The organism is Paenibacillus harenae, assembly GCF_030812415.1.
GTDB classification, from domain to species: Bacteria; Bacillota; Bacilli; order Paenibacillales; family Paenibacillaceae; genus Pristimantibacillus; species Pristimantibacillus harenae_A.
Genome location: NZ_JAUSST010000005.1, coordinates 115,343 through 230,685 on the forward strand (window position 1 = coordinate 115,343; position 115,343 = coordinate 230,685).

Here is a 115,343-nt window from a genome sequence, read left to right on the forward strand (position 1 = left end):
GCCGTCCGTCGTGATCAAGCTTGTGTCATAGAGATCACTGACAACGGCTGCGGCATACCGCAAGAGAAGCTGGGCTTATTGAATCGAATGCTCCGAATGGAAGAGTCCGCTTACCAGGACGTCCGGCAATTATTCGTTCGCAAAAATAACCAGGACAGCAATGGGATCGGTTTGCGTAATGTGGACCAACGCCTAGTGATGAGCTATGGGACGGAATATGGGATTCAGATCGAGAGTCAGGAAGGAAGCTATACACGCATAATGATGACTTTGCCGTACCGGGTCATAGAAGGGGGATTAGACATCTATGATTAGCTTGCTGATCGTCGACGACGAGAAGATCATTCGGATGGGCTTGCATTCGGTAATTGAGAGACAGTTTCCTCATCTGTTCAACTACCGATTTGCCGAGAATGGACAAGAGGCGCTGGAGCTGCTTCGCCAGGAGCCTGCGGATATTATGTTCACAGATATCCGAATGCCAATTATGGATGGGATCGAACTGCTCGAACAGCTGCAAGATCAACCGGTTAAACCCGAGGTTATATTGTTGTCTGGCTATAATGAGTTCGCCTATGCGCAGAAAGCGATTCGCTGTGCCGTGAAGGATTATCTCGTGAAGCCTGTGATGCGGGAGGAGTTATTTGCCGTTCTGGGGCAATTAATGCGGGACATAAGGATGAGAGAAGAGCGAGCAGACAAGACGGGTGAAGATGCCGGCCTTGTTGCTGCCGAGCTAGTTACCCAGCATTTGACCCAGAAGGATCTGGGTGATGCGATATCACAGAACAAGCTGAAGCAGGCCGGTTATAGCTGGTTGGATGCAGGATATACGCTGGGCTTGCTTAGGCGAAGCGGAGGAGGATCACAGCCTAGCAGTACGGATGCTGCTTCTTTCAGGAATCAAATCGCCGAGCTGTTACAAGGGCATATGGATTGGATGCTCACGCGTGACGGTGAAGGCGGAACGATTATGATCGCGCACGATCCGGTCTTGTTCTACCAGTTGGCGGAACGGTGGAGGATGAATGTACATGAGTCGCAGCTGCGAATCGCGATTAGCGAGTCTGTTCAAGGGATAGAGCAGATAAGGAGGGCATACAGCCAAGCGAAGCAAACCTTGAAATACAGTATTGTGCTTCCTGAACTTGATGTGCTGGAATACACCAGCATAAGTGAGCGCAATGAGCGGTATGTCGTTCCTGTAGAGTTAATTCAACGATTATCGAATCTGATGGGAATGGGACGCGGGAATGAAATGAAGCAGCTTCTCGATCAAATTCTAGATGTTCGTATTATTAGCTGCTGTGAAATCGGCTACCTGGAACGGATCAGCCAGCTGCTCAATGAAGAGCTGTTCGACAAGGTGTTCCGCATCTACGGAAATAGAGTGCTTGGCCTATTAAGTAGATATGCCTATGTTGGCCATATCGGGAATTTTGATCGATATGAACATTATTATGCAACGGTTGAGCAGCTTCTCGATAGTCTGGATCGATTCATCCAAGATCGGAGGGAGCAAGCGCCGCCTACGGAACAAAATACGATGCAAAAAGTTCTCGCCTACTTGCAGACGCATTATGCGGACGATTTGAACATGGCGGTCGTGTCCAACCATTTCTCGCTCAATTACTCGTATTTCAGCCATGCCTTCCAAGAATATAGCGGTGAGAGTTTCTCGAACTATGTTCGCCGGTTAAGGCTGGACAAGGCGAAGGAGCTGCTGGTGCACTCCGATATGAAGGTGTACGAAATCAGTGATCAGGTTGGATTCGAAAATGTGAAGCATTTTATGAAAATATTCAAGGAAACCGAAGGCATCACAGCGCTGGAATTCCGAAGCCAGCGAAGGCTGTTTGACGATAACTCAAGCGAAGCTTAAGGCAGCTGGCCAGAACGGTCAGCTGCCTTTTCTTAGCGATAATGAGCGTAAAGGAAAAAAGGAGAACGGAACCGAACTTCCAGGATGGAGTGAAAGCTTGGATCGAGAATGGCGGCGGCCGCCATATCGTCGCTTCCTTGAGGAAAATGTAAAAACCGTTTCTTTGGTAAATGGGCGAATCCATTTGCCAAGAAACGGTTTCTTTTCGTTTTTCAGAATAGGAAAGGGCTTTTATTTTAATTCATTATATTTATTATAAAAGTTGCGGTATACTAGCTCCAATAAAAAATGGGGCAAGTGTTGGTCCGCCAACGGATCGGCCGATTGCTTTGCTAGTAGAAAGAATGGAGGCCGTAAATGAAGAAGATTCTTGTAGTTGAAGACGATCTTGAAATAAACCAACTCGTGAGCAGATATTTGGAAAAGGAAGGCTTCGATATCCATTCCGCATATGACGGGCAGGAAGCTCTCTCGTACCTTGCTGATTATGAATACCAACTTGTCATTTTGGATATGATGCTTCCGAAAGTTGAGGGTCAGGAACTTTTGCGTAAAATCCGGGATAAGCAAAAGATCCCCGTTATTATATTATCCGCTAAGGACAGAGAGATGGATAAAATACTGGGGCTAGAGCTTGGGGCCGACGATTATATGACTAAACCGTTTACAATCGGAGAGCTTATTGCGAGGGTTAAAGCCCAGCTTCGACGCTATATGGAATTTAATCCGGATGCTGCCGGTGCTGAGGACAAGGTTATCGTGCATGGAGACTTGGAACTTCATATACATACATTTGAAGTCAAGGTCGCCGGACTTAAGAGACCTTTGACTGCAAAGGAATTTGCTATACTAAAGCTATTTTTAACCAACCCCACCCGAGTTTTTACGAAATCGCAAATATTCGAAAGGGTCTGGCAGGAGGAAAGCATATCTGACGATAATACGGTTATGGTGCACATAAACAGGCTGCGGGCGAAAATAGAAAAAGACCCGTCCAATCCCGTCCATATTCAAACGGTATGGGGATTTGGATATAAGCTTGGGTAGAGGGGGGCTAAATATGTTGCTTCAGATTCTCGTTATCGTCCTCATTCTATGTTGTTTCTTAATCCTATTCAGACACCTTAGCTTGCTTAATGAAATAAAAAGGATCACTCGGACAACGGAGGAAATCCGGGCCGGTAATCCAAACTTGCGTTATCGCCTGCATGTGTCACAAAAGCCTGCCCGGGACTTAGGCGGAGAATTAAATCGCCTAATCGACAACTTTCAAAAAACCTTCGAGCGCATTCAATTTCTGGAGGAAGAACGCAAACAAATGGTTGCAAGCATATCGCATGATCTGCGTACGCCGCTAACCTCTCTGCTGGGATATATGGAAGCCTTACGCTTTGATAGGACACTTACCGATGAAGAAAGAAACCATTTCATCCGCATAGTCGCGGACAAAGGCAACTCGTTGCATGAACGATTGCAGGAGTTTTTTGAACTTGCAAAACTAGAAGCCGATGACTCTCTAACCGAACTTCATAAACTCAATTTGAAAGATATCGTGCAGGAAGTTTTGCTTGGGTTTTATCCGGATTTTCAGAAAGCGGCGCTTACGCCCACGGTTAACATTCCGGATTCCCCTCTCTATGTCATGAGCGATCAGGTGCATCTGCGACGCGTATTAGAGAACCTGTTAACAAATGCTTTGCGTTACGGTCAGGATGGTAATGAGATTGGCATTGCCGTTCGGGAGGAATCGGATTTTGTTTGGGTAGATATATGGGATCGCGGGAAAGGGATATCGCAACAAGACTTACCTCGCGTTTTTGAGCGCTTTTATACAGGAGAGGCATCAAGAAATGCATCCCTTCGCGGAACAGGATTGGGTCTTACCATTACGAAGAACTTGGTCGAAAAACAAGGCGGTCAAATCACCGTATCAAGCAATCTGGGCGAGAAAACCGTTTTTTCATTTAGCCTGATCAAGGGTTGAGCGCGGTAACCTGGCTGATTGAACATTTAAGAACTTTGTTAGAAAAACGAGAACGGCATGTTAGAACGCGACGGTATACTCGACTTCAAAAGGAGGAAGTCAAATGAGAGTATTTGAAGTTATGTTACTTGTTGTGAATTTGCTTGCCCTGTTTATAGGTCCGAGCAAGAAACAGCCTAAGGTCGTTTTGCTTGTACTAGCAGGAATGAACGGGGCTGTTCTATGTCTCCACGGCGTAGTCGAAGGATTCCGTTATCAAATGATTTTTGCTTACCTGTTTGTTTTTCTGTTTGCGATTTATGCTTTAGCGAGAGCGACGCTCAAGTTTTCGAAAAACAAAATCGCAAAGATTCTGAAGGGGATTACAATCGGTTTGTCAGCGCTGTTCCTCGCTTTAACGACGCTCATGTCCCATGCTCTCCCCGTATTTAAGCTCCCGGCCCCTACAGGAGATTATGGTGTAGGCGTACAATACGTTCACCTTACGGATGAAACCCGCGTAGAACCTTTTTTGAAGGGATCGCTCGACAAGAGGGAATTGGCGGTTAAAATATATTATCCCGCGATAGAGGATAAAACCATGCCATATGCTGCTTATTTTCACGATTCTCCCGAGCTTATCAAAACATTTACCGCAGGATACCATATGCCTGATTATCTGTTCAGCCATTTGCGACGGGTTAAAACGCATTCGCAAGAGGGCTTGCAATTGTCTCAAGACCAAGAGAACTATCCGGTGATTTTGTTCTCCCATGGCGGCGGGACGACAATGGAAGTGCACACGTCCCAATGCGAGGATTTGGCAAGTCGGGGATATGTTGTCGCTGCCGTCAATCATACCTACGTATCGTCTGCAACCGAGCTTCCCGGCAGGATTGTAACGGATCGGGATGCTACGGTAAACTTTGATCAAGGCGATCCACTGGATATCATTACCCAAATTATGGCGGATGATGTCGGCTTTGTGATCGATATGCTGGATGAAATGAACGATGGAGAAACGGCTTCGATTTTTGCAGGAAAACTCGATATGGAACATATAGGCGTCGCAGGCCATTCTCTGGGCGGCGCGGCGGCATATAACTTGGCAATCAACGATAGCAGAATAAAGGCCGCTATTAATTTAGATGGCGCGGTTTATACGGTTCCTAAGGACACGAAGGGTGTAGCTCCTCTTCTAATGCTTGCTAATGATGAAGAACATGTTCAAGCGATCGTGAACCGTTCAGCCCCGATGATCAAACTCGAGGATATGCCTGCCGAAGATCAGGAAGCCATGGCATCGTCATATGGAAGCAAAAAAGCCTATATCGATATTTACAAGAAACAAGAACAAGCCGCCATTGCTCATGCCGAAACCTTGAAAGCATCCGACAGCTTATTCATGGTCGAAGGCAGCGCCCATATGAAATTTGCGGAGGTCGGACTTTTTATGGGCAAAGGGTTCCATCGCTTCATAGGCATCAACGGTGAAACGTCATCCGAAGAATGTTTGGAGATTGCAAAGTCGGTAACGTTGGCATTTTTTGATCAGCATTTGAAGAACGAAACCGGGGAATCGTTGGAATCTGTGCTTCGCCAATATCCAAAACTGCAAAAAGTCAGGTTTCCATAAAGCAGTTGGAGTAATGAATTGGGAGGTTTTCTTGTGAGTTATATATTGCGAACCCATCATCTGTCCAAACGTTATGGCGCAAGAGAGGTCATTGCCGACGTGAATATGAATGTAAAAGCCGGCGACGTTTACGGATTTCTCGGGCAAAACGGAGCAGGAAAAACCACGACATTGCGAATGATGATGGGCCTTGTTCGTCCGTCGGCGGGAGAAATCGAATTGTTCGGCGCCACATTGCAGGGGAACAACAATAAAGCGATGGAGCGTATCGGCTCCATCATCGAATATCCGGGGTTCTATCATAATTTGAACGCGGCCGATAATCTGGAAATCCATCGCCGGCTAATGGGCATGGGCAACAAAGAATGCATTGACGATGTTTTGTCGACCGTCGGATTGCTTGATGCCAAAAAGCAACCGGTAAAAAATTATTCGCTCGGAATGAAACAGCGGCTCGGCATTGCCCGCGCTTTGCTACATCACCCCGAACTTCTCATATTGGACGAACCAACGAATGGTTTGGATCCTGGGGGAATGAAAGAAATGCGGCAGCTATTCCTGGAGCTAGCCAGCAAGCGCGGCATTTCGTTTTTAATATCTAGTCATCAGCTAAGTGAAATCGAGTTATTGGCCAATAAAATCGGCATTATTCACCAAGGAAAGTTACTTGAAGAAATTGACCGCGAAACCTTGCAAAAAAAGACCCGGCACTATCTTCAACTGAAGGTGACAGATGAGAGGAAAGCCGCTTTTATTTTGGAACAGAAGCTGGGAATAACCGATTATGTCGCAGCTGGTTCGGGCGTCCTGCGCCTTTACGAACATATGGGGCAGCCGGATCAGGTCACTATGCTGCTTGCGAACAACGGGGTCGGCGTAAGGGAGATTATGTTATCGGGAGACAGCCTGGAGGACTATTATCTTAAGATCACAGGAGGGGAAAGGCTTGATTAATCTTATCTATGCTGAAATGACGAAGCTGAAGAATACAAAGATCCTTTGGTTGGTTTTTCTTGGCGGAATACCGGCAAACCTTGTATCTCTCTACGCGTTCTTGCCGAGAGTAACACCCAAGGGTACCGCAGCAGGTTTTGACGTGCAGGATATGTTTTATCGGCAGGGGATGACGATTACCATTTTAGCGCCGTTCCTATTCGCCCTTATTACAGGCTATATCTTATCGCGCGAATATCAGGAACGTACGATCAATCAGCTGTTTTCATATCCGATCCCCCGGGTAAGGATTCTCTTTGCTAAACTGGTAACCGTGCTATTGCTGATTGTCTTGACTTCAGCTATCTCATGCGTTACGGTAACAGCGACCGGCTTGATCGCGTCATTCACGCAACAAACCGATTTTGAAATCGTTTGGTCAGGAATCCGAATGAATCTGCTGGCTTGCTTACTCTCATTTGGCACAGTGCCAGTGGCAGCAGCTCTGAGCATGGTTGGCAAGAGTGTAATCCCTGCGGCGGTGCTGGGCGGTTTTGCGACAATCGTCACCCTCTTCGGAGAAATGGGACATGGCATGGATGGCATTCTTTTCCCCTGGTTTATGCCTTATTGGCCAGTTCGGGAATTGGCTCAAGGGCTGGCTGATAACGGCCCCAATCCTTATGTGGGATCTGGAACGGTAATTCTCGCAGCTACATTTATTGTTTCCCTGTTATTCTGCATCACCTATTACAAGAATGCTGAAATTCACAGCGGTTCTTGAATTGTTATAAGCTAAACGGGCATGAAAAAAAAGATTAAGACAGATGGGAGAGGTAATAATGGGAAATACGGATAAGTTTGAAATGATAGCTAATACATATGACACACCTGAAAGAATCCAAGTAGCAAAGGTATCATCAGATGCCATTCGTGAATATTTAGTTGACGCTAATAGTAAGAATGCTATTGATTTTGGGTGTGGAACTGGTCTTGTCGGAATGAACTTGTTAAACGATTTTAATTCCGTGCTTTTTCTGGATACATCACAAAACATGATTAATCAAATAAAGCAGAAAATTTCCGATTTTAATATTGAGAATGCAGCTACATTATGCTTTGATTTTGAAAAGGAAGACCTATCGGATTTGCATGCCGACTATATTTTTATGGCTCAGGTTCTACTCCATATTAACGATGTTGAATTCGTTTTATCAAGATTATTTGATGTTCTAAATGAAGGAGGACATTTAATCATCGTAGATTTTAATGAAAATGAGAATGTAGTTTCAGATATCGTTCATAACGGATTTGATCAAGTAAAGCTAACTGACATGATGACCAAAATAGGGTACAGCAATATTCAATCCAAAACTTTTTATACCGGAAGCAAACTATTCATGGGACAAGATGCATCTATGTTTATTCTTGATTCTCAAAGATAGATTTTTAAGTCTCAAAAGTGTTTGCCGAAGGGTTTGTTCATGGCGTGGGATGTGCGAAATGGCTAAACTGGATTATTGCAGTAACTTTAGACTGTTTCGCGCCATATCGAGAGCTATATTGGATATTCGCAACATAGACCTCTGCTTTGCACGCAAAAGCCGTCAAACGCTCAAAGTTGCTGCGAAAAATCCAACATAGCTCCCCGCCACCATTCATTCCGCCCAAAGTTATTGCAAAAATCCAACATAGAACGATGCGGTACCTAGAGGGGGCTCTTGCTTGCGGAAAGCAAAAGCCCCCTCTGCCGTTTTGGCGGAAGGGGCCAGTTCAAAACAGTCGGGTCAAGTTCGATCTCTGGAAGGGAACCGCTGATCAACTTATCGACTTCATGATCAGGGCGGCGGGGCATTACAAGACGCTGAAGACCCTGTTTTTGTTCTTTCCGCCAGCTTAGTAATCGACTCAATGTCTTGATCGGTTAATTGATCAAGAAAATATTTGCGTATTGCCTTGGAGACTATGGGACGGGCATCATCCAATGCCGATTTTCCAGCGGAAGTGATGATGACTTGAACACCGCGATCTGTGTCTAATGGTTTCCTCGTCACAAGTCCGCGTTTCTCCATCCGCGTCAGATGATGTGACAATCGACTCTTATCCCAGTCCATCGAGTGGGCCAATTCCTGTTGGCGAAGGCTGCCGTTCCCCAAAAGGACTAACCGATCCAATACTCCATAATCACCCTCTGATAGTCCTGTGTGCTCGGACATCTCCTTTACTACGCGACCGAAGATGCTCTGAAAGGAGCCTTTCCACATATGCCATATTCGCATTTCCTCTTCGTTTAGCTCGTTCTTATCCATAGGAACATAATAGCATAGTTGACGTGTCAACCACAATGTGTTACAGTAGGCCTAGGTTGATATATCAACCAATAGCTTCCTCCGAGAAACGGTTTGGCCAATCTTTCTCCAAGAAAGGAACATTTATTATGAAAATCAACGTTAATGCGCCTACTCCAGTCGTCTCGATGAAGCCGGTAGTGCTATCAGCCCCGGGCCGTGGTGAGGATCTGCAAGTGCGAGTGTCTGCGCCCGAGATTGGGCGCGAATTGCCTATTATTGTTTTCTCGCACGGCTTTGGATCGTCGTTGGACGGCTATGGACCGTTGGTGGACTTCTGGGCTGCTCACGGCTTCGTGGTCATTCAACCCACCCATCTCGACTCGAGGACGCTGAACCTTCCTCCTGACGATCCCCGTACACCACTGATCTGGCGTTTCCGAGTCGAGGACATGAAGCGCATCCTCGACCAGCTTGATCTCATTGAAGCTTCCGTTCCCAGCCTCAGTGGGCGCCTCGATCGAAGCCGCATCGCCGCAGCCGGACACTCCTGGGGAGGCCAAACGGTGAGCATGCTGCTCGGCGCGCGAGTCCTCGATGCCCACGGCGAACCGGGAGAGGACATGTCCGACTCGCGGATCAAGGCGGGTGTATTGCTTGCCACGACTGGCAATGGCGGAGCTGACTTGAGTCCGTTCGCGGCAGAGCACTTCCCCTTCATGAACCCGAGCTTCGCGGAGATGAGCATGCCGACCCTCGTGGTAGCGGGGGACCATGACCAGTCCTTACTGTCCACTCGGGGGCCGGATTGGTTCACCGACCCGTACTTCCTGAGCCCGGGCAGCAAGAGCCTGCTCACCCTCTTCGGGGCAGAACACTCTCTTGGCGGAATCGCTGGGTACAATATCACGGAAACGACGGATGAGAACCCCGAACGAGTCGCCCTGCTCCGGCGGCTTACGTGGGCTTACCTTCGCAACGCGCTCGACCTCGACGATTCCAGCTGGCCGGCAGCTTACGCCGCTCTGGAAGAGAGCGCCATCCCGTTGGGTCGCATCGAGTCCAAGTAAGGGTCTGACGAGCGTATCGAGCTGACAGCCACGAAAGAGTGGCGGAAGCTAACGTGGGCCGAGGCATTACACGCGCACAAATTGCGCTTGCAAGGTTGCTGTAAAAGGAAGAGATCTCGAGTTTAGAAGAACTTTATTTTCCAGTGATAAAAATACACAACTGCTCATCGGGCGGACACTCATAAGGTGTTCGCTCTTTTATGCGGTTGTTTCGTGCCAAGAGGGCTTTTCATAGCCCGAAATCGAGAAATGGAGGCGCAGGATTAATCCCGGTACCGCCCTACACTCCAACCTCCTCCTCCTTAAGCGTTGCAATTGGCTGCAGAAAATGATGGTCGAATACATGCAATGCACTGCCTGCGCGTACTTTGTTCACCCAGTCTGGATTGACCAGTGCGCTCGTACCGATTGCTACAAGATCCGCATGATCATTCTCCAAGAGAAATTCCGCTTTGTCCGGTTGTCCTAACTTGCCATTGGCAATGACGGGAAGGCCGCTATATTGTTTGGCCAACTTGGCAAGTGTAGGCCCGTCATCCGCAAAAGCCGGGGCAAACGCTTTATATTCGGTCGTATGGATGTAATCGGGAGCAGCCGCTGTCAAATGCTCGAAAATAATCCGGGCATCCCTCTCTCTGCCAGCCCACTTGTGATGAAAATCGTTTACCTTACCTTGGGAGATGCGGACGCCGACCATGAAGTCAGGACCCACGACGGCGCGAATGGCTTTCAGGACTTCCACTACGATGCGGACACGCCCCTCCGTTGAGCCGCCATACTCATCGGTTCTCAGGTTTGTGTAATCCGTGATGAATTGATCAAGCAGGTAGCCGTTCGCTGCATGGACTTCGACTCCGTCGAATCCGACTTTTTTAGCGCGAAAGGCAGCTTGAGCGAAACTCTCGATCACGTTGCGGATCTCCACTCGGGTCATGGCTCTCGGTATGGCAAACTCTCCGCTCCCGCCGTGATCTTCCAGCATCGTACCTGCGGGCTTCACGGCGGATGGAGCGATCGGTGTAAATCCGTCATGCTGGACCAACGCGCCTGCATGCATCAGCTGCGCGACAATCTTGCCTCCTGCGCCCTGTACAGCGTGGACGATAGGTCTCCAGGAATCAGCTTGCGCTTCATTTGCCAGGCCGGGCTGGTTCTCATAACTTCGGCTGCTTATCGCATCGGGATAGAGGCCTTCCGTAATGATGAGACCGAATCCCCCTTTTGCAAAACGGGCATAATACCGGGCCATACGCCCATTCGCGAGCCCAGAGGGCTCTGCGCTCGTCCGTGTCATCGGAGATAGCACGGACCGATTCGGCAAACGCAGCGAACCCAATTGAAATGTTGAAAAAAGATGAGCATAGTTACCCATATTTGATTTCCTCCTCGATGTACGGTGTCAGTACCCATACTCCACACCGTACGATCTATTTCTTGGCTTTATAGTAATCGGATAATTCTATATAGTAAAATGATCATTAATGATGACAGTATCAAAATTATTGATGTCATACCAACGAACGGAGGTTCTCGAGTGGAGTTAACCGATCTCAAAATACTTATGGCCATCATACAAGAGGGCAGTATCACCCGCGCAGCGGAGAAGCTGGATTATGTTCAGTCGAACATCACGATGCGAGTTCGCAAAATGGAGTTGGAGCTCGGAGTCCGGCTTTTCCACAGAACTCCGAAAGGCGTCTTGCCGACCGAGAAAGGGCTCGTCTTCAGCCAATATGCCTCTGACATTCTGAATAAGGTTGAGGAAGCGATAATGTTCGTCCAAGAGCCTGAATATCCGAGCGGTCCGCTCACGATCGGCGTTGTGGAGACCGTTGCGTCCACCCCTCCTTTTATACGAGCGTTATCCGATTTTCAAAAAAAACACCCTGAAGTTGCGTTGTCTCTTGTCACCGGAACATCGCCTCAAAATTACGAGAAAGTGCTGAACCGCGAGTTGGACGGAGCTTTCTTCACAGGAGAATTCGATCTGGCTCCGCTAAAGGTCGCTCATGAGATTCGGGAAGAGGTGATCCTCCTGACGAACGCCGCCGGAAAAGCCGTGCCTCCCGATGTTGCGAATGCGACATGGGTGGTTTTTCCGAAGGGTTGCCCGTTGCGCGCCGCAAGCGTGGATTGGCTCCGCGGCCAGGGGATATCGTCCGTAAATATGATTGAGGTGAGTACGCTGGATACGATGCTGAATTGCGTACGGGCAGGAATCGGTTACACGCTTTTAACCGAATCAGCCATTGCCGGGGATGACGAACGATTAATAACGCATCCGGTTCCCGAACGATACCGTTTCGTGACAACGAGGCTGGTTACCCGAAAAGAACAGTTCAGCAGCAAAGCGTTTGCAGCCTTCGCTGATTGTGTCAGAGGGGCGGGTATTTAATGGAGAGAACCAATCCGGCTTAGTACTCTACATTCGTTTGGCTTTATAAGCTGAAGACGGACGAGTAGTGCGAAAATTATTAAAAAAATTACTTGGCGATAAACCAGCGATAACGAAAATGAGCTACCTTTGGGATAGATCTGAAAAAGGGAGTGAATTGATGAGGATTGCTGTTTTTTCAGACACGTTTGTCCCCCAGGTCAATGGCGTCGCGCTTACCTTGAAGCGTTGGACCGACTACTTGTCCATTCATGGGGTTGACTGCAAGCTGTTCGTGCCCACGGAACCGGAGCCTGTCTATGAGGATCCGGTGTGCAGGTTGACCAGTATTCCCTTCTGGGCTTATCCGGAACATCGATTCGTTATTCCAAACTTGCTGCGTATACGCAAAGAACTATCTCAATTCAAACCCGATATTGTTCATATCGCCACTCCATTTAATGTAGGTCTCGCCGGTATGTATGCCGCTCAGAAACTTCATATCCCCATAGTTGCCTCCTATCATACCCATTTCGACCAGTATCTCGAATCTTATTGGTTTCCGTTCGCGCATTCCTGGTATTGGTCTTACATGAAGTGGTTTCATCGTAACTGCCGCGCCATCTTCGCTCCTTCGCAGGAAACCATTCATCTATTGCAATCCAAGGGATTGAGCGATCTTGAGCTATGGTCGCGGGGAGTTGACTGCGACAGGTTCACGCCTGCGAAGCGTTCCAACCGTGTTCGCGAGCTTTACGGAATCAAGGAGCGATATCTTCTGCTATTCGTCGGTCGGCTGGCTCCGGAGAAAGACCTGGATGTTTTGCTTCAATTAATGCATCGGTTGCCGGACCGCATTCGCGGACAAGTGCATTGGCTTGTCGTTGGCGATGGTCCGATGATGGAACAAGGCCTGCGGGAAGCTCCGCAAAATGTCACCTTTACCGGCTACCGGGACGGGGAAGAACTTGCCGAATGGTATGCATCCTCCGACTTATTCGTTTTTCCCTCCGCCACGGAAACATTCGGCAACGTCGTATTGGAGGCCGCGGCCTCCGGTCTGCCTGCAGTAGTAGCCGATAGAGGAGGCGTGACCGAGATTGTCCAGCATGGAAAAACCGGCTTACACGCTCAAGCGGGAAATGTAGAGAGCTTTCTTGCGGCTTTGGACGACTGGTTCGACGAACCGGACAAATGGCAATTGTTCCGTACGGAGGCTAGGGAACTTGCGCAATCCCGCACCTGGGATAAAGCAATGGAGTCGATTTACGCCCAGTGTCGGCAGATTGTGAAAGCGGAGCAGAATCCGGAGGAAGCGGGAAGAGGGCACATTCAGGGAGAAGGTGAATCCGCTTGAACATTACAGTCATTGGTACGGGATATGTCGGGTTGGTCACCGGGGCATCCTTGGCTCGCCTGTCCATTGGCCGTCCTTCCATAACACCGGACGTTCCATTAACGGTAGAGCCGAACAGACGATAATGAGTTAAAATTCGGTGATGAGGTGATTGATATGGATACCGCAAGCCATCTTCTTCTCGGCGTTACTTTAGGCGGACTGGCAATGGCTTTATCCGATCCGGCCATCGGCGACCAATCGACGGTTATGTACGGATTATTTGCAGCGGCTATCGCCGGCTCGAATGCTCCCGATTTCGATTCCGCCATTCGTATACGCGGACATGAGGCATACTTATTGCATCATCGGGGATTCAGCCATTCCTTGCCGATGCTAGCGGGTTGGCCGGTTTTACTTACTCCTTTGATTGCGTATCTTTTTCATGCTTGGGATTATATGCTCCTGCTGTTCCTCTGGACAATGGCCGGTGTCGTGCTTCATGTTTTTCTCGATTTCTTCAATGCGTACGGCGTGCAATGTTTCCGGCCGATCTCAAGGAAATGGTTTCATGGCGATGCCACCCCCATTTTTGACCCTGTCATTTTCGGATTTCATTTAGTGGGTTTGTTGTTATGGCTGTTTGGCGTCATGGCGGCACAGGTTGTATTCCCTCTTTTGTTCGCTCTAACCTTTCTCTTTATTGGATACCGCATTGTGCTTCATCGCTTGATGCTGCATGTCGTTCGAAGGCGTTATGGCGTCGATGGGCATTCCTTCTTAATTCCCAAGTGGTTGCCCCACGAATGGGGATACGTTCACGAAACCGATCAAACTTATATTGCCGGCTCGATCCGGGGCACCCATCTAAGGGAAGAAACGATATTCCATAAGGGAGAGCGGAACGATGTCGTTCAAGCGGTCATGGGCAGTGACGGCGTCCGCAGCTTTCTTGCATTTGCGCATCGTGTTCACATTTCATGTCAAAAGATTCAGAACGGTTACAAGGTAGAGCTGCGGGACGTCCGTTTTCGGCATGGCGAAAAGCTTCCTTTCGGAATGGATATAACCTTGGATGACCATTTGCAGGTGACCGGGAACACCTTCGGGTGGAAGAAGAAGCTGTGGGAACCTCCGTTTTCCTAAGGGGTTTCAATTTGCTTAGACCGTGGGGCACCCGATAGGTGCCCCTGTTGCGCATTTGCGACGGCTGATTTAGAGCTTAAGAATTACGTTACCTTTTTTTCGTTCGGTCTCTACATATTTTTGGGCATCCGGAAGGAGCTCCAGAGGGTATCGGCGATCAATAACTGCGTTCAGCGTTTCATTTCTTGCGAGTTCCATGAGAAACGCCAAATTCGCTTTATTTTGCATAAGACCTGCCGTTGCAAAAACAGCCCGTTTGCCTTTAAACAGGGACGTCCACATCATCTGTAAAACGACAGACAGCTTGGGTGCGGTAGTCAAATAAATTCCTTTGGCCGTAAGTACACGCTTGCATGCCGAGAAGGAGCTTTTGCCCACAGCGTCAAAAACGACATCATAGGCTTTGTCCGCCTTCGTGAAATCCTCCCGGGTATAATCGATAATAAAATTAGCCCCTGCATTTCTTACCATACCTTCGTTGACGGCAGAGCAAACGCCGGTTACCTCAGCATCATAGTATTTGGCCAATTGCACGGCGTAGATGCCGACAGCCCCCGAAGCACCATTAATCAGCACTTTCTGTCCTTTTCGCAGCTTTGCCTTATCTCTTAGAAAGGTCAATGCGGTGGCGCCCCCGTCACAGACGCCGACCGCTTCATCAAATGCGATGCTGTCAGGTATAACCGCAAGAGGGCTCTCTTCGGAAAGACACTTATATTCGGCGTAAGCACCGAAGTTTTTGGTGCTCATCCCCAAAACGCGATCGCCCGCTTTAAAATGCTTTACTTCTTTGCCAACCGCTTCGATCTCTCCGGCTAATTCGATTCCTCCAATTGCAAATTTCGGTTTGGACAGCCCGTATATCAATTTAATCATAAGCGGATCGCCCTTGCGGAAAGCGCAGTCCGACGGCCCTACTTTGGCAGCTCGAATACGTATGAGAATTTCCTTGTTTCCTGGCGACGGTTTCGCGATTTCTTGCGGGACAATCACTTCCGGTGGACCATACGATTTTTGGACCATGGCTTTCATGGCTTTCCCCCTGAGGTTAAGTAATGATTACATTGTAACCAGGGGGATGTTTATATGCATTGACTTAAGTCAAGAACCGAGCCGGGAGATTCATTAAGGGCAGGCTGCACGCGCAATCGGTTGAGGAATGGCTTGTTGGATTCTTCTAGAATCGTTTCCGTTTTAATTAACTTGTCAACTCCACGCTAGCCTTCCATAACTGTTTCCTATTCCCCTTGTTATACGAGAGTACGGAGGATTTTATTTCTTTGTTGCCCTCAAAATATTTCCCCGTTGTTTGATTATGCCTGCTATCAGTTACGAGAGCAGCCAAAGCTTTCCCGGACTGACGCACCGTATTCACATTCGGGTAAAATAACGTTAAAACAGGCAGAATATATTTCCAAACAAATCTCATAAACGGTGTATAGCTTTGAGCAAGCCCCGTGCCTGGCATCATTCCCGGATCGAAAGCATTAACGGTAATATTCTTTTCGGTTTGTTGCTTTATTCGATCAGCCAACTCGTAGGTGAAATATAAATTACATAACTTCGAAGTGGTGTAGCGGCGTCTGCCGATTAATGATATAGCTTCGTTTGAGCTCGATTGGTCAGGATAGGCCAATAGGCGGGGGTCGGCAAAAACGGGTGCAGGCATTCCCGTCCTTTTCAATGGATCATGGGTTCCGCTGCTGACTAACACGATTCTGCCCGAATGCGTCATTTGTTCAAGCAGCAGGTTCGCCAATAGAAAGTGTCCAAGATGATTTACGCCAAAGGTAGCTTCAAACCCGTCTTTTGTATAATGCGTTTTATCGATAAACTGTACGCCTGCGTTGCAAACAAGTGCATATAAGGGCGGATAATCCATTTTTGAAAAGTTGCTTGCAAAATTTCTTATGGATGCCAAAGATGACAGATCGAGCTCCAAGGTGGTTATGTTTGTATTATTGGTTTCTTGAATTAATGAGTCTGCTGCTTTCTTGGCTTTAGCCCCGTTGCGGCAAGCGATCACCACAAAATAATTTTTGTCATCCATAGCTATTTTCTTAGCGCATTCATATCCTAATCCCGAGTTTCCGCCTGTAATGATAACCGTTTGTTTCCGTTGACTCATTCCCTATACACTCTCCTTTAGTTTGACTGCCATTACTTGAATCAACACAGCCCCAATGTTGACACTGTCAACATGGGGCGATTATATACCCATCAAGTTGACGGTGTCAACATATTGATGTAAAATTTAGGGCGTGGTTATTTAAATCCATATCATACGAGGATATTATGAACGATACAAAACAAAAGCTGATTCAAATCACCAGACAAATGATTGATGATCAAGGCATTGACGCCATTAGCATGCGAGAACTTGGAAAAGAAATGAACTTGTCCCGAAGCGCCATGTATAGACATTTCAAAAACAAGGAGGATTTACTTGCGGCTATTGTGGCTGAAAATTTTGAAATGCTGACTGGCAATATTAGCAAAATAATCGAAAGCGTAAACGATCCGCGAAAACTTTTATATGCCATTTTGTATACTTATTTCGATTATGGGGTCAAAAACCAGGAGCATTACCGTTTGATGTTCCGAAAGCATTGGGATAAGGAGCTATACCCTGACTTACACTATTCTGCTTTTGGGATATTTAAGCTTGTGGAAAGGTGTTTGGAAAAGGCGGGTAATATTCGGAAATCCCCAACGCAATCAACCGCAATTATGTATGCATTTATTCATGGCCTGGTTGAATTGCACTCCGCCCAGCATTCCGAATCTGAAAAAGGATTGGATAACCCGATCCATCTCATCGATTCTTTTCTGGACCTGATTTTTATTTAGGGGCGGTGAACCATAAGTGACGGTAAGTTTTGTGGGCTGAAGGAGTGTGAAACATTTGCATGGTATCGATTTTCTGAATTCGCGGGTACTGGATGTTTTTCCTTGTTTGAGAGTAGTTACTCCCGAGGAATGGGTCGAAGCACGGCCTACAATCCGGAAGTTCCCTGCTAAATTCTGCATTTTTCAGCGAGAGGAGGGGGCAGACCACGGCATGTTTCTGCTAAGCGGCACCGCTCGCATCAGCCGCATCGCGGAGGATGGCGGCGAATCTATCATAAGCACGCTCACGGCAGGCGAGGTGTGTGCCCTTCTCGTATTAAGCGGTCTCAGCGGCCGCGATTACCCTGGGACTATAACGGCGGAGTCGGAAGTCGAGGCACTGTTTGTCGCAAAACAAAGTTTCCTCGGCTGGCTGCAGACGCACGCGGAAATTCGGGGTGCCGTGTTCGGTGGTTTGCTGGATGGCTTGCTTCGCATAAGCGAGCAGATTGACGGGCGTCGGTCGGAATCTTTGGATGCTCGGCTGGCAAAAGCATTGTTGCGAACTTCTTCGGAACGAAAGCCGTTGCTGAACATGACACATCATGAGTTAGCCGTAGAGATCGGTTCCTCTCGTGAAGTCGTAAGCCGCGCGGTGCGGCGCTACCGGCAACAGGGGTGGATCGAGTCGGGACGGGGTTGGATTCGAATTGTTCGCCGCGTGGAATTGGAATCACTGTTAGGTGACTAAGTCACGGAGGCCGCACACACCTCTTGGTAATATGGAGATGCAACTCATTTACCTAAAATTCAGGAGGTACTTTCTATGGTTCACTTACTTCAACCGGGTATGATCGCCCCAACATTCGCTACTACTGACATTCATGGCTCCCCCGTAGCATTGGAAAGCTATCGAGGTCGTAAAGTGCTGCTCTCCTTTTTCCGTTTCTCTGCATGCGCTTTGTGTAATTTGCGAGTGCACCGGTTTATCGGCCGAAACCCGCAGTGGCAGGATCAAGGCATGGACGTCATCGCAGTGTTCGAATCACCCATAGCCAACATGAGAACTTTCGTAGGGGCTCAAAACGCTCCGTTCCCGCTGGTTGCCGATCCAACGGCTGTCCTATATGATTTGTACGGTATCGAGACTTCCGAAGAGAAAGTGCAGGCAACGTTGGCCGACGCCCGGACAAATGAGTTTATCGCTGAGGCTGCAAGCGCCGGTTTCGAGCTTACCCCCGAGAAGGACTGCAACTTCCATCGAATCCCGGCTGAATTTTTAATCGACGGGAATGGAATTTTGCATACCGTCCATTACAGTCAACTTCTCACCGACCATCTGCAGTTTGCGGCGATAGACGCTTTTGCAGCCGGTTAATGCGAGGATCTATGAATAGGGCAAAGAGCGAAATGACCCATCGTCAAATGAGTCATTTCGCTCTTCTTTGTTATCTAGAGAATTTTCTTACAACCCTTCAATTAACGCCTTGACCTTGCTGTCGCTCTCCAGAGCGCGGATAACGAGCGTCACCGCTTCAGCGCGAGTAGTCGTGCTATTAGGCGCGAATGAAGAGGCGGACATCCCTTGCACGAGATTGGCCGAGGACGCCAGCCCAATCTCGTTCGCAGCCCAGTGGCTGCTGCTCACGTCCATAAAGCTTGCCGGTTCGACGATCGCCAACGCGTCGAGATTCAGTACGCGGGCAATGATCGCTACCATCTCGGCACGGGAGATCGATTCAGTCGGTTTAAAGCTGCCATCCGCATAACCGGCTACGACTCCCTTATCCGCCAAAGCGCCGATGTAACCAACTGCCCAATTTGAGTCCGTATCGTTGAAGACGGCTGAGGCGGGTTTTGGCGTCAGCGCAATCGCGCGGGCAATCATGGTGGCGAACTCCGCCCTTGTGACAGACGCGTTCGGACGGAACGTATGATCCTCATAGCCGGTTACGATACCCATCTTGACTGCTTTCGCAATGAAGCTGCTGCCCCAATGATTGCTGGTATCGCTGAACGATTTGTTCCCGTTATTCGTTGCGGCGATAGCGTCGCTCACCGCTTTCAGCACCGATTCCCGGCTAACGACGTTCGATCGGAACGGATTCACATTAGCAGCCGGTTCCTGCGAACCTTCGGTTTCATTATCATTTGTATCGTTAGAGGAACCTGAGCCAGTGTCGGTGTCCGAACCTGATCCGGAATCAGAGCCAGAACCAGAGTCCGAACCGGAGTTTGTCGAGGCAGAAACGTTCAGCACAATTCGGTCAGAGTTGTAAACAACCTTAGCCTTGTACGAGCCTGGCAACCCGTTGATCTCAACATCGGTGAATTGTCCTGTCCGCTGATTCGCGTCATGACTGATCAGGGTAATGGTTCCTTTGCTTGGCACATAATTATCCGTGAAGTTCACATGTAATTTTCCGCTCACATTGACCGCACCGTTGCTCTCGATTCCATCATTGACGCTGGCCATATTCAGTACCAGAATACCGCCGGCAGCTTGGGTGAGGTTTCCGCCAATGGTCATCTTGCCCGTTACATTCTCTGTAAGCGTACCGCCGTTAATGAGCACATCGCCGCTGCCGAAGGCCGTGGCCGAACCACCCTCAAGCGTACCGGCGTTAAGTTCGGTGCCACCGGAATACGTATTGCCGCCCAGAAGCTTTAAGGTGCCGGTTCCTTCCTTCGTCAGCTTGCCCGTGCCGGCGATATCGTTCCGCCAGCTATCCGCCGCATGGAAGCCGCCCCCGTAAGTATTCATCGTCACGGTAACGTCGCTGTTGAAAGCGCCGTATCCGTCTGCGGCGGCAAACAGATTCAGACGTCCCCATCCTTCCGGGTCATCGAGCACCGGATAGCCGGACGGCAGGCCGGTTGTCGCCAGAACCCCGCGACGCTGCTCGCCGCTCAAGTAAGGCAGACGAGTCTCCAGCAGCACCTCGGCGCCCTTCGGAACGACCATGGCTTCCGTCGTGGAAGCAATCGGCGCAAAGCCGTAGGTCAGACGCTCCGTATATTGCTCTTTATTCTTGTCATAATCGCTGAAGCGATCTTCCGCGGTGCCGGTTTCTTTTAACAGGATGTCATGAGCTTGGTCGTATGCGTCCTGCTTAAGCTCCGCATTATCCGGGTCAGCCAGAGTAGCGGCTGCCAGCGCCGTAGCCATGACGCGTCCGCCTATGACATCAAGCGGCGAGTGCATGCCGGCAACGATCCGGCTGTTGCCCATCTCGGAAGCGCGGGTCAGCATCTCCTGGAACCGTTCAGGCACCGTATAGGCAAGCGCCAGTGAAGCGAGATATGAGGCATTTGTATGACCGCTCGGGAAGCCGCCATCCGTTTCCGGGGTGGCGGTATTTCTCACAGGAACTAACGTAGGCACAATGACAGAAGTATCTAGCCAACGCCATGGACGCATATAATTGTAGAAGTTTTTAGCCTGCGTAGTCGAAGCATAGTTGCCGCGGAACGCGCCGATCAAGTCGACCATTTTGCCGAGCTCGGAGTCCGAATTTCCGCCTTTATTGGTTCCGTTCCCGTCACTGTACTTGACCGTCGTGGCATCGTCCGGGATGCTCGTAATGGTGGTGAACGTTCCTGTTTTCTCGCGGTACACGTCCGAGAGCGTTCCAAGACCTTCAACGGCTCCGTAGGTTTGGTTGCGCCGGTCGTCGTAATAAGCCGCGATCTCCTCTTCCTCTGTACGGGTTTCGGCAAGATCCGCCACATACTGGATATTGTAGTCCAGCACTTCGCTGTTCAGCTTGGTGCCGTTATCCCACGAAGATCCTGGCGTCCAGAGATCCAGGAACCCGGACAGCATTCCGATCGTCGGGTTGGACTCGACCGTCTTATTAGCGGGGGAGTTGTTCTTGTAGCTGTCGACGAAGTGCCCCCATGCCGGAGCCTGGGGCAGCTCTACCGAAGAGTCGGCTGGCGCCGCCATGGCGGTATTGGCCGCAACGGGATTCAACAGCAGCAACGCGACCATCGTAGACGATAACAGCTTGTTTTTGGATTTGGCTTTCAAATCGAATCTACTCCTATCGTTTGTTATATTGAACCGAATCCTGCAAGGAGTGAGCGGCTTGCCGTTCCATACGGGATCGGAATCGGTCTCAATGTAGCATCGGGGCACGCCATGAATCAATATAACAATTTCCCTTTTGTATCACTTTAGGAGGAATAGGGCTACTATTTTACACTCGCCAAATAAAATGCGGATGCCGTTTTACATTCGTATAATAAAAATACTGGATAATTGAGTGGGAAGAGTGGGGAAACTTTCGGAAGGATGGGGGGAACGTCATGAAAAAATGGAATTCCGTATTTATTAACCTGGCCATTTCCTATATATCCGTTGTGCTCGTCGTCGTGCTCCTGCTTTGCTCGATCTTCTATATTTATTTTTCGAGAAATTATAAAGAAGATTTGCGCAACGGCAACCGGTTGATTCTGGAGAACACGGCCCAGACGATTGAAACGGCAGTGCTCCAGAGGGCCCAGCAGATTTATTTGGATATATCCCTCAATAAAAACGTAAATGTACGGCTGTTTGCCGACTCTTCCTTTCAGAACAATCATAGCAAGGTAATCGATTTGCAGGAGTTGCTTAAATCGGAAGTCATCGGCAACTCGGATGTCGTGCAGGCGGTACATCTGTATTACCCCGGACAAAATGTCTTGCTGTCGTCGCTCTACGGGCTGAAATTCAATGCCGATCAAGATAGCCGCATGGCCCACTTGGCGGACTGGACCTACGGGATGCGAGGCAATAAGCAGAGCAGTCTCTGGACGGCGACCCGATTGGTTCCGCAAGATACGTACTCCAACCTGCTCGACGGCGGAAGCAATGCCTTGCTGACTTACGCGCATAGCTATGGCTTTCAAGCGTCAGGCGAGAACAGCGACGTCTTCATTGCAATCGACGTGAAGGAAAGTGCGATAAGCGAGATAATTCGCAATATGATGCCTTCGCAATATGAAGATACGTTTATTCTGAATCGTTCCGGCAACCTCATATCTGCTGTAGATAAAGGAAAGCTGGGTTTTCGGAGCGATTATGACGCCGGCATGATCAGGGAGGAGGCCGGGAGCACTAGCGGTACGATTGAGAAGACCTCCCATGTCGTTTCCTATCAGACCCTTCCATCGACCGGGTGGAAAATCTATAGCGTCGTGCCTTCCGGCTCTTTCTATGAAAAATCGATTTTCATACAGAAGCTCATCCTAGGCATCTGTTTGTTAGCCATTCTGATAGGCATCGTGTTGTCCGGAATTCTGGCAAGGGCGAATTACAGCCCGATCAAGCGGTTGACGGCCAAAATAAGAGGCTTATCGGACCATGCGCCCGACCATGTCACTAATGAATACAGGCTTATCGACACGGCCTTCGTCAAGCTCAACGATAAAGTCAACAGCCTGGAAGAGACGCTGGAAGCCAATAGGTCGGTTATTAAACATAATGTCGTCCTAAACCTGCTCAGCAATGGCTATACGCGCGAAGAATGGATAGAAGAACGTCCATTTCTAGGCATCGGCGAATACAATCGCTATTGCTGCTTGATTCTGGATTCGAGTGAGGCTCTTGCGGGGATAAGCTCCAGGAATATGCAATATGCGGTGTACGGGATCATCAACCAATTGGAAGATACGTCCCTGCCGGATTGCCGAATCATTGCCGAAGCGCTTCCGGACAAGAAGGTTGTCGTAATTGTTTGCGGCAATCAAGAGAGCGACGATCCTTTGGAACGAATATCGCAATTCGTAATATCGGAGAGCCGTGAACAATTCCGCTTGGATGTTCAAATCTCATGGGGTTGTTGGGTGGAGGAGATGACCGACGTTCATAGGAGCTATAAAGAGGCCCAAACCTTTATGAAATACGCTTATTTCCTGCCGGAGATCTCCATTCTGAACGACCGCAAGCTGCTGGATCGGGAGAACAGCCCGGATGAAATTCCGCAAGCCATTCTGGAAAGGTTCAAAGATAAATTGCACGCACGGCAGCCGCGGGAGTTTGCAACGGCTGTAGAGCAACTGGTCGCCGCTACGCGGGAAGGCATGTATTCGGCTGATCATTGCCGCTTTATTCTAGTCAATACCGTGTTCGTCTATTCCGAATATTTGAAGAGTGTCCGATATAAGCACCCTGAGCAGGAGAGTCTGGATCTCTATAACCAGTACGCCTTGCTGCACGATATCCGTTCTTTTCAAAATTGGCTGGTGGACTCGGCAACCACCTTCATCGTTCATATGGAGAAACGGAATAGCGATCGAGCGGTCTCCAGTATTGAAGCGGCCAAGCAATACATCCATGGCCATCTCTCGGAGGATCTGTCCCTGGAGGCGGTTTCCACGAAGGTGTTTCTCAGTCCCAAATATTTAAGCAAGCTATTTAAGGAAGAGATAGGCGTCACCTATACCGACTACGTCACCAGCCATCGGATGGAGAGGGCCAAGGCCTTACTCGAGAAAAACAACATGACGATCGAGCAAATTGCGAATACGGTCGGCTACGCAACGGCGGCTTATTTTATCAAGAAGTTCAAAGAAATGCATGGGTGCACGCCGGGGAATTACTTGCGCAACATTACTGAGCAAGCGTAGTCGCTTTGGCTAAGGCGGGACCAAGGGCCCGATGCTAAGAGGGGAAGGTTGTCGTATGGAAAAGAGGGAGTTACGGCGCAGATGCTTCGATAGAGGTTTTCTCATGGTTCCATTATTGCTAGTCATAGTCAGCGGCTGTACGTGGGAGTGGATGCCTCCCTCCGATAATGAACCTTTACGGGCCCCGGGAGCTTCCGGCGGCTCGAGGTACGATATCTCGTGGACGATGCATCAGAACCTTCCCGTATCCGAAGACGCGGAGATGGTTCGGTACGTGGAACAGATGTTCAATGTCGATCTGGACTTTTGGAATTTGGAGAACAATAAATATGAAGCGCTCCTGGACTTGAAGCTGGCTCAGGGTTCGATTCCCGATTTGTTCAGAATCAGGCAGCCTCAGGATATTCTTAAATATCAACAGCAAGGCGTGCTGGCCGAAATTTCGGAGGAAATGCTTGCTAAGCACGCTCCGAACATTATGAAGGCAATCCGGGAAAACGCGCCAGACTATCAGGGTTACGGTAAAATAGATGGAAAATATTATGGAATTCCAGTCATCAATCCCACAAACATTTATCGGATTCCCGTCGTCTATCGCAAAGATTGGCTGGATAAGCTCGGCCTGCCGGTGCCTCGGACGCTGCCCGATTTCGAGAAGGTCGTCTATGCATTCACGAATGAGGATCCGGACGGCAACGGCATAAAGGATACGCACGGTCTGTCCAGTGAAGGGATGAACGTCGTCTTCGGCGCCTTCGGGCAGATCGTCTTCGCCGACCAGCTCTATTTCGGAGCAAAAGACCAAAGGCTGGTCATAGGCGCCTTGCAGTCGGAGATGAAGGAAGCGCTCCAATATCTTAGCAAGTGGTACCGGGACGGCGTCATCGATCCGGAGTTTATTACGGGGGAGAACAAGGGAGGGTACAAGCATCTCTCCCATTCCTTTATCAATGGAACGATCGGCATGACCTCCATGGGCAATTACTATCATTGGATTCAAGACGGCGATTATCTAACATGGAATTCGAATGGCAATGAGACCCCCGTTGAAGCGACGTTTAACGTGAAGGAATTAACCGCTATAAATCCGCAAGCCCGAATTGTGTTTGGGCAGCCCTTTAGCGGACCGGATGGCAAGCGCGGCTCCAAGGGCTATGACATGCTCATGAGCTTCGCGGCGATTGGAGCAGACGCCGCCAAAGAGCCGGGCAAGATGGAGACGATCCTTCAAATCCTTGACTATGTCAGCGCTAATCCCGATCCGGATGAAGCTGCTACGTTGAAGTATGGGATCCAGGGAACGCATTGGCAGTGGGCCAGCGACTCCAAGGAAGATGTTATTCTGCTTCCTCCTTACGACAAGGCGTTCAGCTATCAGAACACGATCGGCACTGGGCTCGGCATGACCGTGCCCCTTATGCCTACGGAACGAAGAGAGAAATGGGCTGCAACCTTGGGCCTCGATCAGGACGGAATCTACAATACGCTTACGGTAGCCACTCCCTCCCTAATCAAATACGGGCCTGAACTAATAAAGCTGAAAAACAAAGCCTATATCTCTATCCTTACAGACGACGAACCATTGGAGTACTTTGAAACATTCGTCAAGGAGTTTATGACGGCCGGCGGAGCTCAGGTGCTGCAGGAAGCCAATGACTGGTATAGCCAGCATGCCGCGAAATAGGTAAAGGCCAAGCCACCGATGTCCACAGCCGTCATCCGATCCTGGCCCCAATCTGCAAAGGGCGCCCAACCGGGTTTCTTTCGATTTCGCTCTATAGATGATACGGTGAGCCTTCCCGCAAGCAGTGGGAAATTTTCGGTTGGACACATTATTGGTAGTCTCTAAGGCCTTGCCGGCCTTCGGGACTACCTTATTTTTTTGCCCCCACTACCGACTGCGGCAAATAAAGCAATGATAGGGCTAATATTTTGTCGGCTAGCCGACTGTTTTTGTTTTAATCCATGATCTATAATCGTAAATACCGATAAGTAAACTTTGAATTAACCAAACGGCCAGAGAGGGGCGCGACGGCGATGGGCCCAGAGGGTATTTCCTCCTATTCGGAAGGAACCGCAACAAATAACGGCGAAGCCGAGCAACTCGCCCTGGCGAAGCTCTTCGAGGAATTCGGCACTTCTCGCGACATGAAGAAGAACTCCTTTATTTTCAGGGGCGAGGAAGAGAGTCAGGAGATCTATTTCGTCCGGGACGGACTGGTGAAGATCTCGCAATTTGCGCAAGAGGGCCAGAGCATTACCTTGTTCCTGCGCCACAAGGGCGAGGTATTCGGCGCAGCCGAGGTACTGACGGGGCAGAAGAGACAACGCTATGCGCGATGCATCACGGACAGCCGTATCCTCTCGATTCCGGCTTACCAATTTACCGGATTGCTGAAGAGACATCCGGATGCCCTATATGCGCTGACGGTGACCAACGCCCGCCGTCTGCTGCAGACACAGCGGTACGTGGAGACGCTCATTTCGCGACCGGTTGCCTGGAGGCTGGCTCAGCTATTAATGCAACTCGGAGTTCGTACGGGGAAGGAGACGGTCGTCACGCTTCCGCTCAGCCATGAGGAGATCTCCTATGTCATCGGCTGCAGCAGGCAGACGGTTACGGAGACGTTGGGCCGGTGGCGGGACGATGGCATCATTCGCTATGAGAAGAAGATGGTTGTCATTCTCGATACCGACGAGTTCCAGCAGCACTTGTAACGATACGGAAGGCCATGGGGAGGGGATGAAGCATGATCCGGATAGAAGGAGTCGGCAAGACGTTTGCGCAACGGGGCGGAGCGGGCTACACCGCGCTGGAAGATATCGCCTTCGAGATAGGCGAGGGAGAGTTCGTCTCTATCCTTGGCCCTTCCGGCTGTGGCAAGTCCACACTGCTTAATTTAGTGGCGGGGCTGGAGCGGGCGGATCACGGCCGGGTCGAAGCGAACGACAAGGAAGTCACGGCCCCGGGGCCCGACCGGATCGTCGTGTTCCAGGACCATGCGCTGTATCCTTGGCTCACCGTGCTGGAGAACGTCGCTTTCGGTCTCAAGCAAAAGGGAATCAAAAAAAAGGAGCGCCGCGAACAGGCCATGGAGCAGATCCGGGCAGTCCATCTGGGCAAGTTCGCTGACCGCTATCCCCATGAGCTGTCGGGCGGGATGAAGCAGCGGGTGGCGATCGCGCGGGCGCTCGTCATGGATCCGGAGATTCTGCTCATGGATGAGCCGTTCGCTGCACTGGACGAACAGACGAGGCTGCTGCTGCACAAGGAATTGGAGCAGATTTGGCTAAACACGCGGAAGACCATTTTGTTCATTACGCATAACATCCGGGAGGCGGTCACTCTGTCGGATAGGGTGCTCGTCATGTCCACTCGGCCGGGACGGATCAAGAAGGAATTCCGCGTATGGGCAGCCCGGCCGCGGGAGCCCGGCGATTCCGTTCTGCACCATATCGAGAGTCAGATCATGGATACGTTGGCCGCTGAACTGGAGAAGGTGGCGAAGGAGGAATACGGCAATGACTACACTCTGGAGAAAAGCCCTCTTTCTCATTCTGCTGCTAGTAATCTGGGAGACGGCATATAGGACGATGCACTGGGGCTGGCGTTTCCCATCGGCGCTGCAGACGCTGCAAACGTTCTACGACGGGATCGCGAATGGGCAACTGCTCGAAGCGACGTTTAGCAGCTTGAGGCGAATCTTCATCGCATTCGTCCTCTCGTGCGTTATCGGCATGACACTCGGCGTCCTGTTCGCCCGGAGCCGGTTGTTGGACGAGACGTTCGGCTTTGTCGTCGTCGCTTTGCAAACCGTGCCGAGCATCGCTTGGCTTCCTTTCGCTATCATCTGGTTCGGGCTGAACGACTTCGCCGTCGTGTTCATCACGACGATCGGGGCGACGTGGACGATGACGATTGCGAGCCGGAGCGGGATCAAGAACATTCCTCCGATCTATCTGAAGTCGGCGCAGATGTTCGGAACGGGCCGCGGGTTTCAGCTCTTCTACCAAGTGATGGTCCCCGCCGCCATCCCTCAGCTCATTACGGGCATGCGCATGGCCTGGGCGTTCGCCTGGCGGGCCCTCGTCTCCGGCGAGCTTATCGCGCGCGGCATTGGACTAGGGCAGCTGTTGGAGGAGGGGCGGAGCCTTGGCGACACATCCCTCATGCTATGCATCGTGCTTGTGATCGCGATTCTAGGCACGATCTCTGACCACCTCGTATTCAAGCGCATAGAGGACCGGATCTGGACCCAGTACGGTCTGAATGCTGCCAAAACGTAAGCTTAATTAGGAAAAAGGGAAGGAGAATAATCCATGATCAAAAATTCGGTTTATTCGAGTCTTGCGGTCGTCTTGATTCTGGCTCTGCTGTCCGGCTGCGGCTCCTCTAGTCCGGGGAGCAACGGGAGCTCCAGATCGGCCGACCCCATTACGGTGAAGATCGGGTTGCTCAAGAACGTGACCCATGCTCCGGCTTTCGTAGCGATCAAGAAGGGCTACCTGCAAGAGCGTCTTGGCGCTAATGTGAAGATCGAAGTTCAGGGCTTCAACAACGGCTCCGACTTATCGACCGCGATGGCGACAGGCCAGGTCGACATCGGCTACGTCGGGCCAAGCCCAGTCATCAACCAATACGTAAGGAGCAGGAACATCAAGATTCTTTCCGGAGCGAACAACGGCGGCGCCGTACTGGTGGCGAGGAAGGGCTCAGGCGTTACGAGCGTCAAGGACTTGGCGGGCAAGCTGGTTGCCATCCCGACTAAGGGGAGCACGAACGAGATCTCTCTCCGTCTGCTGCTTCAGGAGCAGGGCTTGAAGGTGACGTCGGACAAGAGCGGGGTGCAAATCATCGCAATGGCTCCGGCGGATACGCTGACGGCCATGAAGCAAGGTCAGGTTGACGCGGCGCTATTGCCGGAGCCGTGGGGTACGCAGATCGCGAACGAAGGCTTCGGCGATATTGCCGTCGAGTGGGATCAGATTCCGCCGAACAAGGGGAATTATCCGCTCACGATCATCGTGTCAAGCGACGACTTCCTGAAGGATCATCGGGATCTGGCTAAATCCATTCTTCTCGCCAACGAGGACGCAATCAAGTTCATTAAGGAAAGCCCGGACGACACGTATTCTCTCGTCGGCGACGAGTTGAAGGAACTGACGGGCAAGGGCTTGGACGCGGAATTGATCAAGGCCACGCTGTCGCATCTAACCCTGACAATGAACATCGACCAAGACGCCATGAAGACAATGGCCCAAGTAGCGGTCGATGCCGGCTACGTGAAGGGAGTTGGAGCAGACGGCTTGGATCTGGCAGGCCTGTACGATCTGTCGTTGCTGAAGGAGACGCAGGAAGGCAAATAAACCGAAGATGAGAGGGACGATAGCGATGTATATCCAACCACAAGAGAATTTGCGGCCAGACTATCATCCAGATCTGACCGTCGTTCTGCTCGGAACGGGTTCTCCACGCGCCTTCTATGGTCGAGCGAAGCCTGGAGCCGCGGTGCTTGCGGGAGACAAGGCGTTCCTCGTCGATTGCGGGGGCGCTACGGTGGACCAGCTGATCAAAGCGGGCATCATGCCTCAGCGGATATCCGATGTCCTGTTCACCCATCACCATTACGATCATAACGGCGGATTCTTCGACGTGTTTATCACGAGCTGGCGCACGCATGTTACTGCGGAGCGTGTCTTCGAAGGCCGTTCGGTGCCCATGCAGGTGTACGGGCCAGAGACGACGAAGGCGATCATCGGCAAAATGCGGGAGTCTTTCGAGTTCGACGTCAAGCTCCGAATCAGCTATAACTTATCGGACGAAGCGGGCTCGCGAATCGAGTATACGGAATGCAACGAGGGCGTTATCTACGACAAGGACGGTATCCGGATTACCGCCTTCGAGGTGGACCATCGCCCTGTCTATCCGGCAATCGCTTACAAGTTCGAGTATAATGGCAAGACGGTCGTTATCTCGGGCGACACGATTCCGGTGGCCAACATGGAGAAACACGCGACCGGGGCGGATCTGCTCGTTCACGAAGCGTACAACAAGACGTGGCTCGATGCCTTGATCGCACAATATCCGAAGCACGAGAAGGCGCTGTCGAACCCCGCGAAGTATCATACGACGACGCTGGAAGCGGCGGACATCGCGCAGCGGTCGGGAGTCAAGCATCTCGTGCTAACGCATCATATTCCCGCGCCGGCGGCGAATCCGGCGGCGGAGCAAGCGTATATCGAGGGGATGGCCGAAATTTACGCCGGTCCGATCTCGGTCGGTCGCGACTTGATGGTCTTCGAATTAAAGTAGTGGACAACCGCTTAAAGAAGGGCACCCGAAGTTGCCCCGTCAAGTAAACAGTTATGAAATTAGAGCACTAAGCAACCTTAGTTCGGTATTCCAACGGACTAAGGTTATTTAATTTCTTCTGAAATTGCTGATATGGAATGCCTAATACGTATAGAGGTCTTTCGCATTTCACCCCAAAAAAATCCCCTCCAAGTAAACTGTAGTGCTCTTCTTAAGCACTTGTCTGCTCAAAGGGGATAATATCATGGGGTGCTTTTCATCATTTTCGCATTATAAAATTACCCCTGGTGATCATCAGAAATTTTCCAAAGCAATCTTTCCGATAAATCTCCCCGTTGCCAACTTATCATGCGCCAAGCGCAGGTTTGCTGTATTTATGGGTTCCAGGCGTTCGGTGAGTGTCGTTTTTAATTTTCCATCATCGATTAAATCCGCCAGGCTATTCAGTAATTCATGTTGTTTAATCCTATCTTCCGTATGAAACAAGGAACGGGTAAACATGAACTCCCATACAAAGGTTACGCTTTTGGCAAACAATAAGTCCATCTTCAAGCTACCCGACCAGGTAGTCTTATCCGTAGGAACGATAGCGCATATTTTGCCTTGCGGGGTAATGACTTCCGCCATATTCGCGAGATGTTGCACCGTTTCATTCAAGCAAAAGATATAATCAACGGTATCGATACCAAGTTCCTTAAGCTGCGATTGAAAAGGATGGTTGTGGTTTATGGTGAAATCGGCTCCTTGGCTTTTGACCCATTCGATTGACTCCGGACGCGAAGCCGTGCCGATAACGGTCAATCCTGCCAGCTTGGCCAGCTGAGTAGCGATCGAACCTACTCCTCCAGCTGCTCCGATAATCAGTATGCTTTTGTTTTCATTTGCGTTCAAGCTGATTCCTAGACGATCGAATAGGCTTTCCCAAGCCGTAATCGAAGTAAGCGGCAATGCGGCTGCTTCCGCGAAATCCAAGCTTTTCGGCATTTTTCCTACAATTTGTTCATCAACTAAGTGAAATTCGCTATTGCTGCCGGATCGAGCCACGCTGCCCGCGTAATAAATCTTGTCTCCAGGTTTAAACAGCCTGCAGTCAGGTCCAACCTGTTCTACGATTCCAGCGGCATCCCAACCCAAAATTTTGGGGGATTCCGCCTCATAGTTATGATTTTCGCGAATACCCAAGTCCGCAGGGTTGACCGAAATTGCTTTTACTTTTACAAGCAGATCGCTACCGGTGGGTAATGGCTTATCCAGTTGCAGATCCATAAGGCTTTCCGGGTTGGAGAGGGGAAGGTATCGGTAAGCGCCGATCGCTTTCATTTTTCCGTGTGTCATCGTATCTTTCATCCTTTCATATTAGGAAATGTTGCCGCGATTGAATTATATCTCAGGTTAATTACTTTAAGTAAGTACGCATATTTTTATGGTATAGTATTAAAAATCATACCTTTGGGGAGGCCGGTTATGGGAGACCGAAGAAACAAATATGGGGTAAGTCCCGACATGCAAGCCTGTCCTGTGGAAACAACGCTGGATGTCATCGGCGGAAAGTGGAAGGGGATTATTCTCTATCAGCTCCTGCACGGAACGAAAAGATTCAATGAGCTCCGGCGTCTCAATACGGGAATTACGCAGTTTATTCTTACGTTGCAGCTCAGAGAGCTTGAAAGGGATGGCATCATTCATAGAGAAATTTATAAAGAAGTTCCGCCAAGAGTGGAATATTCGCTAACTGATTTCGGAAGGACTTTGGAGCCGGTCATTGTGGCTATGAAAGCATGGGGCGAATCCTATAAAATCAAACTTGATGAAAATCGGGCGATACAGGGGGAAGAGGAAAAATGATAATTAAAGAATGCACGCTGGTGGAAATTGATCATCTCGTGAAGGAATATGTGGAGGGATTGTCTTCGCCGTTCGATTCTTTTTTGGAGGAGCATATCCTTTCATCGGTTTTTTACTCGATCCAAGACGATGAGAAGGATGTCGGTTATTATGCCGTACATAACAATGAACGGCTGACTCAGTTTTACATCCTCCGCTCTTATCAAATGCATGCGCAGAAGCTTTTCCTTCAAGCGCTTGAGCGCCATTCGGTCAAGTCTATTTTCGTTCCGACCTCCGACGAACTGTTGATAAGCCTGGTCATCGATCAAGATTTTGCAATAAACAAACAAGCTTACTTTTTCCAGGATAGCCTGGTTAGCCTGTCGACCGGATTGGGAGACGGCGAAATATTCCGCCTTGCAACGCAAGGCGATCTTAGGCATGTACAAGAGGTATGCGGGGATTTTCTCGACAACTATGAACGCTGGATTGAAAAGGGCGAGCTGTTTGTCTATTACAGAGATGCAGACTTACTGGGCATCGGGCTGATCGAAAGCTCCAAATTGTCAGAAGGATTAGCCAGCATTGGGATGTTCACGAATGACGCTTACAGGAAACAAGGAGTGGGGAGAGCCATTATCGTACAATTGCGCCAATGGTGCAAGGATCGCGGCATCTCGCCCATATGCGGATGCTGGTATTATAACGAAGCATCTAAACGCACGCTGGAGAGCGGAGGCATGGTTACGAAAACAAGGCTATTGAATATTGAAGTAACGAAGCAAACCACGAATTAAACCTTACCGCTTCCGAAAGAGAGGGGATGTTCAGGCTGGATCTCCCAGCCCAACACTTGGAAGTTATGAAAATTGACACGATAGTCCGAGGTATATCGAATATCCGCAACGTTAAAGCAGGGGAGAACCTACTTCCCCATCCTCGATGGATAGAACATGCAGTAAATAGGCAGATCGTCGAGTCTCGTTTCGTTGTTTAAGATGAATCCAACCTTTTGGTACATCGTCACATTTTCTTTGTTTTCGGTATCAAGCGCTACTCCCTGCGAGTTTGGGTCCTTATTCACCGTATGCAACAGATGATTAAGCAAGGCTTTACCGACTCCCTTCCCCTGATGATCCGGCTGTACGCCGATCATAATGAGATAGTGATGCGGAAGCTTTGGGGCAAATGATCTTGTGAGCCGCATATAGGAGTTTAGGAGATGCAACGTTTGCCGAGGCATTCGAAAACATAAAGGAAGCAATCTCCCGATTAATAATAACCCTCCTCGTATGCTCTGAAGTTTATTGGCGTGCGGATTCTCTACGACATATGCGCCCTGCAAGTCTTCGTTTTCAAATACGCCCCACACTTCTTCATGGAGTAAAAAGCTCTTATCAAACATAAAGGACACAAAAGCTGTCACATAGCTTCTTGCTTGAAAGTCGAGCTCGGAATCGCCCAATACATGCAGGAATAAGGGATCGCGGCAAAAGGCGCTGCTCATGAGCGAAACGAATTGTGGTTTATCCGACTTAGTGAGCTTGGATAGGCTAGGCGAGAACTTCATGCTTCTTCCCCGGCGTTGTGCTTGACTCCGTTATAATGATCGACGGCGAAGCTAAACAATACTTTAAGCATAAACAGTTCGCAGATGATCAGCATATAGGGCGTAATTCCGGGCAGCAGGGGGATGAAGCCCAGGCCGATAGACAAGAGCAGCCCTGCAACGAATCGTTGCGATTGCCTCCCAATAAGGGCATTTATGATAAATGAACCAACAATCGTATATGCCCATACCATTAGTGAATACCCAATATCGCTATTGAGAAGCAGGGCGATCGCTATGATATGGACATGTACCGAGATGAATACGATCCGGTTCGTCCTTCTTGCCGCATAGAAGTTGCTTGTTGAGGCTGTGAAATTCGCAATGCATCCGGAGAAAATATCGAATATAAACAAGAAGGCCAGGGCACTGCGCCATATCGGCAATCGGTGCGTCAATTCGGGAAATACGCAATAGATCGCTGTGGTCAGGATTCCGCCAAAAAGTAAAATCGCCAGTATGGACCAACCAGACTGTTTCTCTCCAAAAACATCATGCAAAAAAGCTGGAATTCGTATTAGTCTCATTGTATTACACTCCCATCCTCACTTTTGTAGTTTTGTACTCAAAATGATATCCCACTCTAAAATAAATATAACCATAAGATGAGGAGTATTCAATGGTTTTGTACTTAAATTATTGAAATACTCTAAAACTTTAGTTACACTATGTACGAGGTGAAGCGAATGGACGGCTACGAACGGCGAAAACAAAAAAAAATGGAGCAAATATACGGTGTATCCGTTGAATTGTTTTTCAAATACGGCTTTCAGAAAGTCAGCGTGAACGAAATTGCGCACAAAGCGAAGGTTTCGCCCGCTACCATATACAACTACTTCGGTACCAAAGAACAGCTCTATTCCGATACGTTGATGAACTGGTTGGACAAGCATCTGGCGCAGTACGAGACTATTCTTAATTCGAGGCTGTCATTTCCCGATAAGACGAAGGAAATCATGCTTTTGGAAGCCAAAAACTTGAAAATTTTAGCGGATGAGTTTTCGAAAGTCCCCTCATCGGAGCATAGCGAATTGACGCAAATGATGGAACGCTATAGCGAGCAAAAGGTTGCTCCCTTCTTTGGGAAGTATGTCGCGCTTGGGAAACAAGAGGGTTATATTGGTGAAGATCAGACGGAAGAGACGATGATGCGTTACTTCACGATGTTTAAGAATGAACTGGGCAGGTATTGGGGTACTTCGAATCAAGAAAGGGCAGCCGGGAGTATGGATCAAATGTTGAATTTGTTTTTTTATGGATTAGCAGGGCGAAGGGGCAGCCGGAACAGTCCGCGCGATAGCGGTAAGTAGGAGGTCAAAGGGATGTTCAGGCTGGATCTCCCAGCCGAACATCCCTTTGATCGGTTTTCATGCTTTTGCACGATCTGTATTCAACATCCGCGCGGGTGCTTTTTTGCGGCCCAAACGATTTGTTCCAATAACCCCCGCTATAATCAGCACCGAGCCGATCAGATGATACAACGTAATTTCTTCCCCGAGAAACATCGCCCCGGCCGCCATGGAGACGATCGTGGAGAGATTGGCAAATACGCTCATTTTCGACGCTTCCATTTTGGACAGGATGTAGGTGGACGTTAGAGCAGTAACCAGCGACGATAGAACGCCCAAGAAGAGAATGGACACGATAAAGGTACCGCTGGCGAGCGGCGCGAAAAAGCGGTGAAGCGTCCCGGATGCCGCATGGCCGGTAAACGAAACGGAGAGAAAAACGGCGAATCCGATTCCCAACATCATGTAAGTGATTTCCGCCGGGCTGAACTGCTTCGAAAGCGAGCGGGCCAAAGCGGTATATCCGGCAAAAGCGACGCATGTTAACAGTAAAAGGGAGATCCCCGTCATGTTCGACAAATCGATGCTGCTGCCCTTCATGACAAAGATGAACACAACCCCGAATACCGACAGAAAGATCGACAGCTTCTGTAAGACGGTCGTTGTTTCTTTCAAAAATAAAGAGGCGACGACCATCGTTACGACCGGGGTGAACGCGTACAAAATGCCGCCTTCCGCCGAGGTTGCGTGCTGCAGCCCAAACGCTTGAAGCGTGAAGAACCCAAGCGGATACATGGTTGCAAGCAATAATACTTTATACAATGGCTTGCCGCGGTAAGAAAGCTTAACCCAGCCGAACGCCACCGGGACGGACATGACTATAAACGAAGCGGTAAAACGGAATGTCAGCGTGTCGAGCGGACCTGCGTATTCGAGCGATAATTTGGCAAACAAAAACGATAATCCGATAATCACAGCGTTAAGCACGGCGAAAAAATAAGGAAGCCTCAGATCTTTTTGGTTCATGGTTGCATCATCCTCTCAAGGCAAACGGCAGCGTGTTCGCGAACGTCTTAACCGTTACTTTGAAGATATAATAAAATGGCGATTCGAACCATGTCATTTTCAATAAACTGTACCGATACAGTTGCTTGTCGTATCGTATAATGAATAGTAATAGATTTCGGATTCGGGGAGGGCAGCGGCGTGAAAAAGTATTTTTCGATTTTATCCGATATGGAGAATAAGATCCGGGAGGGGCAATACGTTCCCGGTCAAAAGCTGCCTTCCGTTCGTAGTAGCGCGGAGTCGTACGGGTGCAGCATCAGCACGATCACGCGGGCATACGCGGAATTGGAAAAGCGTCATGCCGTTTATTCGATCCCGCAAAGCGGCTTTTACGTTGTCGAGAAGCCGGGAGATTGGCGTGACAACAGAGACGGCAAAATGATCGATTTTGCTACCGTATTGCCGGATTTGGACGCGTTTCCTTATTTGGATTTTCAACATTGTTTAAATAAAGCGATCGATATATACAAGTACGACCTGTTTACCTATGGCGATCCGAAAGGGCTGGAGTCCCTGCGTCACACGCTCGTATCCCATTTGGCCGGCGACCAGGTGTTTGCCAAAGCGGAACAGATCATCGTCACTTCGGGCGCGCAGCAGGCTCTGGAAATTTTGGCGAAAATGCCGTTTCCGAACGGAAATGCGGCGGTTTTGGTGGAACAGCCAAGCTACGATATTTATTTGCGGTATTTGGAGGCGGAAGGCATACCGGTGCATGGCATCGCTCGTACGGCGGCAGGTATCGATTTGCGGGAATTGGAGCAAAAGTTCGGAAGCGGCGGCATTAAATTTTTTTACACGATGTCGAGATACCATAATCCGCTTGGCACCTCGTATAACGCGGACGAAAGAAAAGCAATCGCCAGGTTGGCGGGCAAATACGACGTATACGTCGTAGAGGACGATTATATGGCCGACTTGGGCGCGGAGCGGCAATTCGACCCGATTTACGCTTACGATAGGAGCTCGCATGTCGTTTATTTGAAAAGCTTCTCGAAAATCATCTTCCCGGGTTTAAGGCTCGGTGCCATCGTATTGCCGGAACGGTTGCTAAAGACGTTCCGGATTTATAAAAGTTACCCCGACACTTCGTTGTTGTCCCAGGCAGCGCTCGAAGTGTACATCAAAAACGGCATGTACGAGCGGCATAAGCACAAAATATGCAGCTTGTACGCATCGCGTATGAGGGCCTTGAATGAATCAGTGGAACGGTACAACGAAGCGGGGCTAATCGAAGTGCCCGGCGTCAGTTCGGGTATCTATGCGCAGTTTAAGCTGAAGCCGACGGTCAATATGGAGCGTCTTATAAAGCGGCTTGCCCAGAGGAACATCAGCGTCGTGCCCGGCAAAGCGTTTTATTTGTCCGATTATCTGGAGCGGGAGAAGTTTTTGCGGATCAGCATTTCACAGACACGGCCGGAGCAAATCGATGAGGGGGTTAAGGCGATAGTCGAGGAAGTAAGGCAGGGAAGCAGGTGGTAGGTATGAGCTCGAACGCAGAAACGACCGCTCATCTTAGGAGTGATCGCTTTTACGTTCGGCTCGTCTCTTCTTGATCTTTCCGAACGGCTTGTAATAAGTAACGAAAACCATGAAGAGTAGACAGAATAAGTTGAAGCTTGACATACTTATGATTGACGACCATGTGGACCGAAATTTCTGGCTCTGCGATGCAAACCCCATGTCTTGGATCATATCTGCAAGCGACATCGTCCAATTGTCGAGATATAAAATTCCAAGCAGGATCGTAGTAACGGTGAGAACCAGTTTAATGACGACCCAGTAATGCTTGACCAGCCCCCATTGCGTCCACACCGATAACAGGATGCCTGTCAGTAAGGTCAGCAATGCCGGATACTTGAGCAAGTTCTCGTCAATGACCTCCATGCTGGCTAACGTATAAGCTAGCTGATCTCCGCTATCGGCGCTTTGCAAATAAATACCCAACAGCAGCATCCCTAATGTTCCGCCAATCCACGACGCAACCGAAATAACGTGTATGGCGACTAATAGTTGTTTCTTCTTTTGACTAAGTCTATAAGCCATAGAGTAAAAATCCCCCCTGCGTTGTAATCATGCCAGCACTAACTTTAACAAAGAAATGTTGTGAACTTATGACATTGGTTTGCGATTGCTGTGATTTTTTAAACCAAATTGAAGTTTTCGTGGATGATGGAATAGTAATATTGAAACGGACATCCACTATTGGCGGATCGCGTCCAACTGGGGTAATGAGGCCAACTTACCTATGCATAAAAAGTTGCGATACGATGCCGTTGTTACTCTATACTTCGTTTGAAAGGAGGGAAAGAGAGGGGTTGGCTTGCGAGGATGAATCGGGCATGTTGAAAAAAATAAAAGGTCCTTTTAGGACCCTGAGATGCAGAATTGTTATACCCTTAGCAGATTCTTTCTTGCGATATGAACACAGTCCAGAACCGCTTGTATGACAAGCTCCGGCTCTGTTAGTTGAGGAAAGTGTCCGCTGCGGGAAGCCGTAATCTGTTTGCCCTGTTTGTTTAACCGAACGAGATCTAACTGATTGTTTTTCCGTATTTCCATGGCATGCTCCGGCATCATCGGCGGTTTTTTGCCTCCGGATACGACGACGAGCGGAACATCGGGGAAGGAGCCCGCTTTTTCAATCTGTTCTACAGTCTGTTCCACGAAGTTAACCTCATTCCACTTGCGCCCAGGAGATAAGGGATCAAACAACCCCAGGATTCGATTAATACCCCTGATAAATGGAGTTTGTGTTTCATTCATACTTAGATCCAGCGGGTGGCTGGAATCCAGCAGCACGACACCCGCTACTTCGTTGGGGTATTTCCGGGCGAACAAGTTGGCATATAATCCTCCCAAGGAGTGGCCAACCAGAATGTAGGGGGGAAGGATGTTCGCTTTCTGAAGCAATTGTCTGAGTGCGGTCACAATAACGTCCCCATGTTGCGGAGTCGATGGCTTATCGCTGCCGCCGACGCCCAATCGATTATAAGCCACAACCGTGGTTGCCTCTGCTATTTCATGGAAAGTCTTGTGCCACCCTTCTATAGGCCCGCTGCCTCCGTTAATGAGAATGACGGCGGGGCCATCCTTCCCCGACCGTGCGTATTCCAACTTCCCGCTCTGTGTATCAATTTTTGTCTTAGGAATGGATTTCATAGTCCCACCTTCTTATGATTAATTTAAAGTTCCTGTCACTTTGTCGCCGCGAATCGGTTGTACACTGCCCTCACGGCATTCGCCTCTTTATTGCTTTCGCCATCGCTACTGCAGCTTGTCAGAATCAGAATACAAATGCACGTAGTTAAAACAATAGCTCTCCGAAGGGATAAGTGTCCTATCCTATATTTCTTCATTCCATGAGTCCTTCCTGCTTCATCTAATCGCTTAAGGTCAGTATAACGCACTAAACTTACGCCAACTTGCAGTCGAATAGAAGTGACGAGTATCGAAGCGCACAAAAAAAATGTAAACACGATATTCCGAAGTATGACTATAAGGTGTCATACTTTTTTGTTTATCCTGAGACTGTCAGAAACAAACGAGACAGAACCTTAGGAGGAGATTTACGAATGGCAAAATTGTTGATGGTAAAAGCAAACGATCGGCCGGCGGATCAATCGGTTAGTGTTAGGATGTACGATGCTTTCTTGAAGGCCTATCAAGAGGCGCACCCGGATGACCGGGTGGAGGTGCTTGATCTCTACCATGCCGAGCTGCCGTATTACGGGGATAAGGCCATCAGCGGCCTTAATAAAATGAATCAAGGTTTGGATTCCACTCCGGATGAAGAGCAGGCGGCTCTATTGGTCAGTCGGTATATGGATCAATTCCTAAGCTCGGATAAGATCGCATTCGCCTTTCCGCTCTGGAACTGCACGGTCCCTGCGCCTCTTATCACCTATATGTCCTACCTTACGCAAGCGAATAAGACATTCCGTTTTACATCGGAGGGACCGATCGGACTGGTGGCGGATAAAAAGGTCGCTTTGCTGAACGCAAGAGGCGGCAACTATTCGATTGATTATATGGCGCCTTACGAGATGGCAGTTACTTATATGCGTAACATGATCGGAATGTGGGGCATAAAGAATCCGGAAGTAATAGTCATTGAAGGTCATCATCAGCATGGCGGCGATACCAAAGATATTATTGAAACGGGGCTTAGGGATACGGTGTTGCTAGCGGCTCATTTCTGAAGATCCAGTCCTATTAACCTTTAAAGTTTAAAAGGTGAACTTTAAAAGGTAAAGTTTAAAAGGTAAAGTGTGAAGTTTAACTTTTATTGCCCAAGCGAAAGAAAAATGAAATTTTTCTCATTTTGCCCATAAAATCCCCATAATCTACGAAACTATTATATATATCAAAGGTAGGGGGAGATCGATAGTATGGGCAAACCGGATAGTCTTACCACCACCATCACATTGGCGATTGATAACGGAAGCAGTCACATAAAAGGAATTTACGACGATTTGGGCAATCAGTTTATTTTCCCTAATGTCGTAGCACAGCCCTTCGGAGAACGCTATTTCTTAATGGATCAAGGCGATCCCCTTGATTTTCTGGATGTGCAGATTACCTCTCCCGCGGTTCATGCGGAGCAGTACCGTCATGTCTACGTAGGCAATTTGGCCATCGGCGACGGAGGCATTGTTCATGAAATTATTGGCGATAAGGCGGTACAGAAGAAAGCGCAGCGGCAGGAGACGATGGTAACGCTGTTGACGGCCGCGGCTTACGCCATCGCAACTAAGCATAAGGACCAAATCCAGCGGGGTAAAAACCGGATCAAAGCCAAGGTCAACTTGGGTACAGGCTTGCCAATCCAAGAAATTTCGAAATTTCGCGAGGAATATGCGGATAAAATTACGGCAGGCGTGCATAGCGTGACGTTCGTCACCACACCGATGTTCAAGGGGGTGACGGTTGAGATGGAGATGCTGCTGCCGAGCGACATTAGCATCGATGACGTATCCGGGGTGTATGATATGGAGGCCTTCTCCAAGGCTCATCTATCTTTGAAAGGATTCGGCATAGCCGACGTCGGCGGGGTGGATATGGATATCGCGTTTTTCCGGCCGGGGCTCGATCTGGACCAACGCCACTCGACGGGTGCCAAGATTTATCTTAACAATGCACTGGAGAACATCCGCAACGAGGTCAACGCGCAGGGGGAAGAACTGATTTCAAGCACAGCGGAGCTTACCTTAATGTTGGTCAATAAAGAATATGCGATATATGCGGAAGGCAAGGTAGCCTTCGATATGACCGAGCTTGTTAACCGTCATATGCGAATTTTAGCGGAAAAGGTTTTGAAGTATGCCCGCAACGCTTGGAAGCATGCCCGGTACGCGAATGAATTCTGGTTTATCGGCGGGGGATCCGTCGTTCTGCAGCCATGGATCGAGAAGCTCAATGCGGAGCTAGGATTGCCGATTCGATTCGATCATTCGGAATTCAGCCAGCTTCGCAACGTCCGCGGCACCTTCTTCCTGTTGTCGCATGCCCTTGGAGAGGGGAACGATGCGGCAGCTGCCCGGGCAGATACTGCCGGAGATCACGGCGGGAGCGAGACGGATTGAAGAAACGACGACAGGTGGTCATGGTGGCGCCCGGGAAAGACGTGACGTTATACATACCGACCGACACGCCGCCGGAGGTCATCAGGTATTTGAACCGTTTAAAGGCGGAAGGCAACTTCAGTCAGGGGATTATGGAGATCCTGACCGGACATATCCTTGAGCAACCCGCGTCAACGGCAATGTCTCCTATCGAGGAAGCAAGTACACAATGGGATGACCTTCGTTACGAATCGAGTTCCCAATCCAGCGAAGTTCCGGAACCGGTGATTCCCGTTGATACTGCGCAGGACGTGCAGAAACCGTTTAGTCCGCAGGACATTCTTAGGCAAGCAGCGCGGAATGCCGGGAAGCTGTTGCGTGATGGACAATGAAACGAATGAACATGCAGGCTTGGATATAAATATTCTGGTATATGGATACTTGAAAAAAGCCACCCAAGAGGGTGGCTTTTTACATGCCGTTACAGACAGTGCGGGCGGGAGCCGTATTATAAAGAAAATGCCTATCTTTTAAAAATAAATTCGAGTCTGGTAATTGTTGGTCTAAAGTCCATTCATTAATATGATTTATATCATAACATACGTATAAATAATAATTCGCATTTCGAGGCGAACTGAGGAGGTTTTTTAGGTGCTGTAGCCCGTATAATAAAAAAAATATTTTTTCTGAAAGGAAGTAAAAAATGACAAATAATACGATTGAAGAAGTATTACTACAAAAATTCAACTACTACAAAACTTATAATTTAAAAGGGATTTCAGCTGAAAATTTTAAAAAAACGATTATGGATAAAATAGATACAGTAGATTTTGAACAAGAAGGATATAAGAAAGAAGAAGTCAACCGTCAAAGAGAGTTATCGGTAAAGTTCCATTGGGGACATAATCATGATTTCGGTGAATTTTCAATTGCTGGACGTATGAGCAATAGACATATTCTAGTAATGGCCAATTTTTGCAGATTGTTTCATTTAAATCTAGATATGTTTAGAAATAAGGAAGTATTTGATATTGGGTGTTGGACGGGGGGAACAACTCTTTTATTATCTTCCTTAGGTTGTAAAGTTTATTCCATTGAAGAAGTTAAAAAATATGCCGATACTGCATCATTTCTAGCGAAGTCCTTTCAGTTAAAAAATACGACTGTCGAGCACCGTTCTTTGTATTCCTGTAATGAATCCGTACTTCACAATAAATTTGACATCGTATATTTCCCGGGAGTCCTTTATCATGTTTCTGATCCGGTACTTGCTCTGAGAATTTTATATAATAGTCTAAGACTCAATGGGAGAATACTAATTGAATCAATGGGAATTAAACATAGCGAACCCTATTGTCTTTTTGGAGGAAGCTATGGCCAAACGAACGGCGGAACAAACTGGTTTGTTTTCTCGCCTTCCGCCCTTGAAAAAATGCTTAAAGAAGCCGGTTTCGATCAGATTAAAACGGGGTTTATCAATGACAGATTATATGCGTATGCAGAAAAAGTTGAAGAAAAAGGTATTTGTAAAGCAGGCTTAGCAGATCCTACAATAAAATAAAAGAGTTGCCGTTATCAAAACAACAAATAAGAACTATGTAGTTCTTTCAGACTGTCGAGTAAATCCCGGCGGTCTATATTTTTGCCCATAATATAATAGCTTTGGTGAGATGATATCCTTGAGATAGATTATGGAGAGAGCGAGTGATTCTGATGATTATTGAATATTGGGAAAGGGTGAATGACTCGCAATAGAGGAGGCTATGCTTTTGTACAATCATTTAGAATTAATGAACTTTCAAGCGGAAGTTCTATATGTTCATAATCATGCTGGTCGTATCACGACAATTAATGAGTATGCGAACCAGCCGGCGCCGCGATTTTTTTGGGGGCAAACCAATAATGGCCGCGTAATAAGATTCCGAAGCGATGTTCCAAATAACGTAGTCCGCGAACTTACGCAGGTGTTGGATAGGAATGATCCGACTAATCAGCTGGCTAATGTGATTAACGTATTGGAAAAGGATAAAGGAATAAGCGGCTTCTGGATGGGGCCCGCATATGTATTTAATGATATCGTAACCGATTACACGGATGCCACCTTGGTCACCGAAGACAATAAATACTGCTTGGAACACGGATTTTCCTCACTATTGTCGGAAATGAAATTTCGAGAGCCTTGTTATATGGTAACGGAAAACAACATAGCGGTATCTGTTTGTTTTAGCGCAAGAAGCAGCGATAAAGCTTCGGAGGCCGGGGTGGAGACATTGAAGGACTATCGAGGAAAAGGGTATGCGATTCGCGCAGCATCTTCTTGGGCTCAAGCTATACTCCAATCTCAAAGAATCCCTTTATATAGTACATCATGGGATAATTACTCTTCGCAGTCCGTGGCAAAACGCCTTCAACTTCACTTTTACGGAACGGATATCTCTATATATTAAGATCGATTTAAGGATCGCGGACGTTGCGAAGCTGGCTGAATTCCGAATTTGGTTATTCGGAGCGGCGCTAAGGACGGTGGGAGTAATAGGTGCGGTTTTGGCTTATTATTTGAGGGGGCGGTGTCAGGCGTGCGGGAAGGCATAAAGCCGAAGGAGCTTCGAGTGAACCAAAAGAGAAAGATAACTCAATAATGGGGTCAACAAGAACAAAAGAGAGCATGCTCAGCCTGCTCTCTTTTGTTCTTGTTCAAATCGGTTATCGTCAGGGCTAGGAGGGCTGCGATGCAAAGTCAAAAAAGTATCAGGAATATTCCTTGACAGGAATATTCCTGATAAGGTATATTCAATTCATAAACAACGACCACGACTTTAACGAACAGTTAAGGAGGTATCCGCACAATGCTATGAAAACTGCGATTCTAAGTGCGCTCGCTGAAGCAAACCGTTTACAAATTGTCGGGCTGCTATGCAGCGGACCTGGCGGAACCGATTCGACAATCTCAATCAGCATTTGCAAAAGTTTTTCAAAAAAGAAAATCAACAGGAGGAATTATTTATGCGTAAAATGATCGTTATCTACTGGATTTGCACCGGATTAGTGGCCCTGCTTATGGGTGTAGGCTCCATACCTAACCTTCTTTCCTCGGCCGACTCTCTTGCCCTTTTTCAACAGCTTGGTTATCCTGCCTATCTTCTCCCCTTCCTCGGTACGGCGAAGCTGCTAGGCGTCATTGCAATAATTTTACCCGGGTTTCCCAAAATCAAGGAATGGGCATATGCCGGTCTTACCTTCGACCTCGCCGGTGCCACGTATTCCTTCCTTGCAATCGGGAAACCTAACGAATCAATCTTCATGATCCTCGGGTTCCTGGCGATTGCAGGTTCTTACGTAACGTACCACAAAATTAGAAAAGCAAAGATGGCTTAGCATCGCAGAAACTTTAGATCGCCTGAGCGGGCTGGTAGAGTCGCCGGAGTGGGTTCCCGACTATATCTTCTGGCTGGGATAAGGCACGTTCACGCTTTACTTTATAATGAGCTCAAATTCAAAAGGACGCCTTCCAAGGCGCCCTTCTTTTTTTAAACATTTTACTCTAAAATTTGAACAACGTTATTTGGTAATGCTCGAGGGACTTCGTGCTCATAAACATCAGATCGCGTAGCCAATCGTCATGATAAGCCCTTTTTATATAAGCAGTATAAATTTTAGGTCAACGTGCCACCTTAATCTAGTCTGAATTATGACTACACGGAGGTAACTAAATGGACCCAAACACACAGAATACACAACAAGATGCTAAGAACGTTCAGCAGGAAGCACGGCAAGTTGTCCAGCAAGCACAACAAGTTTCCCACCAGGTGACCCAACAAGCAACCCTGGCATTTCAGCAAGCGCAACAGGCGGAAAAGTCGGCTCAAACCGCTCAGCAATTAATCCAACAAGCACAGCAGATACAAGCACAAAGCAATCAGCAACTACAAGCAGCTCACCAACAAATCCAGCAAGCTGAAATTACCGTGAATCAATTGCAGGGGCAAAATGCAAATCTTTCTCAAACGGCAAATAACGCAAATGTGGTTCAAACAACTACTGCGACCGATTCAGATGTAATTCAATAATAATTCCTTCGCCCCGGTGACGGTAGTCGCCGGGGTTCATTGCATGGTCGATTCGGAAACAGCGGCAGCTCAGGACAAGGAACAAGTCCAAGGCTGCCGCTGTTTTAATGAACATGCAGGTCGTCCTGCTGAGGGTGTGCAGCTCTTCATCAAGTTCCCACAAAAAAGAAGAACCGGCATGGTCCGCCGGTTCTTACTTACATATATAGGTTGCACGTAAAGAAACAACGTGATATGATTAAAAAATCATTGTCTATTCATCTAAAAAGTTATAGTGATTCCATTTTATCTATACTATCATTTTAGCATGATGATTTGTGGTTTGTCAAACATTGTTTTTCTTCATTATACCTGACTAAGGAGCGTGTTCGTAAAGATGGTAAATGAGAAGGATTGGCAGCAAGAACAAGAGCGGCTAGATCTGGTTACAAAAAAACTCCGATCAGAAATCGCCGAACTGGAACCGGCGGTGGCCGGGCTTCGAGATCAGGTAGCAGACATTCGCAAACGGTTCTGGGAAGAGGTTACGATCAACACGAGCACGCACGAAGACTTCGAAGAGACTTTCTATAGTATTAAACAGCAAGAAGCGTTGTTGTCGGAACGGGAGCGCAGTCACCGGCAACGGATGCAGCGCTGGAAAAACATGAAACGGCTGCTGCCGTCTCCTTATTTCGGCCGTGTCGATTTTCAAGAGGATGGGTTAAGCTTCAGCGAGCAAATATACATCGGCGTTTCGTCCTTCGTTGGCGAAGACGACATTAGCTTTCTGGTGTATGACTGGCGGACACCGATTGCAAGTATGTACTATGATTCTTTGCCGGGCAAGTCCGCTTATGAAACGCCGGGAGGGCGCGTGTCCGGGACGATGCTGTTGAAGCGGCAGTACCAGATTCGTAACGGACAGTTGCAGAATGTATTCGATACGAGCGTAACGATCGGCGATGAACTGCTTCAACAGGTGCTTGGCAAGGGAGCCGACGCTCAGATGAAGAGTATCGTTGCGACCATCCAGAAGGAGCAAAATGCGATTATCCGCAACGTCAAGAGCCGAATGCTCATTGTGCAGGGGGCGGCCGGCAGCGGGAAGACGTCTGCGGCATTGCAACGGGTAGCCTATTTGTTATATAAATACCGCAATACGCTCAAGGCGGACCAGATTGTCCTTTTCTCTCCTAATCCGATGTTTAACAGCTACGTGTCCACGGTTCTTCCCGAGCTCGGCGAAGAGAACATGCAGCAGACGACTTTTCAAGAATATCTGGAGCATTGGCTTGGGTCGACGTTAAGCGTTGAGAATCCATTCGGGCAGATCGAATATGTACTGACGTCAACAGGCGCTCAAGGGTATGATGCACGGCTTAGCGGAATTAGGTATAAGACGTCCGAAGCTTTTCTGAGCGCAATCCAAAACTATGCACAGTGGCTGGGTAAGGAAGGCATGTTATTCCGGGGCATCCGTTTCCGGGAACGGGAGTTGATTACCGCGGAGCAAATGGAATCGCAATTTTATAGCTACGATAACTCCATTCGCCTGGCTAATCGTGTCTCTCTGCTTCGAGAATGGCTGCTTCGAGAGCTGACAACGCTTGCGCGCAAGGAGCAGGAAGCGCATTGGGTGCAAGACGAGATCGATTACCTCGACAACGAGCAATATGCCGAAGCTTACAGCACGCTGCGCAAGAAGTATCAGCCAGAAGAGGCGGTTCTTCATTTCAACGAGCAGTATAGGGAGTTGCTTGAGGAGATGCAGGGGGAAGAAGACGATGACTCGGACTTTCGGATGCAGGATGAAGAGGAAGAACTGCTGCGCCGGATGATCGTGAAAGAGTCCTTCAAGCCGCTCATACGGGACGTGAAACGGTTAAAGTTCATCGATGTGAACGGGCTGTACGATCAGTTGTTCGGCGAGGAAGTCGACTATCGGGAAATGACGAACGGGATCGAAGTGCCCGGGCACTGGCCGGAAATTTGCGTGCAAACGAAGGAGAAGCTGAGTCGGCACGAGCTCTTTTATGAGGATGCGACACCGTTTTTGTATTTAAAAGAGCTCGTCGAGGGCGTGCGCACAAACATGGAGGTGCGGCATGTATTTATCGACGAAGGCCAGGATTACTCGCCATTCCAATTTTTGTTTCTTAAGCGGCTGTTTCCTCGCGCGAGTATGACGGTGCTCGGCGATTTCGGTCAAGCGATTTTCCCTCAAGCTACGAATCTGCACGAGGCGGAATCGCCATTGATCCGGCTTTACGGCGAAGGGGAAACGAGCTTCTTCCGCCTTGTCCGAAGCTATCGCTCAACCTGCGAGATCGTGAAGTTCACGAAGTCGCTGCTGCCTGGCGAAGAGATCGTGCCATTCGAGAGGAGCGGAAGAAAGCCGTATCTCTCGAAGGCTGGCAACGGCGTCATGAGGGCGGCGAGAATCGGAGAGGATCTCGCCGCTCTACAGGCTGAAGGCTTCGATTCCATTGCTGTCATTACGAAGACTGCAGCCGAAAGCCGCGAGGCCCTTGAAGCTTTAAGGACACAGGGCTGCGGGGCGCTGCGGCTCATCACGGAGGAGACGCTTACCTTTGAGAAGGGGGTAATGGTTATCCCCTCCTATCTCGCCAAAGGCGTTGAGTTCGACGCGGTACTGATCTACGATGCTTCCTCCCGAGCATACAGCCGGGAAAGCGAGCGGAAGCTCTTCTATACGGCATGTACGCGCGCGATGCATCGGCTTCAGCTCTACACGACGGGGGATTGGACACCGTATATCGAGTCAATGGATCCGTCTTTGTATGAGGTAGAGCAATAAAAAATGGAGGCCAATTTGTTAGGGTCCCCGAAAGGGGGCATACAAATTAGCCTTTTTTTCCACAAGGAAAGATATTACACCGGTTCATCAAGCGAGCACTGGCAACTTGTCGCTTAGAATTTTGGCACCAAAGTAAAAAATATTCGTCTCGTCGATGGCGATCATGATATTGATTGCAAGATTGATGGTTTCGGAGCGATGAAACTAAAATCCGAATTCGTGAAAAAAGTTTAAATGCGATAGTAAGCAGACATAGCTTTGCAAAGACCATCCTATCCACGGGATGGTCTTTTTTTCAGATAAACGATAGAAGGCAACCGGAGGTTGCGGGGTGCGGCAACGAAAGTTATCTTTACTTTCGGCATGGAATTTTATCATAATGGGGTACAGATTGCGGAAAGGTGATTGCCGACATGATATTTGGAGAGAAGTTAAAAAGCGAGAGAAAGAATAAAGGATGGTCTCAAGAAGAATTAGCCGAGAAACTGTTTGTAAGCAGGCAGTCCGTTTCCAAATGGGAGAACAATCAAAATTATCCGAGCATTGAAATCATTATTAAAATAAGTGATCTATTTGGTGTAACCATCGATGAGTTATTAAGGAGCGACGAGGAGTTGACGAAGAAAGTGATTAATGACGGCAAAAAACTGGCGTATCCGAGGTTGAAATTAATATTCGATGTTGTTTTCTTGATAGGCGCGATCCTCTGGATCATAAAACTGGGTGTTTTTATGCTAAACAAATTTACCGATCTGGATATTCCTTTGTATGGCGAGTCGTTTATTTGGAATTTTGGCCCTTTAGTTTTGATGGTCGGTGCAGGGATCGGCTCGGGCGTGGTGAAAGAAAAATATAGAGAAGATTAGCAACAAAGAAGAATGGATAATGGAGAGGGGTTACGTAAATGATTCAATCTATCGTCCATATTGCTCTCGTCGTCGCAGATTATGACGAGGCAATAGCGTTTTATACGAAAAAGCTGCACTTTACGCTAGTTGAAGACACCTATCAGCCGGAACAAGATAAACGGTGGGTAGTCATCTCTCCCCCTGGTTCGGTCGGGACTACGATTTTGCTTGCAAAAGCTTCGAAACCGGAGCAAGAGTCGTTTATCGGAAACCAGACGGGCGGCAGGGTTTTTCTTTTTCTGAACACCGATGATTTTTGGAGAGATTATCGTGAAATGGCGGCCAAGGGAATCGAGTTCGTTAGAGAGCCGAAGGAAGAATCGTACGGAATGGTTGCCGTATTCAAGGATTTGTACGGAAATCTATGGGATTTGCTTGAATTGAACGAAGATCACCCCATTTCTAAACGGATAGGATAAGCGCAAATGACCCTGAACAAAAAACAACGTTACCGCTTTAGCGAAGCGCCTATATGGGATCTTCAGAGGAGTTATTATGAAGAAGAAGGAATGAAGGCATGGAACAATGACCAAGTTCCTCAATATATAACGAGCAATCCGATGATCGCCGCCTCTTATGCAGAAATGATATTCGGATTTCTTCAAGATCGGGCGAACAAGGGCTATCATTCGGAACCTATTCTTATCGTAGAGCTTGGAGCGGGAGCGGGACGTCTTGCTTACCATGTGTTGCATGAGCTATGTCAGTTAAGGGACTATGCGGGGATCCCATTGCCTCCGTTCCGCTATATTATGACGGATTTGGCGATGCACAATGTGACGGCATGGAGCGAGCACCCCGCCCTGCAGGTTTTTATCGGCGAAGGTTTATTGGATTTTGCGCGATTCGATGCGGTCCACGATACCGTACTGAACCTCGTGGTGTCCGGCACGGCCATTGGCGAAGGGGATCTGAAACAACCCCTGATTATCGTTGCCAATTACTTTTTTGACAGCATTCCGCAAGAGTTGATTTATGTTGGTGATGGTCAGATGTATGAGGCGGAAGTATTCGTCGGCTATCCTGCCCATATGGAGTCGCTGGCACCGTCACAGCTTTTAGACCAAATATCGCTTCATTATGAGCATAGACGGGCGCCAGAGTACGAACAAGAAACCTATCCTTACCGTGATGTCATTGCCGTCTATCAGGAACAATTGGAGGATTCGCATATTTTATTTCCCGAGGCCGGCCTAAGCTGCTTAGAGCGATTAAACCGGTTGTCTCCGCAGGGTTTCCTATTGCTGACGGCGGACAAAGGAGATCACCTGCTGGATAACTGGAAGTTCGCCGAACCGCCGGAGTTGGTCCTGCATGGAAGCTTCTCGTTAACGGCCAACTACCATGCAATCCAGCAGGTATACGAACAAAAGGGGGCTGCGGTATTGTTTCCCCCGCATCATTATAAAAATATAAATGTAGGTTGCGTGATCCATACGGATGCATCGATGGAGTATGCCCATACCCGATTGGCGTATCGCCGATGTATAGAACGTTTTGGTCCGGATGAATTTTTCAGCATGAAGGAATGGGCAGATCGCAATCTAGAAAGCATGGGACTGCAGCAACTATTAAGCTTTTGGCGTTTGGGCGGCTATGATGCGGAATTTTTTATACAGAGCATGAAGCGGTTCTCAGGTCTGCTGCCAGATGCGAACGATGAGGAAATGCAGGATATTTTGCGAGGCATTCGGCTCATGTGGTCATCGTACTACGACATCGAGCGGCGTAACGATTTAGCGCTCAATGCCGGGATGCTGCTGTTCGAGATGGAAATGTACGAAGACGCCGCGTATTTCTTGGAATTATCGATTCATGAAGACCAGGCTGAGCGCATACCAACCCTATATTATTATCTGGCTATTTGTTGTTTGGAGTTGGAATTAGACGAAGAGGCTTCGCGTTACGCGATAGAATTGTTGAAGCTTGAGCCTGACCATGAAGAGGGATTGGCATTGTTGAAGCGATTCGAGTAAGGGGGGAAAGTTGGACATGAAGAATATGCTGTTCAAGTATATGACTAAATTTACAACGCTTAACGAAGAAGAACAGCAGGCTATCGCTCAAGAGATCCTTATCGAGGAATACAAGAAAGGGACCGTTCTCCTTGCGCAAGGAGACGTTCCCGCAAAATGTTATTTCGTGTTGAAGGGCTGCATCAGGCAATTTTCGATTGACGAGCTTGGCAAAGAGGTCACGTCCAATTTCTATACGGAAGAGCAGGCGATTTCGATATTCAATCACCACAAACAAGATAAGTCGTCGGATTATACGTTTGTCTGTTTGGAAGACTCCGTATTGGTCGTTGGCATCCTAGATGGCGAAAGGGACATGTACAACAAGTACAACCAATTGGAATCGATGACTCGTTTGATGGTCGAGCAATTTTTTGGCCAGGTGCAAGAGGAATTCGCTTCCTTTATCGCCTCTACGCCCGAAGAGCGTTATAAAACGTTATTGCGGAACCGCCCTCATCTCATCGATCGCGTACCCCAGCATCAATTGGCCAGCTATCTCGGTATTACCCCGGAGTCATTAAGCCGAATTAAGAAACGGATTTCCATCCTCTGAACAGCAGCCATAACCCGAAGCCCAATTCTCCGGCCGTCATTGGCACTATAAACACATAATCAAGGATCGTGAGGATCTTATCGTATTGCGGAAGGAGGGCGCTGCCTAAGTGAATGACTATATAGCCTATAGAAGCGAGCAGCATCAGGAGGCCGATGATCTTAGGTATGCTGTCTGATTTCAGAGCCAAATAACCGACAATCAGGAGATGCCCGCCGAAAATGACTAAGCCGATCGACCAAACCGTATCAAATACCTCCAAAAACAGCATGACGTTCGCTTGTAGTTGATCCAGCGTAAATGCGGATAAATAGGAAGGATTGTACGAGAGCTGCATCGCAAAAATGAGATTCAGCAGGGCGATTCCCAATACCGCTGAATAAACAAGGCGGAAGCAGGCGCCGAGCAAGGACATCCACTTGTGTATCGGTCTCAGGTAAATATAGAAAGCCCAAGCGACCACGATGTCGCAGATCAGGATGATGAGCCAGCCCAAGATTTCGGCTTTGAATAGCATTTCCGACGACAGGATATGATCCCATGTGGCCTTTGGATCTCCCTGCACCACCAAACTGCCATGGGCATAGCCATAAGCGAAAAACGCCGTCAATGCCATGACGATCAGAGAAATGCCGGCAGTTAATGCGGATAGGCGCCGATCGGATTTTTCTTTTTGTACATGAATCATATAAACAACCTCCCTGTATCCAATATGGTTTCATTGTAACCGGAGGTCTATAGGGAGGCATTGACTTAAGTCAAGGCAGACAAGAGCAGTTGGTTCATTCCGGATAATAAGGCCGAAAAAGGCAACAATAGCGGGCGAGTGCGCAAACTGTACATCGGGGTTCAATTTGTACATATGAAGACCCGGGCTGTTTCGTGCTACTATAGAAATGGTACATGGAGAAAGAGACTAGGGGGAAGCTCGTTGCATTGGGGAAAGGGTAACTTTACACGAAGCGTGGCTTTTCGGTGGATGATATCGTACGCCGTTATTTTGTTCATACCTGTTATTCTTAGCGTAATTGTCTATAGCCAGACCAGAGGAATCGTGGAATACGAGATCGAGCGGGCGAATAGCGCGATGCTGCAGCAGGTCAGATACATTGTAGACGGCGAGCTGCATCAGACGGAAAGTTTGGCCGCGCAGCTGTCCATTCACTCGGATGTCCAGAAGCTATTAAACGACTCTCAAGAAGAAAGCGCTTACCTTATATACAAGACGAAGCAGGAACTAAACAAGCTGCTGTCGACTAATGATTTCATTAAAGGCATATATGTCTATTCGAACGTGCATCACGCCGTGCTCTCGAGCGAGACGTATGTGGAGGATCGGATGTTCTATGCCTTGAAGCATGAAACGGACGACTTCACATACGAGGACTGGATTAAATTAATGAAGGCGCAGCAACCGGGGCGGTATGTGCTGCTGCCGGTTGAGACGCAAGGGAAAAGCATCATTACGCCCTCCTATATTCGTTCGTTCCCCATGCAGGCGGGCGACGGTCCGGCAGGCACGCTGTTATTCCCGCTTAATGTGGAGAAGATCCAGACGATGCTTGAGAATATCGACTGGGTGGAGCAAGGCCGTGTGTTTATTATGGATGCTAACGATCAGATTTTGTTTCAGAACGCCGGCGAAGCGGCCCCCGTACCAACGTCGTACCACGATTGGAGCAATCGGGGATCAGGTACGTTTACGGGTCATTTCCAAGGAACGGAGTCGATGATTACGATCGAGTCGTCCGACACAACGGGATGGAAGTACGTGAGCGTGTTCCCGACCGACGTCTTCTGGGAACGGGCAAAGGACATTCAGACGATGAATGTATTCGGGCTGCTGGTTTGTTTTGCGATCGGCGGAGCGGTTATTTATTATTTCTCGCGCAAAAACTATGACCCGGTCAAACAACTGGTGAGCGTCTTCTCCCGGAACGCGCTTCCGGCGGCAGGGGCCGACCTGGACGAATATTCGTTCATCCGGCGGAGCGTGTTGGAGACGATTCGCGAGCGGGACGATATGAGCAACAAGCATGATCAGCAGCTTCGGGTGCTGCAGAACTATTATTTAGGCAGGCTATTAAAGGGTCAGGCGGATCGGAACGTACCGCTCTCGGAGCTGTCCAAGGCGCATCGGCTTGCCTGGACATCCGACCGGTTCGCGGTGCTGCTCTTCTATGTCGAGAGCGACGAGGATGAGGCCAAGCTGCTGGCCATGTCGCAATTCATCGTGTCCAACATTCTCAAGGATGTGGTCGGCGATCGCTTATCGATCCATTTCGCGGACGTGGACGGCACGCTCGCGGCGGTCGTGAACGTTGACCCGGAGCGGGAGGAGCAATGGAAGGACGATATGGAGGATGCCTTGGCTCAGGCATCCGAATTCATAACGGGACGTTATAAGCTCCGGTTCACAACGGCAGGCAGCGATTTGCAAACGGGCCTCGATGGCGTGCATCAAGCGTTTCTGCAGGCGCTGGAAGCACAAGAGTACCGTATGGTGCTAGGGGAAGGGATGATGATCTGGTACGGCGACGTGAAGCCAAGCGAGAGCAGTTACTTCTTCACGGTCAACGATCAGATGGTTCTGATCAACTTCTTGAAGGCCGACGAGTTCGACAAGGCGAAGCAGATGATCGATAACGTGGTGCAGCAGGCGTTCCAACGGCAATCGTCTCTGGAAATCGCGAAGTGCGTCTTGCTGGACGTCGCGACGACGCTGATTAAGACGATACCCGATCAAGAGCAGGCCGGAATCGCTTGGGATGAATGGCGTCCGCTCAAGAGATTGTTGTCCTGCGCCACGAAGACGGAATTTCATCAGGAGCTCCTGGACATATTGAATCGGGTATTCGGCGTGCTCAGAAGCAAGCTTGCCGTTCAGACGAGCGCGGGGATCGGGGATAAAGTGACCGCGTTCGTGCAGGAGAACTACAGCGACAAGAACTTAAGCGTGTCGATGATCGGAGATTTCTTCCGGTTGTCGCCGCAATATATATCCCGGTTATTCCGCGAGCAGACGGGTCAAGGACTGCATGATTACATTAGCCAAACCCGCGTAGATGCGGCCAAAACGCTTTTGCATGAAGGGGCAAGCATCGACGATACGGCGTCTCGGGTCGGATTCGCGAGCGGCCATGCTTTCATTCGCGTATTCAAGAAATACGAAGGGATCACGCCGGGGAAATACAAGTCGATTCAATGAGGGCTTATGGCGCCAAAAGCAGGCGCAGAGAAAGGGGGCAGCTTGCCATGGAAACGCAAATACTCGGCAGGTTAAGGAAAAGCTGGATCGCGATGATTGTCTTGATCCTACTCGCGTCCGGGTGCTTCGGCGGGGGTAGCGGCGAAGAACGCTCGCAGGGAGAGACGCCGACGGGAACCTCCAGTCCGGAAGCGGACGGCGAGCCGTTCGAATATCCGATGAAGGGAACGCCGGAGCTGACGCTTATGACGGAATTTTCCGATATGGGGACGCCGAATCGAGGGGCGATCGACCAAGAATACGAGAAACGAACGGGCATTGCGATTCGGCATCTCGGCGGCGTACCTATGCAGGATACTAAATTTAGTTATCTGCTTGCCTCCGGCAATTTGCCGGACATCTTCTTGAACAATTGGCTGGGGTATCCGGGAGGGCCCGAGAAGGCGATCGAGCAAGGCTATATTTTGCCGCTGAACGACGTCATCGACCGGTATGCGCCGAACTTTAAGCGAGCACTGGAACAGCACCCCGAGATTGATAAAATGGTGAAGACGGACAGCGGCATCTACTACGCGTTCCCGTTCATCCGTTCGGAATCGGAAAGGGTATACGGCGGACCGATCGTTCGCATGGATTGGCTGGACGAGCTCGGATTGGCCGTTCCGACGACGATCGACGAGTGGCACGGGATGTTGAAAGCGTTCAAGGAAAAGAAGGGGGCTTCCGCGCCGGTGACGTTCCGGACGTTGTTCTTAGGCGAACGTACGGCGGGTTTCGCGGGAGCGTTCGGCGTAATGGGCAATTTCTACGTCAAGGACGGGAAAGTGACGTACGGTTATTTGGAACCAGGGTATCGAGATTACTTGGCGACGATGAGCCGGTGGTATAAGGAAGGGCTGATCGACAAGGATTTTGCCGTGCTGGATTTGGAAACCGTAGATAAGAAGCTAACGTCCGGAAATAGCGGCGCTACGATCGGTTGGCATTCGTATATCGAGAAATATAACCTTGCCTCGCAATCGAACGACTCGGGAGCCCGTTATGTAGCCGCTCCTTACCCGACACTGGCCGAAGGGGCAATACCGGAATTCGGACAACTGGACAACGCGTATGCGGGCACCAGCTCGGCAGCGATCAAGGCTACGACGAAGCAATTGGAAGCGGTGGTTCGCTGGCTGGATTATGCGTATTCGGAAGAGGGCAGCCTGCTGAATACGTACGGCATCGAAGGCGTAACGTATACGATGGAGAACGGAGCGCCGGTGTACACGGATTTGGTTGTCGAGAATCCGGAAGGCTTATCCAGCGATCAAGTGATGCTCCAGTACGCTCACCAAACGAACTTCCCGATGATTCAGCGCAATGCGCAGCTCGAATGGAAGTTTGAAGAGACGAATCAGGCGCTAGATATATGGAGAAACACGAAGCATGAGAACTACTTGCTGCCGCCGATTACCCCGACGCCGGAGGAAGCGAATGAGCTGTCCGCGCTGATGAGCGGAATCAGCGAATATGTGAATGACGCGGAGCTTCGCATTATTCTGGGCGTAGACCCTATCACTGCCTACGACGATATGGTGAAGCAACTGCGGCAACTTGGCATCGAGCGGGTGTTGGAAATTAAGCAGGAGGCGTATGAGCGTTATATCGATCGATGACCTGAAGATGAAAACCTCCGATCCGTGAGCCGTCGGAGGTTTTCTTTTTTATGTGCGAGGACAAACTGGAGTGAAGAACTGTAAAAAGGTGGTTTGCAAAATGCTGATGATACTGAGGACGATACTGTACGTTCTGCTTACGGTATCCGTTATGACGACATACGGCGTCCAGGACGAGAAGAATTCCGCTCGCGAAACGTTGGCCAAAACAACCGGTGAATACGACAATCCAATCATTAAGCAGCGGGCCGATCCGTGGGTGTATAAACATTCGGACGGTTACTATTACTTTAGCGGATCGGTTCCCGAGTACGATCGTATCGAGTTGCGTCGCGCGACGACCATTCAGGGGCTCGGCGAGGCGCAGCCCGCTGTTGTTTGGACCAAGCGGGAAAGCGGTCCGCTCAGCAAGAATATATGGGCGCCTGAAATCCATTTTATCGACGGAAAATGGTACATTTACTTTGCCGCCGCGCGAACCGACGCACCGTTCGATCACCGCATATACGTACTGGAGAACGCTTCGGCGAACCCATTGGAAGGAACCTGGGTAGAGAAGGGAAGTATCCAGACGAAGTGGGAATCGTTCTCGATCGACGCGACTACCTTTGAGCATCGTGGAAAACGGTATTTAGTATGGGCGCAGAAAGATCCGGATATCTATGGCAATTCTAACCTGTATATTGCCGAGATGGAAAATCCATGGACGATAAAAGGACCGCAAGTGATGCTGTCAAAGCCGGAATTTCCTTGGGAAACCATCGGGTTCTGGGTTAATGAAGGTCCGGCTGCGCTTAAGAGGAACGGCAAGATCTTCCTTACTTATTCGGCCAGCGCGACGGATGAAAACTATGCGATGGGCATGCTCACGGCCGATGAGTCGAGTCATTTATTGGATCCGGCTTCCTGGAGCAAATCAAAAAAACCCGTCTTCCGAAGCAACCCCGAAACGGGTCAATACGGACCGGGCCATAACAGCTTTACGGTAACAGAAGACGGCAAACGGGATGTACTTGTCTACCATGCCCGCAATTACAAAGAAATTGTTGGCGATCCGTTGTATGATCCGAATCGGCATACGCGCGCCCAAGTCTTCACCTGGAAAAAGGACGGTACTCCGAATTTCGGAGTGCCCGTAGCGGATGCGAAGAAAGAGTAGAAACGAATAAGTAAAATGACAGGGAAAAGCCACAGATCGACGGGTTGGAATTCGAAGTCTATGGCGGGCAGAAATGGTCTTAACTACGTTGAATTGTGGTTTGCGGTAAGGAAAATCTCCTAATCTGTTTGATAAGTACGAAACGTATTGGAACGGGCTGAATGAGTTGCCAAGAGCATAAACTGTATCATCGCTCTAATAAGGGAAGTGGTGCCGTGCTGAACATCCGAATTGCCCACGATCAGGATACGCTTCGAAAGATTGCGGACGAACGACGTATTCCGGTCGGGGAGCTGCTTGCGCTTAATCCGCACATCCTCCTTCCCAATCAACGAATTGCCGGTTATCCGGTGTATTTTTACCTTCGTCGGCTGGTCTAGACCGATCGGTCGTCCGGCAACTGGGAGGATTGCCGATTTGCCAAGCGGAACCTATTCAACCTCTGAATAGCTGGTTTCCCCTCACCTCGCTCGAGGAAATGGCAAAACACGAATATGATGTGCTGATCGTCGGTACCGGGGCCGGAGGGGGAGGCGTCCTTTGGTGGCTGTGCGAGAAGTGGCAAAAGGAAATTAAACGGATCGGCATTATTGAACGGGGCGAACTGCTGCTGCCGTCGCATGCCCGCAATCTGCCGATGATGAATACGGATCTGTTATGGAGATATTTCAATACCGTCTCAAGTCCGCTTCCCGGAGCGGAATCCGATTATTCGGGCGCAAGGCAGTTGTTTGCCTTCGGCGGGAGAACGTTATTTTGGTTTGCGTTTGCTCTGCGAATGAATTTGTCCATTATGGAGAAATGGCCCATTCCGATCGAAGAGATGGCAAGTTACTACAATATTGCCGAACAAGCGATGAACGTTACCAGTACCTTTACCCAGGACTCCACATTTACGGAAATTTTGCTGGATCGACTTTGGCAAAACGGTTTTTCCGACGCAGACCATATTCCCCTTGCGGCCGATCTGATGCCAAGTATTTATGGGCGGATTCACACCGATATATTCAACAGTTCCGTTTCGTTTCTTTCTACGGCTTTAAATCTTAGTCCGGCTTGTTTGTGGCTGACAACAGCGCTTTGCCTTTCATTGGCGCCGAACATCCGACATTAACGACGATTGCGCTTGCCATTCGGCTCGCGGATCATATCGTTCAAATGCAGCGATAAATCGATGATAGGAAGATGGAATAAGAAGACCTCCGGCCACCGGAGGTCTTTTTTTGTTTTGAGTGTACAAGAAGAGAGAAATTGAACCTCTGTTTCGAGTTGTCACCCGTCATTTTCTTGTTATCGTACATGATTTGCGATAGTGAACATTGCTGGCGGATGGGCAAGGACGGTACATTGATGGGGCAAGGACCGCATCGAAGCTAGGGCAAATTTTCGTAAGGATGTGATCATACATGGCAGCTCATGCGCACGACAATAGGGTAGATGACAGCCCGCTTTGGAAGCATGTCAAGAAGGAATGGAAGCTGTATTCGTTCCTTATCCTTCCGCTCATTTACTTCGCGATCTTCAAGTATGCGCCGATGATCGGCAACATTATCGCCTTCCGCAAGTATAGGGGCGGACCTAATATTCTGGGCTCCGAATGGGTGGGGTTCCAGTACTTCCAAATGTTTATGAAGGACCCGACCTTCTGGCGGGCTTTCTTCAATGATTTAACGTTAAGCGTTAGTTATCTGGTGGTCAAATTTCCGCTCGTCTTGATTTTCGCGTTGTTATTGAACGAAATACGGTGGATGAAGTGGAAAAAATTCGTGCAAACCGTTTCGTACCTGCCTCATTTTATATCCATGGTTATTGTGGCAGGGATGGTCAAGGAAATGGTTTCATTAAGCGGGCCGATTAACGCCTTCTTGGGATGGCTCGGGTATGAGTCTATCGGATTCATCTCTTTGCCGGAATGGTTCTCTTCCATATACGTCACTTCGGGCGTCTGGCAGAGCCTCGGCTGGGGAACGATTCTGTATTTGGCGGCGATGACGGCGATTAATACGGAATTGTATGAAGCCGCGCGAATCGATGGAGCAAGCCGGTTCCGTCTCGCCCTGCATGTCACGATTCCGGGCATCTTGCCGACTGTAATGGTGCTCTTGATCTTGGATATCGGCAGCATTCTGGGCTCGAATTTCGAGAAAATCCTGCTCTTATACAATCCATTGACCTATGAAACGGCCGATGTCATCTCCACTTACGTGTACCGGATGGGTATCACCGGCGGCAACTTCAGTTACGCGACGGCGGTCGGTTTGTTCGAAGGCATTATCGGTCTTATTTTAGTAACCATTGCGAATGAAATATCCAAACGCACGACGAAATCGAGTCTATGGTAGAAAGGAGACTTCTTTATGAAGCAGCGGGCATGGTCCTTTAACGGTTTCAATGTTGTAAACGGATTCATTATGGTTGTGGTCGTTCTCTTCACCTTATACCCGTTCATCTATCTCGTGGCGCAGTCCTTCAGCTCGGAAGCCGCCATTTATGCCGGGAAGGTCAGCGTATTCCCGGTAGAGTTTACGACCAAAACGTACGAGGTCATTCTGAGCAAGCCTGACTTCTTCCGCTATTATGGCAATACGATTCTGTACTCCGTGCTTGGCACATTCATCGCGGTGAGCGCGACGGCCGTGATGTCTTATCCGCTTTCCAAAGCGAAGCTGCGCCTGAACAAGTTTTTCATCCCGTTCGTTCTGTTCACGATGTATTTCGGCGGCGGCCTTATCCCGAACTATATTTTGGTCGCCAAAACCTTAGGCATGAGGGATACGATTTGGGCGATCGTCATCCCGGGGGCGATCAGCGCGTTTAATGTCATCTTGATGAAGACGTTTTTCGCTAACCTGCCGAACGAGCTGGAGGAAGCAGGCCGCGTCGACGGTCTGGGCGTATTCGGGATTTTCATGAAAATCACGCTTCCTCTGTCGAAACCGATTCTGGCAACGATTACGTTGTTTGTCATCGTCGGCATGTGGAACAACTGGTTCGGGCCTTCGCTCTTCTTGCAGACGAAGGAGAAGTGGCCGATCGCTTTGTATCTGAAGCAAATTATCGACAACGCGGTCAGTCCGACCGAGATCGGGGCTACGTCCGAGCAGACGAGCCAAATCGCGGCAAGCGTCAAGTCCACCGCCATGGTGCTTACATCGCTTCCGATCATATGCGTGTATCCTTTCGTGCAAAGGTATTTCGTGCAGGGCATGATGATCGGGGCCGTTAAGGGGTAATCGATATATTCGGCAGGCTTTGGCCTCCGCCGTTTATATATAAAATCAACAAGCTTTAACCAATAAAGGGAGGCAGAGCTATGAACAGATTCAGTAAAGCGGCTTTATCGGTAATGCTGGTGTCGGCGCTCGCTGTAACGGCAGCGTGCAGCTCATCGGGGAACGAGAACGCTCCGAACAAAGGAACGAACGCTCCGGCGACTACGAACGGAGGAGCGGACAATCCCGCCGATTACGTCTTTGGCGAAGGCCAGACCTTCAAATCCAATGAGCCGATCTCTTACTCCATGATGTACAGCGACCATGAGAATTACCCTTATAAAGAGGAGTGGAGATTCTGGAGCGCCGTTAAAGAAAAAACGAACGTAAGCTTCGAACTGGCTACTACGGCAAGAACCGAATACGAAAATCAAAAATCGCTGCTCGTGAACAGCGGCGACGCTCCTTTCATTATTCCTAAAACGTACGATGAGTCGGCGTTCGTCGCAACGGGCCAAATCGTGGCCGTCAGCGATTGGGTGCAATATATGCCGAACTACATGAAGGCCGTCAAGGATTGGGGAATGGAAGAAGACCTGAAAGCCAAGATGAAGGAAGACGGCAAATATTACGTGCTTCCAGGGATGTGGGAAGTCGCCGGCGGCGGATATTCGTACATTATTCGCAAGGACGTATTCGAGGCTGCGGGCGTAGACGTTCTCGGCCAAGAAGCAAAATGGACGTACGAGGATTTCTATGAAGCCTTAAAGAAGGTTAAAGAGCATACGGGAGCGAAGTATGTGTTCTCCGACCAGTTCCAAGGCAATGCCACGCTTAACATTGCGGCCGTTCAATACGGCGTAACGGGCGGCTGGGGCGTGTCGAACGGTCTGACCTTCGATCACGAGAAGCAGCAGTTCCAGTTCGCCGACACATCGGAAGATTTCAAGAATTACTTGACGTACTTCAACAAGCTTGTGAAAGACGGCATTATGGATCCGGAGTCGTTCACGCAAGAAGACGATGCCGCGCGCGCCAAGTTCTTCAAGGGCGACAGCAATGTCATTAGCGGCAACTATCAACAACTGGCCGATTTCAAATCCAAGATGCAGGATCCGAACAGCGAGCTGTACATGATCGTCCAACCGGGCGGACCAAAAGGCATGCAGCAGGTAGAGACGTCCAGACTTGAGAACGGTGTTATGATCAGCAAGAACGCGCTCGACAAGCTAGGAGAAGAAGGTTTTATCAAGATGCTTCGTTTCATCGACTGGCTCTGGTATTCGGACGAAGGCCAAACGCTCAGCCTGTGGGGCGTAGAAGGCGAAACGTATACGAAGGACGCGGAAGGCAACATCGTGCTTAATAAGGATATTTATTACAACGGCATGAACGAAGGCGCTACGAAGCAGCTCAATGTTGATTACGGATTTGCAAACGGGATGTTCGCTTATGGCGGTAAAACCGACCTGAAGACGTCCAAGATGACGGAGGGCGAGAAGGATTACTTTAACCGTATTCTGACCACCCGCGAGCCGCGTAAGCTTGCGCCGCCGATTATGGGCACGGCGGAGGAGACCGAGCAGATGAACTTGATCATGACGCCTCTTATCGATTATATCAAGACAATGACTTTGAAGTTTGTCACGGGTCAAGAAAGCCTGGATAACTTCGATAAATTCAAGGCTCAGGCGGAAGCGAACGGCAGCGAGCGCTATACGAAGCAGGCCAACGAAATTTTCCAGAAGACGAAGGGCTTGCTGGGATATGAATAAGATTTGATTAACGGGGCCTGGCGCATGCTGTTCCAATGGATCATGCACCAGGCTCTTTATCCATGATTTGAAGGGGTGACTATGATGAATGCGCAGGATAAAATTGGTTACGATGCGTGGCTTCGTTACGCATCCATCGAGAGCGGCGAGCTAAGGGAAGAGTACCGTGCTTGTTGCTCGGTCATCGTCATCGCCGAGCAGACGAAGTTGCTGCATACGGCCGCCAGGGAGCTGGCGGAAGCGGTAGGGGCCATGACCGGCCATAAGCCAGAGGTCACTTCGTTTCGAGACCGTCAGGTGCCAAGCGTAATGATCGGCATTAAAGGCAAAGGAGACACGGATGGACTAGGCGACGAGGGATACACGCTCCAAACGTTAGAAGGCGGGCAGGAAGAAGCCGAGTGCATCGCCATTATCGGGGTATCGGACCGAGGGGCGTTATACGGGGCGTTCCACCTGATACGGCTCATGCAGATGGGAGAGCCAATCAACAGGCTGCAAGTGAAGGAAAGTCCAGCTAATGGACTGCGTATAATCAATCAATGGGACAACATGGACGGGTCGATTGAACGCGGGTATGCGGGCAAGTCGATCTTTTACGATAGCGGCGGTTTCGTGAAGGACTTCACGCGAATCCGGGATTACGCGCGGCTGCTGGCCTCCACCGGGATTAATGCGATCTCGATCAATAATGTCAACGTTCATCGCGAGGAGACCAAACTAATAACCGCGGAGTATGAGCGGACGTTATCGAAGGTTGCGGACGTTTTTGGCGCGTATGGCATTAAGCTGTTCCTTAGCATTAATTTCGCAAGCCCGATCGCGATTGGCGGTCTGCAAACGGCCGATCCGCTGGATCCGGAGGTGAGAAAATGGTGGGCGGAGCGGGCGGAGGATCTCTACCGGGCGATCCCCGATTTCGGCGGTTTCCTCGTGAAGGCCGACTCCGAATTTCGTCCGGGTCCGTTCACGTACGGACGGGATCATGCCGACGGGGCGAACCTGCTGGCGGAGGCGCTTGCCCCGCACGGGGGATTGGTCATTTGGCGCTGCTTCGTCTACAACTGTCTGCAGGACTGGCGCGATCGTTCGACGGATCGCGCGAAGGCGGCTTACGACCATTTTACGCCGCTCGACGGACGCTTCGCGGACAACGTCATCCTGCAGATCAAGAACGGACCGATGGATTTTCAAGTTCGCGAGCCGGTATCGCCCCTGTTCGGGGGATTAAGCCACACCAACCAAGTGCTGGAGCTGCAAATCACGCAAGAATATACAGGGCAGCAAAAGCATGTCTGTTACCTGGTGCCTCAGTGGAAAGAGGTGCTTGATTTCGATACGTTTGCCGCAGGCCAAGGCTCCACCGTCGACAAGATCGCGAGCGGCGCCTTGTACAATCGTCCGTACGGAGGACTTGCGGCGGTATCGAATATCGGGGACGACGCTTATTGGACCGGTCATCCGCTCGCTCAGGCGAATCTGTACGGTTACGGGCGCTTGGCATGGAATCCGGCGTTATCCGCGGAGCAAATCACGGCTGAATGGATTCGGCTTAGTCTGGGCTGTGATCCGGTGACCGAGGACGTCGTTTCCAACATTTTGCTGAAGTCTTGGGGCATCTATGAGAGCTATACTTCTCCGCTCGGCGTTGGCTGGATGGTCAATCCGAACCATCATTACGGTCCGAACGTGGACGGTTATGAGTACTCCAAGTGGGGGACATACCACTTCGCCGATCACCAAGGCATCGGGGTCGATCGAACCATCGGGACGGGGACCGGATACGCCGGACAATACCACACGCAGCCAAGCGAGATCTACGATTCGCTGGAGCGTTGCCCCGATGAGCTGCTGCTGTTCTTCCATCATGTCCCTTACACGCATGTACTGCAGAGCGGGAAGACGGTGATCCAGCATATTTACGATACGCACTTCGATGGCGCGGATGCGGCCGCTGGTTTGTCGGCGGCTTGGCAGACGCTCAGAGGCAAGATCGACAATGCGTATTTCGAGCTAGTCGCTTCGCGCCTCACCGAGCAAAGCGAGCATGCCAAGGAATGGCGGGACGTTATCAATACGTATTTCTACCGGAAGTCGGGAATCGACGATCGGCAAGGTCGTCTGATCTATTGAATTCAGATTGATAGGAAAGCGAGCGATCTCATCGATATGAATACGAAAAAACTTTTCAATGACGGATGGGAATTTGCCAAAAGCGGGTTGGATGCACAGGACCACGCCGGCTTGCGCTTCGAGCCGGTGGACTTGCCCCATGATTGGTTGATTTATCAGACGACGGCGCTTTACGAGAACAGTATCGGCTGGTACCGCAAGAGCTTCGCTTGGACGAAGAGCGACAGCGGCCGAGAACAACAGCTTCTGCTCTGTTTCGACGGCGTGTACATGGACTCATCGGTCTATGTGAACGGACGATTCGTCGGCGAATGGAAATACGGATACTCGTCCTTTGAGCACGACATGACGGAAGCGATTATCGAGGGCGAGAATGAAATTGTCGTGAAGGTGGTGTATCAGAGCCCGAACAGCCGGTGGTATTCGGGAGCCGGCATCTATCGGAACGTCTGGCTGAAGACGAGGACGAATCCTTATATCGTAACGGATGGCGTATATGTCAGGGTCAAGCAGCAGAGTGAAGGATGGTCCGTGGAAATCGAAACGGATGCGTACAGCGATGAAGAGGTTATCATAGCGCATGACATTATCGATGAGGGGCAGAGGATCGTTGCCCAATCGGAGCAAGTTGCCGATGGCGGGGACTCGATCGCGCGCAATCACCAAACTTTAACCGTAGAGAAGCCTTTGCTCTGGAGCACGGACGAGCCGAATCTGTACCGGCTTGTTACCCGGTTGAAGAGAAAGGCAGGAGGGTCTTCCACGGAAGAACTGCCTTCCGAAGATCACGAGACGTTGACACGGCATCTTGGCTTCCGTACGATCGTGCTTGATCCTGAACGGGGGCTTCAGGTGAACGGGAGGAAGCTGAAGCTGAACGGCGTCTGCGAGCATCATGACCTGGGCGCGCTGGGAGCGGCGTTTAACGTGCACGCGTTGCGAAGAAGATTCGTTATTTTGAAAGAGATGGGCGTCAACGCGATTCGTACGGCCCATAATATGCCGGCGCCGGAGCTGATGGATTTGGCGGATGAGATGGGGTTCTTCGTCGTTACGGAAGCGTTCGACATGTGGGAGCGGTCCAAGACGCCGTACGATTACGCCAGATTTTTCGAAGGATGGGCGTATCGAGACGTGAAAAGCTGGGTGCTGCGCGACCGGAATCATCCGAGCTTGCTCATGTGGAGCATCGGCAACGAGATTTACGATACGCATGCGGACGAGAGAGGGCAAGAGGTTACCAAGCTGCTCATGGCATACGTGGAGGAGTTCGATCCGAAGCAAAACGCGAGGGTGACGATCGGCTCCAACTATATGCCTTGGGAAAACGCGCAGAAATGCGCCGATATCGTTAAGGTCGCCGGCTATAACTATGCGGAGAACTATTATCGCAAGCATCATGAGGAGCATCCGGATTGGATCATCTATGGAAGCGAGACCGCCTCGGTCGTTCAGAGCAGAGGCGTCTACCACTTCCCGTTCGACAAGTCCATTCTGGCCGATGACGACGAGCAATGCTCGGCCCTGGGGAACAGTTCGACAAGCTGGGGGGCGAAGTCCGCGGAAGCCTGTATTTTGGCGGAGAGAGACACGCCGTTTTCCTTAGGCCAATTTCTATGGACCGGCTTCGACTATATCGGGGAGCCGACGCCGTACCATACCAAAAACAGTTATTTCGGGCAGATCGATACGGCTACGTTCCCGAAAGATTCCTATTACATCTATCAGTCTGCTTGGACCGATTATCGCACGAAACCAATGGTGCATGTGTTCCCGTACTGGGATTTCAACAACGGGCAAACGATCGATGTACGCGTCTGCTCCAATGCACCCAAGATCGAGCTGTTGTTCAACGGCACGAGCGTCGGCACGCACGAGATCGACCATGAGCATGGCACGCAGCTTGTCGGCTGGTGGAAGCTTCCTTATGCACAAGGGGAAGTGAAGGCTATTGCCTATGACGAAGCGGGCAACGTCATTGCTACCGATGCGCGAAGATCGTTCGGAGATGCGCGATCGATTACGCTCCAAGCGGATAAAACGGCGTTGACGGCGGACGGCACGGATCTTATTTTCGTGGAAATCGGCATGTTGGACGAAGAGGGGCATCCTGTCGACAATGCGAACAATCGCGTTCGCGTGGAGGTGACGGGCGAAGGCCGGCTGCTGGGTCTCGATAATGGCGACAGCACCGACTATGACCCGTATAAGGGCATGAGCCGAAGGCTGTTCAGCGGCAAGCTCATGGCGATCATCGGCGCAACGCTGCAGCCCGGGAAGATCAGAATCGAAGTGTCCTCCGAGGGCATGCCTGCTAAGGCTGCGGAGTTTACGTCGCATGCGGCAGCAGGCGGGGCGCCGGAAGGGCTGTCCGCGAACGCAAGGAATGGGGGGCTTCCGTGCGTAATCGGCAGTAAGGAGGAGATTCCGCTTCGCAAGATCGAGATCATTAGCGAAACAGGACAGCGCTTCGACGAATCGGTTAGAGAGATTATCGTTCAAGCCAAGCTATGGCCGGATAACGCCTCGTATCGGGACGTCGAGTGGCGCGTCGTGACGGATGAAGGAATTGACTCGAATATCGCCAAGGTCGAAGGAAGCGGGAATGAGGCTAAGCTTACCGCGATCGGCGACGGTGCATTCCGTCTTCGCTGCACGAGCAAGAACGGCACGGACAAGACGAAGCTCATCTCCCAATTGGAGTTCACGGCAACGGGTCTGGGAACGGCCTACAAAGATCCGTACGGATTTATTACGGCGGGGCTTTACGACTATGGCAAGGGCGAGGTCGGGAACGGCAACGAGCGAGGCGTGGCTACCAGCCGGGATGGAGAGACGCAGGTTGGCTTCCGGAATATCGACTTTGGACCGTTCGGCTCCGACACCATTACGATGCCGATCTTCGCTTTATCCAGCGAGCCTTATGCGCTCCAGATCTGGGAGGGCATGCCGGGCGAGGAGGGCAGCAGCTTAGTTGCCGACGTCATCTATCAGAAGCCTTCCAAGTGGAATGTGTACCAGGAAGAAACGTATCGTCTCGCCAAGAGACTGCGCGGGATTACGTCGATTTGTTTCGTCCTGCGTCAGAAAGTGCATATCAAAGGCTTTTCCTTTGCGCGCCAAAGCCGGGCTTTCGAACGTAACGCGGCTGCTGCCTGCGATCGGATCTACGGCGATGCGTTCACCGTTGCGGACGGTCTTGTGGAAGGCATCGGGAATAACGTTTCCCTTGAATTCGAGCATATGGATTTTGCGGGCGAAGGGACTTCGAGGCTTGTCATAAGCGGCAGATCGCCCATCGACAAAAACACGATCCATATCCGATTCTCCGGCGATAACGGCGAAAGCAACCAACTCGTGGAATTCGAGAAATCGAATGGATACGAGGAGCGGGAATTCAGGATCGAGAAGGTCACGGGTATACAGAAGGTGACCTTCATCTTCCTGCCGGGGAGCAACTTCGACTTCGACGCATTTCGCTTTGGGCGGTGAGCGGGTAAGAAACCGAATAGCGGCTTAAGGAGAAGAGATCGTCCGCACCGGGCGGTCTCTTTATCTGCCGATCGCGTACCGCAATTGAACGACTCCGCCGCCAAGGGGCTTGCATTCCACTAGCTGCACGTCTTTGTGTAGATACTGTTCCCGGTCGATAAGCAGGTTTAGTCCTTTGCCTTCCAATACGGGAGCAATGTTAAAAATCAATTCATCGACAAGCCCATGCTCCAAAAATGAATTGTGCAGATCCGCGCCGCCTGCAAGCAGGGCAGTCTGATGACCCTTCTCATGCAAGTACTCCAGCGCTTCTTGCGGGGATCCTGCGAGCTTAACGCCAGCCATTTCATTGCGATTGCTCGAAATGACGACGATGTCGATATCGTTAAACCCGCCTCCTCCGCTTGCTCGCATGGCCTCGAATGTCCGACGTCCGACGATAAAGTTGCCCGCAGCCTTGGCATTCGAAACAAAATCGGCGAAAGCTTCTTGTTTAGGCGGATTAACTGTGCTGGATTGCGCATAGTTTCCGTTAGCGCTAAGCGTTGCCCAAAGAATGGTTTTCATATGAGTCCTCCTATAATAAAACCTATTTAAGATATGAAACAGCTTGCGAAAAGGGGAGCTTCAGCTAATCTTGCTTTCTTTTGCTGACGTCCTTTCAATGACTCTTCGGATCGATGACGCAACGCGGTCAGGCCGATCCTCTTGCACGTAGTGGGAAGCATCGCTCAGAATCTCGGTTTCGTTTAACTTCAGCACGCTTTGCCACTTGGCCATTTCTTCAGGTGGAAAGCCGGCGCTGTCTTTCATTCCCCAGAGGATTTGCGCGGGTAAATCCGACAACACGGGCAGCTTCGATTCGATTTCTTCGAACCAAGAACGCGCCTTTCGGATTTGCCGAGGGAATATCCATGTCGGTATTCTCGATTTCGGGGTGGGAAACGGGTCGGTATAAGCTTTTCTCAACGTTTCCGTCACTTTCTCGGAGTGAAATATCCCGTGCGGAACGATCTTTCCGGCGAAGAAATTAAGCCGCGTCTGAAGCCAATAACCGAAGGGCCATCCTCCCATCGCCATTGAAAACAGCCTCATGGCCAGAAGCCTTGCCGGCCAAGCCCAAGTGTTCATGACGACGATGCCGCGCAGATTCTCCCGGTTCCGGACCGCGTAATTCATGCCGACGGGCCCGCCCCAATCCTGAACCACAAGCACGAAATCTTTGAGATTCAAGCGACGGATGAAATCCGCGACCGCTTCCGAGTGCTCTTGCGGCGTGTACCCGTAGCTTGAAGGCGCTTTGGACATTCCGAATCCCGGGTAATCCAAGGCGATTAGACGATAGTCGCCGCGCAACTCTTTTACGACATGCCGGTACAAGTAAGACCATGTGGGATTGCCGTGAAGCAGCAAAACCGTCGGTCCTTGCCCTTCGTCAACGTAATGAATATACCCGTCGCGATAAGGCAGCCAATTATCCTTGAAAGGGTACTCGGACTTATCGACTTCGAACGGTCTTATTATTTTGAGTTCCATTTTTTTGGATCAACCTCCTCTTCCTCAATAGTATTCGACCATGGTATATTTGAAAAGTAGTTACATTAAAGTGCAATAGTTTCATAAAATGAACTAGGGGGGATTGCCATGATCGATGCTACTTGTCCCGATTCTATAGAGCCCGTCTTGGAATTGTTAGAAGGAAAATGGACGCTGCTCATTCTTCGCGACCTGTTCAACGGCATCAAGCGCTTCGGGGAATTACGCCGTTCTCTGCATCCGATTAGTCCGAAAACGTTAACGGATCGATTGCGAATGTTAGAAGAACAAGGAATCGTTACGCGTACGATCTTCTCCGAGGTTCCTTTGCACGTCGAATATGAGCTGACCGTTCGGGGGCAACGCCTCCAGCCTATTTTTGCCGCAATGAGGGCTTGGGCTGACGAAAACATATGTCCCAATACCGACAAAGACAAGTTGACTTTGGCGGAGTGAAATTGAAAGGGGCTGTCCCGAGCCATTGGCTTAGGGACAGCCCCTTTGTGCGTATGCAGCTAACCTTTGGGCTGCTATGTTCGAATTTGGCAGTAACTTTGTGCGGAATTAACAGTGGTGGGCTATGTTGGATTTTCGCAGCAACTTTGACCGTTTGACGGCTTTTGGGTGCAAAATAAAGGTCTATGTTGCAAATATCCAATATAGCTCTCGATATGGCGCGAACCAGCCTAAAGTTACTGCAATGATCCAGTATAGCCGCTTCGCACATTCCACGCCATGAACGAACCCTTCGTCCTCGATGAGTTGGTAGGAGGACTATTATTATATTTTGAGAAAATCCTTCAGCAAGTTTTCGCTGCTCTTCTCCAGAATGAGCGGGAAGTGAACCGTTTTATCCGGGGCAAGGCTCTTGACTTCATCGTATACGGCAGAGGAGGCATAGATTTTGTCGGCCCCATCGGCAAATCGCTCCAAAGCTTGCGGATTATTCGTGCCGAGGGCAGAGTATTCGATATGCTGTACTCCGGCTTCCTTCACCCGCTGGGCCATCCACTGTCCGCCCTTCTGGCCCAAGCATACAAATCCGACTTTGCTTCCCGAGGAAAGCTTGGCTATCTCCAGAAGAAGGGAGAAATCGATTGTCGCCCCGATGGTCAGAACCGTCTTCCTAGTCCCCGTCAGCTTATGCACTTCATCGGAATGGTTGAGCGTCGTCACGACCGCATCCGCTTGGCTCAGCAGCTTTTCGAATTCGGCCATGGAGTCGGGAAGCTGCTCGAGAAAGAAGCTCTGGACCGTCGCCCCCGATAAACGGGCGATTTCTTTACGATAGAAGATGTGGTCGTGTTCCTTGCATTCGATGAAAAGAAGCGTCGGCTTGATGCTTGCCTGGTTTCCGAACAATTGGACGAAGGCCATGCCGGCTACCGCAAGCTCCCGAAGTTCCAAATGATTCTCCGATGCTTCCTCGACCATTCGTTCCCATAATTCATACATGGGCTTGCGCTTGCGCATGAGCTCCTCCACCCTCGACCCGTCTAACACTTGAGTACCCTTCCCCTTTTGAATGGAGACAATGCCTTCATCCTTCAGCTGCGTATAGACTAGGCTGACGGTATTGCGATTAATGCCTAATTGATCGGCTAAATCTCCGGCCGCGGGAAGCATATCCCCCGGAACCATCCGACTCATCCCGATCAACCATTTGAGCTGTTCTTTCAGTTGAGTGTTTATGCTGTATGTCAATTCGGCGTCCGCTTGCAGCAGCAGCTTTTCTTCCATCGTCGTTACCCCTATTCATAGTTGTATAGGTATATATTATTCATCCATTATACATGAAGCCCATTCGTAAAGAAATATCAGGCCAAATGCCAAACGAATAAAAAAATGTTGACAAATCGAACAATAACAAATAGTCTAATAAACATATAGTTAACTAGTTATTTATAGTTAACGAACAAACAAATGGAGGAACCTACCGTGACAAATGAAATAAAGCACCAAAACGCGCAAATCGAGGATATCAACATTTTTTATCGCGAATCGGGACCGGCCGATGCTCCCGCCATCCTGTTATTGCATGGATTTCCTACTTCGAGTCATATGTTTCGGCATTTAATTCCGCTGCTTTCGGAAAAATATCATGTTATTGCGCCGGACTTGCCGGGTTTCGGTTTCAGCAGCGCGCTTGCCCATGATCAATACGAGTATAGCTTTGACGGATTCAGCCTCTTATTGGAGAAGCTGCTGGATGGACTGAATATCGACGGTTTTTATATTTATTTAATGGATTATGGCGCGCCGACGGGATTCCGAATCGCTGCCCGTCATCCCGAGCGGATTAAAGGATTGATTATCCAAAACGGAAACGCTTATGACGAAGGGCTTGCGGACTTCTGGAATCCGATTAAGGAATATTGGAATGATCCAGCGAATGAAGAAAAACGGGAAGCGTTGCGTTGGTTAACCAGCTTTGATGCGACAAAATGGCAATACACCCATGGTGTAGAACGAGTAGAGCTGGTAAGCCCGGATACGTATACATTCGATCAATCTTTTTTGGATCGCCCAGGTAATCAGGAAATTCAATTGGATTTATTTTTGAACTATGGGACCAACCCCGCGCTTTACCCGAAATGGCAAGAGTACTTCCGAAAGGATCAACCGCCGACACTGATTGTTTGGGGTAAAGGGGATGAGATTTTCCCTGCCAGCGGTGCTTATCCATATCTACGCGACCTGCCGAATGCAGAGTTCCATCTATTCGAGGATGCCGGCCACTTCGCATTGGAAACCCATCTCCATCAGATTGCCGGATTGATGATAGCGTTTATGGATAAAAACAATTAATTATGGAGGTGGCTGATACGATGCAGAAAAAAATAGTACCGCCCTTTACTTTGGAAACCGCTTTGGCAAAAGTTAAAGCTGCGGAGGATGCTTGGAATTCCCGCGACCCTGAGCGAGTTGCGTTAGCCTATACGAGTGATTCCCGGTGGAGGAACCGTGCCGAGTTTTTTACGGGCAGGGAAGCGATAAAAGATTTTCTGCGCCGCAAGTGGGCCAAAGAGCAAAGTTACCGTTTAATGAAAGAGTTATGGGCCTATACCGACAATCGGATCTCGGTGCGTTTTGAGTATGAGTGGCGCGATGCGGATACGGGCCAGTGGATGCGGACCCATGGAAACGAGCATTGGGAATTTGACGAGGACGGCTTAATGAAGCGTCGCGACATGAGCGCCAATGACTATCCGATTGATGAGAGTGAACGCAAATATCGTTAAAGGTAGGGTAATAAGGGGAGAAAGGGATGTGCCGAAAAAATGATCATTCAAAGAATGCCATGGGCGGGTATCCATCTAAAATACGAGGAAGTAAGTCTTGTTATCGATCCATTATTTGAAGTGCATCCTAAATACGGTTCTATCCATGAATCGGTATATCCGTTAAGCGATTTTGGATCCGTCGATGCGGTGCTTGTCACGCATTTGCATGCGGATCATTTTGACCCGCGCTCTATCTCAACCTTTTACGGGCAAGAAATCCCTGTTTATGTTCCGGAAGAGGCTGTTCCGTTGGCACGGGAAAGCGGTCTGAAAAACGTAATCGGGGTAACCGTAGGAGCGGCTTTCCATATCGGGTCTTTTGCCGTCACTCCTACGTACTCCATCGATGGAAACGGCGATCCTCAAGTAGCCTGGGCAGTAGAGGCAGGAGGGAAAAAGATCATTCATTGCGGAGATACGCTCTGGCATGGATATTGGTGGAAAATCGCGGAGAAACACGGTCCGTTCGATGTTGCTTTTTTGCCAGTTAACGCTGCGGTCATCCGATTTCCGAATCGAATCCACAGCGGACAGCCGATTTGTCTAACCCCTGAACAGGCGGTCTCTGCGGCAAAAGTGCTGCAAGCGAAAAAATTGGTTCCGATCCATTTTCGCATGATTCACTCTCCGCCGTTTTATCAAGAAACCTCCGATATCGTCGCTCGATTAGAACAGAGCGCAAAAGGGGTTGTACCTTTGCATATCCTTGATTCAAAAGACAACTTGACCATATAAAGGAAAGGATGCCAACCTAAGAAGAAGAGGGGAAATTGCGCCCTCTTCTTCTTTTTATCTTCTTAAACTCCATACCGCGTACACACCATGTACACAACAGATCTTTATATTAAGTCTAAGCCGTACAAACGGAGGTGAGCCGGGTAGGAAGATGGCCGCAATTGATGTACAGTTGTAAGAACGGGTGGAATAACAAGCTGCGCCTGGGCTTACATGATGGAACAAAGATTGTATGTAGATGCGGAGTGTTCAGCAATGAATCGAAAAATATTGTTAGTCGAAGACGATATGCTCATGCGGGAGTTTATAACGGATTATTTCAAAAAGGAACGGTGGGACGTGTACGAAGCGGAGAACGGCAGAGCGGGGCTTGAGCTTTTCGAGCAGATCTCAGTGGATCTTGTCGTTCTGGACATTATGATGCCGGAAATGGACGGGTGGTCCGTATGCAGGCGAATACGCGAGAAGTCGGCTGTACCGATCATCATCATTACGGCACGCTCGGAAGACGATGACCAGCTCATGGGTTTCGAGCTTGGAGCGGACGAATACGTGACGAAACCCTTAAGCCCGAGGGTGTTGGTAGCCCGCGCTACCGCATTAATGAAACGAACGGAAGGGACGATGGGTCAGGATGGCGACAGGCTTAGCTATGGCAATCTGCTGGTGAACCGGTTGGCCCATACCGTAACCGTGGCCGGAATGGCGATTAACTTGTCGCCGAAAGAGTACGAATTGCTCGTCTTTCTCACGAAGCACTATGGCAAGGTGTTGTCGCGCGAATATATTTTGGACGCCGTCTGGGGCTATGATTACTATGGCGACCTGCGCACTGTAGACACACATGTGAAAAAATTAAGAGCCAAGCTCGGAGACGAAGGGCGTTACATTCGCACCGTCATCCGCGCAGGCTATAAGTTCGAGACGGAAGCATGAGAAGGCATAGCATCGTTCGCAAGCTGTTCGTTGTTACGTCGGTGCTGATATTGATCGTTTTTTCCTTGGTTATGCTCGCGGAAGGGTTGTTCTTCGAGCGGTTCTACCGGATCTCCAAAATTCATTCTTTAGAGAGAAATATGAATGAATTCGCGGATCGATTCGGTTACACGGAGCCCGATAAACGCCTAGTATCGCCGCTGCTTGGCGCATTCATGAATCAGAATGATGCCAGTATCGCGGTCTTGAATGGCCGGTTCGAACGACAAACCTTGAATCCTTATTATTTGGAGCTGCAAACAGAGGGTCAAAGAGTGACGATTCTTATTTCGACGAGCGGCATGACGATGGATGCCATCCCGAAAGGACTCCGGCTTGGCGATAAGCTGACGGTAGATGGAATTTTTATGGATGAGAAAGACACGATCTTGCATCCTGTCGCTTTCGGTCCAACGAACCAAGAGCCCGAGTTCGGCATGGTGCGGGTAACGGGGAACATATCCGAGGTGCTGCTGCCCGAGCAGCGATCGTACAACCCCCTCTATCAGGATGCCCTTATCGACGATGCGCTTAACGGCTGGGTGCCGGAAGCGGAAACCTACCTAGCTCGCCTGCAGGACGGTTCTGTCGTTCATGCGGAATGGATGGACGAATGGAGCGGCGTTGAGTATGCAGTGCTCATTCGATCGCTGCCGGCGGGCAAGGACGGGGACCTTTATTTGCTCGCCATGACCTCTCTGCAGCCCGTGGGGGAAGCGGTGGGGATACTGAAGCAGTACGTCGTTTATATAGCGCCGATCATTGTCGTGCTCGTCATTCTTCTGTCCATGATTTATTCGAAAATCGTCTCGCGTCCGTTAGTCCAGCTGAGCCGATCGGCAGAACGTTTAGCCCGACTGGACTTTACCGAGCATCCCGAAATTCAATCAAAGGATGAGTTCGGGGAGCTGTCCCGTAATATGACGGCCTTGTCCCGCAATTTGGATTCTGCTTTGAGGGAGCTTACCCGTGCGAATGTGAAGATGCAGGAGGATATGAGGGAGAAAGAACGATCCGAGGAGCTTCGCAAGGAGCTGATCGCGAACATCTCCCATGAGCTGAAAACCCCGCTAGGCATCGTCAAAGGTTTCGCGGAGGGGCTGCAGGACGAGGTGGCCAGCGACAAGAGAGATCGTTACCTGTCCTTGATCGTGAATGAAGCGGATCGGATGAACGCTCTTATTATGGATATGCTGGAGCTCTCCAAGTTCGAAGCAAAAGCCATTCAGCTGTTGCCTAGAAGACTGGCGCTGCTCGGCCTGATTCAGAAGGTGGCCGATTCGTTCGACCAGCAGCTCGAGAGCAGGCAGCTTCGAATCCAATTCAACGCGGATGAAGGGGATAAACCGTTCGTTACCGCGGACGCTAGAAGGATCGAACAGGTTGTACTGAACTTATTAAGCAATGCCATTCGACATGCCGAGGAGAACAGCGTCATTACGATCAGCGTATTTCGTTCATCTGCCGTTAAAGTAACGACAACCATCGAAAACGTCGGGTCGCCTATTGCCGAGGAGGATCTGAGCCGGATATGGGATCAGTTCTACCGGGCGGAACGTTCCCGGGATCGCAAGTCCGGCGGAACGGGTCTCGGACTTGCGATTGTTAAGCATATTCTGGAGCTGCATGAGAGCGAGTATGACGTGAGGAACACGAACACAGGCGTCGCCTTTTCATTTAACTTAAACGAAAGCAGGGAAGAACCCAATGAAAAATAACAAACTTATATATACGATATTAACGCTGCTAGTGCTGCTTCTGACCAGTGCGTGCGGCACGCAGTCGAGCGCTGAAACGCCAGCGGATACGGAGGCAACGACGAAGCCGGCGGATTCCAGTCCGGCGAATACGGATGCGCCAACGGATGATTCGGCAAGCGCCGAAAAGGAAATATTAATTATTATCGATCAGACGCCTAAGCCGATCGAGGGAAATAGCTTCGATTTTGTCGTGAAGCAGCTTCCGGAAGGGTATGCGCTGGCTGAGATGCAGTGGGTCTCCGAGGCAAACATGATCATCGATTCGATTGATGATGCGATTGCCCACGGCGGCAACGGCGATGCAGGCTTTTACATCAGCGGCGACGGGCAATTTATGGGTTTCTTCTATCCGGATTCGATGAAAGGCGAGAAGGGGAAAGCCGTCTTCTTGTTCAAGAATGAAGCGGGCAAGGAGCTTACTTGGACAAAGGAAATAACGTTGAAGTAACTACGGCATACGCAACGAATAAAGGCACCAGGGTAACCGGGTGCCTTTCGCTGTTGCACGGCTAGTATTACCTATTCATAGCCTGGTATCTTCGAATCGTTCGATACATGCTTTGATTTTGCAAGTAACGGAAGCCGCCTACCAGCGGCGTGCAGTTCGCTTCGATCATCCACACCTTGCCGTTCACGTCTACTGCAAGGTCGTAACCCCAGATCGTCTGGGACCCGAAGGTGCGGGAAAATACTTTGGACGCTTGCAGAGACAGATAATCGAGATCGGCCATCGTTTTTCCGATATTTTTGATATTGGCCTGCTGTAATGCTCTTCGAACCGTTTCGACATTTGCGCCTTGCTGCAGGTTGGTAACCACGTATCCTTCTTTGCCGATCTTTGCGTGTTTACCGGTAATGATCCACTTGGAATCGCCTTTGCTGCGCTGAACGATATAACGGAAATCGATCAGTTTGCCTCCGACTTTGGCGAGCGGGATGCAATATTGGATAAGGAATGACCGCTTACCCGTAAGTCTGTTGATCAGGGGAACTAGCGAGTCCCGGCCGGTCACTTTCTGTTTGAAACCGAGTGTGTGCACATGATAAACCCCTTCATTTCCTTTCGACACTTTGATGATGCCGACGCCTCCGGAACCGACGACGGGCTTCAGTATGATCTCGGGGTAGAGATTCAGCATTTTCGATAGATTGGCGGGCGAGTATCTGTACGATTTCGGCAGAAATCTCGCCAACGCCGGACTGTTCATTAATAGCTGATGTTTATACCACTTATTTCTTCGTAATTCGCTTGCCATCGATACCACACCCTCGCTGCATAGTCTATTTACTATACGAGGGACAATACGCGCATGATTGGTCTATCGCCCGTTTGTGAGAAAATAGATTCGAACCTACGATTCATTTCTATCAGAGCGAATACACTATGTTCTGAGAAATGTTATTCGAAGGGGATGGTATAATTGGAGCCGCTTCTAACGCTTGAGCAGATTTTCGGCCGCGGGTATGTTATGAACGGGAGAGGCTCGTATCATAACAGCCAGTGGCTGCCCAATGAGGTTAGCCAGGATTCGTCTTCCGGCAGTTTACTGACGTTGGCCGGAGACATTCCGATGTTATGTCACACAGATGTCAGGGGAGAATCCTGTCTCGCGCTGCTCCAAGCGGCAGGCCTGCGAACCGGGTCCAATCTGCTGACCTACGAGGATGCCGACAGCTATTATGATTGGTTGAAAGGCCTGCAGCAGGACGGCAAGAGCGTCATATTTAATTATGCGCACCTGCCGGATGAATTTGAACCGGGCCAGTACTGGATTAAGAGGGAGCTTCACTTATTCCTCAATAATAAAAGAAATTTAGCCGAGCTCGTTCCGAATCGGCATGTCCCCAGTCGCGTGCTGCTATCGATAGACGAATTCATGAACAATGATCGTTTACCATACGATTATCCCTGCGTCGTCAAAGCGGCTACCGACCAGCCTAGCGGCGGGGGAATCGAGGTCGTCATTTGCCGGTCGGAGGCGGATCTCGAGCAGGCCAAGACGCTATTCCGCTCTTGTTCGTTCGTTGTCGCAGAGCAGTTTCTCGCGATTAAGAAAAATTTCTGCATTCAGTTCGCGCAAACGCACGCCGGGGAGCTGGTATATTTGGGCTCTGCCGAACAGATCATAACGGAGCAAGGAAAATACGCGGGAAACTGGTTCGATGAGCATGACCAGCCGCCTGCCGAAGCGGTCGAGCTATGCAAGCAGGTTATGCGCAAGGCGGTGTCGCTAGGCTACTTGGGGTTTGCCGGTATAGATACGGTTATTACGGAGGACAATCAAATCTATATCATTGATTTGAACTTCCGCCAGAACGGTTCGACGGCGGCGCTCCTCTATCGGAACAGTGTCGTAAGCGAGTGGGGAGCGACCGTGATGAAAGCGAGGAAGTGGAAGTCGGATCGCGCTTTCGGTGAATGCAAGAGAGCGGTAGAGTCGTTCATATCGGAGAAGCGCCTGCTGCCGCTGTGCATCTTCAACCCGACGGTTCAAACGGCGGAAAGGCCCATATTCGTGTCTTGCGTATTGGTCGGGAACTCCAAAGACGAGGTCATGGAAGCCGAACGGCAAATGCAAGCGCTGGGTTTTGAATAAAGGTTAGGTTATATGCAGCAAAAAAAGCTGTCCGTAAGTCATTGCTCGATGACGAACGGGCAGCTTTTCTTCGTATCGTCCTCGTCTTATTCCTGGTTAGACAGCTTGTCCTGCGCCAGGCGAATCATTTCCCGAACCATCGAGCCGCCGATTTTGCCTCCGATATGGCCTGCCGCTTCCGTCGTTAATTCGCCGTTGTCGGCTGACTTTAGCGGGATCCCGAGCTCCTTGGCCACCTCGTACTTCACATCGTCCGGGCGGTTCGGGTCAACCGCATAACCTTCTCGCTTCATCACGTCTGCTTTGAACGTTTGCATAGCTTGCTCCGCTCCGGCTACCGTATATCTTCTTCTTCTTCCCATAATGCCCACTCCTTTCATTTCCTTTATCATGCCCTTTTGCAGTAGGAATAGATGCCGAATAAATTTTTCCAGCGGGAATAGCGTGAGATTGGCCTCCATGCAAGTATTACCCGTAACTTTTCCGCATTAGCTGTCGTCTACATAAGCATATTCTCCAAAAGGTGGGTTAAAATGTTTAAATCTACTGCCATTACCGTCCTATTGACCGCTCTAATCCTGCTGACGGCATGCGGAGGAGATGCGGAACCCAAAGCAGAAACCGACACAGAAGTAACTACGCCTGAGAGCCATGTAGCAGAGGTGGAAACCCCCGGCGCGGAGAATGGCGACAATGGGCTGAAAGACCAAGATGTTACGGAGACAAATCAGCCGGATGTAGACAATTTTGAATCGGCACAATTGATAAACCTGGAATCCTACAAAGATCAATTTACCGACGGCAAAGAGCTCGTACTTACCGCGCTCGAAAACAACCTCGTCTCGTTGGTTGAGCATAACGACACGCTTTACCGATCCGGATTTGTGAATGAAAAGCTGGCAGACGATATGAAGGATTATTACGGCGAACAATTCAAGTATCGGTTTATAGACATCGAGAGTATTGAACAAAATTTGTCTTGGGGAAATGTACATATCACAGTTTTGGGACAACGTCTGGATACGACAACCAAGACGATCTCAGAAGTCAAAATGATGTATGCTTTTCGGGAAAACGACGAAGGAGAATGGATGATTCATACGATCGATTGATACACAGGTAGGCCCTTCCTGCGTCATGCGCAGAAGGGCCGTCAATTAGATATCGCCGAAGCGGTTGCCTGCGGCTACGCCCTTGGGCGATATGCGTTCGATCTCTGCCAGATCATCAGTCGTCAGCGCGACTCGCAGCGCGCCGAGATTCTCTTGCACGCGATCCAGCTGCTTCGTTCCCGGAATCGGGACGATCTGCTCGCCTTGCGACAGCAGCCATGCCAGTCCCAGCTGGGCGGGCGTGCAGCCTTTCTGCGCAGCCAGCTTCTCGATCAAGGAGACGACCTCCACGTTCTTGAGGAAGTTGTCGCCTTGGAACCTGGGGAACAGGCGCCGATAATCGTCTTCGGGCAAATCCTCGAACTTCTTGATCTGACCGGTCAGGAAACCTCGCCCCAGGGGGCTATAAGGCACCAAGCCGATGCCTAACTCCTTCAGAACCGGCAGAACCTCGTCCTCGACTTCCCTGCTCCAAAGCGAATATTCGGTTTGAACCGCCGTAATCGGATGTACGGAGTGTGCCCGGCGAACGATGTCGGCAGGTGCTTCCGACAAGCCGATGTAACGGATTTTGCCTTGTTGAACGAGATCGGCCAGCGTGCCTACCGTCTCTTCGATGGGCGTATTGGGATCAACCCGATGCTGGTAATACAGATCGATGTAATCGATGCCTAAACTGTAGAGGCTGGCGTCGACCGATTTCTTGATATAAGCCGGATCGCCCTTCGGGCCTTGACCGTGCGTAACGCCGAATTTAGTCGCAATAATAGCTACCTCCCGGCGGCTCTTAAGAGCACGGCCAAGCAGTTTCTCATTACCCCCGAACCGTCCCAGCATGAACTCCCCGTATAGATCGGCCGTATCGAACAGGGTCACGCCCAGATCCAGCGCTCCTTGAATCGTGCGCACGGAATCATCGTTATCGGGCATCATCATCGTTCCAAGGCCGAGTGCGGACACCTCAAGCCCCTCGTTGCCTAGTTTTCTTCTTTGCAGCATATGGATTCCCTCACTTCTATCGTATAAGAATCGATGGAACATGGGCTCATTCTAATCGATCCTTCCAGGGGCAACCACACAACGCTTTTGCTAGTAAAAAAATTACCCGTCAGCATCCTCATCCGTAACCGGCGTGTAGATGCATATGTGAATATCCGGGCTGTCGGACAGATTCGACAACGAATTAATATCGAAAGCAATAGGCTTATCGCTATCAGGGATCTGTAAAACAACCCGGCTTACTTTTTTGAGCTGGATATCGTAACGGTTCCACATCCGCTCGAACTCCGCGCTGTTCCTCATAAGCTGCTCCACCGTCTGCTCAAACCAAGGATCATCCTGATGTTTATCATAATAAGTTCTGAACACGGCAACGGAATAGGACGCGAACGGTTCGAGGTTCACGATGCGTCGACGGACGTCCGCGTCCTCGAAAAACAACCGAATGAAATAACGGTCCTTCGCAGGAATGGAAGCAAAGTCGGCTAACATCCTGCTGGCTGCCTCATTCCAAGCGAGAATTTCGGTTCTCTCATTGGTGATATAAGAAGGGTAAGCGAGCTGATCGATAATGTTCTGCAGCTGCGGATAAACCACGGTTGGAGCCGAGGGGGGCGTATTAGGCGCGTGCGGATTCCATAGCTGAAATAAATGCAAACGCTCGTCCGGTGACAATCGGAGCGCCTTGGCAATGTTTTCGATCACTTCCCTCGACGCGGTTAATTCTCTGCCTTGTTCCAGCCACGTATAGTAAGTGACGCTCACGCCCGCCAGTATGGCGACTTCCTCGCGACGCAGTCCAGGCGTCTTCCGCTGTCCGCTAATGTAGCTTAAACCCGCGTCCTCCGGCGACAGACGTTCCCTGCGCGATTTGAGAAACGCTCCCATCGTTTTAGCTTTGCTGTTGTCAACGCTCATAGGTAGGTCACCTGCCTTTCCTAAAGAAATTATAGCACTCCATGGAATAGTAACTCCATTCTACCAGTATTTTGGCGGTGATAATGACTAGCATCCTTGATATAATTCCGAAATTGGATAAACCCGAGGAGGCAAAACAAATTTCGTGAATCGTTTTCTAGGTAAAATCGTAACAGCGACAATCGCCGGCATCTTGGCAGCGAGCCTATTGCCGCAGGCTGCGTCTGCCGATAAGGGACAGCCGTTTGATGATATTAGTAAGAGCTATGCCCGAAATGAAATCATAGATTTATATAATAAGAAAATCCTTGCCGGTACATCGGCTACAACCTTCTCGCCTGCGAAGTCGATTACGAGAGCTGAGTTCATCACGGTTCTGGGCCGTCTGCTGAAGCTTGAGCCCGTGGCAAGCCCGATAACTCCCTATACCGACGTCGCGAAGAGCGCTTGGTATTACGGCTCGATTCAAGCGGCGGTTCAGCTGGAACTGGTAAGCGGCACATCGGCAACGACCTTCGCCCCGGCTAAGGCGGTTACGCGGCAAGAGGCCGCCGTCATGATCGCGAATGCGTTCAATCAGACGGGAAGTAGGGCGGACAGCCATCTAACATACGAGGATAAAGGGAAAATTGCCGGGTGGGCAATCGACGCCGTCGCTATCGTCAATGAGCTTGGCCTAATGAAAGGCGATACTTCCGGCAGCTTCCGGCCATTGAGCCCGATAACCAGGCAGGAAACGGCCGTCCTTCTAGCTCATGTGCTGGAGCGGGACGGCTGGGCGGCGGAGCTTGCGGCTAAGCCGGACGAACGTATTGTCCTGGGTTGGCAGTATGGGCAGACGACGACGCAGTACCAGAGCCATATTTTACGGTCGAATGTGAATACCTTGTCTCCGCGTTGGTACTTTGTCGGCAGCACGGGGGCCGTGGGTGATACCACGGATACGAAGCTGGCAGCATGGGCTAAGAGCAACGGCAAGAAAATATGGGCGATGGTAGGCAACCGTTCCGACCAGGAAGCTACCCACCAGCTATTGTCCAGCACCTCTGCAAGAACGGCCGCGGTTAATGGGCTCGCGGCACGCGTAAGCCAGTATGGACTGGATGGACTGAATATCGATTTTGAAAACGTAGCGCCGGCTGATCGCGCGAACTTCACAGCCTTTGTGTCTCAATTGGCGGTTAAGCTTCATGCGCTGGGCAAGATGCTGTCGGTCGATGTCTCTCCCGATCTCGGCACCGACTGGACGGAGGCGTTTGATTATGCGGCGCTCGGAAAGCAAGCCGATTACATGGTATTGATGGGCTACGATGAGCATTATGGCGGGAGCTTATATCCGGGACCGAATGCTTCGCTTCCTTATGATGAACAGGCCGTCAATACGATTCTGAAAGTCGTTGCCAGCAACAAGATCATACTGGCATTACCCTTCTATAATCGCGACTGGTCGCTGAATCCCAACGGTACGGTATTGTCTTCGGCCTTCGTCTCGCTAACCGAACAGAACCAAACGATTGCGAGTTACGGGCTTAAGCCGGTATGGAGTCCGGATTTAGGACAGTATGTGGCCAGCTATTCGAAGCAAGCCATCAAACATACGATATGGATCGAGGATGGCCGTTCCGTTATTGCGAAGTATCAGCTGGCGGTGAAGAGCAAGCTGGCAGGCGTTGCCTATTGGTACATTGGCGGAGAGAGCCCGGATCTATGGGCCAGCCTCAGAAACGCAGAGAAATATTACGACTATTCGTTTCGATAACAAAAAGCACGTTCGTTGCCTCTAAGCATCGAACGTGCTTTATCGATTTTATACGGTCGTAATTTCCGCCTGTGCAGGCTGCAGCCCGTGGGACGCGGCTTTCACGACGATTCGTCCCGGCAACTGCGTCGTTCTAATGTAGGCAAGAAGCTTGCCGTTATGCAATTTCCTCGCTCTGGAGCTATAGGGCGTGAGGTCCTTGATATCTCCGTTCTCCATGCCGATGATCTCTCCCGGTCCCTCGATAGACAGCTCAATTGAATGGTCGGATACATATACAAAATGCCCGTCGCTGTCAGTCAACTGAATCTCGACGTGAGCAATATCTTCACCGTCTGCCTTCAGCTCCGAATAATCCAAACGCATAGCGATCTGCTCCGGCTTGGAGACGGTACGAAGCATGCACGTATATCGTTTCCCGTCAGAGCCTTTGGCTACAGCTTCTAGGATCCCCTCTTCAAAGGCGACCTCCCAAGTCAAGTAGAGCTGGGGAGCATCCCTAAGACGCTTCGTGCCCAAAGAGCGGCCATTGATGAAGAGCTCGGCTTCTTCGCAGTTTGTATGGCAGGTGATCTTGAGTTCCTCTCCATCTGTCCAGTTCCAATGGGGAACGCCGCCCGTCCACCTTCCGCGGGCTCCATGATCGGATTTAACCATTTTCATGGAAGTAAGGTACACCATCGGTTCCTCGCTCCATAGACTTTGACGGTAGTAATAGCTCGATTTCTTAAACCCGGCAAGATCCAGAAATCCGGCTGCTGCGACCCTTACGGGCCAGCCCTTCGCTTCTCCCAAATAATCGATGCCGGTCCAAATGAATTGGGCACTCATATAGTAATTGTCCCTGACGGCGAGCCACGCTTCCAGACTGGGGCTGTTTTCGCTGCCGTAGGTGACTCTGTCCGGGTATTTCCGATGATCCTCGTCGTAGAACTGTTCTTTGTAATTGTAGCCTACCACATCAAGAGCATCCGCGTATCCGGTCAGATTGGACAACTCGGGAAAAGCAAGCGCTGCCGTCACGGGCCTTGTCGTATCGCATTCCTTGACGTACCTCGCGAGGCGTCTCGCGATCGTTGCCAGCCTCTCGGCGTTCGGTTTGTTCGGATCGTATTTTCTTTCGGCTGCCGGTTTGTTGGCATCGTTATTGCCGGTCATCGTCTCGAAGTACGGGTGGCAATACGGATCATTCGGATAGTCGACTTCATTGCCGATGCTCCACATGATGATGGAAGGATGGTTGCGGTCTCTAAGCACCATCTCCTTCAAGTCCGCTTCGCCCCACTGCGGAAAGTCCTCGTAATAGCCAAAATGCTTGGGCGGGTACACGTTGTGGCCGGTCGACCACTTGTTCTTCACGCCTTCCCATTCGTCGAACGCTTCATCGATGACGAGAAAACCCATGACGTCGCATAAGTCCAGCAAATTCGGCGCGGGCGGATTATGGCTCATTCGAATCGCGTTGCAGCCCATTTCCTTCAAGGCCGTAAGCCTGCGTTCCCATACTTTCGCGGGCACCGCTGCACCAAGGCCGCCTGCGTCATGATGCACGCATACGCCTTTCATTTTCATATTGACGCCATTCAGGAAGAAGCCTTTGTTGGCATCGAATCGGAACGAGCGGATGCCGACAACGGTTTGTACGCGGTCAAGCACCACGCCGTCTTTGCTGAGCTCTGTACGCATCGTATACAGGGATGGGCTATCCGGCGACCATAACTTCGGATTAGCGACAACGATAGTCCCATTACCTTCAACTGCCGATTCGGCGAGGGCGGTCAATGCGTCTGTTGCTTGCCCGATAATTTTTCCGTTTCCGTCCAATAGCACATTGGTCACTTGAATCGTCTCGTCTTGGAGGGTCTCATTAGACAGGAGGACCTGAACGGCTACCGTCGCTTGCTCCAAGGAAACGTCCGGCGTCGTTACGAATACGCCGTATTGATCGATGTGAATGGGATCCGTAACGGTTAGATAGACGTCCCTGTAGATGCCCGAGCCGGTGAACCATCTGGAATCCGCGATATCCTTGTGATCCACCTTGACCGATATAAGATTGTCGCTGTCTCCAAAGGACACGCAGTCCGTAATGTCATGCGTAAACGTGCTGTACCCGTAAGGCCTTTTCCCCAAATAGTAGCTGTTGCACCATACCTGGGCGTTGTTATAGATACCCTCGAAGGTGATATATACGCGCTTACCCCGCAAATCTTGCGGCAAGTCGAACCTCTTTCTATACCAACCAATGCCGCCTGGCAGGTAGCCGGTTCCGCTGGAATGCTCCTCGGAAAACGGTTCTTCGACGGACCAGTCATGAGGCAGCGTTACCTTCCTCCAGCTAGCGTCGTCGAAGCCTTTGTACCATGCGCCAAGCTCGTCGCCTCTGTGGAACGTCCAATCCAGATTCATCCGTTCAATGCGTCTTCCCTTGCTCATCGTAAGTCTCCTTCCGCTCCCTAAGCCGTAGGGGCATCCTGTATTCGCATATTCACAAAATTGCTCACCGCTAACCGGTTGTCTAGATGGCCGCGCTTTCATTATAAGGTTATAATGAGGACTGGAGAATATCGCATATTGCTATTAACATAGACAAAATTGTCGGCGGAGGGCGAAGCATGATCAGTATATCCGGTAATGCGATGAAGGAGTGGCATGAGTTCGGAGTGGCGAATACGGATTGTTTTCTGACCGTTAACTGCTGCGGCTATCAGAAGCTGATGACGAGAAATTTGGAGCGCAATCGCGAGCAAGGCAGAGCGGATTATCAGCTCATCTACATCGTCCGGGGAAAGGCCGTTTTTCGCTTCGGCAATGAGGAGATAGTGGCGGGCGGCGGACATATGGTCTTCTATGCGCCGGGCCAACCGCAAAATTATTGTTATTATGCCGAAAATACGACGGAGGTATATTGGATTCATTTTACCGGGCATGCCGTTCACGATTATTTGGAGCAGTTCGGGCTTGTCGGCGGGTCCATTTACGAAATAGGCTCGATGGATGAGACCGTCGCTTTGTATAACAAAATCATATTTGAGCTGAATATGAATAAGCCGTTTAGCGGGCATGTAACTACGGCATATCTTCTGGAGATGCTCGCCTTGCTCGGCAGAAAGCTCCAGCACGGAGAAGAGCATCACAAGGCGAGACAGCATGCCGATATTACGATGATTATTGGCGTTATGCACGAGAGATACAGCGAGCAACTCGTCATTGCCGATCTTGCAAGGCAGTGCAGCCTTAGTCCCTTCCGGTTCATCCATAAGTTCAAGGATGTAACGGGGACGACGCCGCTCAAATATGTGACCGATATCCGCATGAATGAAGCGAAGAAGCTGCTATCCGAATCCTCTCTTCACGTAAGGGAAGTGGCATCCATTGTCGGGTACGACAATCCGCTCTACTTCAGCAGGGTGTTCCGAAGCACGGTAGGTATGCCGCCTAGCGAATTTAAGAAACAGTTCCTATAAAGTTTCTGCAAAAATCCAACGTAGCAGTCAAAGGTTAGCTGCATATGCACAAGGGGCTGTCCCCAAGCCGTTGGCTTGGGACAGCCCCTTGTTTTATAACGACTAAGCAAGAAGTACATAGAACGAAGTCGACTGGCCCTGCACGCTCTTCGCATAAATTTTTCCTTTATGCTGCTCTACGATCGATTTGGCGATGGCGAGCCCAAGGCCATAACCGCCGTGCTTTCGGGATCTCGAACGATCCGCGCGGTAGAAACGGTCGAAGATGCGGTCGAGATGCTCGGGCGCAATTCCTTCGCCGGTATTAGTCACCTTGAGCTGAATATCGGCCGCGCGTTTCTTGAGCGCGAGCGTGATCGAGCCTTGGTCGTTGGCATACTTGATCGCATTATCGAGCAGGATCATGACGACCTGCTTAATTTGCTCGCCGTTGCCGTTGATGACGAGATCCGGCTCAATCTCGTAGTCGAGCGAAATGTTTTTCTCGAAAATAACGGCCTCCATCGTCAGGATGACGCTCTCGACGGCTTCACTTAAGTTGAATGGCGCGTAAAACATTTTCTCGCGGGTATCGTCTATCTCCGTCAGGTAAAGAAGATCGTTTGTCAACGTCTTCATCCTTTCAGTTTCCGACTTAATATGGTGCAGCCATTTCGCTTGATCGCGAATCACATCGTCACGATTGGCCAGCAGCACATCCGCATTGGTATTGATGACGGCCAGCGGCGTCTTCAATTCATGGGAAGCATCGGCGATAAACCGCTTTTGCTTGTCGAACGCTTCCTTGACCGGAGCGATGGAACGGTTCGCGAAATACCGGCTCGTAAAGTAGATGACGATAAGCATCGCCAGCGCGACGGCAAGAAACGTATACACCAGATTGGTTAAGATCGTCTGTTGAGCCGTAACGTCCAGAAAGACGATCGTATTACCGGTCATCGTATCCAGCACCTTGAAGGCCCATTCGTTTCCATCCAAACTGAATTGGCCGTAACCAGAGCCTTGAGCTGCGACTTTCTTGACCGCATTCGCATAGAAATCGTCATCCATGTCGAAGCGGGAATCGGTAGCCGTCATGTTCCACTCATAGTCTGTCTGAATACAGAAGGAAACGGTACGCTCGGGCTGCCACATCATGTCCTTGTCTTTGCCTCCATGGGGCGGCCCCCCGTCGCCGCCTTGGTGCGGTTCGCCGGCCATGCCGTCCGACGGCTTGTAGAAATCGGATGCCCGACCCAGATCCATCATAATATCATTGCGCACGTTCTGATAAGTAATCGTATAAATCAAAGCAAACGCGATGAGCATGATCACGGTAATGATGACCATATTCACGACCAAAAACCGATTGCGAAGTTTATTGAACATTAAGCGGTCACCTCGAGCACATAGCCTACGCCCCGGATCGTATTGATCTTGACGGATGATTGAAGGAAGGTAAGCTTCTTTCTAAGAAACGAGACATAGACCTCCACGTTATTATGTTCAACCTCGGAGTCGAAGCCCCACAGCTTCTCGATAATTTGCTCCTTGGAGGTAATCGCGCTTTTCCTCGCAATCAACAATTCCAGCAGCTCGCTCTCTTTAAGAATCAGCTTAAGCTCCTTGCTTTTGCAAGTCACCTTCAAGGTCGCCGTGTTCAGCTCGATATCGCCGTACTTTAGCCCATCATCGGGCACAACCTCGCCCTTCCTTCTTAAGGCCGCTCTGATTCTCGCCAGAAGCTCCTCCGTAGAGAACGGCTTGGCCACGTAGTCGTCTGCCCCGTAATCGAGACCGGCGATTTTATCGGAGGTTTCCCCCTTGGCGGTCAGAAGAATAACGGGCGTCGCCATCCCTTTCTCGCGAATCGTTTTCAATAAAGTAATCCCGTCCAATCCCGGAAGCATAATGTCAAGCAGCAACAGATCATAGATCCCGCTTATCGCGTTATCGAGTCCCGATTCGCCATCGTGAACGACATCGACGGAATAATTGTTTTTCTTCAAAATTTGAGACAGCGCCTCCGCAAGATGGAGCTCGTCTTCTACGATCAATATACGCATGGTTGTTTCCCCTTTCACGACTTCAAGGCTAGCAGCGCCTGATGCCTATTATAAGAAGCGAACCTTTAATTAACCTTAATCGTAACACAGTTCGAATATTTACAAATGTTTAAGATTCATTAAAGGTTCGTTTTCTAAGATACAGTCATGGAACGGCGATGCATTCGCCACAAGAGAGAGGAGCGTGCAACCGATGGCGATCGAGGTGTTCAACCGATACGAGAGCAAGTACCTGATGGATAGCAAAGCTTTCTATACGATCTATAGCCGATTGCTCGAATATATGGAACCGGATACGTACAACAAAAACGACAGGTTTTACGCAATCAGCAATATCTACTATGATACCAAGCATGATACGCTGATTCGCAACAGTTTGTCGAAGCCGAAGTACAAGGAGAAGCTTAGGATCAGGGCATACGGCGTACCCGAAAATAACGCGAAGGTGTATCTGGAGCTTAAGAAAAAGGTGTCCGGCTTGGTGAATAAGAGAAGGACGGCGCTGAAGCTGGACGAGGCGTATGCGTTCGCAGGTTCGGGAACGGTGCCTGAGCTGCAGCCTTACATGAATAAGCAGGTCGTTCAGGAAATTGAATATTTCTTGCGGCGATACGAGCTGCAGCCGAAGGTGTATCTGGCTTACGAGCGGCTTGCGCTGTTTTGCAAAGATAACCGCGATCTTCGCATCACCTTCGATACGAATATCCGGTCGAGGCGGTACGATCTGAGGCTCGAAGCCGGAGAGTATGGCGAGCAGCTTATGGACCAGGGGCAATGGCTGATGGAAGTGAAGGCGGAGAAGACGATTCCGCTATGGCTATCCCAATTGCTGTCCGAGCTTGGCATGTACCGTACAAGCTTCTCCAAGTACGGCAATGAATTCAAAAAAACGATTAGATACGGATCAAGAACGAAGGAGAGTATTTTACTATGATCGAATCCCTACTCACCGCCACGACGGCAACAGAACTAACTTTGACTGACGCTTTGCTCACGATATTCATTTCCATCGCTTTAGGCGCGCTTATCAGCGTTACGTATATGAAAACGCAAGCAGCCTATACGCAAAACTTTGCTTTAACGCTCATCGTACTGCCTATTATCGTCGCTATCATCATTCTTCTGATCGGCAGCAACATCGCTCGTGCCTTCAGTTTGGCCGGAGCGTTCTCCATTATTCGGTTCCGGAGCGCGCCGGGAGATCCGAAGGACATCGCGTTCGTCCTGTTTACGATGGCTGCGGGACTCGCTTGCGGCGTCGGATCTTACGCTTACGCCGTATTGTTCACCGTCATTCTGTGCGTGCTGATGTTTGTCCTCAAAGCGATCAAATTCGGTTCCAAAAAGGCTACGCAAAAGCTGCTTAAAGTGACGATCCCGGAAAATCTGGGCTACGAGGAAGCGTTCGAGGAGCTCTTCCATATGTATGAAATCCCTTATGAGCTGCGCAAAGTGAGAACAACGGAGCTAGGCAGTCTGTATGAGCTCGTATACGCGGTCACAATCGATCACTTGATGAATCAGAAGGAATTCCTCGATGCCGTCAGAAGCAGGAACGGCAACTTGGACGTTACGTTAACCATGAATCCGACCGTGTCGGAATATTAGAGAAGAGAGGAAGATGTACAATGAAACAACCATGGAAAATGAAATTAGGCGCAATCCTATTATGCGCGGCTATGATGACCGCATGCAGCAGCAATAGCGCCGCGAATACAGGCAGCGTTGCCAGTGGTACCCCTGCAACGACCGATACGGCAGAGGCAGGAGGCAGCACGACTGTCGAACTGGCCGGAGCCGATCTGACCCAGGAGGTTGAATACGAGGCGGATGATGCTTACACCGATTGGTCGGCAGCGTCTTACGCGAGCATTGCGCTGTCCGGGACTGGCGCAAGCATCGACGGCGACGGAGCAACGGCCGATGGCGATACGATTACAATTACGGCTGCGGGTACTTATGTTATAAGCGGCAAGCTCGAAGAAGGCCAGATTGTCGTTAACGTGAAGGATGACGGCGTCGTTCGTCTAGTCCTGAACGGGGCGGACATTCACAATAGCGACAGCTCCGCCATCTATGTCCAGGAGGCCGGCAAGACGATTATTTCGCTTCAGGAGGGTTCGGAGAACAACGTATCGGATGGCGAGACGTACGTGTTCCCGGACGCTGCGACGGATGAACCGAACGCTGCGATCTTCAGCCATGACGATTTGACGCTCAACGGCACGGGGAAGCTCACCGTGCAAGGCAACTTCAATAATGGGATTACAAGCAAAGACAAGCTGAAAGTGACGGGCGGCACGATCAGCATCGAGGCTGCGGATGACGGTCTTATGGGTCGTGATCTCGTCGCCGTACAAGATGGCTCGGTCACGATTAAATCCGAGGGCGACGCCGTTAAGACGACGTACGATACGGATAATACCAAAGGGTACGTCATTATTGAAGGCGGCGCGATCAACATCGAAGCCGGAGACGATGGCATCCACTCCGAATCTGCTATCGCCATTGCAGGCGGCAAGGTCGACATCACACAAAGCAATGAAGGCATTGAAGCACCGACGATCGCGATCTCGGGAGGCGATGCAAGCGTCGTCTCGACCGATGACGGCATTAACGTGGCGGGGGGCGACTCCGAGACGGCTGCCGAAGCTCCTCCAGGCTCGGGCGCAGCATCGAGCAACAAGCTTGTCATAAGCGGCGGTACGCTGAACGTTGATTCCCAGGGCGACGGCTTGGATGCGAACGGCTCGATCGAGATGAGCGGGGGTACGGTTATCGTCAATGGACCGACCAATAGCGGTAACGGTTCGTTGGATTACGACGGCACCTTCGTGATGACGGGCGGCTTCATCGTCTCCGCCGGCAGCTCCGGCATGGTGCAGGCTACGGCCGACACGTCGACGCAGCCAGGCATACTGATGACTTTCACGCAGGCGCAGCAAACGGGTACACTTGTCCATTTGGAAGACAGCGACGGCAATGCGATTATGACTTTCGAGCCGACCAAATCATATCAAGCGGTATTCGTCAGTTCCCCTGATTTGAAGCAAAACGGTTCGTACACGCTTTATTCGGGCGGTAAGTCAACCGGTACGGCTGCGAACGGTCTCTATGAAGGCGGCAGCTATGAGGGTGGAACGAAGGTTATCACCTTCGAGAACGCTACCATTGTCACATGGGTGAACGAATCGGGCGTTACCGAGGCCCAGAGCGGGATGGGAGGCCCTGGAGGCAGAGGCTTTGGCGGCGGCGGAGGCAGAGGCGGAGATCGGATGCCGCCGGACGGCGAGGTCCCGCAGGACGCTCCGGCTCAATAAGATCGTAACAAATCGCCCCTTTACCCGGCTCTCGCGGCCGGGTAAAAGGGCGGTTGATTTTCACGCACGGAATTGGATTGATGAGGGAAGCATTGCAACAGTTATCACCAACTGGGCGCATGCCGAATATCCTGCTTATGCTATCACAGCAGAGGAGGATAAACGATGATTCCCGTATACCCGTACTTCGGTATGGAACAGCAGTGCAAACAACAGCCGATTACGTTCCCGCCGCAGCATCAGGATGTGCAGCCCGGCCTAGAATACTTGATGAATCCGATTCCGATCTCCGACAATCCCGGTTATAAGGGGAGCGGGAAGCTGGCAGGGAAAGTCGCCATCATTACCGGGGGGGATAGCGGCATCGGCCGCGCCGTTGCGATCGGCTTCGCCAAGGAAGGCGCGGACGTCGCGATCGTCTATTTGTATGAACGCGAGGATGCCGAAGCGACGAAACGGATGGTGGAGCATTATGGGCGGCGCTGCCTGCTCATCGAAGGCGATTTGCGCAATCCGGCCTTTTCGACGGAAGCCGTGCTAAGAACGTTGGCGTGTTACGGATGTCTGGATATCGTTGTGTTGAATCAAGCCGTGCAGTATCCGCAAGAATGTATTTTGGACATTACCGATGAACAGCTGGAGAATACTTACCGGACGAATATTTTTCCTCTTTTCTATATGACGAAAGCGGCGCTCCCGTATTTGAAGCCCGGAAGCTCGATCATTTCAACCGCATCCGTAACCGCATACGAGGGGGTCCCGCAGCTTGTCGACTATGCCTCCACCAAAGGAGCAATCGTATCGTTCACAAGGTCCTTGTCGCTTCAATTGGTTTGCAGAGGCATCCGGGTCAATGCCGTCGCGCCGGGACCGATATGGACCCCGCTCATCGTGTCCACGTATCCGGTCGAATACGTGAAGACGTTCGGTCTGCAAACGCCCATGAAGCGCGCCGGACAGCCGTTCGAGCTTGCGCCGACATACATTTACTTGGCGTCGGACGATTCATCCTACGTAACGGGGCAAGTGCTGCACGTCAATGGCGGCATGACGACCGCAACCTAATCGAAAACCATTTTTATTTCTTCCCTCTGCGTACCTTGAGGAGTTTGCCTTTGATCGTCGTGTCCTTCATCAATTCAAGCACGAGAGGCCCTTTGCCATTCAGAATCTCGACGTCCGATACGTGATCGAGAATCGTAATGATCCCTATATCATCGGCTGATACACCATCAAGCTTGGCGATCGTCCCGACAAAGTCGACGGCGCGAAGCTTTTTTTTCTTGCCGCCGCCGAAGTTAAGCTTCATAATCTGGTTGCTTAACTGCTCGCGCTTATCCTTCTTCAGTTCGGGACCGATATTGATTTTTTGCTCGAACTCTTCTCTGCGACGCTCCACGGCTTCTTCGGAAGGAGCTTTCACCTTCGGAATCTCAAAGCCGATATACGCCTCGATGTCCGATAATCGACTGTAATCCTTAGGCGTTACGAAAGTAATCGCTTTGCCCGTCTTGCCAGCACGCCCGGTACGACCCGTGCGGTGGACATAACTTTCCTTCTCCAGCGGAATATCATAGTTAATGACATGAGTGATATTCGTGATGTCGATACCTCTGGCAGCTACGTCCGTCGCGATCAAGTAACGGAACTGTCCCCTTCTGAACGCGTTCATGACCTCGAATCGCTCTTCCTGTTCCATCCCTCCATGAATGCGATCGCATGGATAATCGAGCTCCGCCATTTCGCGGAATAACCGGTCCACGTTTTCCTGCGTCCGGCAGAAGACGATGCAGCTATCGGGGTTTTCGACGATGAGCAGATTCCGAAGCAGAGCCAGCTTGTCCGCCTCCATAACCTGAATAAGCTCATGCTCGATCGTCGCTGTCGTAATGCCGCTTGCTTTGATCTCGATCTGTGCAGGCTGGTTCATATACTTGCGCGACAGCTTGGCTACGTCCTCAGGGAAAGTCGCGGAGAACAGCATGGTCACTCTATCTTTAGGCAATGCCCCGATAATCGATTGTACCTGCTCGATAAAGCCCATATTCAGCATCTCGTCGGCCTCGTCGATCACCAGATAGGCGATGCGGTCCAGCGAAAGCGTGCCGCGTTCGATATGGTCCAGTACGCGTCCCGGCGTACCGACTACCATATGCGTTCTTTGCTTTAACTCGGCCTTCTGCATATGGAAAGGATGTTTCCCGAACAGAGGCGTTGACTTGATCCGCTTAAAACGTCCGATATTGGTCAGATCTTCGTTGACCTGTACGGCGAGTTCGCGGGTCGGCGTAAGAATTAACGCCTGCGGCTTGTTCTCGTTCCAATCGACGAGCTCGCAGAGCGGGATGCCGTATGCCGCCGTTTTGCCGCTGCCCGTCTGCGATTTGACTACAAGATCCTTCTTCCCCAGCGCAACGGGAATAACCTCTGTTTGTACTTCCGTTGGCGTTTCATAACCGAGGCCGCTCAGCGCCCTCATGATTTCTTCACTTAATGGATAGTCCGTAAAATTCTTCTCGTTCATTGCTTACCTCTTCTACGACATATTTGAATGCCCATACCTACAGGCTTACCACCGTGCATTTACCGCATACGGTTCTATTATACTCCGAATTCATCTGGAGAAGTTTTATTTCACATCCTGCAAAAAGTCTAACAAAACTTGTCTTAATCCTTCCGGATCGCTAAGCATGGGCAAATGGCCGGTCTCAAGGCTTCTTACCTTATGCGGAGACAGATTGGCGATCATTTGCTGCTGCAGGGCAGGATCAATCTCCTTATCCTTCGTAAGCTTGATGAAAAGCTTCGGCACGCTAGGGATCGGCGCCCCGGTGCGGTCCGTGAATACGCGAACCGACTCTGGGGTAAATGTCCGCACGATCTCATCCGCAACCTCTGGCGAAAGGTCGTTGCATAGGCCGGAACGAAGAGCGGATTCGGGGGGCTTGGTCCCTAGAATCCGCATGATTGCCGACAGCAATAGCCTCTTGGGAAAAGGCAATGCCGAAACGAACGACGAGCCGTTCTTCGGTATGCATGCCCCGATTGCAACGAAGCCTGCTACTTTCCCTGAAAGCTCGGCGGCAAGCCGAAGACCTAGCGAGCCGCCCAAGGAATGGGCGACGATTACGATCCTATCGTAACTCTGTTCATCGACTTGGTTCCGCAGATGAGCGACGTAATCTGTAAACCGCAGACCTTTCAACGCTTCGCCAGTGTCCCCGCGATGCGGATAATCAACCATGAGGCAAGGATGGTCCATTCCATTCGTTACTTCTTGCCAGATGCGGCTATCCAGTCCCGCCCCATGTATAAAAACGAAAGCTGCCTTCTCTTGCTTAGCTTTATGATCTTGCATCGATTGTTCTCCTCCTCTTATCGTTCCAATTGGAATCTAAATTAACCTTAATCTATAAACAAGACAAATAATGTCTTATTATAGAGATATCATAAAAAATAAATATCGAATGAAAGGAGTCTTTACTCTGCAGAAGTCACAGCGATTGATCCAGCTGATCATGATGATTAACGCGAGAAAGTCGTTCACCGTACAGGAGCTGGCTGACGAGTTCGGCTTATCGAAGCGGACGATTGCGCGCGATTTGGACGAGTTAAGCAGTCTTGGCGTTCCCGTGTATTCGGTTCAGGGAAGAGGAGGCGGCTATAGGCTGCTGCAGGAGAGGCTGCTGCCTCCGATCAGCTTCACCGAGAGCGAGGCCGTTGCTCTTTTTTTCGCCTGCCAGTCGCTCGATTACTTCAGCTCCGTGCCTTTCGGTGAAGGAGCCGAGACCGCTTTGAACAAGTTCTATTATTATCTGCCGACCGATGTGAAAGACCGTATCGATCGACTCAAGAATAAAGTCATGATTTGGAGTCCGTACCGTCCGATGTCCACGGAAGTGTTGAACACGCTTATGCAGGCCATTATGATGAAAAGCGTTGTAACCGTCGAATACAGTTCCCGCGGGGGCGCGACTAAGCGCGACATTCAGCCTATCGGTCTGTACGCCAGCTCCGGTTATTGGTATTGCCCTGCATTCTGCTTCTTGCGCGAGGAGATCAGGCAATTTCGCGTAGACCGAATCGGATCGGCAACGCTTAACGAATCGATAAGCTGCCGGGAAGACGTCGACCAGCTCAGCTTGCTGGATAAGCCCGTAACCGATCAGCTAGAGCAGATCGTGCTTCGGCTGGCATTTACAAGCCAAGGCGTATGGCAGGTCGAATCGAATGCGAGGTTTGCTCCATTCTTGGAGCGAATGGACGATGGAAGCGGAGCGGCAGACGTCCCGATTGCCCATAAAGACTTTCTCTTTCATATGGATTTGCTCTGGAAGCTAGGGGAGGATGTTACCGTGCTCGGACCGGAGGAAGCGATTCAGTGGATGAGGAGCAAAATCGAATCCCTAAGCCGCTTGTATCTCTGATTGACGTTTTTGTAATCTCTACCTGTTTCGTTTATACTACAAACCAAATATACGTAATTCCAAAGGGTGAACAATGCGCCCGTAATATACATTTTTTTGGCGGAGGAGAGATGACGATGGCAACGCTGCGGCATGCCCCGGTAGGTAAAGCGGAAATGCTTATTAGAAGACCCGTGTCAGAAGTGTATGAGGCATTCATTGATCCGGCGATTACGTCGAAATTTTGGTTCACCAAGGGCAGCGGTAGTTTGGAAGCAGGCAAGCGCGTCCAGTGGGATTGGGAAATGTACGGCGCTTCGGCCAGTGTGGAAGTGATCGAGCTTGAGCCTAATAAGCGGATTGTAATTGACTTCGGCACTTTTGTTGAATTCAACTTCGCTCCGCAATCCGAGACAGAGACGTTCGTTACGATCACGGACAGCGGATTCCAAGGGGAAGCGGACGAGGTCGTAAAGATGGCCATCGATTCCACGGAAGGATTTACGATTGTATTATGTGGATTAAAAGCGTGGCTTGAGCACAATATACGATTGAATCTTGTATTGGACAAAGCCCCTTACGCCCACATTGAGCGCTAATGCGCGCAAAGGAGACACCCATGACGACAGATAAACCATCCCGTGATGCAGGCTGGAACTTCGACAACAGCTATGCCCGGCTGCCGGAAATATTTTATACCCGCCTTAACGCAGCCGAGGTAAGCGATCCGGAGATCAGCATCCTCAATGAGCCGCTGGCGGCAGCATTGGGATTGAATGTAGAGGCGCTTCGAAGCGAAGAGGGCATCGCCGTATTTGCCGGAAACGGCGTTCCCGAAGGCGCATTGCCGCTTGCGCAAGCTTATGCAGGGCATCAGTTCGGGCATTTCAACATGCTCGGCGATGGTCGCGCGTTATTGCTCAGCGAACAAATTACACCCGCGGGCGAACGTTACGATATTCAACTAAAAGGCTCGGGTCCAACGCCGTATTCCCGCCGCGGCGACGGCCGTGCGGCTCTTGGTCCGATGCTGCGCGAATATATCATCAGCGAAGCGATGCATGCGCTTGGCATCCCGACGACGCGCAGCCTTGCGGTTGTTACTACCGGCGAATCGATCATCCGCGAAAGAATGCTTCCCGGCGCGGTGCTGACCCGTGTGGCAGCGAGCCATCTGCGCGTCGGTACGTTCCAATATGCCGCCTATCGGGGGACGGCCGAAGATCTCAAGGCTCTCGCGGATTACACGCTGCAACGGCATTATCAGGATATAGACGTCCATGCTGAAGATCGTTATCTTCGTCTGCTGCAGGAAGCCATTAAGCGCCAAGCGGAACTCATTGCGAAATGGCAGCTCGTCGGCTTCATTCATGGGGTTATGAATACGGACAATATGGCAATAAGCGGCGAGACCATCGATTACGGGCCCTGTGCTTTCATGGACGTTTATGATCCGGCCACCGTATTCAGTTCAATTGACACGCAAGGGCGGTATGCGTACGGCAATCAGCCTAATATCGGCGTATGGAACTTGGCTAGATTTGCCGAGGCGCTCGTGCCGCTTCTCCACGATGATCAAGAGCAGGCGGTAGCGCTTGCTCAAGAGGCGTTAGAGCAGTTTCCTCCGCAATATGAACAGTACTGGCTTGCAGGAATGCGTGCGAAGCTGGGCATATATAACGAGGAGCAAGAGGACGAATCGCTCATTGTGGATCTCCTCGCCTTGATGCAGGAGCATCGTGCGGACTACACGAATACGTTCCGTGCGTTCACTTTGGCTAAGCCGGAGGACACGGTTTTGGCAGGTATAGCAGCATTCGACGAGTGGCAGGAGAGATGGCAGGCGCGACTAGGCAGGCAGCCGCAGACGGAAGAAGAGAGCTATGAATTGATGCGTAGCAGCAACCCTGCGGTCATTCCCCGCAACCACCGGGTCGAGGAGGCGCTCGGCGCCGCAGTGCAGGGTGACTACAGCGTAATGGAGCGGCTTCTGCAAGTGCTTTCGACTCCCTTTGGATACTTGCCTGAACAAGAAGATTATTGCGCGCTGACCGATCAACCGTCAGCTGGTTACCAAACGTTCTGCGGCACATAATAGATACATGAAGGCCTCCTTCCTTAGGGGGCCTTTCTTGTTATCTCCTCCGCATCGTTACAGGCTAGAATCGACCGGAACGTAGAATGGCGTAGATCAGCCACAAGAACATGAGAAGCGCGATGACGAAGCCGATCTCGATGATGGGGATACCCCAGAACAATGTTTGCGAGTGGTTCAAGGCGGCGCTGATGATTAGACCTACCATCACGATGCTAAGAGCGAGCAATACAATGCTGAACGATAAACGGTTGCTGATCCGGTCCATTCGCCTCATCAAGCTATCGATCTCAGGAACCGCAACCTCGAGCTTTAACCTTCCATGCCGCATCGATGATACGAGCTCCTTCGCCGCTACCGGAATTTCCTGCAGGAGATCGACATAATCAGGCATATCTTCCATCCAGTTCTTCAATTTCTGGGCAGGATTGACCTGCTCGAGAAACAGCTTTCTGCCGAACGGCTCGGCCACGTTGAATACGCTGAACGAGGGATCCAGAGACAACACGACGCCCTCCATCGTGAGCAACGTCTTGCCTAGCAGCGTCAGTTCCGCAGGAATCCGGATCCGGTGCCTGAGCGCGACGGCGAATAAATCCTGTATCGCCTCACCCATATGAATTTGGTTAAAGGGAACGTCGTAATATTTATCCCTTAAAGCGTCGACGTCGACATAGAGCTCATCCCTGTTCACGTCATCCGGTACGACTCCCATATTGCTAATGGCACGTATTACGCCTTTCGTGCTTTGATTCCGTAGCGCAATGACGAAAGCGGCAAAATGATTTTTGGCACCCGGGGTCAGCCGCCCGACCATGCCAAAGTCCAGCATGACCAGAGAGCCGTCCCTTTGCGCCAGCACGTTGCCGGGATGAGGGTCGCCATGGAAGAATCCATCGATCAGCACTTGGTGAAAAATAATGGTGGCGAATCGTTCCGCAAGCAAGTGCAGGTCAATGCTGGCCTGCAGCAGTTGCTCTTTGTCGGATAGCTTGATTCCCTCTATATACGTCGTCGTCAGCACTCTTCTCGAACTGTAATCCCGCCATACAGCTGGAATCCGCACAACTGCCATCGTTTTGCTCAGGCTGCTGAACCGCTCGGCGTTCCGCGCTTCCACGGTATAATCCAATTCGGTTCGAAGCGCCTTGGCCAGCTCCTCGACCATACTGCCGAGACGATACGCCGCGGCCCATTCCAGACGAGACTCAGCCACGCGTGCCACATCGGTAAGAATATCCAGATCGGTTTCAATCTGCGCTTGGATGCCGGGACGCTGCACTTTGACGGCGACGACCGTTCCGTCTTTCAACACGGCCCGATGCACCTGCCCGATGGAAGCGGCAGCCATTGGTTGTTCCTCGAACGCGAGAAACAGACTGCCGATCGCTCCCCTAAGTTCTTCCTCAATGATGAGGCAGGCTTCGCGATAGGAGAATGGGGGAACGTGATCCTGAAGCCGCTCTAGCTCGGTAAGGATGCCGGGAGGAATCAAGTCGGGACGAGTGCTGGCGATTTGCCCCAGCTTCACGAACGTCGGGCCCAGCTCCTCCAAGATGAGCCGAATGCGCTCGCCGATGCTTTTGGCCTCGATTCTCTTCTGCTCGTCGTGTCTGAACAACGTGAACTTATCGTGAAGCCCCATATCATGAAAAATATAACCGAGTCCGTTTCGGGCAAAAGCGGATGCAATTGTCCGGTAGCGCTTCAGCTGCCGGATTCGTTTGCTTATGCCGGTACGGGGCCTGCCGTTACTCATCCTTCCGATCCCTGCGCTCCAGGGCATCCAATCTTTCGTGGATCCGATCGATATCCTCTCGCGTTGCCCATTGCGTGTCGTCATCCCGGGAAGCAGATTGCCGATCCGTTGCCATCGTCTCGATCTGCCGGAGCGCCTCCTCACCTTTCTTTACGAGCCGATCAATCAACTCTCCGGACTCTGCCCGATTGACCTCGCCTTTCTTAACCAGCTCCTCGACCGTTTTTTCAATTTGCTCCTTGCCGGCCACGACGACTCCCAGTCCTAGCGAAAACATTTTTTCAATCGTATCTTTCATCTTTGTCCCATCTCCCAGTTTAAAAATCTGACTTTGGGGATAGTATTCTCATATCGGCAAGAAATATAAGAAAATTGCCAGCTTTGGGAGGAGCGATTCACTCGGGTTATGGGATTTCGGTTTCAATGGTCACGAACTGGAGTCCGAGAGGCTGAATGATGGTGTCCAGGTCAAACAATTGATCAATATGATAGACGCCATGGGGCAGCTCCGTGCGGTATACGATATCTGCGACGGATGCGGTAACTTTTGCGGTCATGTCGGCCTCGTTGTTGCCTTGTACCAAGCTTTCGACTCGCATCGTCTTCTGTCCCCTCTTGCCCCGAGCGTCGATCTTCACGGCAAACACATCCGTACCGAAGCGCAGTTGACCGAACAGCCAAACGGCAGCCGAGCGGACCGGCTTCAGCCGCAATAATGTGAACAAGCCCGCCTTCCTGAGCAGGGCCGATAATCGCGTTATTGCCCTTGAATCGAAGCATAGGCGAGTGGACACAGAAGGGACGCCTAGCGTATGCGGCAGCGCATGCTGATCGGAGAAGTTGAACCGGTAAGCGGTTCTTTCTCCTAAGCTCGCACCCATATTCGTTTTCTTGCCGTCGGTGAAGCTGCGGACCTCAGCCGTGCGGCCTTTGCTTACGACATGGAAGCTCGTGCCTAGGTTGTCGACCGTCCATTCGATGGCCGCCTTTCCATGACGATCTCCCGTTCCGAGCAAAATGGAAATATCGATCTCATCGGCAACATCGAGCTGCTGCTTAGCATGCCGGGCCAGCAGATTGCTCATACCGGGCGCCAGCCCCACGCTTAATACAGCCGTTGCTCGGTTCGTCCTAGCTTCACTGCGCAGACGTTCCGCTTGCTCCAGAAACGAGTAGCTGGCCGACACGTCCACATAATGAATCGAATGCTCGAGACAGAAGCGCAAAAAAGCGGCATTCGCCTGATCCAGGCACATCACGACGAGCTTGACTTGGTCCACCAGGTGGGGATCGAGGCCTAGAGCTATATCGAACGCGAGCGGCAGAACCTTCCCGTCCGTCGTGCGGCAGAATGCATCCGCGCGGTCCCAGCTTCTGCCTGCAGCATACACCCTGCCGGGATACAGTTCGCCGAGCTTCTTGCATATCGTTCGGCCTACATGACCGTAACCTCCGATGACTAGTATGCAATCTCTCATAGGTATTCTCCTTTGCATCAACGTACATCATCATGTATCCGATTCGAACTAGTATAGATCCTAAACTAAATGGCAAAAAAAATTATCTCTTTAGCATTTCATTTAATTTTTCGATACAGGTTTCGAAAATTTCGATTTCATGCCGGCTCAGCCCGGAGCGTAGCTTTTCGTAAAACCGGACGTGAACCTCGTCGTGAGCGGTATACGCTTCCTTTCCTTTCTCGGTTAATGAAATCAATACGCCTCTCGAATCATGCGGGTATATCTTACGTTCGACTAGCTGCTTGGCTTCCAGACGTACGACGAGCTGAGAAACTGCGCCCTTCGTCACCTCGAGGCGGGCGGCCAGCTCGTTCATGAGAATGCCTCCCTCGCAGCCGATCGCTTCGATCGTATGAATCTCGCTCGGCGTGAGCGTTCCCGCGCTGCCGAATGTATGCGGGTGGCGTTCAAGCCGGCGAAACTGCATAATCAATTGGCCTAAAGCCCGGGCGCCTTTCCTTGACTTCGCGGAGGGGGAATAGTTGTTTTTATCCATGCGATTAGTTTAGAACCTAAACTTGTTCATTGTCAAGTCTGTGCAAATTCTTGCTATAACCCTGTTGTCGCATACACGTTGCCTGCACGCATGTGGTAATATAGAGAGCATGGGACATAGGGAAGTTACTGTGATAACCACATAGAAAGAGGAATGAGCCGATATGATCAACATTACCGTGCCAACGCCGGACGTAACGATTTTCAAACAAGTCGATCCGAAGGAAAGCAACATTTATGGCTTCACGCAGTTCCATCTTATTACGAGAGAGCTGGGCGGCATCTTCATGTTCTACAACGACAAAGATGAGCTGCTGTTCGTGGGTAAAGCAAGGAAGATTAGACCGCGAATCAAAAAGCATTTCGAGGATTCCGTATCGCCGATGAAGAAGCATAGGGACGAAGTACATAAGATCGAGGTTTGCGTCGTGGAAAACCCTGTGCACAGGGATATCTACGAGACTTATATCATCAACGAATACAAGGCCAAGTATAATGATGACAAGGTGTACTTTAAGTAAGATGCACGGCTACGAGAACCAGGAGAGTGCAAAGCGCTTCTGGTTTTTTTGCTGTATATGCAACAACGTCGGTTTGGCGAACTTATCGTCTATGTTGGAAATCTGCATTAACTTTCGGGTGGAAGGGCGAATTTAGGCCGATTGAGAGCGAAGTTAATGCTGAAATCCACTATAGCCATCCGTTCGACCTCTTCGGGGCGGACTATCCTGCATAAAATCCAACATAGCAGCAAGCACCATGGTTGGATGGCATCGAATGTAACTCCTTGTGGTCATAAGATTATATAATTGGCCGTGTTTATCCTGATTATACTACTTGTTACAGCATATAGCATGGTAATCTATTGTTAAGCTGCTGGCTGTTCAACTAAGGGTTCGGAGACGAATTACGCGATAGGAAAGAAGGCGGTTAGCATCAAATCTGCTCGCCTGACGATATTGGATCAATCTATTATTTTGCTTTTGGCGACGGTATTCATCCTGCAGCAGTTTACGCGTTGGGAGGTGCTTACCGACGTACTGGGCGTTCTGGTGTTTGTCGCGATCGCGATTTTGCTTCCCCGCTTGAAGGGGATAACACTTTATCTGACGTCTGCGTTCGTCGTTGGCGGTGTCGCGCTTATGCTGGTCCAGAAGGCGGATGCCGACATGTGGTTCGGCGCTGCGGGCATGAATGCAACGATCGTAACCTTGTTTGCATTCGCGCCATTATTCGGCATTCCGGTCAGGCTGCCGAAGTATGTAGCAGCTCTGCAGCGATTCTACGAGACGAAAGTGCAAAGCGGAGTCGCATTGTTTGCCGGCACGCAGCTGTTGACGCAGATCATGGGTGCTTTCATTAATGTGGGCTCGATTTCGGTCGTATATCACTTGGCTTTCGTGAAGCCGCGGGAAGCGGGAATGTCGAAACTGCTTGCGAATGCGTTAAATCGCGGATTCGCCGGCGCGATTCTCTGGTCGCCGTATTTCGCTGCGATGGCGCTGATCACCTCTGCGCTGGGAGTCCGCTGGTCGGAGCTGCTTCCGTATTTGGTCGTTCTAACGCTGCTGAGCTTTCTGGTCAGCATGGCCATCGATTTTCGGAAATTGCTTCATCCCGAGGGGAAAGTAGAGAATCGGCAAAGTGAGGATTCCACGACGCCTATAGAGGGGGTTGATGGTCGCAGCGGCTTTCCCATTGGACTCGCTGTCTATCTCATATCGGCTATTGCGGTTATATTGATTATGGAATCGTTCATTGATCTGCCTATGGTTCTCATCACTTGCATGACCGCAGTAACAGTGCCTCTTATTTGGTGTTTATTTCAAGGGCAGAGCGCGATCTATCGAGAAGGAATCGTTAATCACATCCAGGTAACGCTGCCATCGCTTAAGAAGGAGATCACGCTGTTTCTAGCGGCGGGATTCTTCAGCGGCTCGATTGGCGCAACGGGGATAGGCGATTACTTGCCTGCTCTGCTCGAACCTATACCGCTGCCTATCTGGCTATCCTTCTCGTTCATGGTCGTCATTCTTATGATTATTTCTTCGCTCATTGGTTTGCATCCGATTGTCCTCGTTACGATTTTTGCGACGGGCATCGATCCGGCGGCCGTCCATATGAGCGCTAACGATTATGCCATACTGCTGCTTGGAGGCTGGGCTTTGTCCAATCCGATCTCGCCGGCTTCGGCAGTGAACAATCTATTGGCCGGATTGTTCAAAAAAACCGTATTTGAGTTGGCATCCCCCAACTATAAATACGCAGCTTGCATGGCTGTTCTGCTGCTTCTGTTTATGCTAGCGATCCGGTTGTAGTCACGCTGATGTCCATGGAAGTGAAATTGTGAAATCATAACGATAAAGTTGCAATGCACCGCGCAATGGCTAACAATAAGAATTAGAACAAGTATTCAGCTACTGGAAAAGAGTGATGCAGCATGAGTGAGCAGGACATTATGGAACGTACGAAGTCGCCGGTTACGGTTAGCGGCATCGTAGAGGGCTTGCGGACACTTGGCGTCAAGGAAGGGGACAAGCTTCTCGTCCATTCCTCCTTATCCGCATTGGGCTGGGTATGCGGCGGGGCGCAAGCGGTCGTGCAGGCGTTGCTTCAGACGGTAGGCGAAGATGGAACGCTCGTCATGCCGGCGCAGAGCAGCGAGTGGAGCGATCCTGCCGAATGGGGCAATCCCCCTGTACCTCATGAATGGATCGAGATCATCTATAACGAGATGCCTGCCTTCGATCCGGCCATTACGCCGACAAGAGGGATGGGACGGATTGCCGAGCTGTTCAGGACCGCACGAAGGACGGCGAGATCGGAGCATCCGCAGGTTTCCTTCTGCGCGAACGGACGCATGGCAGAAGAAATCGTCTCCGACCATCCGCTAACCCCGCAGTTCGGGATGGATTCGCCATTAGGCAAGTTATATAGCCTTGGCACGAAGGTGCTTTTGCTTGGCGTAGGCTATGAGTCATGTACAAGCTTCCATCTAGCCGAGGCGATGCTTGCGCGGATGCCGATCAAGAGGATGGGAACGGCAATGCTGGAGGATGGGGTGCGTGTATGGAAGTGGTTCGATGATTACGCCTACGATTCCGGCGATTTCGATAAGCTTGGCGAGAAGTTCGAAGCGGCCTGCGTAACCGTGAAAGGCAAACTAGGCAATGCCGATTGCGTGTTGTTCGATATGCGGGAAGCGGTCGACTTCGGCGTGGAATGGTTGATGAACAATAGGGCCATGAACCATGAGTAACAGCAGCCATTCTATCTGCTTAAGAAGTCTGGAGGCGGAGGACGCCGCCTTGCTTCTAGACTTAAGAATGAGAAACCGCGATTTTTTCCAACCTTTTGAACCGATTAGGGATGATTTGCACTTCACGCTTGAAGGGCAGAAGGTCGAGATTGCGAACAGCCTTCGGGAGGCAGCCGAGGATAAAGCCTATGTATATGGCGTATTCGCCGTGGACACGGACGAACTAGTCGGACGAATCGCGTTAACGGGCATCGCACGCGGCCCTGCCCAACATGCCAATATGGGCTATTTCATCGATCAACGGCATAATGGCAAAGGATATGCGACAGAGTCGGTGTCCTTGTGCGTTAGAAAAGCATTCGAGGAACTCGGGTTACACCGGGTACAGGCTGGCGTTATGCCGATGAACGGGCGATCGATGCGCGTTTTGGAGAAGGCGGGCTTTAGGCAAGAAGGGCTAGCGCAGCGGTATATTCGAATAAACGGCGTCTGGGAGGACCATGTGCTATTCGCCATGACCGTGGAGGAGTTAAGGGGCCTGAAAAGCTGATTTGGCTACGTATAAAGACAAGGACATCCTTTGCTGGCAAAGGGTGTCCTTGATTTGTCTTGTCTACTGTATTGAATTAAGGCAGGATGTTGCCTGCCGCAAGGAAGATCGCGTACCACTCTTCGCGAGTGAGGCGAATTTCGGCTGCTTGGATGCAATCCTTAAGCCGCTCGATGTTCATCGTGCCGATGACCGGCTGCATGTTGGCCGGGTGGCGAAGGAGCCAAGCGACGGCGATCGTCGTATTCGTTACTTCGTATTTGGCGGCAATCTCGTCGATCTTCTTGTTCAGCTCCGGGAACTTCTCGTTGCCGAGGAACACCCCTTCGAAGAAGCCGTATTGGAACGGCGACCAAGGCTGAATCGTAATGTCGTGCAATCGGCAGAAGTCGAGAATGCTGCCGTCGCGGTTAACCGCCGCGCCGTTCTCCATGTTGACGTTGAAGCCTTGGGAGATCATCGTCGCATTCGTAATGCTAAGCTGAAGCTGGTTGGCGATAAGCGGCTGCTTGACGTATTTTTTCAGCAATTGAATTTGCATCGGGTTCTGGTTGGAGACCCCGAAGTGGCGTACTTTGCCCGAACTTTCCAGCAGGTCGAACGCCTCGGCAACTTCCTCGGGCTCTACGAGCGTATCCGGACGATGCAGAAGCAGCGTGTCCAGGTAATCCGTATTCAAGCGCTTCAGTATGCCGTCTACCGAATTTAGGATATGCTCTTTCGAGAAATCGAACATAACGCCCGGCACGATGCCGCATTTCGATTGAAGAATAAGCTTCTCCCGAACGCTCGGGCTCATATGTACCGCTTCGGCGAACAGCTCCTCGGCTTTGCCCGCACCGTAAATATCGGCATGCTCGAAGAAATTAGCGCCTTGCTCAAGCGCCGTCTGAACGAACCGCTCAGCCTGCTGCTTATCCAGCGAAGGGAGCCGCATGCATCCTACCGCAACAACGGGCACTTCCAAATTGCTGCTTCCTAGCTTCATCGTTTTCATGCTAAGTACCTCCGTATCAGTTTTACTGGAATGGGTTTATGTTTGGTATGGGGACAATGGCAAGGCCCATCGCTTCTATTGTTGCATATGCGAGCGGTGGATTCAAATCTATTAGGGACGTCTGCGGGCGGTTTGAAACGTGAGATTCACGACGTGTAGAGAATGATAAGAAAATATACTCCTATCGGAAAATGATTTGCTATGATGGTTGTAACAAACACACTTAGTTACTAGCGCATAGCCATTCATCAACAAAGGGGGCAGTGCCTATAGCTGAGACAATGAAGGGGAGAACCGACCGTGAGTCAAATGCCTGATTCAATCGAGAAACCGGGAGGATATCGACCGTTCAAAGCGCCGAAAGCGCTCAAAATGATCCGCGGAGGGAAAGCGATGACCGAGCAGCAGCCTAACGACCAAAGTTACACCTCAAGCAGTCCGATTAAAAATAAATTAGGAACGGTTTTTGTTCCTGTCCGCGATATTGAGCAGTCTCGCAACTGGTATTGCCGCCTATTGGGGCTGCAAGAGGAGAAGTGCGAGGTTCTAAACGGACATCTGTGTCCGTTGCCGATGGACGGCGTTGGCCTTATTCTCGATACGATGCCGATGTGGGGCGGAGATCGGCCGGAAGGGCCTCCGAGCATCGAGACGCCGGCATTCATGTTTATGACCGATGACTTGCAAGCCTCGTTTGATTACTTGAAGGAGCTCGGCGCCGAGCTCGTAACGGAGATCGAGGGTGATCACTGGTTTGTCGTAAAGGATCCGGACGGCAACAAGTTGATGATCTGCCGGGAATAGCGGCTACCGTTTGCAGCAAAGAGGAGTGCTTCCGATGAAGCACTCCTCTTGCTGCATCTATTGCTAGCGTTCATTGCAGCCGCAGTTGCTCCAGCCACACGTCCTTGAAGTCGACCCATCCAAGCGAATTAAGCTTGGATACGCCGCGTACCGAAGGATGCAGATACGTATTATGCTTGCGATGGGTCAGAAATAGAACGGAGGCCTCGTCCCGAAGACGCCCCTCGATCTGTTGCAAAACCCCGCGCCTAAGCTCTTCGCTTTCGGCGGCAAGAGCATCATCGATGCGCTCGCTTATCCAGCCCAAGCGATCTGCGTCCATGTACGATTGCATCACGCAGCTCCCATGCTCGTAGGCTTCGATCTCGCACACCTCGTCTTCGGCGAGTACGATGCCGAACATGGTGCAATCCGCTTCAACCACTCTATCGAGGCATGTTCCCGAGATGATGACCTCTGCCCGTATGCCCCATTGCTGAAGACGATCCGCGATCCATCTGGCATCCGTCTCGTACTTCTCGTGTACCGCAATGCGCATTGGCGAGCCGTCGCAGCCCGCATGTCGCAGCGCAGCCCGAACGTTCTCGGTACTGAATGGCTGGGCGATATGGCGCTGACTCGCCTCCCGCCGGAATCCGAACGCCGGGAATACCCGGTCGCCTCCCAATTCCTCTATTAGATCGATGGGATTCAGAATCATCCTCACCGCTTGGCGGAACGCTTCCGATTGATGGGCCCCCTTACGGTTGAAGTTCCAGCTGAGCATCGTGCATCCCCCGCATAGCTGCTCAATCGACTGCCAGTCCTCGCCCGATGCCCCGTTGTTGGAAGGCCAACCGGCTTTGTTCGTATGAATCACATCGGGCGCATCGGCCGCATCGCTCCGGAAATCTTCCGGCACGACAACGAGATCGACGCGGTCGAGATGAGGCCGGCTCTGATAATAACCGCTAAACGCTTCAAGCCGAATACGGTGCGAGGTGCTGGAGACAAGGCGGAATGGGCCGGTTCCGACAGGCCGGTGCCAGAATGTTTCCTCCTGCTGCCCCGCAAGCTCCGCGGGGATGATGGACGCCGCAGCGGTACACATGAAGCGGTCGAGAATACGGTTAGGCTTATGAAGCCGAATACGGACGACGAGACGACTAAGCGCCGTAATCTCCGAGACGCCGCGCATAAGCCATCGGTTCTTCGTGTCGCCGAGCAGCCTCTCGAACGAGTATACGACATCGGTTGCCGACAGCTCTCTCCCGTCGTGGAACAGCACTCCTTTGCGCAGGAAGAAGGTCCATTCCATGGCATCCGAACTGGAAGTCCAGTGGTAAGCCAGACCGGCGACGATCTTCCCGCTGCGCTCGTCGAACTGCAGAAGCCGGTCGAACAGCTGGCGAAGGAGATGCGAGTCGAAGGAGTAATTCACGTCGGCGGGATCGATCGAGACGACCTGTTGAACGATCGGATAGACGAGCGTATCGCAAGGATCGGACCCGTCTCCTCTTTCCTCCTGCCGGTAGCCGAAGTGCCCATCCAGCCAAACGAGAAATTTTTCCTTCGCATCCGTTCCGTCCCCGTACGTGCCCAGCAGCTCGAAGGCGGTTTTGTAATCCCCGCTCTCCGCCCGATTGCATGCAAGCGCGAGCAGACATTCTTTTTTGTCCTTGTGGAATACCATTCGCGAACGATGGCCTCTGCCTCGCCCTGGAAGCCAGTCGATCAGACCTTCTTCCTCCAGCCTCTGCAGGATGAGCCGGGTGTTGCGCTTGGAGCAGAACAAGGCATCGGAGAGCTCCTCCATCGTCACTTCCATTGGAGAACCGGCAAGACGTATATCGGCGAATCGATCATATAAGATTAAGTAGCGTTCAATGGTCTGTACCTGCAAGATGTATACCTCCTCTGGAATGCCGTCCGCAGCTATTCATATAAAAGGGGAAATCCATTGCTGAAAGTATACGCTTTTTAACCCCTATTGAAAAGATCATAATTGGAACAACAAACGAACGCCAGTTATGAAAGAGGGGAATGGATATGTTGGAGGAGTATGTAAGCGAGAAGCTGAGACAATATCGGCAAGCGGAACTGGAGCGGTGGGAACGGACCTATTCGGAGAACGGCATGGACATGCAAGGCTCATCGAAGATTGGCAAGCTGAGAGCAGGCCTCGGCATGCTGTTGTCTCTCATCGGTGTACGGATCTAATTAGCGCAATGATTGCCGTGGCATGTAATCCTATGTGACAATAATGTCACTTGGAATCATGCCACTTCGATGGATGGAAATGGCGATTCTATCTAGAATAAAGGATAGAAAGGGAGGAGATACGATGCAAAACGTGATCCTGACAAAAAATCTATCCAAAAGCTACGGCGCCGCCACGGTGCTTAAAAGCATTGACCTTGAAATTCAATCGGGCGAGCTGACGGCCATTATGGGGCCCTCGGGCTCAGGCAAGTCTACGCTCATGAATGTGTTGTCTACCATTGACCGATTCACCGGGGGAGAAGTATGGCTGGAAGGAAAGTCGCTGCTCGGCATGAAGAAGCAGTCGCTCAGACAATTCCGGCAGGAGCGCATGGGCTTTATTTTTCAAGATTATAATTTACTCGACACGCTGACGGTGAAGGAGAACATCTTGCTCCCGCTGTCGCTTCGGGGATTCAAGATCGAAGAGATGGAGAAGCGGCTGCAGCCTATCCTTAAGGCGCTTAATATCGAGGCAATCACGGATAAATATCCGAATGAAATATCCGGCGGCCAGAAGCAGCGCGTCGCGTCGGCGAGAGCCATCATTACGGAACCGGCGATCGTGTTTGCGGACGAGCCAACGGGAGCGCTTGACTCGCGGTCGGCTACGCAATTGCTGGAGCAGCTCGTCGGCCTTAACCAAACGTTCGGCACAACCATTCTGATGGTCACGCATGATACGTATGCGGCGAGTTATTGCAAACGGGTTATTTTTCTGCGCGACGGCGGGGTTGTGAATGAGATTTATGCAGGGGAGCAAAGCCAGCGCCACTTTTACGATCGGATATTGGAGAACCAAAGCCTGATGGGGGGCAAGCTGCGATGAGCCTGCTTGATCTCACCATAAGGAATGTGAAGCGCAACTTCCGGCTCTATTCCATCTATCTGTTCTCGATGATAGCGGGAGTCATCATTCAATTTACGTTCTCTTCGCTTATGTATAACGAGGACGTGATCGCAGCGCTCCAGAACCGGTCCAACTTCCAATCCGGCGTAGCCATCGCTTCCATTGTCGTCTATTTGTTTATTATTTTCTTCATTCTATATGCCAATTCGTTCTTCATGCGCCAGCGCAAAAAAGAATTCGGCATGTACCTGCTGTACGGCCTGAACGAGAGACAAATTACGCGTATGGTGTTCTATGAAACGCTGCTTATAAGCGCGGTCTCGCTCATAACGGGCATACTCGTCGGAGGCTTGCTGTCCAAGCTGTTCGGCATGCTGCTCATGAACCTCATGCAGTACGACCAAGCGATTTCACTAGCGTTTCCGATAGAAGCGATTGCTGCGACCGCTGGCGTATTTCTGCTGCTCGCCATTATTATTAGCGTGCAAAGCTTCATTATGGTGAACCGGATGCAGCTTACCGAGCTGTTCCATGCGAAGCAAAAGTCCGAGAAGCCCGTCCGCGTATCGATGGCGCTCGCCTTGCTCGCCGTTCTTCTGCTCGGAGTGGCTTACGGCCTTATCAGCAGCGGCAAAGGGTCGGTGTTCTGGCAAGATTACGGGACGCTAAGCTTAATCGCGTCGACGGTCGGCATTATTGCCGGCACGTACTTGTTCTTCCGCCAGTTCGCGGGCTGGCTCCTTCGGACGATAAGCAGGCGCCGCAAATATCACGAAGGCAACACGGTGTTATGGACATCGTCGCTCCGTTTTCAAATTCGCGGCAATACGCTTAATTTGACCTTTATTTCATTGTTCAGCGCAGCCATTATGATGCTGCTCTGCTTCGTAACGATCAATTATAAGGTGCAGTTCGAGGCGGTTGGGCGCAATCTGCCGAACGACATTGCCTTTCAGACGCTCGATGCGGCGACGAACGAACGAATCGATGACGTCATATCCGGCTCCGAGCATAAAGTCCGCTACCACCTGACGCATGAATTGTTAGTCGCGGCCCCGGTAACGGATATGCATGTGATCATAGATAATCCCGAGATGTACATGCCGGAGCTTCTGCTTGTCTCCGAGAAAACCTATAATGAGCTGATCGAGCAGCGCGGGCATAAGGTAAGCGTGAAGCTGCAAGGAAATGAAGCGGTAGCGTTATCCCAGGGGTCGGACTTTCCGAAGTCTTACGCGCCTGGCGAGCAGCCGGCTTTCATCGCGAAGACGGACCAAGAGACTGCCTTCGCAATTGTCGATAAGAAGGACTATGCGTACCTGGGCTGGTCAACCGATCCGGTTAAGTCCATGAACATGAAACCGGCGGTGCTCGTTATATCGAACGAGGTTTATGAGGGATTAAGAGGACATGCAGAGGCAAGAACGTACGAAATCTATGGGATACGCGATGCGAGAAACGCCGACAACCTATCCAAGCAGGTCCATGCGATCGTCTCGCAGACGCCGGATGCCTACTACTCTTCGTTCGCGGACGTGTATTCGAAGCAGATCGAGGGTTCGTCCCTGATGCTGTTCGCCAGCGGTTTCCTCGCCCTGATCGCGATGTTCGCCCTTGCCAGCGTCATCTACTTCAAGCAGCTGCGGGAAGCGACGGAAGAGAAAATGCAATATGCGGTACTGCGCAAGATCGGCGTCGACAACCGGCAGATCAAGAGCGTCATCCGCAAGCAGCTTCTGTTCGTCTTCTTGCCACCGATCGTGCTGGGCATGATGCATAGCTGGCTTATTATCAAATATTACATTTTGGAATCCGTGAAGGATTTCACGGAGCTGCCTAGTCTTGTGGCCGGCATTATTGCCGTCTACTTCATCATTTACTTGTTGTTCTACGCCTCATCTACGAAGCTGTATTATAAGATCGTAAGCGAGAATGCATAAGTATATTGAGCAAAAACGCAATGACCGCCAAGAGTCATTGCGTTTTTGCTGCGTTGCCATTTTGCAGCATGCTGAGGTAGGGGTCATTGTTCTTGGGGAAATGGATGACGAACTCGGTGAAGCGGCCCGGGACGGATTCGCATGTAATGAAATGTCCGAGCTTCTTGGATAACTCTTGGGCAAGGTACAGCCCCATGCCGGTCGACTTCGCGTGGGTACGCCCGTTGCTGCCGGTGAACCCCCGGTTGAACACTCTCGGCAAATCCTTCGCTTCGATGCCGATCCCATTATCCCGAATGATAAGCAGCTTCTCTTGCTCGGCTATTCGTGCCGTAATCGTTATTTCTCCGTGCTCGTCCGTATATTTCAGACTGTTGGTTACGAGCTGATTGACGATGAACAGCAGCCACTTGGAATCCGTTTGCACGACGGTAAGCGGAATGTCCAAGCGGATCTTTATTTTCCTCGAGATGAACGATTTGGAATGGGCTTTGACAACTTCCTTGACCAGCAGCTCCAGGTTGCAGTTGACCAGCTCATAATCTTGATTGAAGCTATCAAGCTTGGCATAGTACATCGCTTGTTCTGCATAATGCTCGATTCGCGTCAATTCCTCCTCCAAGCTGCGAGGGTCTATATCGGTTTGCTGCATCAATCTAAGGATGGCAATCGGCGTCTTTATTTCGTGAAACCAAGAGACGATAAAATCATAGTTCTCCTTCTGCTTCGCTTGAACCTCGTTCAACGCGCGAATATGGGCCATGCCTGCTTGCTCCAACGCTTCCCGGTAAGCTTCGGCTTCCAGAGACAGCGGCTCGGCTTCATCGTCGTTCATGCGCCGGATCGCTTGCGTGTTCTTCGCATACCGGCGGAACATAAATGCGGTTAGAGCAATCGCAGCTAAAGCGAACGCATAGAGGAAAGTCTGCCATTGCCAAGCGGTTTGCGGATTGGTCGCGTATACAGCTACCGTCAGAACGAATATAACGGCGCATAGGATGAGGTAGGAGCGCTCATATTGGATGAATCGCCAAAATCTCATTCGATGATGTACCCCATTCCTTTACGTGTTGCAATGAATTCGTCCACTCCCAGTGCCGCAATCTTGCGCCGCAGACGGTTGACGTTGACGGTGAGCGTATTGTCGTCGATGAACTGCTCGTCATTCCAGAGCACCTGCATCAGATCGTCCCTCGAT

The 115,343-nt window shown here is 50.5% G+C and carries 108 protein-coding genes and 1 pseudogene (2 of these 109 running past the window's edge); 77 read left to right on the forward strand and 32 right to left on the reverse strand.

From position 1 onward, the window contains the following. The 8 genes from J2T14_RS18660 to J2T14_RS18695 all read left to right on the forward strand — a co-directional run. On the forward strand, positions 1-315 hold the end of the coding sequence (locus tag J2T14_RS18660) for a sensor histidine kinase (protein ID WP_307473830.1). 1,587 nt of this gene lie to the left of the window's left edge; 315 of the gene's 1,902 nt are visible here — the last part of the coding sequence; its start codon lies beyond the left edge, outside the window; the stop codon is at positions 313-315. Further along, positions 308-1,882 (forward strand): response regulator, encoded by a 1,575-nt coding sequence (locus J2T14_RS18665; protein ID WP_307473120.1) that lies wholly within the window; start codon positions 308-310, stop codon positions 1,880-1,882. The genes J2T14_RS18660 and J2T14_RS18665 overlap by 8 nt, the downstream gene beginning before the upstream one ends. Before the next feature lie 357 nt (positions 1,883-2,239). Beyond that, positions 2,240-2,929: a response regulator transcription factor gene (locus J2T14_RS18670; RefSeq protein WP_307473122.1), complete on the forward strand. Its 690-nt coding sequence runs from the start codon at positions 2,240-2,242 to the stop codon at positions 2,927-2,929. A gap of 13 nt (positions 2,930-2,942) precedes the next feature. Then, positions 2,943-3,866, forward strand: coding sequence for a sensor histidine kinase (locus J2T14_RS18675; RefSeq protein WP_307473124.1), 924 nt, complete (start codon positions 2,943-2,945; stop codon positions 3,864-3,866). A gap of 103 nt (positions 3,867-3,969) precedes the next feature. Next, a complete protein-coding gene (locus tag J2T14_RS18680) occupies positions 3,970-5,481 on the forward strand; it encodes an alpha/beta hydrolase family protein (protein WP_307473127.1) in 1,512 nt (503 codons plus the stop codon). A gap of 33 nt (positions 5,482-5,514) precedes the next feature. Beyond that, positions 5,515-6,435: an ABC transporter ATP-binding protein gene (locus tag J2T14_RS18685; RefSeq protein ID WP_307473129.1), complete on the forward strand. Its 921-nt coding sequence runs from the start codon at positions 5,515-5,517 to the stop codon at positions 6,433-6,435. Continuing rightward, a complete protein-coding gene (locus J2T14_RS18690) occupies positions 6,428-7,198 on the forward strand; it encodes an ABC transporter permease (protein WP_307473131.1) in 771 nt (256 codons plus the stop codon). The genes J2T14_RS18685 and J2T14_RS18690 overlap by 8 nt, the downstream gene beginning before the upstream one ends. Positions 7,199-7,256: 58 nt before the next feature. Next, positions 7,257-7,859 carry a class I SAM-dependent methyltransferase gene (locus tag J2T14_RS18695; protein WP_307473133.1) on the forward strand — a complete coding sequence of 201 codons (603 nt, stop codon included), beginning with the start codon at positions 7,257-7,259 and terminating at the stop codon, positions 7,857-7,859. Positions 7,860-8,252: 393 nt separating this feature from the next. Here the strand turns inward: J2T14_RS18695 and J2T14_RS18700 are convergent, their stop codons facing one another. After that, positions 8,253-8,723 (reverse strand): MarR family winged helix-turn-helix transcriptional regulator, encoded by a 471-nt coding sequence (locus J2T14_RS18700; RefSeq protein ID WP_307473135.1) that lies wholly within the window; start codon positions 8,721-8,723, stop codon positions 8,253-8,255. Between the two features lie 128 nt (positions 8,724-8,851). Between J2T14_RS18700 and J2T14_RS18705 the strand changes: the two genes are divergently transcribed. Then, on the forward strand, positions 8,852-9,772 hold the full coding sequence (locus J2T14_RS18705) for an alpha/beta hydrolase family protein (protein ID WP_307473137.1): 921 nt from the start codon (positions 8,852-8,854) through the stop codon (positions 9,770-9,772). A gap of 280 nt (positions 9,773-10,052) precedes the next feature. Here J2T14_RS18705 and J2T14_RS18710 read toward each other — a convergent pair whose 3' ends face one another. Continuing rightward, entirely contained in the window at positions 10,053-11,144 is a 1,092-nt protein-coding gene (locus J2T14_RS18710; protein ID WP_307473139.1) for an NADH:flavin oxidoreductase, read from the reverse strand. Positions 11,145-11,306: 162 nt separating this feature from the next. Between J2T14_RS18710 and J2T14_RS18715 the strand changes: the two genes are divergently transcribed. From J2T14_RS18715 to J2T14_RS18730, 4 genes are all read left to right on the forward strand, one after another. Then, positions 11,307-12,167 (forward strand): LysR family transcriptional regulator, encoded by an 861-nt coding sequence (locus tag J2T14_RS18715; protein ID WP_307473140.1) that lies wholly within the window; start codon positions 11,307-11,309, stop codon positions 12,165-12,167. A gap of 160 nt (positions 12,168-12,327) precedes the next feature. Then, positions 12,328-13,503 carry a glycosyltransferase family 4 protein gene (locus tag J2T14_RS18720; protein ID WP_307473142.1) on the forward strand — a complete coding sequence of 392 codons (1,176 nt, stop codon included), beginning with the start codon at positions 12,328-12,330 and terminating at the stop codon, positions 13,501-13,503. Continuing rightward, on the forward strand, positions 13,500-13,628 hold the full coding sequence (locus J2T14_RS18725; protein WP_307473144.1) for a hypothetical protein: 129 nt from the start codon (positions 13,500-13,502) through the stop codon (positions 13,626-13,628). The genes J2T14_RS18720 and J2T14_RS18725 overlap by 4 nt, the downstream gene beginning before the upstream one ends. A gap of 31 nt (positions 13,629-13,659) precedes the next feature. After that, positions 13,660-14,628, forward strand: coding sequence for a metal-dependent hydrolase (locus J2T14_RS18730; protein WP_307473146.1), 969 nt, complete (start codon positions 13,660-13,662; stop codon positions 14,626-14,628). Between the two features lie 69 nt (positions 14,629-14,697). Here the strand turns inward: J2T14_RS18730 and J2T14_RS18735 are convergent, their stop codons facing one another. Continuing rightward, positions 14,698-15,660, reverse strand: coding sequence for an NAD(P)-dependent alcohol dehydrogenase (locus J2T14_RS18735; RefSeq protein WP_307473148.1), 963 nt, complete (start codon positions 15,658-15,660; stop codon positions 14,698-14,700). Between the two features lie 166 nt (positions 15,661-15,826). Next, positions 15,827-16,756 carry an SDR family NAD(P)-dependent oxidoreductase gene (locus J2T14_RS18740; protein WP_307473150.1) on the reverse strand — a complete coding sequence of 310 codons (930 nt, stop codon included), beginning with the start codon at positions 16,754-16,756 and terminating at the stop codon, positions 15,827-15,829. A gap of 167 nt (positions 16,757-16,923) precedes the next feature. On the opposite strand from J2T14_RS18740, the gene J2T14_RS18745 reads away from it, so the two are divergent. The 3 genes from J2T14_RS18745 (at position 16,924) to J2T14_RS18755 (ending at position 18,835) form a co-directional block, all read left to right on the forward strand. Further along, the gene (locus J2T14_RS18745) at positions 16,924-17,478 is read left to right on the forward strand and encodes a TetR/AcrR family transcriptional regulator (protein ID WP_307473152.1); all 555 of its coding nucleotides are present in this window, start codon (positions 16,924-16,926) and stop codon (positions 17,476-17,478) included. A gap of 106 nt (positions 17,479-17,584) precedes the next feature. Continuing rightward, the gene (locus tag J2T14_RS18750; protein WP_307473155.1) at positions 17,585-18,208 is read left to right on the forward strand and encodes a Crp/Fnr family transcriptional regulator; all 624 of its coding nucleotides are present in this window, start codon (positions 17,585-17,587) and stop codon (positions 18,206-18,208) included. 75 nt (positions 18,209-18,283) lie between these two features. Then, complete coding sequence (locus tag J2T14_RS18755; protein WP_307473156.1) at positions 18,284-18,835, forward strand: redoxin domain-containing protein; 552 nt, start codon at positions 18,284-18,286, stop codon at positions 18,833-18,835. An 87-nt stretch (positions 18,836-18,922) separates the two neighbouring features. On the opposite strand, the gene J2T14_RS18760 is transcribed toward J2T14_RS18755, so the two are convergent. Beyond that, complete coding sequence (locus tag J2T14_RS18760) at positions 18,923-21,451, reverse strand: S-layer homology domain-containing protein (RefSeq protein ID WP_307473832.1); 2,529 nt, start codon at positions 21,449-21,451, stop codon at positions 18,923-18,925. A gap of 317 nt (positions 21,452-21,768) precedes the next feature. On the opposite strand from J2T14_RS18760, the gene J2T14_RS18765 reads away from it, so the two are divergent. From J2T14_RS18765 to J2T14_RS18795, 7 genes are all read left to right on the forward strand, one after another. Further along, the gene (locus tag J2T14_RS18765; RefSeq protein ID WP_307473159.1) at positions 21,769-24,069 is read left to right on the forward strand and encodes an AraC family transcriptional regulator; all 2,301 of its coding nucleotides are present in this window, start codon (positions 21,769-21,771) and stop codon (positions 24,067-24,069) included. 103 nt (positions 24,070-24,172) lie between these two features. Further along, positions 24,173-25,753 carry an extracellular solute-binding protein gene (locus tag J2T14_RS18770; protein ID WP_307473162.1) on the forward strand — a complete coding sequence of 527 codons (1,581 nt, stop codon included), beginning with the start codon at positions 24,173-24,175 and terminating at the stop codon, positions 25,751-25,753. A gap of 353 nt (positions 25,754-26,106) precedes the next feature. Then, a complete protein-coding gene (locus J2T14_RS18775) occupies positions 26,107-26,787 on the forward strand; it encodes a Crp/Fnr family transcriptional regulator (protein WP_307473165.1) in 681 nt (226 codons plus the stop codon). Between the two features lie 32 nt (positions 26,788-26,819). After that, entirely contained in the window at positions 26,820-27,659 is an 840-nt protein-coding gene (locus tag J2T14_RS18780; RefSeq protein WP_307473167.1) for an ABC transporter ATP-binding protein, read from the forward strand. After that, on the forward strand, positions 27,592-28,356 hold the full coding sequence (locus J2T14_RS18785; RefSeq protein ID WP_307473169.1) for an ABC transporter permease: 765 nt from the start codon (positions 27,592-27,594) through the stop codon (positions 28,354-28,356). Before J2T14_RS18780 ends, J2T14_RS18785 begins: the two co-directional genes overlap by 68 nt. Before the next feature lie 33 nt (positions 28,357-28,389). After that, positions 28,390-29,436 (forward strand): ABC transporter substrate-binding protein, encoded by a 1,047-nt coding sequence (locus J2T14_RS18790; RefSeq protein WP_307473171.1) that lies wholly within the window; start codon positions 28,390-28,392, stop codon positions 29,434-29,436. 25 nt (positions 29,437-29,461) lie between these two features. Beyond that, positions 29,462-30,382: an MBL fold metallo-hydrolase gene (locus J2T14_RS18795; RefSeq protein WP_307473174.1), complete on the forward strand. Its 921-nt coding sequence runs from the start codon at positions 29,462-29,464 to the stop codon at positions 30,380-30,382. A gap of 294 nt (positions 30,383-30,676) precedes the next feature. On the opposite strand, the gene J2T14_RS18800 is transcribed toward J2T14_RS18795, so the two are convergent. Further along, positions 30,677-31,717, reverse strand: coding sequence for a zinc-binding alcohol dehydrogenase family protein (locus tag J2T14_RS18800; protein WP_307473176.1), 1,041 nt, complete (start codon positions 31,715-31,717; stop codon positions 30,677-30,679). 129 nt (positions 31,718-31,846) lie between these two features. On the opposite strand from J2T14_RS18800, the gene J2T14_RS18805 reads away from it, so the two are divergent. Together J2T14_RS18805 and J2T14_RS18810 are read left to right on the forward strand one after the other, a co-directional pair. Further along, positions 31,847-32,227 carry a winged helix-turn-helix transcriptional regulator gene (locus J2T14_RS18805; protein ID WP_307473179.1) on the forward strand — a complete coding sequence of 127 codons (381 nt, stop codon included), beginning with the start codon at positions 31,847-31,849 and terminating at the stop codon, positions 32,225-32,227. Further along, the gene (locus J2T14_RS18810) at positions 32,224-33,006 is read left to right on the forward strand and encodes a GNAT family N-acetyltransferase (protein ID WP_307473181.1); all 783 of its coding nucleotides are present in this window, start codon (positions 32,224-32,226) and stop codon (positions 33,004-33,006) included. The genes J2T14_RS18805 and J2T14_RS18810 overlap by 4 nt, the downstream gene beginning before the upstream one ends. Positions 33,007-33,134: 128 nt before the next feature. On the opposite strand, the gene J2T14_RS18815 is transcribed toward J2T14_RS18810, so the two are convergent. After that, a complete protein-coding gene (locus J2T14_RS18815; RefSeq protein WP_307473183.1) occupies positions 33,135-33,779 on the reverse strand; it encodes a GNAT family N-acetyltransferase in 645 nt (214 codons plus the stop codon). Next, positions 33,776-34,345, reverse strand: a complete 570-nt coding sequence (locus J2T14_RS18820; RefSeq protein ID WP_307473188.1) for a hypothetical protein — start codon at positions 34,343-34,345, stop codon at positions 33,776-33,778. Before J2T14_RS18820 ends, J2T14_RS18815 begins: the two co-directional genes overlap by 4 nt. A gap of 159 nt (positions 34,346-34,504) precedes the next feature. On the opposite strand from J2T14_RS18820, the gene J2T14_RS18825 reads away from it, so the two are divergent. After that, positions 34,505-35,128 carry a TetR/AcrR family transcriptional regulator gene (locus tag J2T14_RS18825; protein ID WP_307473190.1) on the forward strand — a complete coding sequence of 208 codons (624 nt, stop codon included), beginning with the start codon at positions 34,505-34,507 and terminating at the stop codon, positions 35,126-35,128. Between the two features lie 57 nt (positions 35,129-35,185). Here J2T14_RS18825 and J2T14_RS18830 read toward each other — a convergent pair whose 3' ends face one another. Continuing rightward, the gene (locus tag J2T14_RS18830) at positions 35,186-36,133 is read right to left on the reverse strand and encodes a DMT family transporter (protein ID WP_307473192.1); all 948 of its coding nucleotides are present in this window, start codon (positions 36,131-36,133) and stop codon (positions 35,186-35,188) included. A 180-nt stretch (positions 36,134-36,313) separates the two neighbouring features. Here J2T14_RS18830 and J2T14_RS18835 point away from each other — a divergent pair, with 180 nt between their 5' ends. Continuing rightward, the gene (locus J2T14_RS18835) at positions 36,314-37,657 is read left to right on the forward strand and encodes an aminotransferase-like domain-containing protein (RefSeq protein ID WP_307473195.1); all 1,344 of its coding nucleotides are present in this window, start codon (positions 36,314-36,316) and stop codon (positions 37,655-37,657) included. Positions 37,658-37,690: 33 nt separating this feature from the next. Here J2T14_RS18835 and J2T14_RS18840 read toward each other — a convergent pair whose 3' ends face one another. After that, positions 37,691-38,221, reverse strand: a complete 531-nt coding sequence (locus tag J2T14_RS18840; RefSeq protein WP_307473197.1) for a hypothetical protein — start codon at positions 38,219-38,221, stop codon at positions 37,691-37,693. Positions 38,222-38,566: 345 nt separating this feature from the next. Next, on the reverse strand, positions 38,567-39,337 hold the full coding sequence (locus J2T14_RS18845) for an alpha/beta fold hydrolase (protein ID WP_307473199.1): 771 nt from the start codon (positions 39,335-39,337) through the stop codon (positions 38,567-38,569). Between the two features lie 413 nt (positions 39,338-39,750). Here J2T14_RS18845 and J2T14_RS18850 point away from each other — a divergent pair, with 413 nt between their 5' ends. The 14 genes and pseudogenes from J2T14_RS18850 to J2T14_RS18915 all read left to right on the forward strand — a co-directional run bounded on the left by J2T14_RS18850 (position 39,751) and on the right by J2T14_RS18915 (position 52,085). Next, positions 39,751-40,377: an FMN-dependent NADH-azoreductase gene (locus J2T14_RS18850; RefSeq protein WP_307473201.1), complete on the forward strand. Its 627-nt coding sequence runs from the start codon at positions 39,751-39,753 to the stop codon at positions 40,375-40,377. 189 nt (positions 40,378-40,566) lie between these two features. Further along, positions 40,567-41,760, forward strand: coding sequence for a ParM/StbA family protein (locus J2T14_RS18855; RefSeq protein ID WP_307204433.1), 1,194 nt, complete (start codon positions 40,567-40,569; stop codon positions 41,758-41,760). Then, positions 41,757-42,131, forward strand: a complete 375-nt coding sequence (locus tag J2T14_RS18860) for a hypothetical protein (protein ID WP_307473203.1) — start codon at positions 41,757-41,759, stop codon at positions 42,129-42,131. Before J2T14_RS18855 ends, J2T14_RS18860 begins: the two co-directional genes overlap by 4 nt. Further along, complete coding sequence (locus J2T14_RS18865) at positions 42,121-42,273, forward strand: hypothetical protein (RefSeq protein ID WP_307473205.1); 153 nt, start codon at positions 42,121-42,123, stop codon at positions 42,271-42,273. Before J2T14_RS18860 ends, J2T14_RS18865 begins: the two co-directional genes overlap by 11 nt. Before the next feature lie 169 nt (positions 42,274-42,442). Next, the gene (locus tag J2T14_RS18870) at positions 42,443-43,300 is read left to right on the forward strand and encodes a class I SAM-dependent methyltransferase (RefSeq protein ID WP_307473208.1); all 858 of its coding nucleotides are present in this window, start codon (positions 42,443-42,445) and stop codon (positions 43,298-43,300) included. A 202-nt stretch (positions 43,301-43,502) separates the two neighbouring features. After that, positions 43,503-44,186: a GNAT family N-acetyltransferase gene (locus J2T14_RS18875; RefSeq protein WP_307473210.1), complete on the forward strand. Its 684-nt coding sequence runs from the start codon at positions 43,503-43,505 to the stop codon at positions 44,184-44,186. A gap of 556 nt (positions 44,187-44,742) precedes the next feature. Continuing rightward, positions 44,743-45,114 (forward strand): DoxX family protein, encoded by a 372-nt coding sequence (locus J2T14_RS18880; protein ID WP_307473212.1) that lies wholly within the window; start codon positions 44,743-44,745, stop codon positions 45,112-45,114. Positions 45,115-45,449: 335 nt separating this feature from the next. Next, complete coding sequence (locus J2T14_RS18885) at positions 45,450-45,806, forward strand: hypothetical protein (RefSeq protein WP_307473214.1); 357 nt, start codon at positions 45,450-45,452, stop codon at positions 45,804-45,806. A 376-nt stretch (positions 45,807-46,182) separates the two neighbouring features. Continuing rightward, entirely contained in the window at positions 46,183-48,606 is a 2,424-nt protein-coding gene (helD, locus tag J2T14_RS18890; RefSeq protein WP_307473217.1) for an RNA polymerase recycling motor HelD, read from the forward strand. A 123-nt stretch (positions 48,607-48,729) separates the two neighbouring features. After that, a pseudogene (locus J2T14_RS18895) lies at positions 48,730-48,840 on the forward strand (PhnA domain-containing protein); the annotation flags it as partial. A gap of 179 nt (positions 48,841-49,019) precedes the next feature. Further along, positions 49,020-49,472 (forward strand): helix-turn-helix domain-containing protein, encoded by a 453-nt coding sequence (locus J2T14_RS18900; protein ID WP_307473218.1) that lies wholly within the window; start codon positions 49,020-49,022, stop codon positions 49,470-49,472. 38 nt (positions 49,473-49,510) lie between these two features. Next, entirely contained in the window at positions 49,511-49,933 is a 423-nt protein-coding gene (locus J2T14_RS18905) for a VOC family protein (RefSeq protein ID WP_307204452.1), read from the forward strand. Positions 49,934-49,939: 6 nt separating this feature from the next. Next, positions 49,940-51,490: a tetratricopeptide repeat protein gene (locus tag J2T14_RS18910; RefSeq protein ID WP_307473221.1), complete on the forward strand. Its 1,551-nt coding sequence runs from the start codon at positions 49,940-49,942 to the stop codon at positions 51,488-51,490. Between the two features lie 16 nt (positions 51,491-51,506). Next, positions 51,507-52,085, forward strand: coding sequence for a Crp/Fnr family transcriptional regulator (locus tag J2T14_RS18915; protein ID WP_307204457.1), 579 nt, complete (start codon positions 51,507-51,509; stop codon positions 52,083-52,085). On the opposite strand, the gene J2T14_RS18920 is transcribed toward J2T14_RS18915, so the two are convergent. Then, entirely contained in the window at positions 52,060-52,773 is a 714-nt protein-coding gene (locus J2T14_RS18920) for a DUF4386 domain-containing protein (RefSeq protein WP_307473222.1), read from the reverse strand. The two genes, J2T14_RS18915 and J2T14_RS18920, sit on opposite strands and share 26 nt — an antisense overlap. A 243-nt stretch (positions 52,774-53,016) precedes the next feature. Between J2T14_RS18920 and J2T14_RS18925 the strand changes: the two genes are divergently transcribed. The 10 genes from J2T14_RS18925 to J2T14_RS18970 all read left to right on the forward strand — a co-directional run bounded on the left by J2T14_RS18925 (position 53,017) and on the right by J2T14_RS18970 (position 68,722). Beyond that, positions 53,017-55,293, forward strand: a complete 2,277-nt coding sequence (locus tag J2T14_RS18925) for an AraC family transcriptional regulator (protein WP_307473224.1) — start codon at positions 53,017-53,019, stop codon at positions 55,291-55,293. Positions 55,294-55,340: 47 nt separating this feature from the next. After that, positions 55,341-56,951 (forward strand): extracellular solute-binding protein, encoded by a 1,611-nt coding sequence (locus J2T14_RS18930; RefSeq protein ID WP_307473226.1) that lies wholly within the window; start codon positions 55,341-55,343, stop codon positions 56,949-56,951. Between the two features lie 151 nt (positions 56,952-57,102). Then, positions 57,103-58,110: a glycoside hydrolase family 43 protein gene (locus J2T14_RS18935; RefSeq protein WP_373458179.1), complete on the forward strand. Its 1,008-nt coding sequence runs from the start codon at positions 57,103-57,105 to the stop codon at positions 58,108-58,110. A 215-nt stretch (positions 58,111-58,325) separates the two neighbouring features. Beyond that, entirely contained in the window at positions 58,326-58,490 is a 165-nt protein-coding gene (locus J2T14_RS18940; protein ID WP_307473229.1) for a hypothetical protein, read from the forward strand. A gap of 98 nt (positions 58,491-58,588) precedes the next feature. Continuing rightward, a complete protein-coding gene (locus tag J2T14_RS18945; RefSeq protein WP_307473232.1) occupies positions 58,589-59,224 on the forward strand; it encodes a hypothetical protein in 636 nt (211 codons plus the stop codon). A 292-nt stretch (positions 59,225-59,516) separates the two neighbouring features. Further along, positions 59,517-60,452 (forward strand): ABC transporter permease, encoded by a 936-nt coding sequence (locus tag J2T14_RS18950; protein ID WP_307473233.1) that lies wholly within the window; start codon positions 59,517-59,519, stop codon positions 60,450-60,452. 15 nt (positions 60,453-60,467) lie between these two features. Further along, positions 60,468-61,343, forward strand: a complete 876-nt coding sequence (locus tag J2T14_RS18955) for a carbohydrate ABC transporter permease (protein ID WP_307473236.1) — start codon at positions 60,468-60,470, stop codon at positions 61,341-61,343. Positions 61,344-61,423: 80 nt separating this feature from the next. Then, positions 61,424-63,097: an ABC transporter substrate-binding protein gene (locus J2T14_RS18960; protein ID WP_307473239.1), complete on the forward strand. Its 1,674-nt coding sequence runs from the start codon at positions 61,424-61,426 to the stop codon at positions 63,095-63,097. Positions 63,098-63,178: 81 nt separating this feature from the next. Continuing rightward, positions 63,179-65,230: an alpha-glucuronidase family glycosyl hydrolase gene (locus J2T14_RS18965; RefSeq protein WP_307473241.1), complete on the forward strand. Its 2,052-nt coding sequence runs from the start codon at positions 63,179-63,181 to the stop codon at positions 65,228-65,230. A gap of 36 nt (positions 65,231-65,266) precedes the next feature. Further along, positions 65,267-68,722 carry a glycoside hydrolase family 2 TIM barrel-domain containing protein gene (locus tag J2T14_RS18970; protein WP_307473242.1) on the forward strand — a complete coding sequence of 1,152 codons (3,456 nt, stop codon included), beginning with the start codon at positions 65,267-65,269 and terminating at the stop codon, positions 68,720-68,722. A 60-nt stretch (positions 68,723-68,782) separates the two neighbouring features. Here the strand turns inward: J2T14_RS18970 and J2T14_RS18975 are convergent, their stop codons facing one another. After that, complete coding sequence (locus tag J2T14_RS18975; RefSeq protein WP_307473244.1) at positions 68,783-69,289, reverse strand: dihydrofolate reductase family protein; 507 nt, start codon at positions 69,287-69,289, stop codon at positions 68,783-68,785. A gap of 60 nt (positions 69,290-69,349) precedes the next feature. Beyond that, positions 69,350-70,258 (reverse strand): alpha/beta fold hydrolase, encoded by a 909-nt coding sequence (locus tag J2T14_RS18980; protein ID WP_307473246.1) that lies wholly within the window; start codon positions 70,256-70,258, stop codon positions 69,350-69,352. Positions 70,259-70,366: 108 nt separating this feature from the next. On the opposite strand from J2T14_RS18980, the gene J2T14_RS18985 reads away from it, so the two are divergent. Further along, a complete protein-coding gene (locus J2T14_RS18985; RefSeq protein ID WP_307204480.1) occupies positions 70,367-70,714 on the forward strand; it encodes a winged helix-turn-helix transcriptional regulator in 348 nt (115 codons plus the stop codon). 324 nt (positions 70,715-71,038) lie between these two features. Here J2T14_RS18985 and J2T14_RS18990 read toward each other — a convergent pair whose 3' ends face one another. Continuing rightward, entirely contained in the window at positions 71,039-71,998 is a 960-nt protein-coding gene (locus J2T14_RS18990) for a GntR family transcriptional regulator (RefSeq protein WP_307473248.1), read from the reverse strand. A gap of 198 nt (positions 71,999-72,196) precedes the next feature. Between J2T14_RS18990 and J2T14_RS18995 the strand changes: the two genes are divergently transcribed. The 6 genes from J2T14_RS18995 (at position 72,197) to J2T14_RS19020 (ending at position 77,460) form a co-directional block, all read left to right on the forward strand. After that, the gene (locus J2T14_RS18995; RefSeq protein WP_307473250.1) at positions 72,197-73,066 is read left to right on the forward strand and encodes an alpha/beta fold hydrolase; all 870 of its coding nucleotides are present in this window, start codon (positions 72,197-72,199) and stop codon (positions 73,064-73,066) included. A gap of 20 nt (positions 73,067-73,086) precedes the next feature. Beyond that, entirely contained in the window at positions 73,087-73,500 is a 414-nt protein-coding gene (locus tag J2T14_RS19000; RefSeq protein WP_307204487.1) for a nuclear transport factor 2 family protein, read from the forward strand. Positions 73,501-73,539: 39 nt separating this feature from the next. After that, positions 73,540-74,277 carry an MBL fold metallo-hydrolase gene (locus tag J2T14_RS19005; protein ID WP_307473252.1) on the forward strand — a complete coding sequence of 246 codons (738 nt, stop codon included), beginning with the start codon at positions 73,540-73,542 and terminating at the stop codon, positions 74,275-74,277. A gap of 255 nt (positions 74,278-74,532) precedes the next feature. Beyond that, positions 74,533-75,213, forward strand: coding sequence for a response regulator transcription factor (locus J2T14_RS19010; RefSeq protein ID WP_307473254.1), 681 nt, complete (start codon positions 74,533-74,535; stop codon positions 75,211-75,213). Further along, positions 75,210-76,970 carry a sensor histidine kinase gene (locus tag J2T14_RS19015; RefSeq protein WP_307473255.1) on the forward strand — a complete coding sequence of 587 codons (1,761 nt, stop codon included), beginning with the start codon at positions 75,210-75,212 and terminating at the stop codon, positions 76,968-76,970. The genes J2T14_RS19010 and J2T14_RS19015 overlap by 4 nt, the downstream gene beginning before the upstream one ends. Further along, positions 76,960-77,460, forward strand: a complete 501-nt coding sequence (locus J2T14_RS19020; protein WP_307473257.1) for a hypothetical protein — start codon at positions 76,960-76,962, stop codon at positions 77,458-77,460. The genes J2T14_RS19015 and J2T14_RS19020 overlap by 11 nt, the downstream gene beginning before the upstream one ends. A 67-nt stretch (positions 77,461-77,527) precedes the next feature. Here the strand turns inward: J2T14_RS19020 and J2T14_RS19025 are convergent, their stop codons facing one another. After that, positions 77,528-78,268, reverse strand: a complete 741-nt coding sequence (locus J2T14_RS19025) for a YheC/YheD family protein (protein ID WP_307473259.1) — start codon at positions 78,266-78,268, stop codon at positions 77,528-77,530. Between the two features lie 165 nt (positions 78,269-78,433). Here J2T14_RS19025 and J2T14_RS19030 point away from each other — a divergent pair, with 165 nt between their 5' ends. Next, positions 78,434-79,609: an ATP-grasp domain-containing protein gene (locus J2T14_RS19030; protein ID WP_307473261.1), complete on the forward strand. Its 1,176-nt coding sequence runs from the start codon at positions 78,434-78,436 to the stop codon at positions 79,607-79,609. Between the two features lie 86 nt (positions 79,610-79,695). Here J2T14_RS19030 and J2T14_RS19035 read toward each other — a convergent pair whose 3' ends face one another. Beyond that, positions 79,696-79,971 carry an alpha/beta-type small acid-soluble spore protein gene (locus J2T14_RS19035; RefSeq protein WP_307204872.1) on the reverse strand — a complete coding sequence of 92 codons (276 nt, stop codon included), beginning with the start codon at positions 79,969-79,971 and terminating at the stop codon, positions 79,696-79,698. 171 nt (positions 79,972-80,142) lie between these two features. Between J2T14_RS19035 and J2T14_RS19040 the strand changes: the two genes are divergently transcribed. Continuing rightward, positions 80,143-80,721: a hypothetical protein gene (locus J2T14_RS19040; protein WP_307473263.1), complete on the forward strand. Its 579-nt coding sequence runs from the start codon at positions 80,143-80,145 to the stop codon at positions 80,719-80,721. A 45-nt stretch (positions 80,722-80,766) separates the two neighbouring features. Here the strand turns inward: J2T14_RS19040 and J2T14_RS19045 are convergent, their stop codons facing one another. Both J2T14_RS19045 and J2T14_RS19050 read right to left on the reverse strand, forming a co-directional pair. Next, positions 80,767-81,717 (reverse strand): aldo/keto reductase, encoded by a 951-nt coding sequence (locus J2T14_RS19045; RefSeq protein ID WP_307473834.1) that lies wholly within the window; start codon positions 81,715-81,717, stop codon positions 80,767-80,769. Between the two features lie 105 nt (positions 81,718-81,822). Continuing rightward, entirely contained in the window at positions 81,823-82,638 is an 816-nt protein-coding gene (locus tag J2T14_RS19050) for a helix-turn-helix transcriptional regulator (protein WP_307473265.1), read from the reverse strand. Positions 82,639-82,783: 145 nt separating this feature from the next. On the opposite strand from J2T14_RS19050, the gene J2T14_RS19055 reads away from it, so the two are divergent. Further along, the gene (locus J2T14_RS19055; RefSeq protein WP_307473267.1) at positions 82,784-84,397 is read left to right on the forward strand and encodes an S-layer homology domain-containing protein; all 1,614 of its coding nucleotides are present in this window, start codon (positions 82,784-82,786) and stop codon (positions 84,395-84,397) included. A 48-nt stretch (positions 84,398-84,445) separates the two neighbouring features. Here the strand turns inward: J2T14_RS19055 and J2T14_RS19060 are convergent, their stop codons facing one another. Further along, on the reverse strand, positions 84,446-86,833 hold the full coding sequence (locus J2T14_RS19060; RefSeq protein ID WP_307473270.1) for a glycoside hydrolase family 2 TIM barrel-domain containing protein: 2,388 nt from the start codon (positions 86,831-86,833) through the stop codon (positions 84,446-84,448). Positions 86,834-87,012: 179 nt separating this feature from the next. Here J2T14_RS19060 and J2T14_RS19065 point away from each other — a divergent pair, with 179 nt between their 5' ends. Next, entirely contained in the window at positions 87,013-87,864 is an 852-nt protein-coding gene (locus J2T14_RS19065; RefSeq protein ID WP_307473272.1) for an AraC family transcriptional regulator, read from the forward strand. A gap of 102 nt (positions 87,865-87,966) precedes the next feature. Here J2T14_RS19065 and J2T14_RS19070 read toward each other — a convergent pair whose 3' ends face one another. Together J2T14_RS19070 and J2T14_RS19075 are read right to left on the reverse strand one after the other, a co-directional pair. Beyond that, entirely contained in the window at positions 87,967-89,232 is a 1,266-nt protein-coding gene (locus J2T14_RS19070) for a sensor histidine kinase (protein ID WP_307473274.1), read from the reverse strand. Continuing rightward, a complete protein-coding gene (locus tag J2T14_RS19075; RefSeq protein WP_307473277.1) occupies positions 89,232-89,909 on the reverse strand; it encodes a response regulator transcription factor in 678 nt (225 codons plus the stop codon). Before J2T14_RS19075 ends, J2T14_RS19070 begins: the two co-directional genes overlap by 1 nt. 193 nt (positions 89,910-90,102) lie before the next feature. On the opposite strand from J2T14_RS19075, the gene J2T14_RS19080 reads away from it, so the two are divergent. From J2T14_RS19080 to J2T14_RS19095, 4 genes are all read left to right on the forward strand, one after another. Further along, positions 90,103-90,843 (forward strand): polyphosphate polymerase domain-containing protein, encoded by a 741-nt coding sequence (locus J2T14_RS19080; protein ID WP_307473279.1) that lies wholly within the window; start codon positions 90,103-90,105, stop codon positions 90,841-90,843. Then, positions 90,840-91,517 carry a DUF4956 domain-containing protein gene (locus J2T14_RS19085; protein ID WP_307473281.1) on the forward strand — a complete coding sequence of 226 codons (678 nt, stop codon included), beginning with the start codon at positions 90,840-90,842 and terminating at the stop codon, positions 91,515-91,517. The genes J2T14_RS19080 and J2T14_RS19085 overlap by 4 nt, the downstream gene beginning before the upstream one ends. Positions 91,518-91,537: 20 nt before the next feature. Beyond that, positions 91,538-93,229, forward strand: coding sequence for a carbohydrate-binding domain-containing protein (locus J2T14_RS19090; protein WP_307473282.1), 1,692 nt, complete (start codon positions 91,538-91,540; stop codon positions 93,227-93,229). Between the two features lie 165 nt (positions 93,230-93,394). After that, positions 93,395-94,294 (forward strand): SDR family oxidoreductase, encoded by a 900-nt coding sequence (locus J2T14_RS19095; RefSeq protein WP_307473284.1) that lies wholly within the window; start codon positions 93,395-93,397, stop codon positions 94,292-94,294. Between the two features lie 13 nt (positions 94,295-94,307). Here J2T14_RS19095 and J2T14_RS19100 read toward each other — a convergent pair whose 3' ends face one another. Then, positions 94,308-95,753 carry a DEAD/DEAH box helicase gene (locus tag J2T14_RS19100; RefSeq protein WP_307473286.1) on the reverse strand — a complete coding sequence of 482 codons (1,446 nt, stop codon included), beginning with the start codon at positions 95,751-95,753 and terminating at the stop codon, positions 94,308-94,310. Between the two features lie 105 nt (positions 95,754-95,858). Continuing rightward, complete coding sequence (locus tag J2T14_RS19105; protein ID WP_307473288.1) at positions 95,859-96,587, reverse strand: alpha/beta fold hydrolase; 729 nt, start codon at positions 96,585-96,587, stop codon at positions 95,859-95,861. A gap of 145 nt (positions 96,588-96,732) precedes the next feature. On the opposite strand from J2T14_RS19105, the gene J2T14_RS19110 reads away from it, so the two are divergent. The 3 genes from J2T14_RS19110 (at position 96,733) to J2T14_RS19120 (ending at position 99,730) form a co-directional block, all read left to right on the forward strand. Beyond that, positions 96,733-97,656, forward strand: a complete 924-nt coding sequence (locus J2T14_RS19110; RefSeq protein ID WP_307473290.1) for a helix-turn-helix transcriptional regulator — start codon at positions 96,733-96,735, stop codon at positions 97,654-97,656. Positions 97,657-97,772: 116 nt separating this feature from the next. After that, on the forward strand, positions 97,773-98,234 hold the full coding sequence (locus tag J2T14_RS19115) for an SRPBCC family protein (protein WP_307473291.1): 462 nt from the start codon (positions 97,773-97,775) through the stop codon (positions 98,232-98,234). 20 nt (positions 98,235-98,254) lie between these two features. After that, positions 98,255-99,730, forward strand: a complete 1,476-nt coding sequence (locus J2T14_RS19120) for a protein adenylyltransferase SelO (RefSeq protein WP_307473294.1) — start codon at positions 98,255-98,257, stop codon at positions 99,728-99,730. A 64-nt stretch (positions 99,731-99,794) separates the two neighbouring features. On the opposite strand, the gene J2T14_RS19125 is transcribed toward J2T14_RS19120, so the two are convergent. The 4 genes from J2T14_RS19125 to J2T14_RS19140 all read right to left on the reverse strand — a co-directional run bounded on the left by J2T14_RS19125 (position 99,795) and on the right by J2T14_RS19140 (position 103,505). After that, a complete protein-coding gene (locus J2T14_RS19125) occupies positions 99,795-101,489 on the reverse strand; it encodes an ABC1 kinase family protein (protein ID WP_307473296.1) in 1,695 nt (564 codons plus the stop codon). Next, a complete protein-coding gene (locus J2T14_RS19130) occupies positions 101,482-101,787 on the reverse strand; it encodes a phasin family protein (protein WP_307473299.1) in 306 nt (101 codons plus the stop codon). Before J2T14_RS19130 ends, J2T14_RS19125 begins: the two co-directional genes overlap by 8 nt. A 106-nt stretch (positions 101,788-101,893) precedes the next feature. Beyond that, positions 101,894-102,967, reverse strand: a complete 1,074-nt coding sequence (locus tag J2T14_RS19135; RefSeq protein ID WP_307473301.1) for a saccharopine dehydrogenase family protein — start codon at positions 102,965-102,967, stop codon at positions 101,894-101,896. An 82-nt stretch (positions 102,968-103,049) separates the two neighbouring features. Continuing rightward, entirely contained in the window at positions 103,050-103,505 is a 456-nt protein-coding gene (locus J2T14_RS19140) for a MarR family winged helix-turn-helix transcriptional regulator (RefSeq protein WP_307473303.1), read from the reverse strand. 163 nt (positions 103,506-103,668) lie between these two features. Between J2T14_RS19140 and J2T14_RS19145 the strand changes: the two genes are divergently transcribed. The 4 genes from J2T14_RS19145 to J2T14_RS19160 all read left to right on the forward strand — a co-directional run bounded on the left by J2T14_RS19145 (position 103,669) and on the right by J2T14_RS19160 (position 107,313). After that, positions 103,669-104,025: a nucleotide excision repair endonuclease gene (locus J2T14_RS19145; RefSeq protein ID WP_307204544.1), complete on the forward strand. Its 357-nt coding sequence runs from the start codon at positions 103,669-103,671 to the stop codon at positions 104,023-104,025. A 456-nt stretch (positions 104,026-104,481) separates the two neighbouring features. Next, a complete protein-coding gene (locus J2T14_RS19150; protein WP_307473306.1) occupies positions 104,482-105,822 on the forward strand; it encodes a hypothetical protein in 1,341 nt (446 codons plus the stop codon). Between the two features lie 122 nt (positions 105,823-105,944). Next, entirely contained in the window at positions 105,945-106,763 is an 819-nt protein-coding gene (locus tag J2T14_RS19155; RefSeq protein WP_307473307.1) for an aminoglycoside N(3)-acetyltransferase, read from the forward strand. Further along, on the forward strand, positions 106,756-107,313 hold the full coding sequence (locus tag J2T14_RS19160) for a GNAT family N-acetyltransferase (RefSeq protein WP_307473309.1): 558 nt from the start codon (positions 106,756-106,758) through the stop codon (positions 107,311-107,313). The genes J2T14_RS19155 and J2T14_RS19160 overlap by 8 nt, the downstream gene beginning before the upstream one ends. A gap of 76 nt (positions 107,314-107,389) precedes the next feature. Here the strand turns inward: J2T14_RS19160 and J2T14_RS19165 are convergent, their stop codons facing one another. Further along, positions 107,390-108,310 carry an aldo/keto reductase gene (locus J2T14_RS19165; protein ID WP_307473311.1) on the reverse strand — a complete coding sequence of 307 codons (921 nt, stop codon included), beginning with the start codon at positions 108,308-108,310 and terminating at the stop codon, positions 107,390-107,392. Between the two features lie 393 nt (positions 108,311-108,703). Here J2T14_RS19165 and J2T14_RS19170 point away from each other — a divergent pair, with 393 nt between their 5' ends. Beyond that, positions 108,704-109,114 (forward strand): VOC family protein, encoded by a 411-nt coding sequence (locus tag J2T14_RS19170; protein ID WP_373458180.1) that lies wholly within the window; start codon positions 108,704-108,706, stop codon positions 109,112-109,114. Between the two features lie 70 nt (positions 109,115-109,184). Here the strand turns inward: J2T14_RS19170 and J2T14_RS19175 are convergent, their stop codons facing one another. Then, the gene (locus J2T14_RS19175; protein ID WP_307473313.1) at positions 109,185-110,996 is read right to left on the reverse strand and encodes an SgrR family transcriptional regulator; all 1,812 of its coding nucleotides are present in this window, start codon (positions 110,994-110,996) and stop codon (positions 109,185-109,187) included. A 146-nt stretch (positions 110,997-111,142) separates the two neighbouring features. On the opposite strand from J2T14_RS19175, the gene J2T14_RS19180 reads away from it, so the two are divergent. From J2T14_RS19180 to J2T14_RS19190, 3 genes are all read left to right on the forward strand, one after another. Then, positions 111,143-111,313, forward strand: coding sequence for a hypothetical protein (locus J2T14_RS19180; RefSeq protein ID WP_307204551.1), 171 nt, complete (start codon positions 111,143-111,145; stop codon positions 111,311-111,313). 124 nt (positions 111,314-111,437) lie between these two features. Beyond that, positions 111,438-112,184: an ABC transporter ATP-binding protein gene (locus J2T14_RS19185; RefSeq protein WP_307473315.1), complete on the forward strand. Its 747-nt coding sequence runs from the start codon at positions 111,438-111,440 to the stop codon at positions 112,182-112,184. Continuing rightward, the gene (locus J2T14_RS19190; RefSeq protein WP_307473317.1) at positions 112,181-114,145 is read left to right on the forward strand and encodes an ABC transporter permease; all 1,965 of its coding nucleotides are present in this window, start codon (positions 112,181-112,183) and stop codon (positions 114,143-114,145) included. Before J2T14_RS19185 ends, J2T14_RS19190 begins: the two co-directional genes overlap by 4 nt. Before the next feature lie 34 nt (positions 114,146-114,179). Here J2T14_RS19190 and J2T14_RS19195 read toward each other — a convergent pair whose 3' ends face one another. Further along, a complete protein-coding gene (locus J2T14_RS19195; protein WP_307204554.1) occupies positions 114,180-115,187 on the reverse strand; it encodes a sensor histidine kinase in 1,008 nt (335 codons plus the stop codon). Beyond that, positions 115,184-115,343: the end of a response regulator transcription factor gene (locus J2T14_RS19200; protein ID WP_307473319.1), read on the reverse strand. It continues 512 nt past the right edge of the window; 160 of the gene's 672 nt are visible here — the last part of the coding sequence; its start codon lies off the right edge, out of view — the gene reads right to left on this strand; the stop codon is at positions 115,184-115,186. Before J2T14_RS19200 ends, J2T14_RS19195 begins: the two co-directional genes overlap by 4 nt.

What these genes read in the sequence shown, in the direction of transcription:
- J2T14_RS18820 (WP_307473188.1), bottom strand. Translation starts at nt 34,345, where the DNA reads ATGAGACTAATACGAATTCCAGCTTTTTTGCATGATGTTTTTGGAGAG.
- J2T14_RS18800 (WP_307473176.1), bottom strand. Translation starts at nt 31,717, where the DNA reads ATGACACACGGAAAAATGAAAGCGATCGGCGCTTACCGATACCTTCCC.
- J2T14_RS19190 (WP_307473317.1), top strand. Translation starts at nt 112,181, where the DNA reads ATGAGCCTGCTTGATCTCACCATAAGGAATGTGAAGCGCAACTTCCGG.
- J2T14_RS18730 (WP_307473146.1), top strand. Translation starts at nt 13,660, where the DNA reads ATGGATACCGCAAGCCATCTTCTTCTCGGCGTTACTTTAGGCGGACTG.
- J2T14_RS18745 (WP_307473152.1), top strand. Translation starts at nt 16,924, where the DNA reads ATGAACGATACAAAACAAAAGCTGATTCAAATCACCAGACAAATGATT.
- J2T14_RS18760 (WP_307473832.1), bottom strand. Translation starts at nt 21,451, where the DNA reads ATGGTCGCGTTGCTGCTGTTGAATCCCGTTGCGGCCAATACCGCCATG.
- J2T14_RS19050 (WP_307473265.1), bottom strand. Translation starts at nt 82,638, where the DNA reads ATGAGCGTTGACAACAGCAAAGCTAAAACGATGGGAGCGTTTCTCAAA.
- J2T14_RS18975 (WP_307473244.1), bottom strand. Translation starts at nt 69,289, where the DNA reads ATGAAAACCATTCTTTGGGCAACGCTTAGCGCTAACGGAAACTATGCG.
- J2T14_RS19025 (WP_307473259.1), bottom strand. Translation starts at nt 78,268, where the DNA reads ATGGCAAGCGAATTACGAAGAAATAAGTGGTATAAACATCAGCTATTA.
- J2T14_RS19010 (WP_307473254.1), top strand. Translation starts at nt 74,533, where the DNA reads ATGAATCGAAAAATATTGTTAGTCGAAGACGATATGCTCATGCGGGAG.
- J2T14_RS18910 (WP_307473221.1), top strand. Translation starts at nt 49,940, where the DNA reads ATGACCCTGAACAAAAAACAACGTTACCGCTTTAGCGAAGCGCCTATA.
- J2T14_RS19090 (WP_307473282.1), top strand. Translation starts at nt 91,538, where the DNA reads ATGAAACAACCATGGAAAATGAAATTAGGCGCAATCCTATTATGCGCG.
- J2T14_RS18970 (WP_307473242.1), top strand. Translation starts at nt 65,267, where the DNA reads ATGAATACGAAAAAACTTTTCAATGACGGATGGGAATTTGCCAAAAGC.
- J2T14_RS18815 (WP_307473183.1), bottom strand. Translation starts at nt 33,779, where the DNA reads ATGAAGTTCTCGCCTAGCCTATCCAAGCTCACTAAGTCGGATAAACCA.
- J2T14_RS18965 (WP_307473241.1), top strand. Translation starts at nt 63,179, where the DNA reads ATGATGAATGCGCAGGATAAAATTGGTTACGATGCGTGGCTTCGTTAC.
- J2T14_RS18885 (WP_307473214.1), top strand. Translation starts at nt 45,450, where the DNA reads ATGGACCCAAACACACAGAATACACAACAAGATGCTAAGAACGTTCAG.
- J2T14_RS18955 (WP_307473236.1), top strand. Translation starts at nt 60,468, where the DNA reads ATGAAGCAGCGGGCATGGTCCTTTAACGGTTTCAATGTTGTAAACGGA.
- J2T14_RS18790 (WP_307473171.1), top strand. Translation starts at nt 28,390, where the DNA reads ATGATCAAAAATTCGGTTTATTCGAGTCTTGCGGTCGTCTTGATTCTG.
- J2T14_RS18985 (WP_307204480.1), top strand. Translation starts at nt 70,367, where the DNA reads ATGATCGATGCTACTTGTCCCGATTCTATAGAGCCCGTCTTGGAATTG.
- J2T14_RS19160 (WP_307473309.1), top strand. Translation starts at nt 106,756, where the DNA reads ATGAGTAACAGCAGCCATTCTATCTGCTTAAGAAGTCTGGAGGCGGAG.
- J2T14_RS18840 (WP_307473197.1), bottom strand. Translation starts at nt 38,221, where the DNA reads ATGGCTTATAGACTTAGTCAAAAGAAGAAACAACTATTAGTCGCCATA.
- J2T14_RS18915 (WP_307204457.1), top strand. Translation starts at nt 51,507, where the DNA reads ATGAAGAATATGCTGTTCAAGTATATGACTAAATTTACAACGCTTAAC.
- J2T14_RS19075 (WP_307473277.1), bottom strand. Translation starts at nt 89,909, where the DNA reads ATGCGTATATTGATCGTAGAAGACGAGCTCCATCTTGCGGAGGCGCTG.
- J2T14_RS18775 (WP_307473165.1), top strand. Translation starts at nt 26,107, where the DNA reads ATGGGCCCAGAGGGTATTTCCTCCTATTCGGAAGGAACCGCAACAAAT.
- J2T14_RS18870 (WP_307473208.1), top strand. Translation starts at nt 42,443, where the DNA reads ATGACAAATAATACGATTGAAGAAGTATTACTACAAAAATTCAACTAC.
- J2T14_RS19125 (WP_307473296.1), bottom strand. Translation starts at nt 101,489, where the DNA reads ATGAGTAACGGCAGGCCCCGTACCGGCATAAGCAAACGAATCCGGCAG.
- J2T14_RS18770 (WP_307473162.1), top strand. Translation starts at nt 24,173, where the DNA reads ATGGTTCCATTATTGCTAGTCATAGTCAGCGGCTGTACGTGGGAGTGG.
- J2T14_RS19005 (WP_307473252.1), top strand. Translation starts at nt 73,540, where the DNA reads ATGATCATTCAAAGAATGCCATGGGCGGGTATCCATCTAAAATACGAG.
- J2T14_RS18680 (WP_307473127.1), top strand. Translation starts at nt 3,970, where the DNA reads ATGAGAGTATTTGAAGTTATGTTACTTGTTGTGAATTTGCTTGCCCTG.
- J2T14_RS19095 (WP_307473284.1), top strand. Translation starts at nt 93,395, where the DNA reads ATGATTCCCGTATACCCGTACTTCGGTATGGAACAGCAGTGCAAACAA.
- J2T14_RS18980 (WP_307473246.1), bottom strand. Translation starts at nt 70,258, where the DNA reads ATGGAACTCAAAATAATAAGACCGTTCGAAGTCGATAAGTCCGAGTAC.
- J2T14_RS19140 (WP_307473303.1), bottom strand. Translation starts at nt 103,505, where the DNA reads ATGGATAAAAACAACTATTCCCCCTCCGCGAAGTCAAGGAAAGGCGCC.
- J2T14_RS19020 (WP_307473257.1), top strand. Translation starts at nt 76,960, where the DNA reads ATGAAAAATAACAAACTTATATATACGATATTAACGCTGCTAGTGCTG.
- J2T14_RS18875 (WP_307473210.1), top strand. Translation starts at nt 43,503, where the DNA reads ATGCTTTTGTACAATCATTTAGAATTAATGAACTTTCAAGCGGAAGTT.
- J2T14_RS18735 (WP_307473148.1), bottom strand. Translation starts at nt 15,660, where the DNA reads ATGAAAGCCATGGTCCAAAAATCGTATGGTCCACCGGAAGTGATTGTC.
- J2T14_RS19080 (WP_307473279.1), top strand. Translation starts at nt 90,103, where the DNA reads ATGGCGATCGAGGTGTTCAACCGATACGAGAGCAAGTACCTGATGGAT.
- J2T14_RS18695 (WP_307473133.1), top strand. Translation starts at nt 7,257, where the DNA reads ATGGGAAATACGGATAAGTTTGAAATGATAGCTAATACATATGACACA.
- J2T14_RS18845 (WP_307473199.1), bottom strand. Translation starts at nt 39,337, where the DNA reads ATGAAATCCATTCCTAAGACAAAAATTGATACACAGAGCGGGAAGTTG.
- J2T14_RS18665 (WP_307473120.1), top strand. Translation starts at nt 308, where the DNA reads ATGATTAGCTTGCTGATCGTCGACGACGAGAAGATCATTCGGATGGGC.
- J2T14_RS18850 (WP_307473201.1), top strand. Translation starts at nt 39,751, where the DNA reads ATGGCAAAATTGTTGATGGTAAAAGCAAACGATCGGCCGGCGGATCAA.
- J2T14_RS18950 (WP_307473233.1), top strand. Translation starts at nt 59,517, where the DNA reads ATGGCAGCTCATGCGCACGACAATAGGGTAGATGACAGCCCGCTTTGG.
- J2T14_RS19085 (WP_307473281.1), top strand. Translation starts at nt 90,840, where the DNA reads ATGATCGAATCCCTACTCACCGCCACGACGGCAACAGAACTAACTTTG.
- J2T14_RS18795 (WP_307473174.1), top strand. Translation starts at nt 29,462, where the DNA reads ATGTATATCCAACCACAAGAGAATTTGCGGCCAGACTATCATCCAGAT.
- J2T14_RS18905 (WP_307204452.1), top strand. Translation starts at nt 49,511, where the DNA reads ATGATTCAATCTATCGTCCATATTGCTCTCGTCGTCGCAGATTATGAC.
- J2T14_RS18710 (WP_307473139.1), bottom strand. Translation starts at nt 11,144, where the DNA reads ATGGGTAACTATGCTCATCTTTTTTCAACATTTCAATTGGGTTCGCTG.
- J2T14_RS19135 (WP_307473301.1), bottom strand. Translation starts at nt 102,967, where the DNA reads ATGAGAGATTGCATACTAGTCATCGGAGGTTACGGTCATGTAGGCCGA.
- J2T14_RS18825 (WP_307473190.1), top strand. Translation starts at nt 34,505, where the DNA reads ATGGACGGCTACGAACGGCGAAAACAAAAAAAAATGGAGCAAATATAC.
- J2T14_RS18720 (WP_307473142.1), top strand. Translation starts at nt 12,328, where the DNA reads ATGAGGATTGCTGTTTTTTCAGACACGTTTGTCCCCCAGGTCAATGGC.
- helD (WP_307473217.1), top strand. Translation starts at nt 46,183, where the DNA reads ATGGTAAATGAGAAGGATTGGCAGCAAGAACAAGAGCGGCTAGATCTG.
- J2T14_RS19070 (WP_307473274.1), bottom strand. Translation starts at nt 89,232, where the DNA reads ATGTTCAATAAACTTCGCAATCGGTTTTTGGTCGTGAATATGGTCATC.
- J2T14_RS19120 (WP_307473294.1), top strand. Translation starts at nt 98,255, where the DNA reads ATGACGACAGATAAACCATCCCGTGATGCAGGCTGGAACTTCGACAAC.
- J2T14_RS18900 (WP_307473218.1), top strand. Translation starts at nt 49,020, where the DNA reads ATGATATTTGGAGAGAAGTTAAAAAGCGAGAGAAAGAATAAAGGATGG.
- J2T14_RS18960 (WP_307473239.1), top strand. Translation starts at nt 61,424, where the DNA reads ATGAACAGATTCAGTAAAGCGGCTTTATCGGTAATGCTGGTGTCGGCG.
- J2T14_RS19130 (WP_307473299.1), bottom strand. Translation starts at nt 101,787, where the DNA reads ATGAAAGATACGATTGAAAAAATGTTTTCGCTAGGACTGGGAGTCGTC.
- J2T14_RS19165 (WP_307473311.1), bottom strand. Translation starts at nt 108,310, where the DNA reads ATGAAAACGATGAAGCTAGGAAGCAGCAATTTGGAAGTGCCCGTTGTT.
- J2T14_RS19060 (WP_307473270.1), bottom strand. Translation starts at nt 86,833, where the DNA reads ATGAGCAAGGGAAGACGCATTGAACGGATGAATCTGGATTGGACGTTC.
- J2T14_RS18765 (WP_307473159.1), top strand. Translation starts at nt 21,769, where the DNA reads ATGAAAAAATGGAATTCCGTATTTATTAACCTGGCCATTTCCTATATA.
- J2T14_RS19105 (WP_307473288.1), bottom strand. Translation starts at nt 96,587, where the DNA reads ATGCAAGATCATAAAGCTAAGCAAGAGAAGGCAGCTTTCGTTTTTATA.
- J2T14_RS19115 (WP_307473291.1), top strand. Translation starts at nt 97,773, where the DNA reads ATGGCAACGCTGCGGCATGCCCCGGTAGGTAAAGCGGAAATGCTTATT.
- J2T14_RS18920 (WP_307473222.1), bottom strand. Translation starts at nt 52,773, where the DNA reads ATGATTCATGTACAAAAAGAAAAATCCGATCGGCGCCTATCCGCATTA.
- J2T14_RS18945 (WP_307473232.1), top strand. Translation starts at nt 58,589, where the DNA reads ATGGCAAAACACGAATATGATGTGCTGATCGTCGGTACCGGGGCCGGA.
- J2T14_RS19015 (WP_307473255.1), top strand. Translation starts at nt 75,210, where the DNA reads ATGAGAAGGCATAGCATCGTTCGCAAGCTGTTCGTTGTTACGTCGGTG.
- J2T14_RS18705 (WP_307473137.1), top strand. Translation starts at nt 8,852, where the DNA reads ATGAAAATCAACGTTAATGCGCCTACTCCAGTCGTCTCGATGAAGCCG.
- J2T14_RS18805 (WP_307473179.1), top strand. Translation starts at nt 31,847, where the DNA reads ATGGGAGACCGAAGAAACAAATATGGGGTAAGTCCCGACATGCAAGCC.
- J2T14_RS18740 (WP_307473150.1), bottom strand. Translation starts at nt 16,756, where the DNA reads ATGAGTCAACGGAAACAAACGGTTATCATTACAGGCGGAAACTCGGGA.
- J2T14_RS19170 (WP_373458180.1), top strand. Translation starts at nt 108,704, where the DNA reads ATGACCGAGCAGCAGCCTAACGACCAAAGTTACACCTCAAGCAGTCCG.
- J2T14_RS19040 (WP_307473263.1), top strand. Translation starts at nt 80,143, where the DNA reads ATGTTTAAATCTACTGCCATTACCGTCCTATTGACCGCTCTAATCCTG.
- J2T14_RS18855 (WP_307204433.1), top strand. Translation starts at nt 40,567, where the DNA reads ATGGGCAAACCGGATAGTCTTACCACCACCATCACATTGGCGATTGAT.
- J2T14_RS19195 (WP_307204554.1), bottom strand. Translation starts at nt 115,187, where the DNA reads ATGAGATTTTGGCGATTCATCCAATATGAGCGCTCCTACCTCATCCTA.
- J2T14_RS18990 (WP_307473248.1), bottom strand. Translation starts at nt 71,998, where the DNA reads ATGGAAGAAAAGCTGCTGCTGCAAGCGGACGCCGAATTGACATACAGC.
- J2T14_RS18670 (WP_307473122.1), top strand. Translation starts at nt 2,240, where the DNA reads ATGAAGAAGATTCTTGTAGTTGAAGACGATCTTGAAATAAACCAACTC.
- J2T14_RS19155 (WP_307473307.1), top strand. Translation starts at nt 105,945, where the DNA reads ATGAGTGAGCAGGACATTATGGAACGTACGAAGTCGCCGGTTACGGTT.
- J2T14_RS19185 (WP_307473315.1), top strand. Translation starts at nt 111,438, where the DNA reads ATGCAAAACGTGATCCTGACAAAAAATCTATCCAAAAGCTACGGCGCC.
- J2T14_RS18865 (WP_307473205.1), top strand. Translation starts at nt 42,121, where the DNA reads ATGGACAATGAAACGAATGAACATGCAGGCTTGGATATAAATATTCTG.
- J2T14_RS19035 (WP_307204872.1), bottom strand. Translation starts at nt 79,971, where the DNA reads ATGGGAAGAAGAAGAAGATATACGGTAGCCGGAGCGGAGCAAGCTATG.
- J2T14_RS18830 (WP_307473192.1), bottom strand. Translation starts at nt 36,133, where the DNA reads ATGAACCAAAAAGATCTGAGGCTTCCTTATTTTTTCGCCGTGCTTAAC.
- J2T14_RS18810 (WP_307473181.1), top strand. Translation starts at nt 32,224, where the DNA reads ATGATAATTAAAGAATGCACGCTGGTGGAAATTGATCATCTCGTGAAG.
- J2T14_RS18930 (WP_307473226.1), top strand. Translation starts at nt 55,341, where the DNA reads ATGGAAACGCAAATACTCGGCAGGTTAAGGAAAAGCTGGATCGCGATG.
- J2T14_RS18935 (WP_373458179.1), top strand. Translation starts at nt 57,103, where the DNA reads ATGACGACATACGGCGTCCAGGACGAGAAGAATTCCGCTCGCGAAACG.
- J2T14_RS19065 (WP_307473272.1), top strand. Translation starts at nt 87,013, where the DNA reads ATGATCAGTATATCCGGTAATGCGATGAAGGAGTGGCATGAGTTCGGA.
- J2T14_RS18780 (WP_307473167.1), top strand. Translation starts at nt 26,820, where the DNA reads ATGATCCGGATAGAAGGAGTCGGCAAGACGTTTGCGCAACGGGGCGGA.
- J2T14_RS19145 (WP_307204544.1), top strand. Translation starts at nt 103,669, where the DNA reads ATGATCAACATTACCGTGCCAACGCCGGACGTAACGATTTTCAAACAA.
- J2T14_RS19180 (WP_307204551.1), top strand. Translation starts at nt 111,143, where the DNA reads ATGTTGGAGGAGTATGTAAGCGAGAAGCTGAGACAATATCGGCAAGCG.
- J2T14_RS18700 (WP_307473135.1), bottom strand. Translation starts at nt 8,723, where the DNA reads ATGGATAAGAACGAGCTAAACGAAGAGGAAATGCGAATATGGCATATG.
- J2T14_RS18785 (WP_307473169.1), top strand. Translation starts at nt 27,592, where the DNA reads ATGACTACACTCTGGAGAAAAGCCCTCTTTCTCATTCTGCTGCTAGTA.
- J2T14_RS19000 (WP_307204487.1), top strand. Translation starts at nt 73,087, where the DNA reads ATGCAGAAAAAAATAGTACCGCCCTTTACTTTGGAAACCGCTTTGGCA.
- J2T14_RS18880 (WP_307473212.1), top strand. Translation starts at nt 44,743, where the DNA reads ATGCGTAAAATGATCGTTATCTACTGGATTTGCACCGGATTAGTGGCC.
- J2T14_RS18755 (WP_307473156.1), top strand. Translation starts at nt 18,284, where the DNA reads ATGGTTCACTTACTTCAACCGGGTATGATCGCCCCAACATTCGCTACT.
- J2T14_RS19100 (WP_307473286.1), bottom strand. Translation starts at nt 95,753, where the DNA reads ATGAACGAGAAGAATTTTACGGACTATCCATTAAGTGAAGAAATCATG.
- J2T14_RS18675 (WP_307473124.1), top strand. Translation starts at nt 2,943, where the DNA reads ATGTTGCTTCAGATTCTCGTTATCGTCCTCATTCTATGTTGTTTCTTA.